The sequence below is a fragment of the Brevibacillus agri genome (genome assembly GCF_004117055.1).
GTDB lineage: Bacteria > Bacillota > Bacilli > Brevibacillales > Brevibacillaceae > Brevibacillus > Brevibacillus agri.
This window is the reverse complement of record NZ_CP026363.1, coordinates 1,268,084-1,383,426: the sequence shown is the minus strand read 5'-3', so window position 1 is coordinate 1,383,426 and position 115,343 is coordinate 1,268,084. Positions and strand designations below refer to the sequence as shown.

104 protein-coding genes, 4 pseudogenes and 1 riboswitch (2 of these 109 running past the window's edge) are annotated in these 115,343 nt (G+C 54.9%); of the genes and pseudogenes, 22 read left to right on the top strand and 86 right to left on the bottom strand.

Annotated features, from left to right (window positions below):
• The 3 genes in view from BA6348_RS06890 to BA6348_RS06880 are tightly spaced (at most 46 nt apart) and all read right to left on the bottom strand, a layout consistent with a single transcriptional unit that may run on beyond the window.
• Window positions 1-181 carry the beginning of an MFS transporter gene (locus BA6348_RS06890; protein WP_025846280.1) on the bottom strand. It extends 1,040 nt beyond the left edge of the window, so 181 of the gene's 1,221 nt are visible here — the first part of the coding sequence; it begins with the start codon at window positions 179-181; its stop codon lies off the left edge, out of view.
• Window positions 182-190: 9 nt separating this feature from the next.
• Window positions 191-1,126 carry a 4-hydroxy-3-methylbut-2-enyl diphosphate reductase gene (locus BA6348_RS06885; protein ID WP_007787421.1) on the bottom strand — a complete coding sequence of 312 codons (936 nt, stop codon included), beginning with the start codon at window positions 1,124-1,126 and terminating at the stop codon, window positions 191-193.
• 46 nt (window positions 1,127-1,172) lie between these two features.
• Window positions 1,173-2,102, bottom strand: a complete 930-nt coding sequence (locus BA6348_RS06880; protein ID WP_026556995.1) for a ketopantoate reductase family protein — start codon at window positions 2,100-2,102, stop codon at window positions 1,173-1,175.
• 225 nt (window positions 2,103-2,327) lie between these two features.
• On the opposite strand from BA6348_RS06880, the gene glnA reads away from it, so the two are divergent.
• Together glnA and BA6348_RS06870 are read left to right on the top strand one after the other, a co-directional pair.
• Window positions 2,328-3,746: a type I glutamate--ammonia ligase gene (gene glnA, locus BA6348_RS06875; protein ID WP_005835723.1), complete on the top strand. Its 1,419-nt coding sequence runs from the start codon at window positions 2,328-2,330 to the stop codon at window positions 3,744-3,746.
• Between the two features lie 219 nt (window positions 3,747-3,965).
• Window positions 3,966-5,116, top strand: a protein-coding gene (locus BA6348_RS06870) for an IS3 family transposase (RefSeq protein WP_369750415.1) whose coding sequence is annotated in 2 segments (ribosomal slippage) — window positions 3,966-4,224 and window positions 4,224-5,116 — 1,152 coding nt in all. Because the reading frame shifts where the segments join, the coding sequence is not laid out codon by codon here.
• A 68-nt stretch (window positions 5,117-5,184) separates the two neighbouring features.
• On the opposite strand, the gene BA6348_RS26530 is transcribed toward BA6348_RS06870, so the two are convergent.
• The 6 genes from BA6348_RS26530 to BA6348_RS06845 form a co-directional block, all read right to left on the bottom strand.
• Window positions 5,185-5,346 carry a hypothetical protein gene (locus tag BA6348_RS26530; RefSeq protein ID WP_005835728.1) on the bottom strand — a complete coding sequence of 54 codons (162 nt, stop codon included), beginning with the start codon at window positions 5,344-5,346 and terminating at the stop codon, window positions 5,185-5,187.
• A gap of 297 nt (window positions 5,347-5,643) precedes the next feature.
• Window positions 5,644-6,495 carry an energy-coupling factor ABC transporter ATP-binding protein gene (locus BA6348_RS06865; protein WP_025846863.1) on the bottom strand — a complete coding sequence of 284 codons (852 nt, stop codon included), beginning with the start codon at window positions 6,493-6,495 and terminating at the stop codon, window positions 5,644-5,646.
• Between the two features lie 4 nt (window positions 6,496-6,499).
• Window positions 6,500-7,291: a cobalt ECF transporter T component CbiQ gene (gene cbiQ, locus BA6348_RS06860; RefSeq protein WP_122953390.1), complete on the bottom strand. Its 792-nt coding sequence runs from the start codon at window positions 7,289-7,291 to the stop codon at window positions 6,500-6,502.
• Window positions 7,288-7,572, bottom strand: coding sequence for an energy-coupling factor ABC transporter substrate-binding protein (locus tag BA6348_RS06855; protein ID WP_005835876.1), 285 nt, complete (start codon window positions 7,570-7,572; stop codon window positions 7,288-7,290). The genes cbiQ and BA6348_RS06855 overlap by 4 nt, the downstream gene beginning before the upstream one ends.
• Complete coding sequence (locus BA6348_RS06850) at window positions 7,569-8,333, bottom strand: energy-coupling factor ABC transporter permease (protein WP_025846860.1); 765 nt, start codon at window positions 8,331-8,333, stop codon at window positions 7,569-7,571. Before BA6348_RS06850 ends, BA6348_RS06855 begins: the two co-directional genes overlap by 4 nt.
• A 146-nt stretch (window positions 8,334-8,479) precedes the next feature.
• Window positions 8,480-8,676, bottom strand: a riboswitch (cobalamin riboswitch).
• Window positions 8,677-8,830: 154 nt separating this feature from the next.
• Window positions 8,831-9,922, bottom strand: a complete 1,092-nt coding sequence (locus tag BA6348_RS06845) for a quinone-dependent dihydroorotate dehydrogenase (RefSeq protein ID WP_005835873.1) — start codon at window positions 9,920-9,922, stop codon at window positions 8,831-8,833.
• Window positions 9,923-10,066: 144 nt separating this feature from the next.
• On the opposite strand from BA6348_RS06845, the gene BA6348_RS06840 reads away from it, so the two are divergent.
• The 3 genes from BA6348_RS06840 to BA6348_RS06830 are packed head-to-tail and all read left to right on the top strand — an operon-like array spanning window position 10,067 to window position 13,714.
• Window positions 10,067-11,167, top strand: coding sequence for a GerAB/ArcD/ProY family transporter (locus BA6348_RS06840; protein ID WP_005835871.1), 1,101 nt, complete (start codon window positions 10,067-10,069; stop codon window positions 11,165-11,167).
• Window positions 11,157-12,539 (top strand): spore germination protein, encoded by a 1,383-nt coding sequence (locus BA6348_RS06835; protein ID WP_025845877.1) that lies wholly within the window; start codon window positions 11,157-11,159, stop codon window positions 12,537-12,539. Before BA6348_RS06840 ends, BA6348_RS06835 begins: the two co-directional genes overlap by 11 nt.
• A complete protein-coding gene (locus BA6348_RS06830; protein WP_122953389.1) occupies window positions 12,536-13,714 on the top strand; it encodes a Ger(x)C family spore germination protein in 1,179 nt (392 codons plus the stop codon). Before BA6348_RS06835 ends, BA6348_RS06830 begins: the two co-directional genes overlap by 4 nt.
• A 67-nt stretch (window positions 13,715-13,781) precedes the next feature.
• Here BA6348_RS06830 and ald read toward each other — a convergent pair whose 3' ends face one another.
• From ald to BA6348_RS06810, 4 genes and pseudogenes are all read right to left on the bottom strand, one after another.
• Complete coding sequence (ald, locus tag BA6348_RS06825) at window positions 13,782-14,906, bottom strand: alanine dehydrogenase (protein ID WP_005835866.1); 1,125 nt, start codon at window positions 14,904-14,906, stop codon at window positions 13,782-13,784.
• 129 nt (window positions 14,907-15,035) lie between these two features.
• Entirely contained in the window at window positions 15,036-16,277 is a 1,242-nt protein-coding gene (locus BA6348_RS06820) for a PucR family transcriptional regulator (RefSeq protein ID WP_005835864.1), read from the bottom strand.
• A gap of 210 nt (window positions 16,278-16,487) precedes the next feature.
• On the bottom strand, window positions 16,488-17,627 hold the full coding sequence (locus tag BA6348_RS06815) for a WD40/YVTN/BNR-like repeat-containing protein (RefSeq protein WP_122953388.1): 1,140 nt from the start codon (window positions 17,625-17,627) through the stop codon (window positions 16,488-16,490).
• Window positions 17,628-17,869: 242 nt separating this feature from the next.
• Window positions 17,870-18,423 (bottom strand): annotated as a pseudogene (locus tag BA6348_RS06810) (helix-turn-helix domain-containing protein).
• A gap of 319 nt (window positions 18,424-18,742) precedes the next feature.
• On the opposite strand from BA6348_RS06810, the gene BA6348_RS06805 reads away from it, so the two are divergent.
• Together BA6348_RS06805 and BA6348_RS06800 are read left to right on the top strand one after the other, a co-directional pair.
• Window positions 18,743-20,044, top strand: a complete 1,302-nt coding sequence (locus BA6348_RS06805; RefSeq protein WP_005835856.1) for an MFS transporter — start codon at window positions 18,743-18,745, stop codon at window positions 20,042-20,044.
• A gap of 17 nt (window positions 20,045-20,061) precedes the next feature.
• Window positions 20,062-21,048, top strand: coding sequence for an ornithine cyclodeaminase family protein (locus tag BA6348_RS06800; RefSeq protein WP_007786343.1), 987 nt, complete (start codon window positions 20,062-20,064; stop codon window positions 21,046-21,048).
• Between the two features lie 65 nt (window positions 21,049-21,113).
• Here the strand turns inward: BA6348_RS06800 and BA6348_RS06795 are convergent, their stop codons facing one another.
• The gene (locus tag BA6348_RS06795; protein WP_005835853.1) at window positions 21,114-21,467 is read right to left on the bottom strand and encodes a response regulator; all 354 of its coding nucleotides are present in this window, start codon (window positions 21,465-21,467) and stop codon (window positions 21,114-21,116) included.
• A 120-nt stretch (window positions 21,468-21,587) separates the two neighbouring features.
• On the bottom strand, window positions 21,588-21,779 hold the full coding sequence (locus tag BA6348_RS06790) for a hypothetical protein (protein ID WP_005835851.1): 192 nt from the start codon (window positions 21,777-21,779) through the stop codon (window positions 21,588-21,590).
• A 200-nt stretch (window positions 21,780-21,979) separates the two neighbouring features.
• Here BA6348_RS06790 and BA6348_RS06785 point away from each other — a divergent pair, with 200 nt between their 5' ends.
• Both BA6348_RS06785 and BA6348_RS06780 read left to right on the top strand, forming a co-directional pair.
• Window positions 21,980-22,990 carry a BMP family ABC transporter substrate-binding protein gene (locus BA6348_RS06785; RefSeq protein ID WP_122953386.1) on the top strand — a complete coding sequence of 337 codons (1,011 nt, stop codon included), beginning with the start codon at window positions 21,980-21,982 and terminating at the stop codon, window positions 22,988-22,990.
• Between the two features lie 5 nt (window positions 22,991-22,995).
• Complete coding sequence (locus tag BA6348_RS06780; RefSeq protein ID WP_122953385.1) at window positions 22,996-24,819, top strand: ATP-binding protein; 1,824 nt, start codon at window positions 22,996-22,998, stop codon at window positions 24,817-24,819.
• Here the strand turns inward: BA6348_RS06780 and BA6348_RS06775 are convergent.
• Together BA6348_RS06775 and BA6348_RS06770 are read right to left on the bottom strand one after the other, a co-directional pair.
• Entirely contained in the window at window positions 24,816-25,649 is an 834-nt protein-coding gene (locus BA6348_RS06775; protein ID WP_039971845.1) for an alpha/beta hydrolase family protein, read from the bottom strand. The genes BA6348_RS06780 and BA6348_RS06775 overlap by 4 nt on opposite strands.
• Before the next feature lie 5 nt (window positions 25,650-25,654).
• A complete protein-coding gene (locus tag BA6348_RS06770) occupies window positions 25,655-26,548 on the bottom strand; it encodes a LysR family transcriptional regulator (protein ID WP_026557992.1) in 894 nt (297 codons plus the stop codon).
• A 137-nt stretch (window positions 26,549-26,685) separates the two neighbouring features.
• On the opposite strand from BA6348_RS06770, the gene BA6348_RS06765 reads away from it, so the two are divergent.
• Entirely contained in the window at window positions 26,686-27,195 is a 510-nt protein-coding gene (locus BA6348_RS06765) for a rhodanese-like domain-containing protein (protein WP_007786331.1), read from the top strand.
• Window positions 27,196-27,418: 223 nt separating this feature from the next.
• Here the strand turns inward: BA6348_RS06765 and BA6348_RS27950 are convergent.
• Window positions 27,419-28,089, bottom strand: a pseudogene (locus BA6348_RS27950) (ISL3 family transposase).
• A gap of 735 nt (window positions 28,090-28,824) precedes the next feature.
• Between BA6348_RS27950 and BA6348_RS06755 the strand changes: the two are divergent.
• Both BA6348_RS06755 and BA6348_RS06750 read left to right on the top strand, forming a co-directional pair.
• Entirely contained in the window at window positions 28,825-29,226 is a 402-nt protein-coding gene (locus BA6348_RS06755) for a hypothetical protein (protein ID WP_129552178.1), read from the top strand.
• Window positions 29,227-29,238: 12 nt separating this feature from the next.
• Entirely contained in the window at window positions 29,239-29,661 is a 423-nt protein-coding gene (locus tag BA6348_RS06750; protein WP_005835697.1) for a hypothetical protein, read from the top strand.
• Between the two features lie 286 nt (window positions 29,662-29,947).
• Here the strand turns inward: BA6348_RS06750 and BA6348_RS06745 are convergent, their stop codons facing one another.
• From BA6348_RS06745 to BA6348_RS06725, 5 genes are all read right to left on the bottom strand, one after another.
• Window positions 29,948-30,361 carry a S1 RNA-binding domain-containing protein gene (locus tag BA6348_RS06745; protein ID WP_005835695.1) on the bottom strand — a complete coding sequence of 138 codons (414 nt, stop codon included), beginning with the start codon at window positions 30,359-30,361 and terminating at the stop codon, window positions 29,948-29,950.
• 128 nt (window positions 30,362-30,489) lie between these two features.
• Window positions 30,490-31,608 (bottom strand): acetate/propionate family kinase, encoded by a 1,119-nt coding sequence (locus tag BA6348_RS06740; RefSeq protein ID WP_005835693.1) that lies wholly within the window; start codon window positions 31,606-31,608, stop codon window positions 30,490-30,492.
• 60 nt (window positions 31,609-31,668) lie between these two features.
• A complete protein-coding gene (locus tag BA6348_RS06735) occupies window positions 31,669-32,193 on the bottom strand; it encodes a VanZ family protein (protein WP_206699243.1) in 525 nt (174 codons plus the stop codon).
• A 151-nt stretch (window positions 32,194-32,344) separates the two neighbouring features.
• The gene (locus BA6348_RS06730) at window positions 32,345-35,599 is read right to left on the bottom strand and encodes an efflux RND transporter permease subunit (protein ID WP_122953393.1); all 3,255 of its coding nucleotides are present in this window, start codon (window positions 35,597-35,599) and stop codon (window positions 32,345-32,347) included.
• A complete protein-coding gene (locus BA6348_RS06725) occupies window positions 35,592-36,830 on the bottom strand; it encodes an efflux RND transporter periplasmic adaptor subunit (protein WP_026557994.1) in 1,239 nt (412 codons plus the stop codon). Before BA6348_RS06725 ends, BA6348_RS06730 begins: the two co-directional genes overlap by 8 nt.
• A gap of 322 nt (window positions 36,831-37,152) precedes the next feature.
• Here BA6348_RS06725 and BA6348_RS06720 point away from each other — a divergent pair, with 322 nt between their 5' ends.
• From BA6348_RS06720 to BA6348_RS06710, 3 genes are all read left to right on the top strand, one after another.
• Window positions 37,153-37,845, top strand: coding sequence for a CoA transferase subunit A (locus BA6348_RS06720; protein WP_005835687.1), 693 nt, complete (start codon window positions 37,153-37,155; stop codon window positions 37,843-37,845).
• A 47-nt stretch (window positions 37,846-37,892) separates the two neighbouring features.
• Window positions 37,893-38,549, top strand: a complete 657-nt coding sequence (locus BA6348_RS06715) for a CoA transferase subunit B (protein WP_005835685.1) — start codon at window positions 37,893-37,895, stop codon at window positions 38,547-38,549.
• Between the two features lie 191 nt (window positions 38,550-38,740).
• On the top strand, window positions 38,741-39,436 hold the full coding sequence (locus BA6348_RS06710; RefSeq protein WP_005835683.1) for an alpha/beta hydrolase: 696 nt from the start codon (window positions 38,741-38,743) through the stop codon (window positions 39,434-39,436).
• Here the strand turns inward: BA6348_RS06710 and BA6348_RS06705 are convergent.
• Window positions 39,399-40,619 (bottom strand): MFS transporter, encoded by a 1,221-nt coding sequence (locus BA6348_RS06705; RefSeq protein WP_122953392.1) that lies wholly within the window; start codon window positions 40,617-40,619, stop codon window positions 39,399-39,401. The genes BA6348_RS06710 and BA6348_RS06705 overlap by 38 nt on opposite strands.
• A 118-nt stretch (window positions 40,620-40,737) precedes the next feature.
• Here BA6348_RS06705 and BA6348_RS06700 point away from each other — a divergent pair, with 118 nt between their 5' ends.
• Window positions 40,738-41,649: a LysR family transcriptional regulator gene (locus BA6348_RS06700; RefSeq protein ID WP_122953391.1), complete on the top strand. Its 912-nt coding sequence runs from the start codon at window positions 40,738-40,740 to the stop codon at window positions 41,647-41,649.
• Between the two features lie 364 nt (window positions 41,650-42,013).
• Here BA6348_RS06700 and BA6348_RS06695 read toward each other — a convergent pair whose 3' ends face one another.
• The gene (locus BA6348_RS06695) at window positions 42,014-43,159 is read right to left on the bottom strand and encodes an IS4 family transposase (RefSeq protein WP_005837477.1); all 1,146 of its coding nucleotides are present in this window, start codon (window positions 43,157-43,159) and stop codon (window positions 42,014-42,016) included.
• A gap of 550 nt (window positions 43,160-43,709) precedes the next feature.
• Between BA6348_RS06695 and BA6348_RS06685 the strand changes: the two are divergent.
• Window positions 43,710-43,943, top strand: a pseudogene (locus BA6348_RS06685) (helix-turn-helix transcriptional regulator); the annotation flags it as partial.
• A 393-nt stretch (window positions 43,944-44,336) separates the two neighbouring features.
• Here BA6348_RS06685 and purU read toward each other — a convergent pair.
• The 16 genes and pseudogenes from purU to BA6348_RS06605 form a co-directional block, all read right to left on the bottom strand.
• Complete coding sequence (gene purU, locus BA6348_RS06680) at window positions 44,337-45,233, bottom strand: formyltetrahydrofolate deformylase (protein ID WP_007784458.1); 897 nt, start codon at window positions 45,231-45,233, stop codon at window positions 44,337-44,339.
• Window positions 45,234-45,343: 110 nt separating this feature from the next.
• Window positions 45,344-46,015 (bottom strand): TetR/AcrR family transcriptional regulator, encoded by a 672-nt coding sequence (locus BA6348_RS06675; protein WP_122953473.1) that lies wholly within the window; start codon window positions 46,013-46,015, stop codon window positions 45,344-45,346.
• A 17-nt stretch (window positions 46,016-46,032) separates the two neighbouring features.
• On the bottom strand, window positions 46,033-47,172 hold the full coding sequence (locus BA6348_RS06670; RefSeq protein WP_122953472.1) for an ABC transporter permease: 1,140 nt from the start codon (window positions 47,170-47,172) through the stop codon (window positions 46,033-46,035).
• Window positions 47,169-47,930: an ABC transporter ATP-binding protein gene (locus BA6348_RS06665; RefSeq protein WP_025848357.1), complete on the bottom strand. Its 762-nt coding sequence runs from the start codon at window positions 47,928-47,930 to the stop codon at window positions 47,169-47,171. Before BA6348_RS06665 ends, BA6348_RS06670 begins: the two co-directional genes overlap by 4 nt.
• A complete protein-coding gene (locus BA6348_RS06660) occupies window positions 47,927-49,117 on the bottom strand; it encodes an HlyD family secretion protein (protein ID WP_122953471.1) in 1,191 nt (396 codons plus the stop codon). Before BA6348_RS06660 ends, BA6348_RS06665 begins: the two co-directional genes overlap by 4 nt.
• A gap of 396 nt (window positions 49,118-49,513) precedes the next feature.
• Complete coding sequence (locus BA6348_RS06655) at window positions 49,514-49,813, bottom strand: PrpF domain-containing protein (RefSeq protein ID WP_025848353.1); 300 nt, start codon at window positions 49,811-49,813, stop codon at window positions 49,514-49,516.
• A 51-nt stretch (window positions 49,814-49,864) separates the two neighbouring features.
• The gene (yyaC, locus tag BA6348_RS06650; RefSeq protein WP_242507457.1) at window positions 49,865-50,506 is read right to left on the bottom strand and encodes a spore protease YyaC; all 642 of its coding nucleotides are present in this window, start codon (window positions 50,504-50,506) and stop codon (window positions 49,865-49,867) included.
• A gap of 110 nt (window positions 50,507-50,616) precedes the next feature.
• A complete protein-coding gene (locus BA6348_RS06645) occupies window positions 50,617-52,815 on the bottom strand; it encodes a DNA topoisomerase III (protein WP_122953281.1) in 2,199 nt (732 codons plus the stop codon).
• A 195-nt stretch (window positions 52,816-53,010) separates the two neighbouring features.
• Window positions 53,011-53,745: a UMP kinase gene (gene pyrH, locus BA6348_RS06640; RefSeq protein ID WP_007783980.1), complete on the bottom strand. Its 735-nt coding sequence runs from the start codon at window positions 53,743-53,745 to the stop codon at window positions 53,011-53,013.
• Window positions 53,746-53,946: 201 nt separating this feature from the next.
• Window positions 53,947-54,465 carry a ribonuclease FAU-1 family protein gene (locus BA6348_RS06635; RefSeq protein ID WP_007783978.1) on the bottom strand — a complete coding sequence of 173 codons (519 nt, stop codon included), beginning with the start codon at window positions 54,463-54,465 and terminating at the stop codon, window positions 53,947-53,949.
• Between the two features lie 108 nt (window positions 54,466-54,573).
• A pseudogene (gene bcaP, locus BA6348_RS06630) lies at window positions 54,574-55,990 on the bottom strand (branched-chain amino acid transporter BcaP).
• Window positions 55,991-56,321: 331 nt separating this feature from the next.
• Window positions 56,322-56,783, bottom strand: a complete 462-nt coding sequence (locus tag BA6348_RS06625) for a DinB family protein (RefSeq protein ID WP_122953280.1) — start codon at window positions 56,781-56,783, stop codon at window positions 56,322-56,324.
• Between the two features lie 244 nt (window positions 56,784-57,027).
• Window positions 57,028-60,858: a helicase-exonuclease AddAB subunit AddA gene (addA, locus tag BA6348_RS06620; RefSeq protein WP_122953279.1), complete on the bottom strand. Its 3,831-nt coding sequence runs from the start codon at window positions 60,856-60,858 to the stop codon at window positions 57,028-57,030.
• Window positions 60,827-64,324: a helicase-exonuclease AddAB subunit AddB gene (gene addB, locus BA6348_RS06615; protein WP_025848337.1), complete on the bottom strand. Its 3,498-nt coding sequence runs from the start codon at window positions 64,322-64,324 to the stop codon at window positions 60,827-60,829. The genes addA and addB overlap by 32 nt, the downstream gene beginning before the upstream one ends.
• 15 nt (window positions 64,325-64,339) lie before the next feature.
• Complete coding sequence (locus tag BA6348_RS06610) at window positions 64,340-67,990, bottom strand: AAA family ATPase (RefSeq protein WP_122953278.1); 3,651 nt, start codon at window positions 67,988-67,990, stop codon at window positions 64,340-64,342.
• Window positions 67,987-69,228: an exonuclease SbcCD subunit D gene (locus BA6348_RS06605; protein ID WP_026558005.1), complete on the bottom strand. Its 1,242-nt coding sequence runs from the start codon at window positions 69,226-69,228 to the stop codon at window positions 67,987-67,989. Before BA6348_RS06605 ends, BA6348_RS06610 begins: the two co-directional genes overlap by 4 nt.
• A 169-nt stretch (window positions 69,229-69,397) precedes the next feature.
• Here BA6348_RS06605 and BA6348_RS06600 point away from each other — a divergent pair, with 169 nt between their 5' ends.
• A complete protein-coding gene (locus tag BA6348_RS06600; RefSeq protein WP_007782896.1) occupies window positions 69,398-70,123 on the top strand; it encodes a hypothetical protein in 726 nt (241 codons plus the stop codon).
• Window positions 70,124-70,210: 87 nt separating this feature from the next.
• On the opposite strand, the gene BA6348_RS06595 is transcribed toward BA6348_RS06600, so the two are convergent.
• The 32 genes from BA6348_RS06595 to coxB form a co-directional block, all read right to left on the bottom strand.
• Complete coding sequence (locus BA6348_RS06595) at window positions 70,211-71,125, bottom strand: COX15/CtaA family protein (RefSeq protein WP_026558007.1); 915 nt, start codon at window positions 71,123-71,125, stop codon at window positions 70,211-70,213.
• A gap of 136 nt (window positions 71,126-71,261) precedes the next feature.
• On the bottom strand, window positions 71,262-72,197 hold the full coding sequence (gene cyoE / locus BA6348_RS06590; protein WP_025848327.1) for a heme o synthase: 936 nt from the start codon (window positions 72,195-72,197) through the stop codon (window positions 71,262-71,264).
• A gap of 111 nt (window positions 72,198-72,308) precedes the next feature.
• Complete coding sequence (locus BA6348_RS06585) at window positions 72,309-72,767, bottom strand: DUF420 domain-containing protein (RefSeq protein WP_005830753.1); 459 nt, start codon at window positions 72,765-72,767, stop codon at window positions 72,309-72,311.
• Window positions 72,768-72,801: 34 nt separating this feature from the next.
• On the bottom strand, window positions 72,802-73,692 hold the full coding sequence (locus tag BA6348_RS06580) for a cytochrome c oxidase assembly protein (RefSeq protein WP_007782911.1): 891 nt from the start codon (window positions 73,690-73,692) through the stop codon (window positions 72,802-72,804).
• A 335-nt stretch (window positions 73,693-74,027) separates the two neighbouring features.
• A complete protein-coding gene (locus BA6348_RS06570; RefSeq protein ID WP_026558008.1) occupies window positions 74,028-75,470 on the bottom strand; it encodes an NAD-dependent succinate-semialdehyde dehydrogenase in 1,443 nt (480 codons plus the stop codon).
• A 25-nt stretch (window positions 75,471-75,495) separates the two neighbouring features.
• Window positions 75,496-75,999, bottom strand: a complete 504-nt coding sequence (paaD, locus tag BA6348_RS06565; protein WP_005830748.1) for a 1,2-phenylacetyl-CoA epoxidase subunit PaaD — start codon at window positions 75,997-75,999, stop codon at window positions 75,496-75,498.
• A gap of 15 nt (window positions 76,000-76,014) precedes the next feature.
• Complete coding sequence (gene paaC / locus BA6348_RS06560) at window positions 76,015-76,848, bottom strand: 1,2-phenylacetyl-CoA epoxidase subunit PaaC (RefSeq protein WP_025848321.1); 834 nt, start codon at window positions 76,846-76,848, stop codon at window positions 76,015-76,017.
• Window positions 76,849-76,865: 17 nt separating this feature from the next.
• Window positions 76,866-77,213, bottom strand: a complete 348-nt coding sequence (gene paaB, locus BA6348_RS06555) for a 1,2-phenylacetyl-CoA epoxidase subunit PaaB (protein WP_005830744.1) — start codon at window positions 77,211-77,213, stop codon at window positions 76,866-76,868.
• Between the two features lie 10 nt (window positions 77,214-77,223).
• The gene (gene paaA, locus BA6348_RS06550; RefSeq protein WP_005830742.1) at window positions 77,224-78,192 is read right to left on the bottom strand and encodes a 1,2-phenylacetyl-CoA epoxidase subunit PaaA; all 969 of its coding nucleotides are present in this window, start codon (window positions 78,190-78,192) and stop codon (window positions 77,224-77,226) included.
• A 115-nt stretch (window positions 78,193-78,307) separates the two neighbouring features.
• Window positions 78,308-79,135: a methyl-accepting chemotaxis protein gene (locus BA6348_RS06545; protein WP_122953277.1), complete on the bottom strand. Its 828-nt coding sequence runs from the start codon at window positions 79,133-79,135 to the stop codon at window positions 78,308-78,310.
• Between the two features lie 102 nt (window positions 79,136-79,237).
• On the bottom strand, window positions 79,238-80,437 hold the full coding sequence (locus tag BA6348_RS06540; RefSeq protein ID WP_122953276.1) for an ABC transporter substrate-binding protein: 1,200 nt from the start codon (window positions 80,435-80,437) through the stop codon (window positions 79,238-79,240).
• Between the two features lie 36 nt (window positions 80,438-80,473).
• Window positions 80,474-81,217 carry an ABC transporter ATP-binding protein gene (locus tag BA6348_RS06535; protein ID WP_005830736.1) on the bottom strand — a complete coding sequence of 248 codons (744 nt, stop codon included), beginning with the start codon at window positions 81,215-81,217 and terminating at the stop codon, window positions 80,474-80,476.
• An 11-nt stretch (window positions 81,218-81,228) separates the two neighbouring features.
• Complete coding sequence (locus BA6348_RS06530; RefSeq protein WP_007782926.1) at window positions 81,229-81,996, bottom strand: ABC transporter ATP-binding protein; 768 nt, start codon at window positions 81,994-81,996, stop codon at window positions 81,229-81,231.
• Window positions 81,993-83,021, bottom strand: coding sequence for a branched-chain amino acid ABC transporter permease (locus BA6348_RS06525; protein ID WP_005830733.1), 1,029 nt, complete (start codon window positions 83,019-83,021; stop codon window positions 81,993-81,995). Before BA6348_RS06525 ends, BA6348_RS06530 begins: the two co-directional genes overlap by 4 nt.
• On the bottom strand, window positions 83,022-83,900 hold the full coding sequence (locus BA6348_RS06520) for a branched-chain amino acid ABC transporter permease (protein WP_005830731.1): 879 nt from the start codon (window positions 83,898-83,900) through the stop codon (window positions 83,022-83,024).
• A gap of 137 nt (window positions 83,901-84,037) precedes the next feature.
• The gene (gene paaX, locus BA6348_RS06515) at window positions 84,038-84,865 is read right to left on the bottom strand and encodes a phenylacetic acid degradation operon negative regulatory protein PaaX (RefSeq protein ID WP_005830729.1); all 828 of its coding nucleotides are present in this window, start codon (window positions 84,863-84,865) and stop codon (window positions 84,038-84,040) included.
• 165 nt (window positions 84,866-85,030) lie between these two features.
• Window positions 85,031-85,444, bottom strand: coding sequence for a thioesterase family protein (locus tag BA6348_RS06510; RefSeq protein ID WP_122953275.1), 414 nt, complete (start codon window positions 85,442-85,444; stop codon window positions 85,031-85,033).
• Window positions 85,445-85,474: 30 nt separating this feature from the next.
• Window positions 85,475-86,674 carry a thiolase family protein gene (locus tag BA6348_RS06505; protein ID WP_122953274.1) on the bottom strand — a complete coding sequence of 400 codons (1,200 nt, stop codon included), beginning with the start codon at window positions 86,672-86,674 and terminating at the stop codon, window positions 85,475-85,477.
• Between the two features lie 36 nt (window positions 86,675-86,710).
• Window positions 86,711-87,910, bottom strand: a complete 1,200-nt coding sequence (locus BA6348_RS06500) for a thiolase family protein (protein WP_005830724.1) — start codon at window positions 87,908-87,910, stop codon at window positions 86,711-86,713.
• Window positions 87,907-88,662, bottom strand: coding sequence for a 3-hydroxyacyl-CoA dehydrogenase family protein (locus BA6348_RS06495; protein ID WP_007782935.1), 756 nt, complete (start codon window positions 88,660-88,662; stop codon window positions 87,907-87,909). Before BA6348_RS06495 ends, BA6348_RS06500 begins: the two co-directional genes overlap by 4 nt.
• Window positions 88,646-89,503 carry a 3-hydroxyacyl-CoA dehydrogenase family protein gene (locus BA6348_RS06490; protein ID WP_005830720.1) on the bottom strand — a complete coding sequence of 286 codons (858 nt, stop codon included), beginning with the start codon at window positions 89,501-89,503 and terminating at the stop codon, window positions 88,646-88,648. Before BA6348_RS06490 ends, BA6348_RS06495 begins: the two co-directional genes overlap by 17 nt.
• 23 nt (window positions 89,504-89,526) lie before the next feature.
• Window positions 89,527-90,303 (bottom strand): enoyl-CoA hydratase-related protein, encoded by a 777-nt coding sequence (locus BA6348_RS06485; RefSeq protein WP_025848308.1) that lies wholly within the window; start codon window positions 90,301-90,303, stop codon window positions 89,527-89,529.
• 9 nt (window positions 90,304-90,312) lie between these two features.
• Window positions 90,313-91,086, bottom strand: a complete 774-nt coding sequence (locus BA6348_RS06480; RefSeq protein ID WP_005830716.1) for an enoyl-CoA hydratase-related protein — start codon at window positions 91,084-91,086, stop codon at window positions 90,313-90,315.
• A gap of 48 nt (window positions 91,087-91,134) precedes the next feature.
• On the bottom strand, window positions 91,135-92,463 hold the full coding sequence (gene paaK, locus BA6348_RS06475) for a phenylacetate--CoA ligase PaaK (protein ID WP_005830715.1): 1,329 nt from the start codon (window positions 92,461-92,463) through the stop codon (window positions 91,135-91,137).
• 46 nt (window positions 92,464-92,509) lie between these two features.
• Window positions 92,510-93,292: an enoyl-CoA hydratase-related protein gene (locus BA6348_RS06470; RefSeq protein ID WP_005830714.1), complete on the bottom strand. Its 783-nt coding sequence runs from the start codon at window positions 93,290-93,292 to the stop codon at window positions 92,510-92,512.
• Between the two features lie 40 nt (window positions 93,293-93,332).
• Window positions 93,333-93,722, bottom strand: coding sequence for a PaaI family thioesterase (locus BA6348_RS06465; protein ID WP_005830712.1), 390 nt, complete (start codon window positions 93,720-93,722; stop codon window positions 93,333-93,335).
• A 96-nt stretch (window positions 93,723-93,818) separates the two neighbouring features.
• Window positions 93,819-94,280, bottom strand: coding sequence for a hotdog fold thioesterase (locus BA6348_RS06460; protein ID WP_007782943.1), 462 nt, complete (start codon window positions 94,278-94,280; stop codon window positions 93,819-93,821).
• A gap of 3 nt (window positions 94,281-94,283) precedes the next feature.
• Window positions 94,284-94,583, bottom strand: a complete 300-nt coding sequence (locus BA6348_RS06455; protein WP_005830709.1) for an EthD family reductase — start codon at window positions 94,581-94,583, stop codon at window positions 94,284-94,286.
• A gap of 382 nt (window positions 94,584-94,965) precedes the next feature.
• Window positions 94,966-95,283, bottom strand: coding sequence for a cytochrome C oxidase subunit IV family protein (locus BA6348_RS06450; protein ID WP_005830707.1), 318 nt, complete (start codon window positions 95,281-95,283; stop codon window positions 94,966-94,968).
• 3 nt (window positions 95,284-95,286) lie between these two features.
• Complete coding sequence (locus BA6348_RS06445; RefSeq protein ID WP_005830705.1) at window positions 95,287-95,913, bottom strand: cytochrome (ubi)quinol oxidase subunit III; 627 nt, start codon at window positions 95,911-95,913, stop codon at window positions 95,287-95,289.
• Complete coding sequence (gene ctaD, locus BA6348_RS06440) at window positions 95,913-97,760, bottom strand: cytochrome c oxidase subunit I (protein WP_005830704.1); 1,848 nt, start codon at window positions 97,758-97,760, stop codon at window positions 95,913-95,915. Before ctaD ends, BA6348_RS06445 begins: the two co-directional genes overlap by 1 nt.
• Before the next feature lie 58 nt (window positions 97,761-97,818).
• Complete coding sequence (coxB, locus tag BA6348_RS06435) at window positions 97,819-98,838, bottom strand: cytochrome c oxidase subunit II (RefSeq protein WP_005830702.1); 1,020 nt, start codon at window positions 98,836-98,838, stop codon at window positions 97,819-97,821.
• A 336-nt stretch (window positions 98,839-99,174) separates the two neighbouring features.
• Between coxB and BA6348_RS06430 the strand changes: the two genes are divergently transcribed.
• The gene (locus tag BA6348_RS06430) at window positions 99,175-100,041 is read left to right on the top strand and encodes an SDR family oxidoreductase (protein ID WP_007782948.1); all 867 of its coding nucleotides are present in this window, start codon (window positions 99,175-99,177) and stop codon (window positions 100,039-100,041) included.
• A gap of 94 nt (window positions 100,042-100,135) precedes the next feature.
• On the opposite strand, the gene BA6348_RS06425 is transcribed toward BA6348_RS06430, so the two are convergent.
• From BA6348_RS06425 to BA6348_RS06400, 6 genes are all read right to left on the bottom strand, one after another.
• Window positions 100,136-100,471 (bottom strand): hypothetical protein, encoded by a 336-nt coding sequence (locus BA6348_RS06425; RefSeq protein ID WP_206699126.1) that lies wholly within the window; start codon window positions 100,469-100,471, stop codon window positions 100,136-100,138.
• Window positions 100,472-100,565: 94 nt separating this feature from the next.
• Complete coding sequence (locus BA6348_RS06420; protein ID WP_005830697.1) at window positions 100,566-100,793, bottom strand: hypothetical protein; 228 nt, start codon at window positions 100,791-100,793, stop codon at window positions 100,566-100,568.
• A gap of 20 nt (window positions 100,794-100,813) precedes the next feature.
• Window positions 100,814-101,995: a Ger(x)C family spore germination protein gene (locus tag BA6348_RS06415; RefSeq protein ID WP_005830696.1), complete on the bottom strand. Its 1,182-nt coding sequence runs from the start codon at window positions 101,993-101,995 to the stop codon at window positions 100,814-100,816.
• A gap of 28 nt (window positions 101,996-102,023) precedes the next feature.
• Complete coding sequence (locus BA6348_RS06410) at window positions 102,024-103,418, bottom strand: spore germination protein (protein WP_174768824.1); 1,395 nt, start codon at window positions 103,416-103,418, stop codon at window positions 102,024-102,026.
• Window positions 103,419-103,572: 154 nt separating this feature from the next.
• Window positions 103,573-104,202, bottom strand: coding sequence for a SurA N-terminal domain-containing protein (locus BA6348_RS06405; protein ID WP_005830692.1), 630 nt, complete (start codon window positions 104,200-104,202; stop codon window positions 103,573-103,575).
• 122 nt (window positions 104,203-104,324) lie between these two features.
• Window positions 104,325-104,699 carry a hypothetical protein gene (locus BA6348_RS06400; RefSeq protein WP_005830691.1) on the bottom strand — a complete coding sequence of 125 codons (375 nt, stop codon included), beginning with the start codon at window positions 104,697-104,699 and terminating at the stop codon, window positions 104,325-104,327.
• Between the two features lie 235 nt (window positions 104,700-104,934).
• Between BA6348_RS06400 and BA6348_RS06395 the strand changes: the two genes are divergently transcribed.
• Both BA6348_RS06395 and BA6348_RS06390 read left to right on the top strand, forming a co-directional pair.
• Window positions 104,935-105,678 (top strand): ABC transporter ATP-binding protein, encoded by a 744-nt coding sequence (locus tag BA6348_RS06395; protein ID WP_005830689.1) that lies wholly within the window; start codon window positions 104,935-104,937, stop codon window positions 105,676-105,678.
• Window positions 105,675-106,817: an ABC transporter permease gene (locus BA6348_RS06390; RefSeq protein WP_007782957.1), complete on the top strand. Its 1,143-nt coding sequence runs from the start codon at window positions 105,675-105,677 to the stop codon at window positions 106,815-106,817. The genes BA6348_RS06395 and BA6348_RS06390 overlap by 4 nt, the downstream gene beginning before the upstream one ends.
• 196 nt (window positions 106,818-107,013) lie before the next feature.
• Here BA6348_RS06390 and BA6348_RS06385 read toward each other — a convergent pair.
• The 5 genes from BA6348_RS06385 to BA6348_RS26525 form a co-directional block, all read right to left on the bottom strand.
• Window positions 107,014-108,164 (bottom strand): IS3 family transposase gene (locus tag BA6348_RS06385; RefSeq protein ID WP_369750415.1). Its coding sequence is split into 2 segments (ribosomal slippage): window positions 107,014-107,906 and window positions 107,906-108,164, totalling 1,152 coding nucleotides; the frame shifts between segments, so codons are not numbered across the junction.
• Window positions 108,165-108,296: 132 nt separating this feature from the next.
• Window positions 108,297-108,851, bottom strand: coding sequence for a glycerol-3-phosphate responsive antiterminator (locus tag BA6348_RS06380; protein WP_122952615.1), 555 nt, complete (start codon window positions 108,849-108,851; stop codon window positions 108,297-108,299).
• Window positions 108,852-108,864: 13 nt separating this feature from the next.
• On the bottom strand, window positions 108,865-110,532 hold the full coding sequence (locus BA6348_RS06375; RefSeq protein ID WP_026558021.1) for a glycerol-3-phosphate dehydrogenase/oxidase: 1,668 nt from the start codon (window positions 110,530-110,532) through the stop codon (window positions 108,865-108,867).
• Window positions 110,533-110,689: 157 nt separating this feature from the next.
• Complete coding sequence (gene glpK / locus BA6348_RS06370) at window positions 110,690-112,189, bottom strand: glycerol kinase GlpK (protein WP_122952616.1); 1,500 nt, start codon at window positions 112,187-112,189, stop codon at window positions 110,690-110,692.
• A gap of 294 nt (window positions 112,190-112,483) precedes the next feature.
• The gene (locus tag BA6348_RS26525; RefSeq protein WP_005830653.1) at window positions 112,484-112,642 is read right to left on the bottom strand and encodes a hypothetical protein; all 159 of its coding nucleotides are present in this window, start codon (window positions 112,640-112,642) and stop codon (window positions 112,484-112,486) included.
• Between the two features lie 125 nt (window positions 112,643-112,767).
• Here BA6348_RS26525 and BA6348_RS06365 point away from each other — a divergent pair, with 125 nt between their 5' ends.
• The gene (locus BA6348_RS06365) at window positions 112,768-113,601 is read left to right on the top strand and encodes a hypothetical protein (RefSeq protein WP_005830651.1); all 834 of its coding nucleotides are present in this window, start codon (window positions 112,768-112,770) and stop codon (window positions 113,599-113,601) included.
• 304 nt (window positions 113,602-113,905) lie between these two features.
• Here BA6348_RS06365 and BA6348_RS06360 read toward each other — a convergent pair whose 3' ends face one another.
• Window positions 113,906-114,760: an MIP/aquaporin family protein gene (locus BA6348_RS06360; RefSeq protein WP_122952617.1), complete on the bottom strand. Its 855-nt coding sequence runs from the start codon at window positions 114,758-114,760 to the stop codon at window positions 113,906-113,908.
• 279 nt (window positions 114,761-115,039) lie between these two features.
• Window positions 115,040-115,343 carry the 3' portion of a YvaD family protein gene (locus tag BA6348_RS06355; protein WP_005830647.1) on the bottom strand. It continues 143 nt past the right edge of the window, so 304 of the gene's 447 nt are visible here — the last part of the coding sequence; its start codon lies off the right edge, out of view — the gene reads right to left on this strand; the stop codon is at window positions 115,040-115,042.

Genomic DNA, 115,343 nt, shown 5'->3' with positions numbered 1-115,343 from the left:
TGGGAGCGACTGCGCTAATCAAGCCGATCTGGGTGCCCGTGAGCGAAATCGAGTTGTAGTACTGCGTAATCAGCGGAGAAAACGCACCAAACCCGTAGTAAACAAAAAGATAAAGGGCGCAAAGACTGAAGTATCTTCCGCCAGCGCCCGAAAGTCCCATACCGGAATGTGATCCTGGCATATCGTTCTCCTATTTCACCCTCGGCAATATTTTCTCCATGTCGACGGTTCGTTTCTTCTCCCATGTAGCCGGGTTGAACTCATCGAATTGCTCCAGGAAGGTAATCACTTCTTTGGTCAAAGGAGTTGGCGTGGAAGCGCCCGACGTCACCGCAACGTTTTTCTTTCCGCGCAGCCACTCGATGTCGAGCTCGGACAAATCCGCAATCCGATAGGACGGCACATTCGCGATCTCTTCCGACACCTGCGCCAGACGGTTGGAGTTGTTGCTGCGCGGATCGCCCACGACAATACACAGGTCTGCCTCGCCCGCCTGCGTCGCGACTGCTTCCTGGCGCACTTGGGTAGCCAGGCAAATTTCGTTGTGCACCTCTACCCCAGGGAAACGGTGCAGGATGGCATCCATTAAATGTTTGACATCCCACTGGCTCATCGTAGTCTGGTTAGTGACAATCAGCTTGTCGGTCGGGATGTCGAGCGCGTCCAGCTCTTCCAGCTTTTGCACGAGATGCACGCGGTCCGGCGCGATGCCGACTGCCCCCTCCGGCTCCGGATGCCCTTTTTTCCCGATGTAGATCACATGGTAGCCATCCGCAATTTTTTCGCGGATCAGGTCGTGCGTCTTCGTCACGTCCGGGCAGGTCGCATCGACAACGGTCAAGCCTTTGTCCCGCGCTTTTTTCCGCACCTCCGGAGAGACGCCATGGGCGGTGAAGATGACGGTTCCTTCGTTCACCTGGTCCAAAAGCGCCAGCCGATCTTCTCCATCCAATGTTTTAATGCCTTGTTTTTCAAACGCCTCGACGACGTGGGCATTGTGTACGATCATGCCCAAAATGTGAATCGGGCGGGGAAGGTCAAAGTTTTGCGCTGTACGCAGCGCCAAAACCATGGCATCGACAACACCGTAGCAATATCCGCGGGGGGAAATCTTGATGACTTCCATCTGTACCCCTCCTAAATTTCTAATGACGTTCGCCCACTATTATACCTTATTTGCCTGCTGCCCGCTTCTGTTCGTAAACCTTCAGATTATTGTAGACAACTTTCAGGAGCGGCGTGGACAAGCCTTTTTGTTCGGCGTGCTTTAACAGGTAGCCTTGCAGGTGGTCGGCTTCGACCGGGAGTCCTTTTTCCATGTCGCGCAGCATGGACGATTTCGCTTGCGGGCGCTGGTTTTGGAACGTTTCCATTTGCTTTTCCACGATATCCGGCTTGATCGGCGCTTCCAGTGCCTGCATGACGGACACGATCTCCTCCGCCAACTGTCTGGTCAGCTCCACGCCATAGGCGGACTCGCGAATCGGACCGACAGCCGAGTTCATGAGCGTCGTAATTCCGGAGAACGTCGCGATGAACAAATATTTGTGCCAAGCCTCGCGCTGGATGTTGTTGCTCGCCCGCATCGTTCCATTGATTTTGGAAAAAGCTTGCTCCAGCCGCTCTACGCGCTCGCTTTTTCCGCCTTCCCACTCGCCGAACACCGCATCGTGAATCGGACTTGTCTGCACGACGTCGCCTTCTGCGTTTAACGTCGTTTCAATGAAACAAAGGCCGCCAAGCACCCGTTCGCGTCCAAAGCGATCCCGTAGCGGCTCCATGTGAGCCATCCCGTTCAACAGCGGAATCACGATCGTGTCGTCTCCGACATAAGGGGCAATCGCATCCATGCTCTCTGCGAGCGTGTACGCTTTGTTGGACAAAAGGACGACGTCGAACGACCCTGCCGCCTCGCCCGCCTGAATCATCTGCGGACGCTCCAGGTGCAGGTCGCCATGGATGCTCAGCACCCGCAAGCCTCGCTCCTGCAGTTGCTTGTATCTACGTTCACGCACCAGAAACGTTACATCCACACCCGACTCTGCCAGTCGGCCGCCAAAATAACCTCCGATTCCTCCTGCCCCCAGTACCAGTACCTTCATCATGATCGCCTCCGCGTTTATTCATAATAGTTCGTCTATATTCTACAAAAACGGAACCAAATTCTAAACCCCGCAATATCATGTTAGAAAAACTAACATTTTAAGTAAGAAAACCTCTTGACGAACATTGTCTGTTATAGCTATAATTCGAAATATAGAAATTCACGAAAACACGAACAATAAATATTCAAATACGAAAATATTTCGCGAATGGAGTGGGTTGTTTTGGATATGAAAACTGTCTTGTCCACCATTGATGCAGAAAAAGTGGAATATGTGGACTTCCGCATTGTCGATTTGCTTGGCCGCCAGCACCATGTTACGGTTCCTGCTTACGCAGTAGACGAAGGCACTTTCCGTAACGGCGTCGCCTTCGACGGCTCCAGCCTCATCGGCTACAAATCCATCGAAGAGAGCGACATGGTCGCGATGCCTGATCCTTCCTCCGCTTTCATCGATCCGTTTGTCGAAGCGAAAACGATGAACATCATCTGTAACATTGTCAATCCGGACAACACCACATACACCCGCGATCCACGCGGCATTGCCCTCAAAGCAGAGGCGTATCTGCAACAAACCGGACTGGCTACGGCCGCCTACTTCGGCCCGGAATCGGAATTTTTCCTGTTCGACAGCGTGCGCTACGACTCCGGCCCATCCGGTTCGTTCTTCCACATCGACTCGGAGGAAGCGTTCTGGAACACCGGAAAAGAAGGGCAAAACCTGGGCTACAAAGTGCGCAACAAAGGCGGCTACTTCCCGGTACAGCCAACTGACTCGCAAATGGACATCCGCAACGAAATGTGCACTCTGATGACCAAAGCCGGCCTGCATGTAGAGCGTCATCACCACGAAGTGGCGACCGCCGGCCAAGGCGAGATCAACTTCCGCTTCGACACGTTGACTCGCACGGCTGACAACCTGCTCTTGTTCAAATACATCGTGCGCAACGTAGCAGCGAAGCACGGCAAAACAGCGACCTTCATGCCCAAGCCAATCGTCGGCGACAACGGTTCCGGCATGCACGTCCACCAAAGCTTGTTCAACGGCGACACTCCGCTGTTCTACGAGCAAGGCGGCTACGCCAACCTGAGCGAGACAGCGCTCTACTACATCGGCGGCATTTTGCACCACGCCCCAGCCTTGATCGCGCTGACCAACCCGAGCACCAACTCGTTCAAGCGTCTGGTTCCTGGCTACGAAGCGCCTGTTAACCTGGTCTTCTCCAAAGGAAACCGCTCTGCCGCCGTACGGATTCCAGTCGCCGCGGTAACGCCAAAAGCGTCCCGGATCGAATTCCGCACGCCAGACTCCACCGCCAACCCATACCTGGCCTTCGCTGCCATGCTGATGGCTGGCCTGGACGGCATCAAGCGCAAGCTCGACCCGCGCGAACTCGGCTACGGCCCGCTGGATCGCAACATCTACGACCTGTCCGACGCAGAAAAGCATGAAATCAAGCGCGCTCCTGGCTCCCTGGAGGAAGCCTTGACTGCCCTCGAACAAGACCACGCTTTCCTGCTCGAAGGCGACGTCTTCAACAAGGAAGTCATCGAAAGCTGGATCGCCCTGAAGCGCGCGGATATTCAACAAGTAGAGCGCACGGTGAATCCGAAAGAGTTTGAGTTGTACTACGATCTGTAAGATTTGTTCATACAAAATAGCCCGTTAATTACGCTGGTTTTTCACCCTTGATTCCTCAAAATAGGGACACTTCGGTGATAATTTACACAAAAAGGCACAGGTTTTACCCATAAAACAACTTAGCCCTTCCCGTTTTGGTATTATCCCCTCATGGTAGACAGTGAAAAAAGACCTCATGGTATGATGAGATCAACACTGTTGACCGGAGGGGATTTTCTTATGCCGCCACGTAAAGGGCAAAAACAGCAGCAATATGACGAAGCAACGAAGAGCGAAGCAGTACGTTTGCGGGTTGAGGAGCATTGGAGCTACCCAATGATAATGGAGAAATTAGGCATTAAAAGTAAGACGCAGATTCGGGAGTGGGTACAGAAACGGCAAAACGGTGAAACGTTTGAAGACTATAGAGGGCGATGGATCAAGAAGTATTTCAGCAGTCTAGAGGAAGAGAACAACTACTTGAAAGCGCAGGTCGAATACCTAAAAAAGCTCAATCCAAATCTACACGGGGAGGGAAGTTGGATAAGCAAACCCGGTTTAGGACGATCGAAGAAATGAGTCGCAAGTACGCTGTGGTCATGCTATGCGAAATAGCGGAGGTCTCCCGGGCGGGCTACTACAAGTGGAAGGCGACGGAGAAGGTTCGTAAGGTACGTGTGGAGCAGGATGCCGACCTAAAGGAACATATACTGGCAATTCACCGCATTCGCCCATACTTTGGGTATAAACGAATGCGCACGGCTCTACGCAAAGAGGGACTACAAGTAAATACGAAGAAAGTTCGCCGACTGATGCGAGAATTGGGCATCCGCTCAGTGATCCGCAAAAAGCGTCCATTTGCCGGCCGCAAGCCCTCCATCGTGTTCAACAATGTCCTTAATCGCCAGTTCGCTGCGGACGAGGCTAGAAAGAAATATGTAACCGATATTACCTATATTCGAGTCGTCGATGACTTCATTTATCTGTCCGTGGTCCTGGATCTGTATAATAACGAAACGGTTGCTTGGGAAGTGTCGGAGAGAAACGATCTTGATCTTGTGCTGTCTACGGTGAAGCAACTGGGTAATGGAGATGCGATCCTGCACTCCGACCAAGGATTCCAGTACACTACCAAGACATACGCAAATCTGTTGCAAGAACAAGGGCTAACCGGAAGCCATTCCAGACGGGGGAACTGCTTCGACAACGCTTGTGTTGAATCGTTTTTTTCACACCTGAAGACGGAAAAGTTGTATCTGGAGAAACCAAGAGATATAGCTCACGCTCGCAAACTGATCGCTGAATACATCGAATTCTACAATACAGAACGGTTCCAGAAAAAACTCGGCGACCTCTCCCCAGTCCAATACCGGGAATCGATCGCCGCTTAAGATAGCGTCTTTTTTTAGTGTCTACTTGACGGGGCTATGACCAGGCCGAGAAGGGCTTTTGGCGCGGGCTACGACTTTCCTGTCAAATACTCGTCTTTCGCCTTTTTTTCCTGTTCTTCGTTGGTCATTTCTTTTTCCAGGACATTGAACATGAGCTGGTCTTTGACTTTGCCGGGGAATTCTTTTTGCTCCACGCCAGCAAGCCCTGAGCTCAAGGAATCGTGTTCCATCGCGATACCTCCAGAGGAATTTTGAGGTTAAGATGCCCCAAAAAAACAGCGGCCATGCACGGCGCTCGGAAACCACCCATACACGGCGTTCGCCACCAATCAGCGCAATCCCCGTTATCCGGCAGGCAGGAAAAGCCCCATTGAAGCGAATGAGACAGCGCCAAGCAAAAGCGGTCATCCAAAACGTCAGACCGACCACAGGCACAGCAGCCGGCCTCCTTTCCTTTTGCCCAAAACCGCGCAACGTTTGGCACGCAAAAAAGCGGCCGCCGAGACGACCGCTTGCCTGTACCTTATCTACCGGACCATCACCTGTCCGGCCAGCCGTGTTTTTAATTCCTCCAGCGAACACGGAATCCGTTCGCCCGCCTCCCGCCTCCATTCAGGCGGCAACGCATCCCACAGCTCGGCGATCAGCGGCATGCCCAAATGCAGGCTTTCCAGCATTTCTCTTCGCGCCAGCGCCTCCTGGGGCTCTCCGGCAAAAATCAGCCGGCCTTCATCCATGACGCAAATCCACTCCGCCCATTCGAAAGCGATGTCCATATCGTGGGTCGCCATCAGCACGGTCGTGCCGTTTTGGTGAATGGCATCCAGCTCGCGCAGCAAATTTTTGGTCTGGTAACGGTCGAGGTAGGCCGTAGGCTCATCCAACAGCAGCAGCTCCGGCGCAAGCACCATGACCCCGGCAAGGGCGAGACGCCGCTTTTGTCCCAGGCTGAGGTGGTGAATCGGAACGTCCGCCAGCTCTGTCATGCCAAACGCGTCCAGGACAGCCCGCACTTTCTCGCGGATTACGTCGGCGGGCAAGTTCCGGTTGCACAGCCCGTAGGAAATATCCTCGGCGACCGTGCTGGCGATCAACTGATGCTCCGGGTCCTGGAAGACCAGCCCGACTTTTTGCGTCATCTCTTGCAAGGCAGCGCGTTTGTAGCTGAGGGGCGTTCCTCGCCACAGCACTTGCCCTTGCTGCGGCTGGATGATGCCGTTCCCGTGCAAAAACAAGGTGGACTTGCCGCAGCCGTTTCGCCCGAGCAAGGCGCATTTTTTCCCCTCCGGAATGCCCAGGGACAACCCTTTCAGGACAGGGCCACGGCCGCCTGGATAGGCGTAGTGCAAATCAACAAATTCCAACAGCCATGATGTCAAAGCATTACCCTCCTGTCCACCACTCCAGCAAAATCAGCAAAATACAGCCTGCGATTGACTCTGCTTCATATCGGCCGGAGCGAGAATGAGTGTGCAAGGAAAGCACCTGCAGGCTTTCCCCGAAGCCTCTCGCTGCCATCCCTTTGTACAGCGCATCGTACTTGCGCATGGACCTGACGAACAACTGCGCGGCCAGTCCGCTCGCATCCCGCAGCATCGCCCGGAACCCGCGATGGCCTCCGCGCGCGCGCTGGGCAATCCACAGTTGATGAGAGACGCCGAGCAGCACGAAAATAAAACGGTACGTAATCATGAGCAAATCCGTCACGATGACCGGAAGTTTCAGCTTGCGCAGCACTTGCAAAATCTCGGCAAACGGCACGGTAAACAAGACAAAAGCAAAGCAGGCGAGGCTGGCCATCGTCCGCCAAAAAAGCAGCCACACCTTGTCGAGCGCGCTTGCCGGAACGTAGACCAGATACGGCCCGATCTTCCACGCCGCAACTGCCTGGACGACCGCCCCTGCATCCGCTCTTACTGCTTCCAGCAACAGCGCCGGAAGCCCCAGGACAAAAAACGACAGGGACAAGATGAAAAATCCGAAATAGAAACGGACGGGAATACGGGCATACACCATTACCCATACTCCCATCCATAGACAAATCGCCATCTGCAACCATTCATGTCCCGTCAAAACGAGCAAAATCAGCACGCCCGCAAACAGGAGCTTGTGCTCAGGCGGCAAAAATCGCAGCCGGTTTTGATAGGAAAGCGAATCAAGCTGCTGCCAATTCATTTTTTATGCTTATCCAGCCGGCCCTTGTACAATCCCACGGCATAGCCGACAACGCCCGCCCCGAGCGCCGCTTGCACCGCGAACAGCAAGCTCTCTGTCTCGCCACCTGGCGGTTCAAGCAACGGCTCGAACCACGGCTCGTAAGCAGGGGCGATTTCCTTGATCGCTTCCTCAGCCGCTCCATCTGCTCCCCCGAACTCCGAATCCTGCACCAACAGCAACGGCACAACCGCCAGCAAGACTACGCCCAGGAGCAGCAGCCAGTTCATCCCTTTTTTCACAGCGATTCCTCCCGTTTCAGCAGGCGAAGTTGCGCCAGCTCTTTTGCATTGTAAGACTGCAGCCAGTTCCAGACGAGCACGGTCAAAAGCCCTTCGCTGATCGCCAACGGAACCTGGGTGATGGCAAAAATTCCTGCGAATTTCGCGAACGATGCCATAACGCCGCCGGATTCAGCCGGGAAAGCCAAAGCCAACTGCACGGAGGTCACGACATAAGTAGCCAAGTCTGCGAGCGCAGCAGCAGCGAATACGGCCAAACGCTGTCCGCCGTTTCCGCGCACGATCAGGCGATAGACGCCGTAAGCTACCATCGGCCCTACTACTGCCATGGACACCGCATTGGCTCCAAGCGTCGTCAGCCCTCCATGCGCCAAAAGCAGCGCCTGGAACAGCAGCACCAGGCTGCCGAGCACGGACATGACCCACGGGCCAAACATGATCGCGCCAAGCCCGGTTCCCGTCGGGTGCGAGCTGCTGCCCGTCACCGAAGGAATTTTCAGCGCAGACAACACAAAGGCAAACGCGCCGGATACGCCGATCAGCAGCTTCATTTGCGGATGCTCCTTGACGATTTTGTTCAAGGAACGAATGCCGAAAATAAAAAATGGAATAAATACTACCCACCAAAACAGCGCCCAGCCCAGCGGCAAATACCCTTCCATGATGTGCATCGCGTGGGACGTCTGCGGTTCATTTACGAGAAAATAAAGGACAAAGCCTGCAATCAACAGACAGGTCGAAACGAAACGGGATCGATTCAAGACATTTCCTCCTCCTTTGCTGTTCTTTCTTTTTTCACCAACAAAAAAACCTCATCCGCTAGCAGACGAGGTATGCGCACAAAAACAACAGACCGTTGGCACAGTCCTATTGCTTCGTATTCACCGCTCCTTTCCGCGAAGGTATTCCTGGGTGTGGCAAGTAGGTAGGTCTCCTGGCTTTCAGCTCATCGCGCTCTTTGTCCTTCCCCATATGAATATGAGTGGCTCTATCTCAAAGAGAACTCCCTGATTACAGTGGCGGGACCGCTCGGGACTTTCACCCGATTCCCTGTTACCCTTTATGCGGCTTGCACATAAAGGCACCTATCGCCGACGATATGCAATTGTTAGATAGTTCTTGCTTGTCCCACATTATTATACAGAATCAAGGGAAAAAGCGGAAGAATATAATCAGCGGAGTATAACTGCGTAAAAAAACCGATGCCCCGCCATTCCGGGAGTCATCGGTCTTTGTTGCATCCGCTTCTTTTTTATGCTTACGACCTGGCGTCCACGCCGACCGCTTCGCTGATGTGGGAAAAGCCGTCGCGCTTCAACAGTTGCAAAAGCTTTTTGTTGATTTGCTTGGAGATGCCCGGGCCTTGATAAATCATTCCGGTGTACACTTGCACGAGACTTGCGCCCGCCCGGATTTTCGCGTACGCATCTTCCCCCGTGAAAATGCCCCCTACGCCAATGATCGGCACCTTGTCGCCCACTTCCTGGTAAATTTCTTTTACCCAGGCAGTCGAACGCTCTGTCAGCGGTTTTCCGCTCAGTCCTCCCGCTTCCTCGGCATAGTGATGCCCTTGAACGGCTTCACGCGACAAGGTCGTATTGGTGGCAATAATGCCGGAAATGCCCTCTTCCACCGCTCCTTGCACGACATCGCGCATGTGCTCGTCGGACATGTCGGGGGCTACTTTGAGCAGAATCGGCTTTTTCTGAATGCCGCGCGCTTCCATTTCCGCCGCTTTTTCGCGCACCGCCCGCACCAGCAGCCGCATGCTCTCGGTTTCCTGCAAATCGCGAAGATTGGGCGTATTCGGAGAGCTGATATTAATGACGAAATAATGGCCGTACGAATAGAGCATGTCCAGGCATTTGATATAGTCAGAAGCCGCTTCCTCATTGGGAGTGACTTTGTTTTTGCCAATGTTGATCCCGATCGGAACATCGGAATACGCGTAATCGACCAGGTGCTGCGAAGCCAAATAAGCACCGTGGTTGTTGAAGCCCATCCGGTTGATGATCGCCTCGTGCTCAGGCAGGCGAAACAGGCGCGGCCGCGGATTGCCCGGCTGTCCTTGCGGGGTCAATGTCCCGACTTCCACGAACCCGAACCCGAGCGCACCCAGTGCATGATACACTTCGGCATTTTTGTCAAAACCGGCGGCGAGCCCTACCGGATTGGGAAACGTCATTCCCCACAGCTTTGTGGCAAGACGCTCGTCCTTCACCTGAAACATCATTCGCAGCAAGCTTTTTCCCGGAGCAGAATCTTCCACCAGCTTCAGGGCATCAACCGTTCTTTCATGAATCTCTTCCGTATCCATCTGGAACAGATATTTCCTAATGAGCTTATACATCCCGGCTGCACTCCTTACTCCATTTTTACCTCATTGTAGAATACCACACTTTATTTATCGTGGGCTAACCTTTATACGCGATACATATTTCCAGCCGGGCAAACAAACCATAACAAAACCACCAAGTCGGGGGGACGTTGGTTCATGAAAGCAGACGGAAAAATCGGGATTGGCCAAGCGATCATGGTGATGATGCTGTCGATCGGAATCACCAATCATGTCACCCTTATCCCCCTGCTGCTCAGCAAAGCCGGGCGCGATGCCTGGCTGAGTGTCATCTTTGGCATGATCCCCTTTTGTGTTTGGGCGTACGCGCTCTATTTCATCAACAGCCGCATCGGACAGCAGTCGTTGTCCCACTGGCTCTTGCTCCGGTCCGGAAAAGCCGTCCGCTTCCTGCTGCTCATCCCCATCATGCTCTGCCTGTACATGATGGCACTCGTCAATCTGGTTGATACCCAAACGTGGACAACCGTCAACTATTTGCCGCAGACGCCCGAGTGGGTGACTGCGCTTGCCCTGATGATCTTGTGCGTTCTCGCATCCTACGGCGGCATTGCCTCAGTCGGCATTACTTCGGGCATATTGCTGCCCATTGTCTCCTTGCTTGGCATGTTCGTCGCATTCGGCAACGTACCGAAAAAAGACTACTCCCAGCTCTTGCCGCTGTTCCAGAACGGAATTGCCCCTACCGTGCACGCCATGGTTTTTGTCGGGGGTGGCTTTACCGAGCTGTTCCTGCTGCTGTTGCTGCAGCATCACGTGCGCAAACCGCTGCGGCTCATCCACTACATCGTCATGATTGCCATTACCTTGGTCCTGACGCTCAGCCCGCTGACGGGAGCCATCGCCGAGTTCGGGCCTGTGGAGTCGATGCGCCAGCGCTTTCCTGCCTTTGAACAATGGCGGCTTTTGACGATCGGAAAAGACATCGAAAACATGGAGTTTTTTTCCATCTTTCAATGGCTGTCCGGCTCGTTTATCCGCATTACGCTTTGCCTGCTGCTGCTCGGGGAGCTGCTGGTCCTGAAAACGAAAAAGCAGCGCAAGTACGTCATGCTCGCCCTCGGCGCCAGCATGATCGTTCTCACCAGCCTCCCCTACAACGACATGCAGTTCGTCACGTTTCTGTCGAAGATTTACTATCCGCTTTATTTGCTGGTTATGGTAGCTGTCACGCTCGTCTTGTTCCTGCTGTCGCTGCGCAAACCAACCGGATTGGAGGATGTGAGCCATGACCCTTGAAGAAGAGCTGCGAGAAAAATTCACGCATTGCGCGGATGTCATCTTTTTGCGGACAGTCACCCCCAACGATCAGTCGGTTCTCATGCTGTACTGCGAAGGTCTGGCCGACGTACGGCATTTGCAAGAGACGGCTTTGCCGCAATTGGAACGCTGCCTGACCGCCGGAGACTTGCGTTCGCTCCCGCTGATTCCGCTCTACACCAATCCTGAGCTGTGGACGGAGCGGCTCTTCTCGGGAGATTTGCTCATCTTTTTGAAAGGGTCGCCGCCTTTTGCCTGGGACATTTCCAACCGTCCGCAGCGGGGCACGGAAGAAGCCAACACGGAGATTTCGATCAAAGGGCCGCGGGACGGCTTCGTGGAAGACTTGTCTACCAATGTGGCACTCATCCGCAAGCGGCTGCGCACGATCACGCTCGCCTATGAGCCGTTCATTCTCGGCACACGCTCTCGCAGCCGAATTGCGCTGATGTACATGACCGACAGCGCACCGCCTGACCTGGTGGAGATGATGCGCGACCGGCTGCTCTTCTGCGACAACAAAAAAATATTGAACAGCGCTCTTTTGGAAAAAATGCTGAGCGACAACCGCAATTCCTTGTTTCCTCTGGTAGATTACACAGGGCGGCCCGACTTCGCCATTTACATGCTGCTGCAAGGAAAAGTAATCGTGATGGTCGACGGCTCGCCTCTGGCGCTGATTGCTCCCGTCTCGCTGCTGGAGCTGATTAAATCTCCCGAGGACGACCAGTATCCGATCGTTTACGTCTGGCTGGAGCGCTTGCTGCGCCTCGGCGGGTTTTGGATCGCAGCGTTTCTCCCGGGGTTTTGGATTGCCCTGTCCGCCTACAACGTGGAGCAGTTCCCGTTTCAACTGCTCGCCACTGTCACCCAAGGGCGAAAAGGCTTGCCTTTTTCCGCGCCCATGGAGCTGTTCATGATTTTGTTCATCTTTGAATTTCTGCGCGAGGCCGGAGCCCGTCTGCCGAAAAACGTCGGTCAGACGCTGGCGCTTGTCGGCGCGCTGATTATCGGGGACGCTTCCATTCGCGCGGGACTGACTTCGCCCTCGATGCTGTTCGTAGGCTCCTTGACTGTCGTCGCATCCTTCACGCTGGTCAACCAGGCGCTCAGCGGCGCGGTTACGGTCGCCCGCTTCATTGTGTTCATCCTGTCCTCCACGATCGGCATGTACGGGTTCGTCATTGGCATGATCGCGATTATTTATTACTTGTCCACCTTGACCTCGTTCGGCAGACCATACTTGTTGATGGGCTCGTCGAACGTGCTCTCCAATCTGTACCTTGTCTTGTTCCGGCCGCTGATCTACTTTTTCCGAAAAAAACCGATGCGGAACGGAGGTGCCAAATGAAGGCCGCCCGAATCGCCTGTGCGCTGCTGCTCTTGGCCACCACGCTCCTCAGCGGCTGCTGGGACCAGAAATCGATTCAGGATTTGAGCTATTTGTCCGCGTTCGGCGTTGACTTTATCAACAACGAATACGTCCTTTACGCCCAGTCGGTCGACCTCGCAAGCGTAGCCAAACAGGAGACGAGCGCCACCCCGAAATCGCCTCCCGCCACGATTTCCATCGGAAGAGGCAAGACGCTGATGACCGCGTTTGACAATCTGCAAAAAAAATCGCAGATTCCGCTGTTTCTCGGGTTTGTGTCGTCCCTCGTTGTTCACGAGCGCATCTTGCAAAAAGGCATTATTTCGACGCATGACATTTTGAACCGCTACGGCTTGATTCGCTATACAAAATGGGTGTTCGGGACGCGGGAGCCGATCGACAAGGTGCTTGGCAACCATTCCCTTTCCGGCTTCTCCCCGCTGACGTCCCTCTTGCATCAGCCAAAGGACGTCTACGAGCAGCGCTCCTTTATCGAGCCGATGCAGCTTTACCGATTCATTGCCAATTTCTGGGAACCATCGAACACGGTGCTGCTGCCCAACATCACGATCTACGAGCGTTCCTGGAAAGAAAACAACCACTATGTTTCGCGGCTGACCATAGACGGGGTACACGCGCTCCACCGCGGCACATGGAAAGGGTATTTTCCGAGCCGGGACCTGATGGGACTGCGCTGGATGGACGAGGATACCGACTTTGCCGGACTCATCATCCGCGATGGCAACACCCCGAAAGCCACGATCCGCATCAAGCACGTCGGGCTGAAAATCGTCCCGGTTACGACCGGGCCTATGCCGCGCTACCATTTGCACGTCCATTTGCTCGGCTTCATTCGCGAGCTGATAAGCCCCGAGATCAGTCCAGAGCAGATCCAAAAAAACTCGGAGGAACAAGTGCGTGAGCAAATCCGCGGAACGTTTTTGAAGGGGGTGCAAAAAGGCACCGATCTGTACGGACTGGAAAGGGAGCTGTTCAAAAAAGACTACCGGGCGTGGCGAATGTATGAAAAAGCGCAGCGCACCGCGCCTACGCGCGACTCGATTGCCAGCATCCAAATCCACGTCCATTTGAGCGACTCGGGCAAGATGAAAATGGAATCCACCAAATACCCGTCCCCGCTCGGACGCGAGTAACAGCCCAGACAGCAAAAAACTGCTTGCCGACATCTGCGGCAAGCAGTTTTGTTTTCAGAAAACCGGATTAGTTTTTCACCAGCAGAACTTCTTCCACGGAAGCGTATGGCAGGTTGTGCGCATCGGCTACCGCTTTGCAGGTTACTTTTCCGTCGATGACGTTTACGCCTTTAGCCAGCGCGCGGTTGTCGCGGATCGCTTGGGCGTAGCCTTTGTTCGCCAGTTGCACAGCGTAAGGAACGGTTACGTTGGTCAGCGCCAGCGTGGAAGTGCGAGCTACCGCACCAGGCATGTTCGCTACTGCGTAGTGGATCACGCCGTGTTTTTCATAAGTTGGGTTGTCGTGCGTCGTAATGCGGTCGATAGTTTCGATAGAACCGCCTTGGTCGATCGCCACGTCTACGATCACGGAACCAGGTGTCATCGCTTTGACCATGTCTTCCGTTACGAGACGAGGTGCGCGTGCGCCAGGGATCAGGACAGCGCCTACGAGCAGGTCTGCTTTTTTCACCGCGTTTGCGATGTTGAAGGAGTTGGAGATCAGCGTTTGCACGCGACCTTGGAACAGGTCATCCAACTGGCGCAGACGGTCTGCGTTCACGTCGATGATCGTTACGTTTGCACCGAGACCGAGCGCCATTTTCGCAGCGTTTGTCCCTACGATCCCGCCGCCGATGACGACGACCTCGCCTTTTGGCACGCCAGGTACGCCGCCGAGCAGCACGCCTTTTCCGCCGTATTGTTTTTCCAGGAACTGCGCCCCGATTTGCACGGACATGCGGCCCGCAACTTCGGACATCGGCATCAAGAGCGGCAGAGCGCCGTTGTCGAGCTGGATGGTTTCGTACGCGATTGCGATTACTTTTTTATCAATCAGTTCACGAGTCAGCTCAGGCTCTGGAGCGAGGTGCAAGTACGTGAACAGGATCAGACCTTCACGGAAGTAGCCGTACTCGGCTGGAAGCGGTTCTTTTACTTTCATGACCATGTCAGCGGCCCACGCATCTGCTGCGGTCGCGACAATCTCAGCGCCTACTGCAGTGTAGTCTTCGTTGGTGAAGCCGCTGCCTTGGCCTGCGCCGGTTTCTACGCGGACAGAGTGTCCGTTTTGCACCAGAGCGGCTACGCCTGCAGGCGTGATGGCTACGCGGTTTTCGTTATTTTTTATTTCTTTTGGAATGCCAACGATCATGATAGGTAGTCCTCCTTGGAAACGCCGATTTAATGAGATTACTATCATTGTACAGCGACAGTTGGTAGCGTTTCCTTGGGGATTCCTTTAATTTTGCCGTCCTTCTTTTTGTGAAAATTCACAAACGAACTATTGTTCCTGATCGAGCTTCGCCATTTTCAGCTCCAGGTAGAGCGCCGCCCGCTGGTTCATATTTTCCAGATCGACCCGCATGATTTCCTCGATCCGCCGCAGCCGGTAGCTCAGCGTGTTGATGTGGATGTGCAGCCGCTGGGCCGTTACGTTTACCTTGCCTGCGGCATCGAGAAACGTCTCCAGCGTCTCCAGCATCGCCGTCTGGTTGTCGCGGTCGTACTGCCGCAGCTTCTCCAGCCGTTCATTTTCGTAGCCTTGCTCCGCTTCCCACTGCTTCAACTGCAAAAGGTAGCGGTAAATGCCCAGCTCGTGGTAGCCGTAAACGCCTTCGTTTTCCTTTGGGAACAGCTTTTTGATCTTGAGCGCGTGCAGCGCCTCCCTGTAGCTTTTCACAATCTCCGAGTACGTCCGGTAGCCAAGCCCGTATCCGGCAACTACCTGGCGCCCTTCTGTGACGTGGGCTTCCAGCTTGCCCAAGGAATCGGCTAAAAACTGCTCGACCTTGCGAATCAGGACTTCGCGCACATCTTTTTTGCCGTCCTCGCTAAGCCCGATCAGCAGGATGATTTGCGAGCCGTCCACGACCCACAAAAGCTTGTCGCGCATGAGGAGCGGGTACAAATACTGGTCGAGCCGCGCTCCGGCCGCTTCGATAATGCATATCAAATAAGAGGTCGGAAGCTGCATTTGCAGGCTGTCCGCTTTTTGCCGGATGGCGCTCTCGCTCTTGTGGTTGCCGAGCAAAAGCTCCCATAAAAACTCCTTGCGCCGCTGCTCCTCGGCCTTGCGCTTGCCTTGCCGCTGCATGAGCCGCGAAACCGCTACTCGTGCCGCCTGGCGCAAAATCTCATCGTCTTCGGGCGTAATCGGCCGATTCACTTCCTGCGCCCAAATATACCCGAGCACATCGCTGCCCCGGCGAATGGCGATCGCCACCCGCTTGCCCAGGCCGACTTCATCCTTGGCCGGGATGTGCACCGGATCATCCTGCGTCAACAGCTCCTGAAACACGCCGTCCTTCCACAGCCGGGTCAGCACCTTTTCCGGCACCCTCCGCCCCATGATCGTCGACCAGCGCGCCTGATCCGTGCTGTCCCCGTGAGAGCTGTAGGCAATCAGCTTGTGATCCGCATCTTCAACCGTAATCGGGTTTTGCAAAAGCTCGCCAATCACATCGGCAAGTTCGTCTATATCGGCATGCTGATACTGTTGAAAATAGTTAGGCTCTACGGACACATTTCCACCTCTTTACCGCGCTTTCATACGTGTGCTTTTATTATACAAGAAAGCAGGAGAGGGACGCACTTTTTCCGGCGCAGCAGCGCATGGCTGCTCTCTTGATAATCTCCCCTCATGGCAAGACTCAGGCATGCCTTTTCCTTGTTTTGGAGCAACTGGAGGGGGCCGCATAACAATGAGCCATGCGGATACTGCGCATAAAACAATCTAATGACGATCGACGAGACGTGGGTGGACGATCTGCCAAGTATGGCCGCCGTCTGTTGTCTTGAATAATTGATTTGGCGCCACTTGACTGGACATGACGATCCATCCTACTTGATCCGTAACAAAATCAATCGAGACAATCCGGTCGCTATCCGCAACGGTTTTGTCGACTTCTCTGTTCTTGACCAGCATTTTCCAACTCATTGCAGAATCATTCGTGTGATACAAGTTTTCCCCGTCCGTAGTCCAACCAGTATGGATGGATACAAAATCGTAATTCATGTAAAAATTCGGGTTGTTGTATTTTAATACTGTATGATGGACCCAACTATCTCCGCCATTTGTTGTTTGGAAGAAATAGGTACACTGTTGGCGCTCACATTCACTGTGGAATACGAGGATTCCTTCTTTCTCGGAGAAAAACTTTGGCGAATCAAAAGTAAAGGGGGCAGGTTCCTCTAGTTTGGGAACAATGAGGTACTGCTTCTTCCACGAAAGTCCCCCGTCTTTCGTATGAGAAAGCCAGGGTAATTCCTGCACCAATTGGACAGAACGAATCCAGCCAGTAGACCTATCGCGGAAGGAAATGCCCGTCTTATTTCCCTCTACAGGGACATTTCCTGTTTCGGTTGATTCCGATTCTGCAACCGTTCTCCATTTTCCACCACCATCTGTCGTTTGCAGAATTTGGACAGAATCCGCATTCATGGCTCTTTTAATCGATACCATCATCCAACCGCTTTTCTCGTCTGTGAAGAAAATCCGCGGAAAAATTCCTTTGGTTTTTATCTCCCCCATCGTTTTCCACGTTTTTCCTCCATCCCTAGTATGATGGATCGTTACCGTTGATTCATGATCTGATGCAATCCACGCTTGCTTATCGTCCAAGATAAAATACTGCCCTTCTGAAACTTTTACATCCGTTGGACTTGCTACTTTCCAATGGACGCCTCCGTCCGTTGTCCGTAAGAGTGACTCCTGAACAACCGACCACCCAATGTTTTCCGTGTTCATTATGATTTTAGGAAGGCTAATTGCTTCCGTGACATTTTCTGTTGGGGGAGTAACCGAGCAGGCGATTAATGTGGAAAGGCATAAAAGGATTCCTATATAAATCAGCTTGTTTAGTTTGCTCGCCAAATGTACGACCTCCTGTCATGTATAAAACACCTGAAGTCCGCAGACGCTATTCTCCATTCAGCCCAGGAACTCCCCTGTTCAGCTTTATCTTGAGAAACCTGACAGCAAAACTGCGGCACGCACGGCACGCAAACCCATTGGCGAATACATCGACTCCCCCAACGAACGTCCCCGCAAAAAACTCGGCGACCGCTCCCCTGCACAATACCTGGAAGCGATCGCCGCATAGGTTGACCATTTTTCTACTGCTCTTTTTCCGCAACCGAATTGACGCACAAAAAACGGACGACCTCTCCGGTGCGGTTCAGCCAGTTGTGCGGCGTGGAGGACTCCATGTGGATGCTGTCTCCCGGGTACAAGTCGTGCTCCTCCTCGCCCAAAAGCAGCGTCAGCACGCCCTCCAGCACGTAGATGAACTCCTGTCCTTTGTGCACAAAAGGCGTTCCGTTGTCCTCATGCGGCTGTAAGGTGACGAGGATCGGCTCCAGCAGACGAGTCGCCAGATCGCCGGACAAGTCCTCATACACAAACGGGAAGTCGCTTGGCGCAGCCGGCTTGTTGCCGCCCCGGCGCACACGGTCAGTCCTGTTCGCGGGCTTCTCCGAAAAGAAATAGCTCGGGCTGACCTCCAGCGCCTCCGAAATTTTTTCAGCGACTCCAGCGTAATCGAGGACTTCCCCCGTTCCACCTGGGACAAAAAGCTTATCGACAGTTCGGTTTTTTCCGATATTTGCTTCAGGGTCTTTTTCTTGCCAAGCCGCAACGACTTAATCAAGACGCCAATAGTAGGTTTCATCCGCTCTACCTCGAATTGAATTTTGCAGGATAGGTTTATCATACCGTGTGTGCAGAAAAGGTGCAAAACGCTCTTGCGGCAAATATTATTATCTTTTATAATCTTTACTATTATCAGACAAAAAGCGCTTTCGCTTTTTTTACGCCCGAAAATTGAAGTGTCACTTCAACTATAAATTGAAGTATCACTTCAATTCGGTGTCGCCAGCTTCCCTTTTCCTTACTTGTGCAAAAATCCGGAAAGGCAGGTGGTCTGCTGCGCCACGCACCCACTTTACAACTAACATCATCCTACACACCAAGGGAGGATCTGAAAACTGATGGCACTTCAACCACAAGCGGGAGTTTCCAGGCAAGTTCAAAACAAGGCGCTGTTCGCCAGTCTGATTGGCAGCTCGATTGAATGGTTCGACTTTTTTCTTTATGGCACGATGGCGTCTCTCGTCTTCAACAAGCTGTTTTTCCCTTCTACCGATCCAACTGTAGGCTTACTGCTCTCTTATTTGTCGTTTGGTCTTCCTTTTTTCATCCGTCCGCTTGGCGGGGTCATTTTCAGCCACATCGGTGACAAGATCGGCCGCAAGAAAACGCTGGTGCTGACGCTCTCGCTCATGGGCAGCGCGACCGTGCTGATCGGCTTGCTGCCTGATTACGACTCCATCGGCGTCTGGGCTCCGATCTTGCTCGTACTCATGCGTCTGGTCCAGGGCTTGGGGATCGGCGGGGAGTGGGGCGGCGCGCTCTTGCTCGCGGTTGAGTATTCCGGCAAAGGCCGTCGCGGCTTTTTCGGCAGCATCCCGCAAATGGGCGTAACGATTGGCATGCTGCTCGGCACTTTGGCGATTTCCTTGATGAGTGCGCTTCCCGAGGAACAGTTTTTGTCCTGGGGCTGGCGTGTCCCGTTCATTTTGAGTGCTGCGCTCGTTTTCGTGGGATTGTGGATTCGCAATGGCATTGACGAAACGCCGGCGTTCCAGACGGCGAAAGCCAGTGGCAACATCGCCAAGGTGCCGATTGTCGATACGTTCCGCTACCATTGGAAGTCCGTGCTGATTGCGGTCGGGGCAAAAGTCGTGGAGACGGGGCCGTTCTACATTTTCTCCACGTTTGTCATCGCCTACGCGACGAATTACTTGGAGTACGACCGGATTACCGCGCTCAATGCCGTCACTATCGCCACGCTGGTCACGACGATTGCGATTCCGTTCATGGGCAAGCTCTCGGACAAAATCGGCCGGAAGCCGCTGTACATCGGCGGTACGATTGCGATGATGCTCTTTGCCTTCCCTTACTTTTACATGCTGTCCACGAAGTCTGCGCTGTGGCTGACAGTCGCCACGGTCATCGGTCTGGGCATTCTCTGGGCTCCGGTGACGGCCGTGCTCGGTACGCTTTTCTCCGAGATTTTCAGCACGAATGTGCGCTATACTGGGGTAACTGTGGGGTATCAGCTCGGTGCAGCCCTGGCTGGCGGCACTGCGCCGCTGATCGCGACTGCGCTGCTCAGCTCTTTTAACTCGTGGGTTCCTGTCGCCCTGTACATTGTGCTTTGCGGAATGATCTCACTCGTTGCCATCTTCGCAACGAAGGAAACGAAGGATTTGGATTTTGACAAATCCTGATGGAAAGGATGAGCAACATGTTGGTCTTGAGCCGCGAAAATATTGAACAAATCTACACGATGAAAGATTGCCTGGAGGACGTGGAGCACGTCTTTCGCGCCCATATGCAAGGAGAGGTCACCACGCCTGTGCGGACCGCGATTGACCATCCGAAGTACGGCGCCACCAGCCTGTACATGCCTTCCTACCTGGCTGGCGACGACTATGTGGCGGTGAAAGTCATCAGTATTTTCCCGGAGAACCACAAGCACAACATCAAGTCGCTGCAGAGCGTCATCCTGCTGACCGAAGCCAAAACCGGACAGCATGTCGCGATGATGGACGCGAGCCTTTTGACCGTCATGCGCACAGGGGCAAGCAGCGGCGTCGCCACCAAATACTTGGCAAAAGAAGATGCCGACACTTGCGCAGTGCTTGGCTGCGGGGCCCAGTCCATCGGCCAGATTCAGGCGGTCATGGAGGTTCGCCCGCTGCGGCGCATTTTCCTCTACAACCGCACTCGGGCAAAAGCGGACGAAATGAAAGCGAGCCTGCGGGCGCTCTATCCGGATTGGCAAGGAGAGCTGACGGTCGTGGACAATGCCGACGAAGCGGTCGCGCAGGCACAGATCGTCATCTGCAGCACCAAAGCGACCGAGCCGCTGTTTGCCGCCGCGAGCCTGCGCCCTGGCACCCATATCAATGCGATTGGCGCGTTTCTCCCGCACATGCGCGAGGTGGACGCTGCCACGGTGCAAAAAAGCAAGGTCGTCGTCGACACGCTGGAAGGCGCCGAGCACGAGGCAGGCGATCTGCTCATTCCGATTGAGCAAAACGAATGGAGCTTCGCGCAATTGCATGCGGAATTGGGCGAAATTTTGATCGGCGCAAAGCCGGGCAGGGAAACCGAAGAGGAAATTACGTTGTACAAGTCGGTAGGAATCGCCTATCTCGATACAGCGGTAGCCAAGACGGTGTACGAACGGGCCAAAGCCGCCGGAATCGGCACGGAAGTTTCCTTGTAACGCGTCCAAAATTGCACGCAAACAGCCGCCAGAGCACATCGCTTTGGCGGCTGTTTCCTGTTCGCTTACAGCAAGCGTGAAATCGCATCGAGAATTTGCTCTTTTTGAAAAGGCTTGATGACGAAGTCGCTCGCCCCCGTCTTCATCGCCTCCAGCACCTTTTGTCGATGGCCGACTGCCGAGCAAATCAACACCTTGGCATCCCGATCGTAATCCAGTATTTTGCGCATGGCTTCAATCCCGTGCATGTGCGGCATCGTGATGTCCATCGTCACGATGTCCGGCTTCAATTCCTTGTATTTTTCAATCGCTTCCAAGCCATTGCTCGCCTCTCCGCAAATTTCGTGCTGCTCGCCTAGCATATCCGTCAGCATCCTTCTCGTGAAGGCTGCGTCATCTACAATCAGCAATCGGGCCATGGTGTCCTATCCCCTCACATCTTGCTCGCATTCTACCTATTACTTTTGCAGAAATCGCAAGCCTTGTCCACGAGAGAAAATGACTTCTTTTGTCGAAACAAACGTTTGCAGCACACTCCCCTATGGAAGAAAGCCGATTGGCCCTGTAGCATCGCCTGTACCGCGCTCGCCAACCGACTGCTCGCCCGCGCCCGAAGCAAGCGGACTCTCCGGCTTCGGGTGCGGGGTCGTCTCGCCTATTTCCGGCAAATCGACCTGTCTCACTTCATCCGGTATATCGGTTTGCGGGATTTCCACGATCTCTTTTTCCATGACAGACGCCTCCCTTTTTTATCGCTTTTGCTGCGTATTTTTCCTCCTTAGCGTGTCCTGATCCGTTTTTTCCATGCAGCTCCACCTGCCTCCATCATTTCCTCTTTTTTTCATCGCGGCACTTTTCCGATATAATAGGAGTGCACTTCTTTGCCGATTACTTGAATCTACGCCTGTTTCCTTTGGAGGAGAATTTATCCATGCTCAAGCTGAAGCCTTTTTTTGCCCTGTTCACCGCTTTGGTTGTCGGGCTGCTTCTGCTCATTACCAGCCAGTTCATCACCAGTATGAAGCATTTGGAAGAGGTCATGAATGAACGCGGGCCTTCTTCTGACATATTGCGTGTGGCCTTGCTGCTGGAAGGTCCTACCTACGACCAGGGCTGGAACAGCAGCGCGATGGAAAGCATCACGGAAATGCAAAAAAGATTCGGCTTTTCCCTGGAAATCGCGAACAATTTAAAGCCGGAGCAAATTATGAACGTGGCGCAAAAATACGCCGCCAATGACTACGATCTCATCCTGGGACATGGCGTGATTTTTTCCGAACCGTTTACCCGCGTGGCGCTGCAATATCCGCATACCCGCTTTGTTTCTTTTAACGGGGAAGCCCCGCATCCCAACCAGACGACGATTCGCTACGACATGAAGCCCGCAGGCAAGCTCGTCGGCATGCTCGCAGCGAAAATGTCCCGCGCCCGCAAAGTCGGCTATATTTTGGTGGACAAACCGCCGGAACTTGCCCAGGCCGAGGGCTTTCGCGAAGGGGTAAAAAAGGTTTCCCCGAAAACGGAGGTCGTGATCGGAAAAGTGTCAGATTTTAATGACATAGAAAATGCGGTGCAGAAGACACGCGAGATGATCGCCCGCGGCGTCGATGTCATCTACACGACCGGCGACAGCTTCAACCTCGCCGTCATTACCGAAGCGCAGCGGGCCAAGGTGTACACCATCGGCTACATCGCGGACCAGCGCTACATTGCGCCGGACTACGTTCTCGCCTCGCTGGTGCAGGACGTGCGCCAGTGCTACCGGATTATTTTGGAGCAGTACATGGCAGGCCGGCTTCCGAGCGGCAAAGTCGTGTACGGCCTGGCCGAAGGCGTGAACCATTTCAGCCCGTTCGGCCCGATGGTGCCCCCGGAAGTTCGTGAAGATATTGAACGGGAAATGCAGCGTCTCACTTCTTCCCGTGGTTCATTTGGAGGTTAATTTGCATGTCCCTGTTCAGAAATCTTGGATTCCAGAAAAAAATCATGCTCAGCTATCTCGTCATGATGCTTTTGATCGGATGTGTCACCAGCCTGTTCAGCTACCAGATGACAAAAGTAACCTCCGATGAAGTGCACCTGACGCAAAACGTCTTGCCGCAAACGAGCGCACTGTTGGAGGTCAAAAACCAGATTTACACCAAGACGTACGCCCTGAACATGTACACCTTGACCCGCGACGAGTCGTATCTCGACCAGTATTACACCAATCTGATCGACACCGCCCGCTTTGCCTCGCTGACGAAAACAGAGGAAAACAGCGGCTTGTTCTCCATCATCGAATCGATTTCCAGGCTGGATTTTCTTTTTTTGAACAAAATCAATCCGCTGCTCAAGGCAAACAACGTGCCCGCGGTCAGCTATGTGCTCAGCCAGGAAGTCCAGCCTTTGATCGACCAGTTGGAGCGAGACTTGTCCTTCTCGCTCAACCAACTGGAGTACAAGACGAACAAAGAGTTTAAGCACACGAACGAAAGCATTCGCGTATCGCTCATTCTCACCTACACCGTTTCGGTCGCGGCGATTTTGTTCGGCTTTTTCTGCACGTTCTACTTCCGCAACGAACTGCTTCGCCCCATCGAGTCGTTGATGCGGCAGGCTCACGAAGTGTCCAAAGGGACGTTCGGGCAGCAAATTGTGTACACGCACCAGGATGAATTCCGCGAGCTCGCCCAGGAATTCAACAAGATGTCGAGCAACATTGCCGATTTGTTTGCCCAGGACGCGATGCAACGGCAAATTTTAACGGAAGAAAAAAATATTCGGGAGCAAATCCTCAACTCGCTGCCCGTCGGGATCATTACCCATCCCCATGCCGGAGCTGGCATTCACGTCAACAAACTGGCAAACGATCTCGTCAAGGTCGATGAGGCAGGCTACCCGATGTGCAAGGATGCTTCTTTTGCCGCCTCAACCGACAGTCAGGACTCCCCCTGGTTCGTCAATCGCAAAATGACGCTGTACAAGAAGGATGATACGCCTTTTATCGCGCTTGTCTCGTACGTGCCGCTGCACAATCACCAGCACGATCAGGAGTCGGGCTGGATGGTCGCTTTTCTCGATATTACCGAACAGGAGCAGATTCAAGAATACTTGAACCAGTCGGAAAAACTCGCCATGGTCGGACAGTTGGCAGCCGGAGCCGCCCATGAAATCCGCAATCCGCTGACCGTCATCTACGGCTTTATCCAACTGCTGGAACAGCGCCTGTCCGATCAGGAACGGGATCGCTACTATCTCCCGCTTATCTTGGAGGAAATCGAGCGCGTCAACCGGATCGTCACCGAACTGTTGATGCTCTCCAAGCCGTCCAAGCCGGACTATCGCGAGGTCAATCTCGCGGGCGTCATCCACTCGATTCTCCCGTTGATGAATGCCGAAGCGATGCTGCACGGCATCGAGATCGTGGATCGCTGTGCGCCCCATATTCGCCTGCATGCCGATGTCGAGCAGCTCAAGCAAATTTTGCTGAACCTGATGAAAAACAGTATCGAGGCCATGAAAGAAGGCGGCCTTCTTGTCATCGAAAGCCACCTGGACGAAAAAGCGGTACATATAAAAGTGAAAGATACGGGAGAAGGGATTCCTCCGGAGTATCTCGTGCGGATTTTCGAGCCGTTCTTCTCCCTGAAAGAAGACGGAACCGGGCTGGGCTTGCCGATCTCGCGCCGCATGGTCGAAAACCACGGCGGCGAGCTGCAAGTGAAAAGCACCCCCGGACAGGGAACGGAAATTACGATTACGCTGCCGCTTACCCCGAAAGTCGATTAGGTTAGCGCCTGGGTGGCAGCGACCCGTTCCTGGCCGCGTTCATCCAGCCAGGCAAACATTTTGCGCGTGTACAACTCGATTTCGTCTCCTACAAACAGATGGCTGGCCCCTTCCGCCAGCCATTTTTCGTGGGGGACACCGGCCTGGCGCAGCGCCTCTGCCAGTCTGTGGGCGTGCTCTACGCTCACGTTCTCATCTTCTGTCCCGTGAATAATCAGCACAGGACAGGCAATCTCTGCCGCACGATACAGCGGGGTTCGGTAGCGGTAAGCTTCCTCCTGCTTGCGCGGGTGCCCGATCAGCCTACGTAGCATTCTCCGCATGTCCACCCGCTCCTCGTACGTGAGCGCCATGTCGCTGACGCCGCCCCAGACGACCGTCGCCAGCAAGCCTTTGCACTCCATCGCCGCAAACAACGCCATGACCCCGCCCCGGGAAAAGCCGTACGCGCTGATCCGGCGGGCGTCGACGATGTTCAGCTTGCCAAGCAGCTCGTACGCCGCAAACACGTCCTGCCGATCGGCTCCGCCAAACTCGTCGCGTCCCTCCCCGCCTTCGTTTCCCCGATAGTGCGGGGCGAGGATCACGTAGCCAAAGGCCGCCATCTGGCTGATCCGCTCCGGCCGGACCCGGCCAATCCCTTTGATCCCGCCACGGCAGTAGAGCAGCGCCGGGAGTCTGGCCCCGTCGGCCAGAAAGCTCTCCGGTACAGCCAAAGCCGCCTTGACCAACAAGCCGTCGCTGTAGTAGCTGACCGTGTAGAGCGCGACGTTCGGCACGACCGACTCTTCGCAAGTGACAGCAACAAATGGCGATAAATCAACCTGCATCCTGCTCACGATTCCTCTCTCTTCGCTCTTTTTGACGTCCATTTTTCTACAAGAAACTGCATCGACGGGGACAGCCACTTCTTTTGGTGGTAGACCAACTGGATGAAAAACGGAGGCTTGTCGTTTTGAAAAGGCACGGCAGCAAGCACCCCCTCCGCCTGCTCTCTGCGCACAGCCATGGACGGCAAGAGCGCTACTCCCAACCCGCAGCGCACGCACTGCTTGATCGCTTCCGGGTTGCTGAACTGGCACGCGATCCGATGAGCAATGCCTTGTTCGTTCAACACGTCAATCAGCATTCCCCGGTACGTGCAGCCTTCCTCTGTGAGAATGAACGATTCGTTTTCCAGATCGCGGGCGGTGAGCGTAGGCAAGCCCGCCAGCCGATGCTCGGGAGGCATGACGATCACAAGTTCCTCCTGGGCAATGGTCTCGGCGACAAGCTCTCTGTCGGTACAGCGGCGATCAAAAATGATCCCGAGGTCCAGATATCCTTCGTGAAGCTGCTGCAAAATCGCTTCCTCGCCGGCCGTGCGCAACACGAGATCCACTTTGGGATAATGCTCGCGAAAGCTCTGCAAATACGGCGGCAAAAAGAAAGCCGCCAGCGTGTCAATCGTGCCAATCGTCAGCGGACCGCTCTCCTGGCGGTTCACGACCTCCTTAGATTCCCCATATAGCCGAATCATTTCCCTCGCATACGGCAAAAGTGCTTCTCCAGCCTGGGTCAGCCGCAGTTTGCGCCCATAGCGCTCGAACAGCGGCACCCCGTACGACTGCTCCAGTTTTTGCATCTGGGCGGTCACCGTCGGCTGCGCATAGCCAAGCTCCTCTGCCGCCCTGGTAAAGCTGCCCCATCTGGCCACCTCGCGAAACGTATGCAGATACACCAGCTCCATGGCGGCTCCCTCCTGTTCATCTATAGAAATGGATGATGATGTTTATGGAATAGTATAGATAATGGTGATGATTCGATCAATGCTAAGCTGAAGTCGAAGTTGAAGTTGAGATCATCTCAAGCCAAGGAGGATGTCACATGTCCATGCGAATCTCAAGCGTATTGCAAACCCCAGCCGCTCCCCTGGCGCAAGCGCAGCGTCATTTTCTCGCCAAGCTCGCTCTGGAAACAGATGTGTCCAACGTTGCGCACGACCTGCAAAACGGCGTAGCCGATTTTGTCATTCTCGACGCCCGCAGCGAAAAGGCGTATCGAGAGTGCCACGTTTCTGGCGCCTTTTCGCTGCCCCACCCGCTGATCTCAGCAGAGACGACCGCTTTCCTGGACCGTTCCAAGCTGCTCGTCGTCTACTGCTGGGGCCCGGCCTGCAACGGTGCAGCGAAAGCGTGCGCCAAGCTTGCCGAACTGGGCTTTGCCGTCAAGGAGATGCTTGGGGGATGGAGTATTGGCAGCGGGAGGGGAAGGGGGTGGAACGAACGCCCCATGATGGCGTTAGCGACTGCTCCCAAGCCTGAAAGCTCGTCTAATCAGGTTGTTAATAAAAACGGGCAACAAGAAGAGATGGCTGTCATCCATGTAGAAGGATAACAGCCATCTTCTTCCCGTCCGTCTTGGTGTGGCAGCGGAGTTTGTTTATGCCAGGGGCATCACTTGGCTTAACCGCTGCCAAATGGTCCAACCTGCCAAACAAATCCTGCTACGTATTTCCTTTTTTCTCGTATTACATTTCCTGTTTTTTCTATTTATGCAATTTTATAGCTCTTCACCATTAAACGTGCTTGATCTTCCTCTAGCGTAGTTTTTCACTTTTTTATATGGCTGGTTTACACTCCAGCCGAATTCGAATCTTGAACCGCTCGATGTTGCGATACCCATAGGCTCGTCGCTTGATGACTTTCACTTTGTTGTGTGTCCCTTCAATCGGAGCATTTGTAACTCGAAACGAAAAATAATTCTGAACCGACTGTCGCCATTGAACGATTGTTTTTGCAATCGAACGGACGGCAGAGGTGGGAGATGTGAGGTGCTCGGTTATCCATTGTTGGAGTGCTTCTTTTCCCGACTCTTCTGTCTGAGCTGCATATACCGTTCTCATGTGCTGAAGAGCGTTGTAAGGCGTTCCAAATGGGGATCTTGAGCGAACCAGGCTTTCAATTCCTCCTGTTCCTCAGGTTTCAGTTTATCAGGAGATGTGTGGAGCAGACGTTGTTCATGTCTACCCCGGCGATGAGTTCCCCGCGAACGGGTACGTTTACGAGCAGCTTCTAACGATTTGGAGAAGAGCTGAATGACGTGGAACTTGTCCGCTACTACCGTGGCATCCTTCCAAACACCGCGAACCGTCTCAGCCATTCCAGGAGCCAAGTCTGTCACAACAACCTGTGGAGGCGTAGCAAAGGGCCAGTTCATGAGAGCCTGACGAACCTGCTCACGTGAACGCCCTTCTGTAACCTGCCAGATATGCCCGCTTTGTGCATCCATGAGGTTGACACCGTACTTGTGTCCTTTTTGGAGAGCAAACTCGTCCAGACAGACCATAGTAGGCGTAAGATGATCTTGGGGCTTAGCGAGAAGCTGAGGAGCCAGTTCGTAATACCACCGTTCCAATGTCGTATAGCAGATTCCGAGTTGTTTGGAAACGCTAAGCAAATCCCTCTTCTGACACAACTCAACGGCCATTTGACGAAACGCAAAAGTAGCCGTTCCTCGATAGGGAATTCCATCCCATTCGAGAGTCCAGGTGATCTGGCAATCGTGGCAACGTTGTCGATATACAGGAACACGTACCCAGACAGTACCCCATGAAGAAATAAAGCGGTGACGAAGAAGACGGTACCCTGGGCGAGCATGATTGGTGCTCTCTTTCAGGCAGAGAGGACACAGATGAGAGGCTGGATTGGGAGTGAGAGTCACTACCCAATCGGTTTCAGTCGTTTTGTCCCAATGGGAAAGTTGAAACGATGGAAGGCCGATTAAGTCTGTGGTAAACTGGTTAGACAACGTAGATTTCCTCCTATCTTGTGATGGTCAGGACAACTTTCACGATAGAGGAACATCTACGTTTTTTCAATGTCTAGCACGGGTTATGGTGATGAATCAAACATTTATAAATTTTACATCTTTATACAAAAAGCTTTTTGTATAGTATAAACAAGTTAAGAAGGGAGGCGATTTCTAGTAAGTAAAAGATATAGTAAGGTTGTCACCCAGTCATTTATGGTAGGCTTACTTATTGGAGTAAGTGCAACGGCAGTTTATGCATCTGCTGCAGAAAGCCGAGTGTACAACTTTGGTCCAATTGGTGGCTATTCATACTACAATCAGGCAACTGTTGAAAAAACTGGTGACAACGTGTATTATACAGCAGAGATTGGAAGTCAAAATTCGGGTAAAATACCAGTGGGATATATGAGTGCAGGTCCAAGGCTGTTTAAAGGAGATGCTTTGTGTAAAGCTTCAGAAATGACTTACAACTCTTCTGCAACAGCCTCCATGAGGGTTGGAACGTATGGCAACTGCGGCTCAGGTATCTATAACAGCCGAGGTGCAACTGAAGTTTTTGATGGTAGCGGCTATCGAACCTATCTCACAAACGTTACTCCAAATATCAACTTTTAGGAGGTGAACCCAATGCAAATTAAGCGACTTGGTGTACGAACTGTAATTGTCTATGCTACTTTGTTAACCGGGATTGTAATAGGATCTTTTGGTTCTGGCATTGCATTAGGACTTGATAAAGACCCTACACCTGTTCCAGAGTTCCCAATAAACGAGCAAGGACAAACTTATGGTTCTGCATTAAATGTCACTTCCCTAGGGGCAGAGCCGGATTTAATTAAGGCATATGGCGTGGACGGGACTCTTGGATACGTTCGCTCTGAGGATTTAAGAGGGGTGAAGCCCAAGAATCCGAGTGAAGCAGTAGCCTTGACCAAACAGCTTAATGCGAAGGGAAGTCGCCACATCCCTCTGTATGACGTTGATGGAAAGACTGTTATTGGCCAATTTAGCATCGGTGACGGAAAAGTCACTGAGGAACGGATAAAGGAATAGTGCAAAATAGACAGAATGACCGCCTTTGAGCTTTGACAAGCCAAGGCGGTCATTTTGTCTATTTTGCAATTAAGCCTTAAACAAGGGCCGACTTTTGTACCACCGGACATCGTGTCTTTCCACTGTGTCGTTTTTTTGTAAACCCAAGAAGAACAAGGTAAAGCCAGAACTCGGGAATTAATCTATTAGCGCACGCAAAAAGGCAGGGGATTCCCCTGCCTTTTCTTAGCTTCCAAGCGTAAAAAAAAGACGGGATATCCCGTCCTTCTTCCGTTATCACAAGGCTTTAATAGCCACGTTTTGCGTTCTTTTTGTTGATCGTCGCAAGGTTCTCTTCGCTGTGCTTCAACCATTTTTTCAATTTGTCCTCGAAGGAAGCAGCGCTATCGCGTTTTGTATTTCCTCCGCGGTCGCCTCCACGATAACCACCACCACGGCGCTCTTCGCGCTCCGGACGCTCAGGCGCTGGGAGTGCGGCGCGAACCGAAAGCGAGATTTTACCTGCATCATCAATGGAGAGAACTTTGACCTTTACTTGTGCCCCCACGGTAAAGTGATCGTTGATATCCTTTACAAAACCGTTTGCTACTTGGGAAATGTGGACCAGCCCCTGCTCGGTTTCGCTGACTGCTACGAACATCCCAAACGGTTTAATCGCTGTCACTTTTCCTTCGATGATGCTTCCCACTTGTACTGCCATCCAGTTTGCACTCCTTTTATTATTTCAGAAAAATGGTGAGAACCTCAAACCAGAAGCCTCATTCTCCTAGTATAGCAGAGAAATTCCAATACTGAAAAGCCTATTCTTTCTAGGTGACGCACTTCAAGCTATTGAAAAGACAGCTCGTAGGCGTCTGTAGCCATTACAAGCTCCTCGTTGGTAGGAATTACCATGACCTTTACCGGAGAGTATTCCGTACTGATAAACGCTTCGCCTTTGCTTGCCCGGTTCGCTTCGCGGTCCAAGTTGACCCCGGCGAATTCCAGCCCGGTGCAAACCATTTCACGGACGGTAGCACTATTTTCTCCAACACCTGCCGTAAAAATAATTCCGTCGACGCCATTTAGTCGTGCGAGATACAGCCCGATATGTTTATGCAGGATCGTCGTGAACAATTCCAGGGCAAGCTGGCTGCGGTAATGCCCTTCTGCCGCCTTTTCCATGACGTCGCGCAAATCGTTGGAGACGCCGGAGACGCCCATCAGTCCGCTCTTGTTGTTCAAAATCGTAATCGCGCCCGCTGTGTCCGTCTTTTCGATCTCTTCAATGTAAGGAATGATGCCAGGGTCGATGTTGCCGCTGCGCGTTCCCATCGACAGTCCCGCCAACGGCGTCATGCCCATCGACGTGTCAAACGATTCTCCGTAGCGAATCGCCGTAATGCTGACGCCGCTGCCGATGTGGCAACTGATAAGCCTGAGCTGCTCCTTCGGCCGGTTCAACATCTCCTCTGCCCGGCTCATCACATAGCGGTGGGACGTGCCGTGGAAGCCGTACTTGCGGATGCCGTAATGCTCGTAATACTCGTATGGCAACGCGTACAAGTAAGAGGATGGCGGCATAGTTTGGTGAAACGCGGTATCAAAAACAGCCACGTGCTTCAGTTCAGGATAGATGCTTTGCGCGATCTCGATCCCGGTCAGGTTGATCGGGTTGTGCAGCGGCGCAAAGCGGGACAGGCTGCGAATCTCCGCTTTTACCTGTTCGTCGATGACGACGGACTGTTTGAATGCTTCTCCGCCGTGAACGACCCGGTGCGAGATAATGTCAATGCGGTATTGCTTTAATGTTTCAAACACGCCACGAATCGTATCTTCGTATTCGTCGCGTTGAATTTGTTGTAAATAATCTTGGGCGAGCAATGTTTTGCCCGGCATCTCATAAAGCTTGTACTTCACCGAGGAACTGCCGCAGTTCAGTACGAGCACGTTCTTTTTGTCTGACACGAATCTCATCCACTCCCTAATCTCTCAATAAGCAACAGCCCCGGTCAGGATGGCGGTCGCTCACTTCATCTTATAATGATATGCTCTTCGTGAATACATGTAATTGAGAAGAATTATCAACAACATCGTGACAGAACCCGACAAATCCAACAGAACGTCGTTCACCATTCCTGTCCGATCCGGGGTAAACGTCTGATGCCACTCGTCCAAAACCGCCGCCAGCAAGCTGCAAAAGGCGCTCCAGGGCAATGCTACAGCAAATGCAAGACGGTGGGAAAACACGCGGTAAAAGCTGAACGCCAGCAGGGCAAACACGGTAAAATGCGTTCCTTTGCGGAGGAAAAACTCGATAAAGCCTGCGGCTCCCTTGTTCTCGACGCTGATTTCGCGTCCGGCATACGGAATGGTAATCCCTTCCATCCGTTCGTTCCAGCTTTTTTCATCTACGACTTTGGATATGGTTCCCCGCAAATCCTGTTTGTAGTATGGCTGGGAGGACGACAGGAACAAGCCCACCAAAATCGCAGTCAACAGCAAGTAATCCAACAGTTTTCGATAGCGGCGCACGCCTGGGTTCCCTCCCATACTCCGTTCTTCCCTCATCTTACCCGAGATCGCGCCAAAAGTCCTTGCCGAGCCTGTGAACAAATAAGAAAACCTTTATCATCGCCTTCTCAAAGCTGAGCGACCGCGTTTCAGCGGAAGGTTGTTTCAGTCAAGAAAAAGACGCCAGCCGTTACGGCTTGGCGTCGTCTGTGCCTGTCGGGAGCGGCAAAAAGTCCTCCTGCGACAAAGCTTTTTTCGAATTGGCGGAGCTGTCCTGCTGTTCCTTGCGCAGCTCGTTTGCGAGCTGCTTTTGTCTGCGCTTTACTTCCCTCAAGTCGCGACGGCGAATCCGCTCGTTGTCCTGCCAGTCGCGAAGGCGTCGCACGAGCACGGGCAGCGACAAATCCGACTGGACGTTCTCGCGCCATTGGGCTGCGTGCTGCATGCCCGGCACGAGCACGAGGGTGACAAAAGAAGCGAACACGGTCCCGAACAACAAACTGCTGGCAAAAGAGGCAAACGACTCGCCGCCTGCCATCCACCTGCCGACAACGGGCAGGCAGGCGATGGCGACCGCAGCGGCCACACCCGCCTGAGCTGCCCACGCGCGTTTTGCCCCGACACGCACACCTTCCCAGATGCTCGGCTGCTCGTCATGGGCTGCCGACAGTTCGTCGAGGTGAAGCAAGGCCAGCGAGATGAGCAGGGCAGCCGCTGCCGCGATGCCGTAGAAGCCCATCACGTTCATCGGGTGATCCAGCAAAAGCAGCCCGAGCGTCACTCCCCCTGACAGGACGGGCAGCAGGATCAGGGCGAACCAGCCATCCCGCGTTCTACGCCGCAAGAGCAGGCTCGCCATCAGGACGACAGCGACCATCGCGATCATCACGATGAACCGGCCGCTCCAGTCTTTTTTGTCTGACTGCTCCTCGCTCAGCTTTTTCAGTTCATCCTCGTTGAGAATCGTATAGCCTTCCGGGACGTTGATCTTTTCTTGCATCGCCAGCGGCAGGTTGTACGCGAGGTTGTCAATCCACCTCGGGTCGGCGATGGCGCTGCTGACCTTGACCACGTACATGCCGTCCTGGCGCTCATACACTTGCGGCTGCCCGCCGCTGGACCAGTCGACCAGATCGGCCAGGCGAACAGGCCCTTGCTGGGTGCGGATGAGAATCTGCTTCACCTGCTCCGGGTGGTCCATCCACTTGTCCGGGAAGCGGGCGACTACGGAAACATTGCGCTCGTTTACGTGGATGCTTCCCGCCCGCTTTTCCCCCAGATAGCTTTCCAGTTGGCGCTTGATCTCCTCTTCGCTCAGATGATAGCGCGCGAGCATCTCCGCTTTCGGGCGAATGTCAATCAACGCGGTTTGCGGCTTCGGCCCGATCCGTTCATCGGTCACGATCTCCCGGCCGTCATTGTCGCGCCACCTCATTTGCTGCAAGTATTCGAGAATTTTCTTGGCAATATGGTTCGCCGTCTCCTGCGAAGGGCCCTTGACCGTAAATTCCAGACGCGTTTTCTGCTCCTCGTTGACGACCAGCGCGAACGGGTCCGTCTGCGGGATATCGCGCAGCCTTTTGTCCAGCTCTTTTTCCAGATCGAGAACGGAGCGGGTCCAATCCGCTTTGTCCGTCAGCTTCAGATGCATCGTCAACCGCTCGCGCGAAGCAACTGTGTACAGGTCAGCCACCTCTGCCAGGCCGCGCAGCCGTTCCTCGGCCGTCTGCGCCGCCTTGATCGCATCGTCTACGCTGCTTTCCTGAACCATCGGCAGCGACAACGTCTTGCCGTTTGGCTTCACGTCGCGAAACGGCTCCACCAGAACAAACGATTGCAAGAACAAAACAAAGACGACGGACGATACGAGCGTAAGGCCAAATGGCAAGTAGCCTTGCTGCACCAGCCGCTCCCAGCGGGCAACGAGTGTGCGCGTCAACCGTCCTGGCGCGCGCGGACTGCTTTCGTCCGCTGGCGTCTCTCTTGCTGTCAGCCACGTTCCGGCCAGCACCGGAACGACCCAGCCGTACACGAGCGCAAGGCTCGCCGCGCCCAAAACGAGCACGGGCCAGGCGTCGAACAGGACGACCTTGTCTTCGGCTTTGAGCATATCCGTCATGACGACGGTGAACCAGGCGGCCGCCATGACGACAAGCGCGAGCAGCAGCGGCTTCATCACCGTCCAGGCGGTCTTCAGGCTGCCCGAGAACGAGTAGGCGCCAAGCCTGTCCAGACGGGAAAAAAAAGCAACGCCCGCAATCAGGTAAACAATCGTAAACACGAGCAGCGGACCCAGTGTGAAGAAGGTCAGTTTCAGCCCAAACAACCACATGCCGCCCAGCACGCCCCCCGCCGCCATGAACACTGCGAGCAGCGACAGAACAGCAGGGCCTGTGCGTTTCAAGGAAGCGAACAGGAAAAGCGCGCAGAGCAGCGCAGCCAATCCTGCGAGCAAAGCCAACTGCCCGGTCGCCGCCGAGATGGGCAAGGCGTGATCTTCGAACAGATCCAGCTCATACTTGCCAGCCGCCTCTTCGTTCAGCTCGGCCACCATGTTGGCTATTTCTTTGCGGATGGAAGGGATTTGTCCCACTTCTGCCGCGTAGACCGAGATTCCTACCGCCGGGGAGCCGCGATATACACTCACCTCTTCGCCTTTGCTGCCTCGCGTGTCGCGAATATCCGCCAGCAGCGAGAGCGGCACATATCCTTTGCCAGTCGCGATCAGTTGCTTGCCGAGCCCTTGTGGCCCTTCCGTTTGGCTCGTCCACGTAAAGGCGGTGCGATCCGCCGTCTTTCCGACTGTACCGATTTCTTCCCCGATCACGTCACTCGGAAGCTGGTTCAGCACATCCCCCGGAGTCAAGCCATACACGAGCAGCATGGAAGGGCGAAAAACGACCTCGATCTGCTCGCGAACCGGCTGGCCGTCCACTTCCACACGGGCAACCCCCGGCGTCTGGATCAGCTTTTCATAGACGGTATAGCGCGCAACATTGGACAGCGTCTGGACATCGCTGCCATGAAGCAGGTAAAACCCGACCAGGCTGTCTCCCAGCTTTTCCTGGCTGATGCTGTACTCCTGGACAGGCAGCGTCTTCGCGACCTGTGACAGCTTCTGTTCCAGACGTTCCTTGTAATCGGAGCCGAGGTTTTCCGCCGTCTGCACCGTAATCGTGCCCGCGCCGGGGCGAGAGTCGGTGGAAATCATCACAGCGCTGCCCATCGCGCGCACGGCTTCCTCGACTTTTCGCGTGACCGACGCTTCTACCTGATCCGCCGTCAGTCCTGGCGCGATGAGGTTGATGTTGTACTCCGGCAATCCCCGGTCGGAAAACGTCTGCACATCCATTCTGAACAAAGCGCTGATCGCAAACAGGCAGAGAAGCACAGCGATCAGGCGGGCGAGGGCAGGAGCTATTGACAGAAACGCTTTGTTATTCATCCGCCACCTTCACCGCCTCGCCGTCCACCACGTAGGAAAGACCCGATCCGACAATCTGATCGCCCGGCTCAAGCCCTTCCAGGACTTCGTAAAACGTACCGTGCAGCGCTCCTACTTTGACAGGTGTCTTTGCCACGGTGTTCTCGTTGATTTTCATGACGTAATACTCTTCTTCCGCAACGCCGATGCTTGCGACGGGCACGAGCACCCCTTGTTTCCCGGACAGCGCGTACTGGCAAGTGACCGTCATGCCGCCCTTCCAGTTCACCGCGCTGCCGTTGACCGTCACCTCGACCGGATACGCCCCTACATTTTGATCCATGGTCGGCGAGACAAACGTCACTTTGCCCTCGGCCTCGCTGCCGTCCGCCGCTTTTACGTGCACGGTCGCCCCGGTCTGCCAGTTGCCGATCTGCTCGCTGTCCACCTGCAGCTTGACAATCCAGGTGCTCGTATCGACCAGGCGAATGACTTCACTGCCAGGTCCGGTCTGCTGGGTGGCAACTTGCGAGATTTCGGCCACGACTCCGGAAAAAGGCGCTTTCAGCACGGCGTCGGCCGCCTCTTGCTTCGCGCGGCTGAGCTGGACGTTCGCCTGGCTCACCCCGACCTCTGCCTCTTCGACGTCCAGTCGATCCGCACCCTGCATCAGTTTGTTGTAGGCGACCTCTTCTTCCTCCAGGCTGAGCCTGGCCTGCTTTTGCGCCAGAGCCAGCCTGTCCAGCTCATCCTTGGAAATCGCGCCGTTGGCAAACAGTATGGTGGCTTGCGAATATTCCCGCTCGGCCTTCAAGGCCAGCTCCTTCGCCTTTTCCACTTGCAGCTTTTGCGTCTGCACCTCGTGGCTCTCCGGCCCGGACAGCGCCTTGCTGCGCCTGATCGCCGCGCTCGCGACTTGCCCGGAAGCGGCCTGAATCCCCGCCTGCAATCCCGACTGGTCCAGCGTCGCCAACGTCTGGCCCGCTTTCACGCTCGCCCCCTTCTGGACGAGAATGCTCGCGATTTTCCCAGAGGTGCCAAACGACAGCCCCAGCTCCTGGCGAGGCGTCACCACGCCGGGCACCTCCATCGTGCGCACGTTCTGGTTATCCTCTACCGTATAAGCATTTACCGTTTTTACCTTAATCACAGTCTCTTCTTCCATCCGCTTGAGCTGTCCGGTTCTTTCGTCCAGCTTTTCGCAGCCTGTCAAAAGCAGGGCAACAATCGTGAGGCTGATCCATTTTTTCATACTTTCACTCCTGCAACCTTCCATAATCCGCCCGCTTCATCCAGCGAACGCCTCGCTGAACAGCGGCAAGTCATCTGACTTGAATCAAGAAGAATAATCATTGACAAAATATATTTTACAGAAAATAAAAACAGTTGTATCACTTTTCTGTCATTTTTTATATTTTTTTATTATCGGGCGGATTCTCGTCACTTGTTTGTAACTCGTATCTTGTATGATGGAAGGGCGGAAATATTCAAGCAATTGTCCGATTGCTTGTTAGCGCTTACAAAAAGCCTTTACTCGCGTACAACGACATTTTTTCATGGTGGGAGTGATCGTCATGGCAAAAATTTACTCTTCTTATGCGGAGATCGTGGCAGATATTCACGATGGAGCTACCCTTTTGGTCGGCGGCTTCGGACTGGTCGGCATTCCGGAAAATCTCATTATCGCCCTGCGCGACAAAGCAGTGAAAAACCTCACTGTCGTCTCCAACAACTGCGGCGTGGATGATTGGGGCCTGGGCCTGCTCCTGCGCGAAAAGCAGATCAAAAAAATGGTCTCCTCCTACGTCGGGGAAAACAAGGAATTTGAACGCCAGTTCCTGTCTGGCGAACTGGAAGTCGAGCTGACGCCGCAAGGCACGCTGGCGGAAAGAATCCGCGCTGGCGGCGCTGGCATCCCTGCCTTCTACACGCCTGCGGGCGTCGGCACTCCGATTGCGGAAGGCCGCGAGACGCGCGTCTTCAACGGCAAGGAGTATTTGCTGGAGCATGCGATCACGGGCGACTTCGCGCTCATCAAGGCGTGGAAAGCCGACAAGATGGGCAATCTCGTCTTCCGCAAGACCGCGCAAAACTTCAATCCGATGATGGCCGCCGCCGGAAAAATCACGATTGTCGAGGTAGAAGAAATCGTGGAAACAGGCGAGCTGGACCCGGATCACATCCATACGCCAAGCGTGTACGTCCAGCGGCTGATTCAGGCGCCATCGTTTGAAAAACGGATTGAGCGGCGCACGGTCCGCTCCTAACCGACGACACGATCACATACAAAGGTCATTCAAGGGAGGAAACAGATATGTCGCTTACTCGTGAGCAAATTGCCACTCGGGCTGCCAAAGAAATCGAGGATGGCTTTTACGTGAATCTCGGAATCGGGATGCCTACACTCGTCGCCAACTACATCCCGGAAGGAAAAACCGTCGTGCTGCAATCGGAAAACGGCCTGCTCGGAATCGGCCCTTATCCGACCGAGGACGAACTCGATCCCGATCTGATTAACGCCGGAAAAGAAACCGTCACGGCGATTCCCGGCGCGGCTTACTTCTCCAGCGCCGAGTCGTTTGCGATGATTCGCGGCGGGCACATCGACCTGGCCATTCTTGGAGCCATGGAAGTTTCTGCCGAGGGCGATCTGGCGAACTGGATGATTCCCGGCAAGATGGTCAAAGGGATGGGCGGAGCGATGGACCTCGTGCACGGCGCGAAAAAAATCGTCGTCATCATGGACCACGTCAACAAACATGGCGAAACGAAAATTTTGAACAAGTGCGCTCTCCCGCTCACTGGCAAAAAAGTAGTCAACCGGATCATCACGGACAGAGCCGTTCTCGATGTGACACCGGACGGCCTGCTTTTGGTCGAAGTCGCGGAAGGCTATACGCCAGAAGACATCCAGGCGTGCACAGAACCGAAGCTACTCATTTCGCCAGAGCTGAAAACGATTGGCCTGTAACCTTTTGACCAGCCCTACACCTGACAGCTTCATTCCTGCTCGCCGCTTTCACAAAATCGGCCTCATCCTACCGGGATGGGGCCTTTTTGCTTTCACTCGCAAGCTGCACCCGCGCAGTCGCTTCTCGCCCGCATTCGGTATATAATACGTACACAAAGCAAATTCCCAACATTTGAGAGGAAGAGATTACGATGTCAGGAACAGTCGGTTGTCTGCTCATCCACGGATTCGCCGGAGACATCAACGACGTTTTGCCTCTCGCCAAAGCGCTGCGCGAGGCTGGCTACCAGGTCGAGTGTCCCACTCTGGAAGGGCACGGGACGACTCGCCGCCAAATGGCCCGAAGCACCCGCAAAGACTGGCTGCGCTCTGCGGAGGAAGGCTACAAACGCCTCTCCATGCGCGCAGACACGATCGTCATTATCGGGTTTTCCATGGGCGGCCTGCTCGCCTTTCATCTGACGACCCGCTACCCTGTCGAGCTGCTGATTACGATCAATACGCCGTACAAGTACTGGGACGTAAAGGAAGCCATACACTACTTGCGCGAGGACTTCCCTACCCATTCGCGCCGCTACGTAAGAAGCATCGGCAGAATCCCTGTCAGCAGCATGCTGGAGTTTCGCCGACTTTTGTCGGAAACGAAGCCGCTCCTGGGCCAGATCAAGACCCCGTACCTTTTGCTGCAGGCAAAGCGGGACGACACGGTGCATGCCATCAGCGCACAGCTTCTCGCCAAAAGCGTAGACGAATCCGCCTCGCCGCAAATCACCTGGTACGAGCACTCCAATCACATGCTGCTGCACGGCCCGGACAAGGAAGCGGCCATCGCTCGCGTCCTCGCTGCGCTCAAGGAGCGCTTTCCAGACTCTCCCGTCTCTGTCTGACGCTCCACGCCGCAGCTATAAGCAGAAGCGCTGCGGCAAGCCCGACGTACATGACGGACAGCCCGGCATGCTCATCAAGCCAAAAGGCGAATAGCGGTCCCAAGGCTGCTCCCAGGTCTGTGATGACGGAATAAAACGTCATTACCGCTGTGCTGTTCGCATGCCTGGCTGCTTCATCTGCCGCGAGCGTGTCCATCACCGTGGTGATGATCGTCGCGGTCAACTGGATGCCGAGCAGCACCGCAAACCACGCGCCAAGCGGCACCCCCGCCTGAATGAGCGCAAACAGCAGCGCGCCTGCAAAAAGGGTGGCGGCAAACATTTTCCTTCTGCCGTACCGATCCGCCAGCCTGCCGACAACAGGCGCGGCCCACGGCTCCCAGCACCAGCGCAGCCCTTGCACCAGGCTCGCGAGCACGGCAGCTCCCAGCACGATGCCCCCGAGCGCGAGAAACGGTGTCCGCTGCTCTACCAGCCTGCTCAGCGTGGACGCAAACATCCCTTGATAAACCATGGTGACGATAAGCGCGGTCAGCATGGTCTTTTGCATGGCCGCCTGCCGCCATAGCCTCAGCCTGCGCGACTCCCCGCCTTCCTCTATGGCTGCCGCCGTCCGGTTGGTAAAGCCCGGGCGAATGTAGAGAAAGACGAGCAACAGCGCAAACAGCGAGCAGCAGGCGAGCAGAAGCGAAGCCGGCAGCAAGCCGTACCAGGAGGCGAACAGCGCCCCCACGAGCATTCCCCCCAGGCTGCCGAGACGGTACAGGCCGTTGTACAGCCCCATCAACTGCCCGCGGTTATGTTCGTCTGCGACAGCCACAATCAAGGAATACGCCCCCAGCCGCAAAAACGTCCAGGCGACGCCCCACAAAGAGCGCATCAAAAGCCACAGCCAAAAACCTTGGAAGCCGTACGACAGCGTCGTCACAAAAGCAAGCACCACTGCGAGAACCAGTCCGGCGCGCCCTCCCGTCCGCTCGTACCACTTCCCGACGAGCGGCCCGAGCGGAACCCGGACGAAGCGATTGATCGACAACAGCACGCCCACTTCCCACAGCGAACCAAGCCCGGCCTCCTGCCAATAGAGCGGCAACACCACATACAACATCGAATCTCCGAGCATGCACAGCGCCGTCACCAATGCAACCGCGACGACCTGCGTTTTCCCGCTGATTTCTCTCATCTCTTTTTGCTCCTTTACTTCCCGTCGTCCTATGGATTACCATACAAGGAATCATTCATCGGATCTAATACATATTGTTGCGCAATTCATAAACAACAGTTATGAATGGAGGAGCAAAATGAACCTGCATGCCTTGCGAATTTTTGTGGAGGTAGCCTTGCGCCAAAGCGTGACCGAAGCCGCCGCTGCCCTCGCAATCAGCCAGCCGGCGGTCAGCGCGCAAATCCGCAAGCTGGAAAACGAGCTGGGCGTTGCGCTCGTCGCCCCTCGCGGCCGGGGAATTGCCTTGACCGACGAAGGCCGCTTCCTGTTGGAAAAAGCCCGCCGCATTTACGACTGGGAGCGCGAGATCGAGTGGCAGCTCGCAGAGATCAAACAGGGCAAAAAGGGCAAACTGCGCATCGCTTCCACCTACCTGCCCTCCCACTATCTGGTGCCCAAGTGGCTCGCCGCATTCAAGCGGCAGTACGAACAGGTCGATGTGGAAATCCGCACCCGCAACTCCGCCCAGTCTATCGAGCTTTTGCTCGGCGGGCAGGTCGATCTGGCCATCGTCATCAAGGAATCGTGGGACGAGCTGCCCGTCCGGCGCGTACACATGACCGATGTGCTTTACTGGTTCATCCTGCCTGCCGATCACCCGTATGCAGGCAAAGAGGTGAGCATGGATCAGCTTGTGCAGGAGCCGTTTTTGCTGCGGGAGCAAGGCAGCTCGACGCGGGAATGGCTGTTTTCCCTCTGCCGCGAGCACGGCGTCAAGCGCCCGCGCGTCGGGCTGCAATACCACGGGCTGGTCGAGTCGATCCAATCTGTACGCGCAGGGTACGGAACGATGCTTGCCCCTGCGCTGGCCGTCAAGGAAATGGTCGATCGCAACGAAATCGGGCGCGTGACCGTCCCCGGCGTGGAGATCAAGCGCCCTGTCTACATCTGCACGCGCGAGGAGGAAGTCAGCCATCGCCCGGTGGTGGAGCGGTTTTTGGGGATGGTTTTAGGGACTGCCGCTCCAGATAAAAAAGCTGATCCATAGTAGTTAATGGACCAGCTTTTGCTCCAGAAAGCCAGTCAAAATCAACTTCCTGGACAGATCGGTAATATTCACTGAATACTCGATACGCTAATCTTTCTTATTTGTTAATTTGTTCTTTAATGTTTCGACTGATGAGTTGATTTTTTTCAGTGTATTTAAAATACTTAGCAAAATGACGAACAAAATAATAAATGCAACAGTAATCACTAGCGTTGCATAAAAAATGCGTTCGTAATTTGTCAAAGTATTCTGAATGACATTTTCAGCTACACAACCAAAAACGGCAGCAACCAAGCAAAAGGTAGCCACTGTCCATTTGGTAGTTTTATACATTTATTACAATCGTGATAACAGCAACCAATACCTAATTCCTTTTCTGTCGCCCTCTGGATGTTCGTTTGGACTGGTAATTCATTCTACCTATCCATTGTTCGAACGTTTGCCAAAGAAACACTTTTAGCCATCTCCTGATCTGCAACAAGCTGTGCTGACTGTTTTGTTCCAGTTTGACAAGGAGCAACAGGCAGTAGGCAATGAGTGCGAGTAATACTTGGTTTCGTACCGCATTTTCACTCGTTCCATAGAAGTTCTTGATCTTTACATGCTGCTTTATCCACTTGAAAAACAGCTCAATTTGCCAACGCCAACGATAGATGTCGCTGAGTTCTTCTGCTTCCAGGTCGAACCGATTCGTAATGATTCGAATGAGATTTCCCTTCGAATCAAGCGTTTCAATGAGTCGCAGCACGTTATCTACCCGCTTTTGAGGCGTTCCAAGAAGGATCATGGAATCCGATAAAACGGAGCTTTCCAAGGGGATTTTGAATTCATAAAGATGACGGATTTCGGCGTTATCTTTTAGACGAGAAGCGAAAAAGATGCCTTTGTCCGTGTATTCATCAAATTTTTCATAATCCACATACCCTCGATCAAAGACGTACATCATACCGATCTCATCAATCAACGATTCCATTTGAGTGCGGTCATTGGACTTGGCACCCGTGATGGTTATTTTTTCAGGATACACATCCCCCTGGTCGGCAAAGACGAGACGAAGATGAAGTTTGATGCCAGCCTTGGTTTTACGGAAAGTTGCCCATTTGTACTTCTGCAAACACAGCCCAATCGTTGTAGAATCAATGATTTTCATGTCTTTTCGAAGGGAATACGTGTTGCCCGAGTGTCTCTGAATTTGCCCTACAAGGTCAACAAATATTTCTTCAAGCAAAGCTGGATCTACTCGATTGTTTTTGCGACTAAGCTGAGCGGGACTAATCGACGACAGTCCTAACTCTCGCTGGAATTTCTTTGATAAAACATCATCTGCAATGGCTCGGAGTCCTTCTCGTTGCTGAAGTTGAGCATGCAAAAACAGGAGTAGATATGCTTTGGTCGTTAACTTTTTCACGTACTTGTCCTGATCCGTTTCGTCTATCCGTTGTTGAAATTTCACAATATTAATGGGTGAAATGTATTTACCAAATGAAGAAAATAGGGTATTCTTGTCCATGGTCTATCCTTTGCGTTGGATTTGGACAGGAACTACCTGACCTTTCCAGTGTAAAGGATTTTTTTATGCCTGAGAACACTTGAACGCTGAAAGTTATGATGATTTTGAATGGTATGAAAAGATTAATGCAACGCTAGTGAACAGTAATATTTAAATCCAAGAGAATCCCTCCCCATATATAAATTAGGTTTTTCTCATTCATTCTCGCTCTTTCACCATTTCTCAATTTCTGACTGGAACGATAACGAACTCAAATTCACCATTATGCGCCGTGGCACCGTGATATTCACCTCCCGTATTCGCTCGTTACTGTCTTCTCGGTCTTCCTGTTGCGACTGCATCATGCTTTTCATAGTCGAATTCCGTGTTGAGTTCCGTTTCTAGCAACGACTGCAGAGTTTCCGCAAACAGCTTTTTCAGTGTATAGGTGTCCGTTAGTTACGCAACTTGCGGACACCTCGCACCGTACCAAGAGGGCTCTTTTTCTTTCAAATTCCAAATTATTTACTAATGGAATGGTCCTAAAAATCTTTAATTTATTTCAAGTTCACTTAACTCGAAAAAACAGCAAGATGACCTTGTTCACTTGAATCAGATCCTGCTTTTTGAAGAGACCAACCCGAATACCCCCGACTTTCTTGATCTGTCGGACCTCCCGCATCCCATGTTAGAAAAGCTTATCCAAACGCTTCTTTTAGACAGATATGTATGGATTACAATCAATGAAGAGAAAGGAATAACGACTTATCCCATTTACCTTTTGCACCTTTATCGCGAAAAAACCTTTGGATGATTGAAGGCTATAGTTAAGTATCCAAATATCACCATTATTATGAACTCGATAAAATTTTGAATAACGACTGGAATTTCTAAAAAAAACTGAATACAAACCCAATCAAAAAGCCTAGGAAGATTGATATTGTTTTTTCCAAAAATCGGCACCCCTTTTTCTTTTTGAAGGGCGTGTATATTATACCACTAATTACCAGTAAAGCGAAAATCTCTCGTACACCGTTCTTTTAACCGAATTTACAAAGGGACCAGCAAATGTAACTCAAACGCACTTTCCATTAGTTAGTCGCCATGCATGGCGCACAAAAAAAGCTTCCCTCCCCGGGGAAGCTTTTTCCTGCTTGGCCAAACCACATACAAGAAGCCGTTTTGCCCTCTATCGTGTTTACGGAAACACAATCGTCTTGTTGCCGTACACCAGCACACGGTCTTCCAGATGCCAGCGGACGGCGCGCGCCAGCACGGTGCGCTCCACCTGGCGTCCGAGCTGCTTCAACGCTTCGACATCCTCCTGATGCGAGACGCGCTGCACGTCCTGCTCGATGATCGGACCTGCGTCCAGCTCCTCGGTGACGTAGTGCGCGGTCGCCCCGATCAGCTTCACGCCGCGGCGATACGCCTGCTCGTAAGGCTTGGCACCCACGAAGGCAGGGAGGAACGAATGGTGGATGTTGATGATCCGCATCGCGTAGTCCGTAAGAAAGCGCGGGGACAAAATCTGCATGTAGCGCGCCAGGACGATCAGGTCGACGCCCGCTGCCGCTTCCAGTTGTTCTTGTTCCGCCTGCGGCTTGTTTTCCTTCGTCACCGGAATGCAGCGGTACGGGATGCCAAACGACTCCACCGTCTCCTGCATGTCCGGATGGTTGCTGACCACAACGGATATATCCGCGTGCAGTTCGCCGGACTTCCAGCGCCACAGCAGTTCCAGCAGACAGTGGTCTTCTTTGGAAACAAACAAGGCAACCTTTTTGCGCTTGTTCGCTTCGACCAGGGACCAGTCCATGCCGAAGCTGTCGGCTACCTGACCGAACTCCGCCTTGATCGCCTCGAAGCGCTCTTGCAGGTTGACCAGATCAAATTCAATCCGCATGAAAAAGCGGCCTGTCTCCGGGTCAGTCGTGTACTGGTCAGACTGGACGATGTTTGCGCCCTGCTGAAACAAAAAATTCGAGACCGCCGCCACGATCCCCGCACGGTCCGGGCAGGAAATCAGCATGCGCGCTCGGTCTTTGTTTTTTTCCCGATACGCGAGCCATTCTCTCTCTGATAACAAATGCATGGTTTCTCTCCTCCAAAAGCAAACAGCAAAAAGTTGTTTGCAATTATACCATTCCTCGGCGGATTTTCTAGAGGCAATTTGAGAGAAAACGCTTGCTTATCGATAAAAAATCATTTTCCAACCCCGTTCAGCAAAATATCGACGGTCATAGCAATTTGCTCTTCATCGCTGTAGGCTGCATAATCGTCCTCGTCCAGCACCTGGCGAAACAGCACCAGGCCGATCATCGCAGACAGCACGACGCGAAAGACCGCCTGGCTCGGCAGCGGACGCAGCTCGCCCTCAGCCACTTTTGCTTCGATCAGCTTTTGCGCCATCAGTTTGGCATCCTTAAAGACAGTCGCGATCAGCGCTTCCCGAATCTCGTCGTGGAAAAACGCCTCCTGGAGCAAGATGCGAATGTGCTTTTCGTTGGCGACGACCAGGTTCAGGCGATTCCGGTACAGCTCCGTGACGATTTCGCCAAACGGCTTTTGCGCCTGCTCCTTGAAGATCTCGCGCACGTCCTTCAGGATGAACGGCGCCGCGAATTTCACCAGCACGGGTGCCACGACGGCAAGCAAAATGTCTTTTTTCGATTTGTAATGGCGGAAAATCGTCCCTTCAGCCACTCCCGCCTCTTTGGCGATTTCCGAGGTAGAGCTGGCATGGAAGCCTTTTTCCGCGAACAGCTTAACGGAGGCCCGCAAAATATTGCGCTGCTTTTCCGTCATCTCGCTCTCGTCTTTCAGCTCTTCCACATATTGCAACAGGCCCTCTTCAAACGACGGCGGCTTGTTCATACGACGTTTACGCTCCTCTATTCGATCTTTTTGCGGAATCTGCCGATGGCAACGGCCAAAATGACCAGGCTGAATGCGCCCATCCCGACGATCTCTTTCCAGAGTGCCTCGGCGCCTACGCCTTTCAAAAAGATTCCCCGCAAAATTTCCAGAAAATAGGTCAACGGGACAAGCCCGCCTAACCATTGTATCACGACCGGCATCGAATCGCGCGGGAACATGAACCCGGACAAAAGCACGCTGGGCAGGATGAGCGCGAAGGCCATCTGCATCGCCTGAAGCTGCGTCTTCGCTACGGTCGAGATCAAAATTCCCAGCAGCAGCGTGGTCACGAGAAACAGGACGGACAAGGCGACCAACAGGCCAATGCTTCCTTTGACCGGAACCCCGAACCAGGCAGTCCCAACGAAGAGCACGAGGCAAAACGAAAACAGCCCGACGCCGACATACGGCGTAATTTTGCCAAGCATCAGCTCCAGCGGGCGAATCGGCGTCACGACGAGTTGCTCCATCGTGCCCCGTTCTTTTTCACGGACGAGCGAAAAGGCGGTCAAAATCATCGTGACGTTTTGCATAATTAGCCCGATCAGGCCAGGGATATTGAAGACGATGCTCTCCATATTCGGATTGAACAGCACGCGCGTCTCCAGCGCAAGCGGCAGCGTCAGCTCGCCCATTCCCTGCTTTTCCAGCTTCTTTTCCTGCAAGCTGATCGCCTGGTGCTGCACGATCAGTTGGGCGTTGGACACAGCCGTGCGCGCGATGTTCGGATCGGAGCCGTTGACGAGAAGCTGAATGTGCGCTGGCTCGCCGCGGTCTTTTTGCCGCGTGTAGTCCGGCCCGATCACCAGCCCGACATCTGCCGTCCCCTCGTCCAGCATCGCCTCCAGCTCCCGGTAGCCGCCGACGCTCACTGTCGCCTGAAAAATTTTCGTGTGCACGAACTGATCGACCAGCTCCCGGCTTGCGGCTGACGGACTCTGGTTCCAGACCGCCATGCGGATGTCGTTCACATCCGTGTTGACTGCGTACCCGAACAAAAACAAAAGCATCAGCGGCATGACCAGCGCAATCGCCAGGCTGGGCCGATCGCGTTTGATCTGGATCACTTCCTTTTTGACGATGGACCAGTAGCGCCCCCAGACAAACCGTCTCATCGCGCTCCCCCCTCCGCTACCTGCCGCGCTTCTTCGCGCCGCACCAGCTCGATGAACACGTCCTCCAGATTGTCCGCGCCCATCTGCTCGATCAATTCCTGCGGGGTTCCTTCCGCAAGCAGGTTGCCGAAAAAAATGAACCCGATCCAGTCGCACGTCTGGGCCTCATCCATGTAGTGCGTCGTCACCAGCACGGTAATTCCTTGCTCAGCCAGCTCGTGAATTACTTCCCAGAAAATGCGCCGCGACACCGGGTCGACTCCGGCCGTCGGTTCGTCGAGAATCAGCAGCTCCGGCTTGTGCAAAAGGGCGCAGGACAAGGCGAGACGCTGCTTCCAGCCGCCGGACAGCGAGCCTGCGAGTTGCTTCTCCCGGCCTGTCAGCCCTGCCATTTCGATCAGCTCCGCCTTTCTTTTCCGCCGCTCTGCTGCGCCAAGCTGGTAGACGCCCGCGTAAAAATCGAGGTTTTCTTCCACTGTCAAATCTTCATACAGGCTGAACTTTTGCGACATGTAGCCGATGCGTTGCTTGATCTCTTCGCTCTGTGTCATGACGTCATAGCCGAGCACCGTTCCGCTGCCCGTCGTCGGCGTCATCAGCCCGCACAGCATGCGAATCGTCGTCGATTTTCCCGAGCCGTTCGGGCCGAGGAAGCCGTAAATCGAGCCTTTTGGCACCGTCAAGGTCAGGCTGTTGACGGCGACCCGCTCTCCGAAGCGCTTGGTCAGTTGCTGGCACGTAATGGCGGCGGCGCTCATCGGCCTCCCTCCCCGTCTGGCAGCAGCACATCGGCAGGCATGCCCGGCTTGAGTTTGTCCTGGCCTTTAGCGACGTCAATCGTGACGGCAAACACAAGCTTGGTCCGCTCGTCTTGCGTCTGCACATTGCGCGGCGTAAACTCCGCTTTGTCCGCGATGCGGCTGATCGTGCCTGTAAACGTCTCATCCGGGTACGCATCGACCTTGATGCCGACCTCCTGCCTTTTTTGCACCCGATTCAACTGCGCTTCCGGGATGTACACCACGAGCTTGAGCTGGTCTGCCTTCATCATCGTAAACAACGTAGCCCCCGGTTTGGCGACCTCTCCCTGCTCGATGGAGGAGCGCAGCAAAACGCCGTCTTCTGCGGCGACAATCCGCGTCTTTTCAAGCTGCAGCATCGCCTGGTCGAGCCTCGCCTGCGCCTGCTCCTCCGCTGCCAGCAGTGCCCGGATGGCGTAGTCCGTACTGCCTGCCCGCACCAGATCAAGCTCTGCTTGCGCTCCTTGCTGCTGGGCTTTTGCTGTGCCGACCTGGGCAGCCGCCGCAGCTGCGTCCTCCTGGGCGGAACGGTACGCCGCCTTGGCCTGCGCCACCTGTGCCGTCCACTGGTTCAACTGGGTAGTCGCCTGGCTGACCGCCTCTTTTTGCGTATCCAAATCTTTTTGCGAGATCGCTCCTTTTTCATACAAGGCCGTCGCCTCTTGCAGCCGCTTTTGCTGGTAGCGCAGCGTCTCCTCCGCTCCTGCGCGCTGCGATTCGGCCTGCGCCAGTTGCTCCTGCGCCCGGGCAATTCCGGCCTCTGCCTGGCTTTTTCTCGCCTGCGCCAAACGGATGCTGGCATTCGCCTGCTGAACGGCGGCCACTCCCTTCTGAATCGTCTGGTCGCGCGAGCCTGCCTTCGCTTCCTCCAGCCTGGCCCTCGCCTGCTCCCATGCGGCCTTGGCCTCCGCCACGCTGATCTGGTAGCTGCGCGGGTCGATTTCCGCCAGCACCTCGCCTTTTTTCACCTCGCTACCTTCCTCGGCGATCACCTTCGTCACCAGCCCGCCTACCTCGGCCACGATCGGCCATTCATCCGCCTCGATTGTCCCCGACAGTGGCTGCTGCTTTTCCCCGAGCAGGCCGCAGCCTGACAGAGCGAGAATCAGGCTGCCGATACTTACAGCGCGCAAGACACGTTTCATGCAGAACCTCTCCCATCTGTAATGAGTGAGTAATCACTTTATTTTTACGGCCAAAAAAACGGGCAGTTTGCCCTCTTTGTGCAGATCATGATGCACTTCGCCGGATGAACTTCACGAAAAGCGAGTGATTACTCACTTCTTACTGTGAGTATATGCCCCCTGCGCCTAACTTGCAATTTTTATTTTGTGAACACGCGTCAACAGCCAAAAACGCTCCCGCCAGAACCAGGGATTCGTCCCCAGTCCGACCGGAGCGTTTTTGGCTGGCGGAGGTTTTTTGGTAGTGGAGCGTTCTTTGTTGCTGCAGTGCCGGGACCTGGGATGCCACTCGACCAGCGCATCCGTCAGCGGCTTTCGCTGGCTTTCGGCGGCGTTCCGCGGGCTGCTCTCCCCCCATTACGCCAACTGGGACTGGGAAGCAAGCGCGTAATGGCTTTTCGTGTACACATACCCTTCCAAAATCATCCGTGCCGTGCGCACGACTTTGATTGCGCTGATGTGGCCCGCGACAAATTCCGCCTTCGTTTCGATGATGCCGCCGGGATGCGCGAGCCGCAGCACCTCCCGCTTGATGTCGATCAGCTCGGAGAGGACGGTGTCAGGCAGAAAAGCGGCCGCCGTGGTGCAGATCGCTCCCGTGATCGCCAGCGCCTGGTGCGGCTTTTGCATCGACATCATGCGAATGGCGAGATCCATGTCCGCCGCTTTGCGATAAGTGCCAGTCAGATCGGTTTGAGACTCCCACGGCTAAAGCCGCAAGCCTTCCAGCTTGCGGTGTACGGGTGGGATTCTTGAATGACTAAGCGTTCGCAGTCCATTTCTGGGAATGTAAATTTTTTTGTGTAAATGGGTTTTTAACAGGCGGATGGTTACGTGGGCGGCTTTACATGGAGGGGCGGGCATGATAGGCTCGTTTGCCATGCGATAGTCCCCTACAGGCGGCAGCATTTTTTGCAAAGCCCGCCCCGGAAGCAGCGGACCTTCCTTCAAAATGACCGCGCCAACCTGCTCCTTCTCCCCCAGCCCGGCGTCAATGCCAATGATGAGCGGCTGCCGAAACTGTCGCTTGATCGCCTTCAAGGTCGGCTCCAGATTGAAGGCATGAACCGGCTCCTCCAGCGTTCCGTAAACGCGGTGGGTGACACCCGCCTCCAGCAGCATCGTTCCAACCAATGGCCCCAGCGCATCGCCAATCGAGCGATCCGACCCGATGCACAAAAAGACGACCTCTCTTTGTTCCCGGCTCGCTTGCTGGATGAGCGTGTTCAGAAACGCAGCCATCGCGGCGGTTTCCTGCCGGATGGTTCGTTCGTTGTCATGGATAGTCAACAGGACGCTTGCTGTTGCTTTTGCGTCTGTTTCTTCTTTACGGCTGCCGAAAAATCCCATGTCCATCCTCTTTTCTTTCACGAGCCTAGGCGCAGACTGGTTCGGAGCTGAAAAGCCCCCGGCCAAAACGGCTGGCCAGGGTTTTCGTCAGTTGCTGCGCACGTGCTTCCCTACTCGAATTTGAACTTGGAGAGCGCGTCCTTCAGCGCGAAGTTGATACCTTCGTCGCTCTCCTTCTCCTGCGATTTCAAATACTTGGCGACTTCCTTCTTGGACACTTTGCTGCCCTTTTCCTTCTCTCTGCGCTCCTTGAACGTCGAGAGCTTTTCCCTGTGCCCGCAAGCGCAAACCAACATTTGCCCTTCGCCCTCGCCGCGCAATTCCAGCCGCTTGTGGCATTTCGGGCAGCGGGCGTTCGTCTGCTTGGCAATGCTTTTGCGGTAGCCGCATTCGCGGTCCTGGCAGACGAGCATCTTGCCGCGCTTTCCGTTTACCTCCAGCAAAAGCTTGCTGCACTCCGGACATTTGCTTCTCGTCAGGTTATCGTGGCGGAACGTCTTGTCGCTGTTTTTGATCTCCTGTACGACTTCTCGCGCGTACGCTTTCATCTCTTCGATAAAGGCGCGCTTGTTCAGGCTTCCTTTGGCGATAGCGGCGAGCTTTTGCTCCCACTGGGCGGTCAGCGTCGGGGATTGCATTTCGTCGGGAACAAGCTCCAGAAGCTGCTTGCCTTTTGCCGTGACGAAAATATGCTTGCCGCGCTTCTCCAAAAGGAAGCTGTTAAACAGCTTTTCCATGATGTCGGCGCGCGTCGCCACAGTACCGAGTCCGCCTGTCTCGCCGATCGTTTTGATTAGCTCCTTGCTTTCGTTTGCCATGTATTTCGCCGGATTTTCCATCGCGGACAACAGACTGGCCTCTGTAAACGGCTCCGGCGGCTTCGTCTCGCCTTTCGTTTGCGCGATGCTCTGGATAGCGAGACGATCGCCTTTTTCGATCTTCGGCAGCCACTGCTCCGCCAGTCCGTCCTGTCCTTCCTCGTCTTCGACATCGTGGTCGTAGGCTTCCCGCCAGCCTTGGGCCAGCACGGTCTTGCCTCTGGCCAGGAACAGCTCGCCGCCGATTTTCGCCTGGATCGTCGTCTGTTCGTATTCAAAAGGAGGCAAGAGCACAGCAAGGAAGCGCTTCACGATCAGGTCGAAAATTTTGCGCTCCTTGTCGCTCAAATCGCCGAGAAACACCGCTTGCTCCGTCGGGATGATGGCGTGGTGGTCGGAAACTTTGCTGTCGTCCACAAACGACTTCGCCGCCTTGATCGGCGACCGCAAAATTCTCGCCGCGAGCGGCGCATACGGCTTCATCTGCACAGCCTTGATCCTGTCTGGCAACGTCTCGACGATATCGGACGAGAGGTAGCGGGAATCGGTCCGCGGATACGTCACTGCCTTGTGGTGCTCGTAGAGGCTTTGCATGATGGACAGCGTCTCTTTCGGCGAATAGCCAAACATCCGGTTCGCGTCCCGCTGCAACTCGGTGAGATCGTAAAGTTGCGGGGCGTACGTCTTTTTGTGCGTGCGGGTCACATCCACGACCTCTGCGCTTTTTTCCTGCTTCAAGGCAGCGAGAAGCTGGTCCGCCCGCTCTTTGGAAAACGTTTTGACGTCCTTCGTCTTCTGGTCCTGCCATTGCAGCGAAACCGACTGCTCTGCCACGGCGCGCAGGCCGAAAAACGGCTTGGGCGTAAAGCGGCGAATCTCTTCTTCTCTCGCCGCGACGATGGCCAGCGTCGGCGTCTGGACGCGCCCGCACGAGAGCTGGGCGTTGTGCTTGCACGTCAAGGCGCGAGTAGCATTGATTCCGACGAGCCAGTCCGCCTCGGCGCGGGCGGCCGCAGAAGCGTACAAGTTTTCGTACTGCTTGCCGTCCTTCAGGTTGCGGAAGCCGTCGCGAATCGCCTTGTCGGTGACTGACGAAATCCACAGCCGCTTGATCGGCTTTTGCACATGCGCCATTTCGATAATCCAGCGGGCGACCAGCTCGCCTTCGCGCCCGGCATCTGTCGCAATCACAATCTGGCTGACGTCGCTGCGCCGCATTTGCTGCTTCACGGTCTGAAACTGTTTGTTGCTCTCGCGGATGACGACGAGCTTCAACGGAGACGGCATGATCGGCAAATCCTCGATTCGCCACGAGCTGAACTGCTGCCCGTAAGCTTCCGGATCGGCCAAGGTCACGAGATGCCCCAAGGCCCACGTCACAATGTATTTATCTCCTTCCAGAAAGCCGTTCCCTTTTTTCTGGCACTGCAATACTTTCGCGATATCGCGGCCGACGGATGGCTTTTCCGCCAGCACAAGCGTTTTGCTCATCAGTGACACCACCTTACATCTGCTTCACATTCCTGCTATGTGTTCTCATCCATTGTAGATGAGAACGCGGGTTACGCCAAATCTTTTGCAGCATTTGGCAATGGCGGCGGCTGTGACCCGCTGTCGCTTTCGGGCAAAAAGAAGAGCGGCTCTGCGCCGCGCCCCAGTAAGCGGTTGGGCCAAACTCATCCGCTTTTATTTGAAGACAGGTTCCAGCTCCCGGCTGATAAAAGTCCCTGCCTGCTCCCCACGGCAAATTTGCGCCATCGCTCCGGGCTGGTCGAAGTTGAACACATGCAGCGGCAAGCCGTGGTCCCGCGCCAAAATCATCGCGGACTGGTCCATGACGCGCAAGTCTTTTCTGACCACCTCGTCAAAGGAAACCTCCAGGTACTGTCTCGCCGTCGCGTCCTTGCGCGGATCGGCCGTGTAGACGCCATCTACCCCGTGTTTCGCGACCAAAAGAGCGTCGGCCTCCACCTCCAGCGCCCGTTGCACAGCCGGATAGTCTGTCGTCACATACGGCTGCCCGTTTCCGCCCGCGAAAATGACGACGTAGCCCTTTTCCAGATGGTGCACGGCGCGCAGGCGAATGTACGGCTCCGCGACGGCATTGATCGGCACGGCTGTCATCACTCTGACTTCCCGGTTGACGCGCGCCTTCAGCACGCCTCGCAGCATCAGGCTGTTGATGACAGTCGCCAGCGTCCCGATGTTGTCTGCCTCAACCCGCTCGATCCCCCACTGGTCCGCCATGTTGCCGCGAAAAATGTTTCCCCCGCCAATGACAATCGCTACCTCGACGCCCATGTCGAGCAAGGAAAGAATCTCCCCCGCGATATGCTCCAGTTGTCCCGGGTCAAATCCAAACCCGTTCTCCTGCGCGACAGCCCCGCCGCTCAATTTGACCAACACCCGCTTATACTTCATGGCGCCTCCTCCTCGATCGTTGTCTTTTACGTTTTCGAAATCTTTGGTTCCCTCTACCAAAAAAAGAACGAGGGCAACAGTTGCCTTCGTTCTTGAAAAAACAGGGGAAATCGGCTGGCATCCTCTTTTTTTGCATCCCGCTTCCCCTCCTGCATGTGGATTCATTCCAAACTCTTCCTCATTTTATGCAAAGCACCCACTTTATGCAAAGAAATTTGGAAAGTCAAAGGTATCCCGCTTGCCTGCCAAAATATCCCGCAGGAGCTGATCGGCCACCTCCGTCGCGAAGCTGTGCTCGTCGCTGTCGATGACTCCTTTTTGCAGCGCTTCGTCCAGTTCGTCCTGGTCGAGCAAATAAACCTCGCCCTGCGGCAGCACCACAATGTCGAGGTAGAGATCGTCATACCAGATATGGCCGTTCTCATCTTTGCCATGCGCCTTGCAAATATCAATGTACCACTGCACGGTGTTGCCAAGCTCGTCCATCATTTTCGTGACGGCATAAGGCTTCTGATCCGGAAAGTATTGCAGGTACACATACCCTCTGTCGCCTACGCACAACAGTTTTTCACCAACAGGCATGTAGGCGGGCTCGGTTACTTCGTCCAGGGTCAAACGGACAGCGTACCCGGAAAAAGACAAAGCCTCTACCCACTTTTCCTGATAGCCCATTCGCTTGACGCGTCTCCACCCAGGTCGGTCTGCTCGTTTTCGCTTCATGGCCTGTTCTCCTCGTCAGTTTGGTTCCTTTTACTCTACCACGAATTGGATGGTTTTGTCAGATGCAAACAAAGACATGTCCCCAGGAGAACATGCCTCGTTTTTTTGCTATTTGCCGTATTCGCCATCCCGCAAATGGCTGTGCCTGCGTCCGTACAGGAAGTAGACGACAGCGCCTGCAGCCAGCCAGCCGAGAAACCCGATCTTCGTGACAGCAGGCAAGCTGTAGACCAGGTATCCGCAGAAAAGCACGGCGAGAATCGGGACGAGTGGAACGAACGGCGTGCGAAACGCACGGCGCAATTCCGGATTCGTCCGGCGCAGTACGACGACGCCAATGGAGACGAGAATAAACGCAAACAGCGTCCCGATATTCGTCAGCTCAGCCAGCTTGTTCAACGGCAGCAATCCGCTGAAGATCGCAACCAAAATGCCGACGATGAGCGTACTTTTTCGCGGCACCTGCGTGGTCGGATGCACCTGCGAAAAAACGGCGGGCAACAGACCATCGCGGCTCATCGCGAAAAACAGCCGCGTCTGTCCGTACATCATCACGAGCAATACAGTGGTGATGCCCACGATGGCCCCGAGGGAAATGAATCCCGCTACCCAATCTTGTTTCACGTAGTTGAGCGCAAAGGCAACCGGATTTTTGACATTGAGCATGTCGTACGGAACGATCCCGGTCAGCGTCAAGGAGACGTCGATGTAGAGCAGCGTGCACACCAGCAGCGATGTGATGATGCCAATCGGCATGTCGCGCTGCGGATTGCGCACTTCTTCTGCGGCCGTGGAAACCGCGTCAAATCCGATAAAAGCAAAAAAGACTGTCGCAGCGCCCGTCGCGACCCCGGCAAAGCCAAACGGCATGAAGGGACTCCAGTTTTCCGGCTTCACATAACCGATCCCGACGATGAGAAACAAAAGGATCACCGCGACCTTGATAATGACCATCAGCGTGTTGAAGCGGGCCGACTCCCTTGTCCCTTTCATGAGCAGAAGCGTAATAACAAAAATGATGACAACAGCAGGCAAGTCAATGATCGTTCCTTTAGAAGCGTCGAACGCATTCGTCAAAGCGACAGGCAGATGAATGCCGAAGCCTGCAAGCAAGCCTTGCGCATAGCCCGACCAGCCGCTCGCCACCGCTGCGGAAGCCACCTCGTACTCCAGGATCAGGTCCCAGCCGATCATCCACGCCACCAGTTCGCCAAACGCGGTGTAGCTGTATGTGTACGCACTTCCGGACACGGGGAACGGGGACGGTGGAAGCAAACTCTGCATAGCACAGCGCCGCAAATACGCAAGCGAGCCCCGACAGGACAAACGACAGCACCAGCGCAGGCCCCGCATGCTCGGCCGCAGCGACTCCAGTGAGAACGAAGATGCCCGTCCCGACAATCGCGCCGATGCCAAGCATGGTCAAATCAAAAGCGCCCAACGTTTTTTTGAGCTGCCTGCTCTCAACCTGTGCCATCAAGCTGGCAACCGATTTTTTTCTCAACAACTGTTCTTTTAACGACATATTGTGCGTGCCTCCCGCCCGGACATTCCAACTCCAGCAGCTTCAATCGAAACAGTTGGAGTATGGGCAGGCAAGAGGAAAATTATGCATGGGGGATCAAGTTGGATGGTTGCAGTCGCGCGAAGGTGTGGACGGCGTGGCCTTTGTTGCGGACTGGCACTGGCAGGGGCATGTGTTGCTTTGGTGCACACCAGCGAAGACGCGAATCGCGTTGCCTTGTTACAAACTGACTCTGGCGTGGCGGTTCCTTTTTGCCGTGCCTGCATTCCGGTGCAAAATTACAACGAAGCAGTCCTGGGTGATGCGCCCTGTCCGCGCAAAACTCGCTGCCTTACACCAAGTTCCTGCCAATAAAATTGGCGGAGACTGGCGTATAGCTAAGCTCCCTGGCCCAGATCGACAGTTGCCCCATATGGTGAATCTCGTGCGCGATCACATGCCGCATGATCTCCCCTTTGGCGTACTCCTTGTCGCTCCATGCCACGCGCACAGGCTCCCGCTCCCAGTCGTCTGTCCAAGCCTCGATAAAATCGCGCAGCTCTTCCCGCCATTGAGCCGCCAGCGCCTTTACCTGCACAAGCGACTGGTGTTCCTCGTAAGGCACTTGCACATCCGGCTTCCCCTGTACGGCCCGCAGCCAACTGTACTCCACATCTGCAATATGAAACAGCGTGTACAAAATCGTCCCGGCGCCTCCCACTCTCGTTTTCAGCAGTTCTTCTTCCGGCAGCTTTGCACACCAGGCAAACCATTCATCCCGCACCATCCAGTTGTACGCCAACAGCTTTTTCACCCTGAATCCTCCCATAGACTGAAATGTCAATATTTTCTATACATTAACACGTACGTTCGCCATTATCCAGCCTGCTTGCCGCTTTTGTTATCTGTTGTCCTGAACTTCACCCGCTCTCCCACAACTTCATCCGTTCCCCCGACTTTGCAGAGGGAGCGTTAGCGTGTTTTCGCACATGACAAAGAGCGCCGTTTTCGATTCGCTTCAAAAACGGCGCTCTTATGCTCGGCAGTCTTGTCTGCCTTTACGTAAACCGGATGGAGAAGCCGCCGGAAAGCAAATACAGATAGCTCTCCACTTCCTGAGACGGCTTGATGATCTGCCTGATCGCCCGAACGTACAAGCTGATCTGGCCGCTGTACCTGCGCTCCATCTCTTCGATTGCTTCGGATGAGGCTTCCTTGGCCATCCAGTCAGTCTTGAAATCAATCAAGACCAGCCGATTGTCGTCTTCCTCCAGCAAACAGTCAATCACACCCTGGACGATAATCCGCTCCGAAGTTGCTTCGCCCAGCTCCGGCTCCACTTCATGCGCGGGCAGCACCAGCGTAAACGGCAGCTCGCGGTGAACCGCCTTGGCCCTTTTCATCCGCTGCCCCAGAGGGTCGGCAAAAAACGTGGCAATTTGTCCGGCATCCACCGCCTGCACCTGCTCCTCTGTCAAAAAGCGGCGCGCCGCAAGCTCTGCCACCTGCTCGCGTATGTCGGCCTCATCCAGCGGACGCTGCAAATCGAGATGCTGGAAGACCAGGTGCGTGATCGTGCCTTTCTCGGCTGCTGTCAGGCGGTGCGATTTTTGTTCCGCCAAAAACTTCGGCTTTTCCGTAATCGAAGGCAGTGTGAGCGCCTGCCCGCTTTTGCTGACCTTGGCATGCCGCTTCAGCTCGCTGACGCTCCATTTGGCCGCCACGCGCGAGGCAACCGGGTGCGGGTCGGTCCAGCCCAGTCTCGCTTCTACCAGCTTGCGCAGCGCTTCGTCGCCTGGCCGTTCTGCAATCTCCTCCCGCCTGGTCGCGCGCTCCCACAGTGCCATGTCATCGCTCATGGCCTCCTGCTGCGCCTTCAGCTCGTCCGCCTGATGAAAATGAAACGACCAGACGGAGTCATCGGGAACGGTTCTGACTCGCACTTCTTCGCCTGCGCCTTGCTTCGCAGGATACGCGCGCAGTTCGCCTGCTGCCGGATGTCGCAGCAAGGCGCGGCCTACCCAGTCAAAATAGCCTTTGGCCTGGATCAGATCCTCGTCGCTGAGCCGCTCGCCATCACCTTGTCTGCCCCAGTCCATGACGCTTTTCGCCAAGTCTTTGGCTGAACCGACGAGAATCAGCTTCTCGCGCGCACGGGTCAAGGCGACGTACAGCACGCGCATTTCCTCTGCCAGCATATCCCGGCGCAACTGCTGCCGAATGCCCAGCGCCGCGATGCTCGGGTAGCGCAACTGAATGGACGGCTCCACGGCCATCGGCCCGAAGCCCAGGTCCTTGTGCAGCAAAAACTGGCTTTTCAAATCCATCGTGTTGAACTGCTTGCCCATGCCCGCGACGAAAACGACGGGAAACTCCAAGCCTTTGCTCTTGTGGATCGTCATGATCCGCACGACATCCTCGTTTTCCCCGATCGTGCGCGCTTCGCCCATGTCATTGCCCGCCTCCTGCAGCCTGTCGACGAAGCGCAGGAAGCGGAACAGCCCGCGATAAGAGCCTGCCTCATACTGTCTTGCCCGGTCGTACAAGGCACGCAAGTTGGCCTGCCGCTGCTGTCCGTTTTCCAGGGCAGCGACGTAGTCGAGATAGCCCGTCTCGCGGTACAGCACGGAAAGCAGCTCAGACAGCGCTCCCCTGCGCGCATGCGTCCGCCACCCTTCCAGCTTCGCGAAAAACTGGCGCAGCCGTTTTTCCCACGACTCCTGCGGCGGGCGCTCCTTCACGTACTGGATGACAGCGAGATGAAAAGGGCCCGTCGGATACTGGATGCGAATTTGGGCAAGCTGTTCCTCGCGCAAGCCGACGATAGGCGAGCGCAGCACCGCAGCGAGCGGAATGTCCTGCAACGGATTGTCGATCACCCGCAACAGCGAGAGCATCGTCTCTACTTCTGTCGCCGCAAAATAGCCTGCCGTCTGCTCGGCGTACACGGGGATTCCCGCCGCATGCAGTTCCTCCTGCATCGTCTGCCCCCAGCCGGACGTAGCCCGCAGCAAAATGACGATATCCCGGTAAGCGAGCGGGCGCATTCCCCCTGCCTTTTTATCGAACACGAGCAGCGGCGACTCGCCCTCGCCCGGCTCCATCCAGCGGCGAATCCGGCTGGCAATCAGTCGCGCTTCCAGTTGCGCGACGCTCGCTTCCTCGCCCGATTCGCCTGTCGCCTCGGGGATTCCCGCCAGCTCGGCCTCTTCCGTTGCCTCTGCAGACGCCTCCTGCCCCGCTTCTTGCTCGACGTTGCGGTTAATCAGGTGCACCTCTGCCTGCAGCCTGCCCGGCTCTGCCTCGGGATAAGAGGCGCGGTTAATCAGCTCGGCCGACGGATCGTAGTCGATCTCGCCCACGCCCGGCGACATGATTTGCCTGAACAAAAAGTTGACCGCATCCACAACCTCGCGTCTGCTGCGGAAGTTGGCGGCAAGGTCGATCCGCCGTCCCGGAGCGTCATCGTCCGCATCCTGCTCGCCTGCCGCGCCTTTTTGATAGGTCAAGTACTTTTCCAGAAACAGCTTCGGCTCCGCCAGACGGAAACGGTAAATACTCTGCTTCACGTCACCGACCATAAAGCGGTTGGCGCAAGCACCGTTCGTTCCGTCGCGGGAAACCATGCGCAAAATCGTCTCCTGCACCAGATTGATATCCTGATACTCGTCGACCAGCACTTCTGCGAACTGTTCGCGAAGCTGCTCCGATATCGGCGAAGGAACCGCCTCGCCCGCTTCGTCCGCTGCCGTCAAAATGCGCAAGGCCAGATGCTCCAGATCGCCAAAGTCGACGATTCCGCGCGCCCGCTTTTCCAACTGAAACGCGTCGGAAAACTCGGTAACGAGCCGGGCCAGCGTCTTCATGTGCGGGGCCAGTCGCTGCAAATCAGCGGCATATTGCTCGGCCGTCATCGAAAAATACTGCTCGATCTGCTCCGCCAGCTCCTTTTTCACGCCGTTTCTGAGCGCCTGAACCTGCTCCTTGATCTCGGGATCGGTTCCTTTGACTGGCGGCAGCTTGGCAAAAGCAACGCCACGGATAGCCTGGCTCGCTGCCTCCCAACCTTCCTTGCAAGCCGCAGCCGCCTGCCTCAAAGCCGCTGCTTCCGCTTCCAACATCGGCAAATAAGCCGCCGGACCTTCCGGGGAGGCTGCCAGCTCTGCCGCCCTCTGCAGCTTGCCAGCCATGCCGACGAGCAAAAGCTCCACAGACCGCAGCACGCTTTTCGCCCAGACGAGCCCGTCCAGACCGGCCCCAGCGCGAATGTCAAACATGTCGGCTGCTTCCGCAAGCCAGCGCTCAGGCGACGGATGACTGCGGGAAAACTCGTACAGCCGCAACAGCAAAGTCGCCAGCGCCTGATCGTCCTGTCCGTCCAGCATGATGTCGGCCAACGCCTGGAAGTCCGGGTCGCTTTCGTACCAGCCCTCCAGTTGCTCCTCCAGTACGTCCTGCCGCAGCAGCTCGCCCTCCATCTGGTCGGCGATGCGAAACTCCGGGTCAAGCTCAATCAGGTAGTAGTACTGGCGCAAGATGCCCAGACAGAACGAGTGGAGCGTCGTAATCGTCGCTCGCTGGAGAAGCGCAAGCTGCCGCCGCAAGTGGGCGGAATGCGGGTCTTCTTTCAGCGCCTTGCGCAGCGCGTCGCCAATTCTGTGCCGCATTTCCGCTGCCGCCGCATTCGTAAAGGTCACGACCAGAAGCTGGTCGACGCCGACAGGCTCGCTCTCGTCCATGATGCGCCGGATGATCCGCTCGACGAGCACCGACGTTTTCCCGGAGCCTGCCGCAGCCGCTACCAGCAAGTTGCCCCCGCGCTGAATAATCGCTTGCCATTGTTCATCCGTCCATTGTTCAGGCTTGGCCTGCACTTGTTGCTCCGCCATCGGTAGCACCTCCCTCTCCTGCCAGTTGCTGCTCGGCCAGCATGCTCCAGATTTGTTTGTTGTTCCATTTGGAAAGCTGTCTGTGCTCGTTGCCGCCTGTCTCCCCGTCGAACTGGCACACAGGCTTGTACGAACAGTAATCGCAGGCAGTCATCGTCCCGTTGGAATACGGCTTGATCTGGATTTCCCCTTCGGTCATGCGCGTGCTGATTTGCTTCACCGTGTCGCGCACATACGTCGTCAGCGTCTGGAACTGCTCGGCTGTAGCGACAGAGGAACGCGAAGAAAGCGTCCCGTCCTTTTTCAGTTCAAACGGAACCAGCTCGGACGGCCCCTGCTCTACATACCCGTCCATCATTTTCGCCAACTCGGGATCGGCGAGCATCAAGCCTTTCATCCGCAGGCGCTTCGCCCGCTCCTTGGCTGCCTCGTCGGACGTCAGCAGCCGCTTCGCCGTCACAAACGGATCGGCCACCTGATAGTAAAAGACGCCGCCCATCTCGGCTTTTTTGCCCAGCCATTCCTCCGCGTTTGCCACGACGACGTCCAGGTAGACGAGCAGTTGCAAATTCAAGCCGTTCCACACGTCTGACAGCGACAGTTGCTTGGGGCTTGACTTGTAGTCGATCACGCGCAAATACGGAACCTCGCTGTCCAGCGACTGGTCCACCCGGTCGATGCGGCCGATCAGTTGCAGCTCCACGCCGTTGTCGAGGGTGAGCACGAGGCCCGGCAAGTCGGAGTTTGGTCCGAAAGAAACTTCCAATCCAACCGGAGCGAAGCGGCTGCGCTTGGCGTGCTCGCCCAGCACGTAGATCGCCCGGCCAACCGCCCGCATCAGCTTGCCCGCCAAAAAGCGATAGCGCGCTGTTCGCGTGAGAATGCTGCTTCTGGTCTGCGGCACCAGCTCGGACACTACCTCGCTCGCCAGTTGCATGCTGTGGTCTTCCGTCAGCTTGCTCCACTCCAGATGTTCCTCGTTCATTTTTTCGACCGCGCGCTTGAGCGAGGCGTGGAACAGCTCGCCCACATCGAACCGCTCCAGCTTGTACATCGTTCTCTCCGACAGCCTCAGCCCGTGCGAGGAAAAATGCGAGAACGGGCACGCCTGAAAGCGCTCCAGGCGCGACACGCTCATTTTCAGTTGCTTGCCGTACAAGGTCGTGCTCGTCTGCCTGTCCAGCCCGTCCGGGAGATTCCGGTAGCGCAAGCCGGACAGCAGCCATTTTTCCCGCAATGCTTCTGGGGAGGAACGGACGAACCAGTCGTACACCTCCCACCAGAACACCGGCAGCTCGCCTGTCTTTTTCATCGCGCGCAACAAGGTCAGCAAGTGGCGGAACACCCTTCTCGGCTGTCCGAGCAAAAAGGCATCTGTGTCCGCCTCGCCCGTCGGCTCGTTGTAAAACATCTGGTGCGAGATGTCTGGCAGCACCTCCTTGATGCGCGAAAACACCGAGGAAGGAAGCAGCGCCTTGCCTTCCTCATCGGCCAGGGCACAGCTCAGCATCAGCCGCTCGGACGGCCGCGTCAGCGCCTGGTACAAAAGGTACGGCTCCGCCATCAGCTTCTGCTTGGCGCTTGGCGCGAGCACCTGGCCCATCTCCGCCAGCCGCTCGCGCTCCGCCTCGTCCAAAATGCCTTCTTCCTTCGGGCGCAGAGGGATGATGCCCTCGTTCACCCCGAGAATAAACAAAGCTTTGACATCAGGCTGACGGGAGCGCTCCATCGCCCCGACCAGCACCTGATCCAAGGCCGGAGGGACAAGCCCAAGCTCAATCGTTTCCAGACCGCTGTCGAGCACGCGGGCAAACGTAGCCAGCTCCATGCTCTCGTCGCCCATGACCTCCACGACCTGGTCCATCAGCTCGACCAGACCCGTCCACACCTGGCCGTGCACCTGTGCCGCATCGAGGTCGCCCTCCTGCTCTGCCTTGCGTTGCCAATATTCCAGCTTGCCCGGCACGTCCAGGGCGATCAGCAGATTGTACAGCGCCACCGTCATTTCCCGCACGTTTTTGCCTGCCGCCTGCTTCATCTCTTTTTCAAAAGCGAGCAAGGGAGCCGCGTATTTGCGCCTCAGCTCGTCTGCTTCCGCATCCTCGGCGGCACCGGACGGCCCGCGAAAACGCCAGGCCGATTCCTCCGCCCACTGGTAGCCGAAGACGCCGTGAGCCAGCACGTAGTTTTCCAAGCGGTCGATCTCCTGGCGGGACGTGCGCTCATGGGCGAGGTCTGGCGTAAGCAGATCTGTCTTCAAACAGCGAAATACTGCGTCATACCGCCATCTGGTGACGATGACCTCCAACGCCGAGCGCACCAGCTCCACCAACGGATGGTTCATCACGGTCCGCTTCTGGTCCAGGAAGTGCGGAATGCCGTAATCGGTAAAAACGGCGGAAATCTCATCGGCATAGGTGCCAATTTCCCGCAGCAAAATTGCCATGTCCCGCCAGCGGTAGCCTTCCTCTCGGGCAAGGGCGAGAATTTTCAGCGCGACGGCCTCTACCTCAGCCCGCCTGTTCACGGCAGAGAGCAAGGCAACCTCATCATTGCGACGAGGCTCGCCGACTGCGGGCGGCGCCCCCCATTGAAAATAAACCTGTTCGAGCTGACGCAGCCACGGGCTGTCGGCAAAACGGCGCGTCTCGGTCAACAGCAGCGGCTTGGCAACGGAAACGCCCGATTCCCGCGCCATCAGCGACAGCGCCTGGTACGTGCGCAAAGTCGGGTGGAACAACCCAAGCTCGTCGACAGACGCGTCGCGCTCGTCCGGGTCCAGGGTGAGCGCAATCGTCACCTGTTTGGCGTGCAGCATCAACTGTTCGATCAGCCGCAACTCCTGGTTGGTGAAGCCCGTAAAGCCGTCGATGAAAATTTCCGCCTGTCTGATGTAGGCCGAGTCGCGCACCATGACAGCGACCCGGTTCAAAATATCGTCAGCATCGCAGTACCCTTCTGCCATGTACCCTTCGTAGGCGTTCATAATCAGGCGCAGGTCGCTGATTTTTTGATTGAGATTGGCTCCGCCCCAGTCCACGTTTTCCGAATCGGCAAAAGAGACGCCGTACGACTTGCACTCGCTTATCAAACGTCCAAGCTGAGAGGCGAAGCCCGGCTGCATGGCCGAACGGCCAAACACTTGCAGCTCTTCCTTGTGCCGCTCCAGAAGCATGCGCAGTACCATGTGCTTCCCGAGATCGTCGACCGCCACCGTCGTCAAATCGCCCAGCTCCTGCAGCAACCGATGAGCCAGCCGGCCGAAGCTGAGCACTTGGGTCCCTATCACGCCGCCCAGCCCGGGCAGGTTGGCGAGGGCGTATTCCTCCTGAAAGCTGGCCTGCTCCGGCACGAGCAAAATCATCGGGGAGCCGAGCGGCGTATCGCGCAGCCGCTTTTGAATCTGCTGATGAATCGCCTCCGTTTTTCCCGTGCCTGCCCGTCCCAGTATGAATTGGACTGCCATGTTTTTTCCCCTTCCCTACTCCATCTCCAGTTGCAGCGTGCTGCCTTTGCCCATCGGCTCTGCCGGCGTCACGACCAGGCGGCGCGGCATGCGCACGCGGATTTCCGGGACGTGACTGATGACGCCGATCGTAAAATCGTCCATCCGCAGCCGCTCCAGCGCGTCCATGACGACCTCCAGAAGCTCCGGATCGAGCGTTCCAAAGCCTTCGTCCAAAAAGAAAAACTCCAGTCGGCCGCCGCGCATCTGTATCTCCATCGACAGGGCGAGCGCAAGCGCAAGCGAGGTCAAAAACGTTTCGCCGCCGGACAAGGTGCTGACCGGACGGCGCATCCCGCCCGCGCCTTCATCGCGCAGTACGAATTCGCCCTCGTCGCCGATTTCCAGACCGTAGCGATTTGCGGTCATCCGCTTCAGGTGATAGGATGCATCCCGTGCGATGGACACGAGCTTTTCTTCTGCAATAAACTGGACGAACGCCTTCGCTTCGAACAGCTTTTTCAATTCTTCCAGGCGGCTCTGCTCGTCTTGCAACTCGACGATTTGCTGATGCAGCTCCTGCCACCTGCTATGGTTTTTCTCCATGCGCTCGACGTGCTCTTTGGCGACGGCGACTTGCTTCTGCGCCTCCGCAAAAGACTGCTCCCACGTCTCCCACGCTTCTTTGGCGCTCACAAGCTCCTCGTGCGAGATCGTGCGGCCTGCGATGGCTTGCAGCAGCCTGTCTTCCTCGTAGCGAAGCTGTCCCAAAACGTGCGCATACGCCTCGACCTGCTCCTTCGCCTGAGGCAGCTTGCCGCGCTCTGCGTACTTTTCACGCACTTGCTCCAAGGCGGCAAAGCCCGTCTCCTGCAGCCCCTGATACAAAGCCTCATGCGCCTCTGTGCGCTGTCTGGTCAAAACGGCCAGCGTCTCCGAATGCTTGACCAAATCGTTTTGGACTGCCTGTCTCGCCTCTGCGGCTGCCTTGCGCTTCGCCTCGGCCTTTGTCAGCGACTGGCGCAGCGAGTCTAGCGTCTGTTCTATCTGAGCCAGCCCCTCCTGCGCAGGAATGCCGCCGGTCCGCTCCAGCCACTGGGCATGCTTTTGCTCCCACATCCGTTTTCGGTCGGCCAGCTTTTCCCCGAGAGCGGATTCACGCGATTTCCAATCGGCTTTTCGCGATTTGGCAGCCTCTACTTGTGTCATAAGCTGGCTGCGCAAAGCTTCCTGCTCGGCGCGCATGCGCTCTAGCTCTGCCAGCTTCCGGTCCAGGCGGCCGATTTCCTCGTAGCGCTGTTCAATTTCCTCGATCAACATCTCTTGGCGCACCGCATCCAGCTCTTCGCCAGACTGCTTCGCCGCTGCCACAGCAACGGCAACGCGGGCAATGCTCTCATCCAGTGCCTTTTGCGCATGTTCGAGCAGCAGGCCGCTTTTTTCCATCAACCGCTTCTTCTCGGCTTCTTCCTCGCGCAGCACTTCCAACTGCTTTTGCAGGCGCTCCCGTTCTTCCCTGGCCTGCTCCCGCTCGGCGTGCTTGGCCGCCAGCTCCTTTTCCTCGCGCTGGTAGACGGCAATCAGCTCTTCAAACGTCTCTACCAGCCAAGGCTGCCCATGTCCGTGACACTCCGCCTTGACGGCGGCCAGCCGCGCTTCCAGCTCTTTGTACTCGGCCTGCGCCGCGGCTGCTCTCTCTTCGGCAGCAGCCAGTGTCCCCCTGGCCGTCACCCACGCTTCTTTCGCCTGCGCTGTCTTTTGCTCGGCTGCCTTCACGGCTTCTTCGGACGCTTTGATCCGGGCGCGCAGGTCGTCACCCGCCGCTTTTGCTTCGCCGTCTGCCGGATGACCCTGGCCGTCCAGCGGATGATGCAGCGAGCCGCACACCGGGCATTCCTTGCCTTCTTCCAGCCGCTCGCGCAAGTAGCGGGCCATGTTTTCCTGCTGCCAGCGCTCCCACTCCTGGCGCAGCCCTTCACGTTCGGCAAGCCGCGCAAGAGCCTCGGCTTCGCACGCCTGAACCGTCTCAGCCAGCTCCTGGTAACGCTTCGCCGCTTGCTGCCGCTCCTGCTCGATCTGCTGCCACTTTTCCTGCCAGCTCGCGATCGCCGTCAAGCCTTCGCGCCATTGGCGGCCTACCTGCTTCATTTCCGCCAGCACATTGCGCGACCGCTCCCATTCCTCGTCGCTCATGAGCGGTTTGTCCACCGCTTTTGCCAGCCGTTCTTTGAGCTCGGCCAGCCGGTTTGCGGACTGTTCCCAATCGCGTGTGTCCACACTGGCTCTATCCGTCGCCGCCTGCAGGCGAGACACGGCCGTTGCCTGCTCCGCTTCCAGCTCGCGCAGCTTCTTTTCTTCCCGCTCCCACTGCTGCTTCGCTTCCCGCGCCCGCGCGACGCGCTCTCGCCACTCCGGAGCCACCATCGCCTGCCTGCTTTCTTCCGCAAGCTTGTTCCACTCCTGCTCCCACTTTTGCAGAGCGGCTTCGTCCCGCTCAAGCTGCGCCTTTGTCTGCGCCAGGCCAAGCGATACTTCCTGCCATTCGCGCTCCAGCACAGACTGCTCTTCGCGAATCGCTTTCAGCTCTGCTTCCCATTCCTGGGCCTGAACCAGCCTGCCTTTTTGCTGGATCAGTTGCGGCTCCTGCGCGGCCAGCTCCGCCTGCGCCCGCGCGTACTCGGCTTCTGCCGCTTCCAGGGCAAGCCGTGCTGTCCCCTGCTGTTCCCGGCTTTGCTCCAGCGCCTGCCCGGTCACGCTCCATTCCTGATCGAGCCGCTCGTACTGCTGCACCAGCGGCCACAGGCGAATGCTCGCCTCCCACTCGCGGATGTTTGCCGTGAGCAGAGCGATTTCCGCCTCCTTCGCTGCCTGCTGCTGCAACTGCTGCTGGACTTGGGCAAGCTCCCCTTGCCACTGGGCGAGCTGCTCCAGTTCCTTGAGCTTTCCGGCCAGCTCCTGCTTTTGCTCCGTGAACGACCGCTCCATTTGCGCTGCTTCCTCAAAAGTCTGTCGCGCCTGCTCCAGCGCTTCCGGCCCCGCTTCTCCCAACGCCGCCGTCTCGAGCTGCAGACGGTGCATCTGCTCCTTTGCCTGGTCGAGAGCGTGCCGCACGCGCTCGCTCAGCTTTTCCCCGTAGATGTGCAGCCGGAACATCCGCTGCAGCATCTCGTTGCGCTCGCTGCCTTTGAGCGTCAAAAAGCGGGAAAACTGCCCCTGCGGCAAAACAACCGCGCGGGTAAAATCTTGCAAAGTCAGGCCAATCAGTTCCTCGACCGCCGCAGTAGCTGCCGTCGCCTTCGATTCCAGCACGACATCCGGCTCTCCGCTCAACGCGCCGGACTGAATCAGTCGCACCTCGGGTTGGCGTTTGTTCCCTTTTTTATCCAGACCAAATTCCCGTTCAATCGTATATCGCTTGCGCTCATTACCTGTGCCCAGCTCAAACGTAAAGGAGACGAAGACGCGCCGCTCCAGTTGATTCAGCACTTCCTTGGGATGGTTCCCGCCGCCGAGCCGGACGACCTGTCCGTACAGCGCCAGCGTGATCGCATCCAGTATCGTCGATTTGCCGCTGCCCGTCGGTCCGAAAATGCCAAACAGTCCCGCCTGGCACAAAATTTCGAAGTCAACCTCTTGCATTTCCCGATAGCTGTGCATCCCTGCCAGCTTCAATCGAATCGGCCTCACGCTTCTTCCCCCTCTCCCCCGGTTTCCGCCAGCAGCCGCTGGAACAAGGCAACGAGCCGCTCATCCGGCGCCGCTCCCTTTTTGCGCTCATAAAAACGCCGAAACAACTGATCCGATGTCAGCTCCGTCAATTCCACCCGCTGCGCCTCTTCCTCGTCGCGCTCTTCGCGAATGACGACGCGCTGGATTTTCAAAAAGTCGTCCGAGAGCTTCCGTACACGCTGAAACTCCGCCGGGTCGATCACGTCTGTCACGTGCAGTTCCAGGTCGATCCAGGAGCCTGCGTCCCGTCCTTCGGCAAGCCAGCGCTCGACCTGGGCGATTCCTTCTGTCGCCTTCCAGCGCGCCAACGGACGGCCGCTCGTCAAATAAATGATTTCCTCCCGCACGTCCTGCCCAGGCTCCACCTCGACCAACACCACCGCCTTGCTCTGCCCCGCCTCGGAAAAGCTGTACGAGAGCGGCGAGCCGCTGTAGCGCACGAGCGGCTTGTCGCTGAGCTTTTGCAGGCGATGCAGGTGGCCGAGCGCCACGTAGTCGGCGTTTTTCGGAAAAGCTTGCGGAGACACCGTCAAAGCGCCGCCAATTTGAATCGGCCGCTCCGAATCCGTCTCCATGCCCCCCATCACAAACAAGTGGCTCGTGACCAGATTCACAGTGTCCTCGCGAAAATGGACGGACAAATCGGCAAACAACCGAGCGATCCGCTCTGAAAAGGCGAGCTGCATCTGCTCCTGCGTAAAGCTCTCGCTGAGCAGCTCCTTCAGCCGCGACTCGGAAGGGTACGGCAACGCGAGCACCACCGCATGATGCTCACAGCCCGGCACCTTCAGCTCCAGCCAGGAAGGGCCTCCCTGGACGACCTGTACCCGGTCCGGGGACGGTGACTGTGCGATCAAAGGCGCTTCCTTCGGCAAGCCGAGCAAAACGATTCCGTGCTTCGCGGCAAGCGGCGATGCTGCCCTGACCCGCTCAGGCTGGTCGTGGTTGCCCGCGATCACGATAACCCCCCGGCGGCCTTCCGCAGACAAGCGCTCCAGCGCCTCGTAAAAAAGCTCCTCCGCCCACGCTGGCGGGTTTACCGAATCGTACACATCTCCTGCCACCAGCACCAAATCGACTTCCCGCTCTTCCGCGATCCGGCAGAGCTCGTCCACAAATGCCGTCTGCTCCGCCCGGCGGTCGCGGCCTTCGAGCTGCCGCCCGAAATGCCAGTCGGCCGTATGTAAAATGCGCATGACTCCCATCCTTTCTCCACGATCATGTGTTTGCTTTTTATTGTAACAAAAGACAGAGCGGTGCGTGGTTGAAATTTACGGTACTTGCCGGTAACTTTTGCGCTCTGCCTGCGTCTTTCTACTAGATCCCTGTTCTTTCCAACCATCCGCCGAAAGGAGCTTGTTACCCTTGTTGGTTCGCCGCCTGCTGTTTTTCACTTTCACCGGACTGGCTCTTCCCTGCCTGGTCCACGCTGCCGCTCCCTTGTCGCCCGCTTCCGTCTCCCCCACACCTGAGCAGGTCATCAACTGGATCAATGCAAGTGCCCATGATCCTGTTGACCTGCCTCACGTTGATTTTGAACTGGTCAATCTGGATGAAGACGCTGATTTGGAGATTATTGCCAAGCAAAATGCAAGCGTACATATCGGCACGTTTTACGTCCTCGATCAAAAGCCAGACCGCACGTATTCGCTCATCGCAGAAAAGCGGTGGAACGTCCCGCAGCTGCAACCGGAACGCTGGGATTATGCACAGGAGGTAAACCATCCCGAGCTCGACCCGTATTATTTGGACAGCCGCATCGAGCTGACAGGAACGCGTCTGCTTGAAACGGTTGACCATACGGGAGGAACCGGACTGAGCGTCTACGAAGCTCACCTCTGGTACTTGGAAAAAGGCAAGCTGGTGGAAGCCTGGAGCGGACTGTTGAAGCAAACCTCCTCCGTTCCCGGCGGTCAGCTTTTCCAGACGCTCGGCAGCTACCAGATTATAAGCGGAGAGATCCCGCAGCTATACTACTGGACGACAGAGCAAGAGCTTGACCCGGACAGTGGAATCCCCCTCCCCGGCAAGACCGCAACCAAGCTTGTGGTCTACCAATTTGACCAGGGCGTCTTCACCCCTGTTCCGTAAAGCCAGTTCGCAAACGTAAAATGCACAAAGCCGCACCCCCTGCACAAAAGCGGGAGTGCGGCTTTTTTCAAGCGCGAATCACTGTCTCTATCTTCTCAGCTTGCCTGCTTGCGGCGACTTGTGCGACTGCAAGCACATGTAACTGATGACCCCGAAAAGAATCGTAATAATCATCGAGTGGAGCAGCGTAGCATAGAGGTGAAGCTGGAACAGAACCACGAATCCGCCGCTGAACACCTGGAGGATGACCAGCACGAAGGCGAGAATGCTTGCGCCGTACAGATCGCGGCGCTTTTCCTTGAAGTGGCGCATGGCATAAATCATCGTTCCGAGCAGCAAAAACACGAGAAGCAACGCGCCCAGTCGGTGGGCAAAATGAATGCCTGTCTGGCCGGAGAGCTGAGGAATCAGTTGCCCCTGGCACAGCGGCCAATCGCTACAAGCCATGCTCGATCCGGTATGCCGGACGTACGCTCCGAGATAGACCACACCGTACGTATAGGCCGCCACGGCCCACATCCAGTTGCGAAAACCCGTCGATGCCGTATCTTGCACCATGCTCTCCATCTTGTCCCGCTGCAGCACGAACCCGGTCAAGAGGAACACGCCGGTAAAAGCCAGCAGGGAAAACCCGAAGTGCAGAGCCAGCACGGATGACGATTGCGGCCAAATGACCGCAGAAGCGCCGAGAATGGACTCCAGAACGATAAAAAACAGACCGAACAGGGCGAGATTGCGCACTTCCTGGTTGCCCCGATAGTGGCGCCAGCACAGCACGGAAAAAACAACCACAACGATGCCAGCCACACCTGTAATCAACCGGTGCATGTATTCAATAATTGATGCCAATGTATATTCCGGGACCCACTTGCCATTACAGAGCGGCCAGTCGTTTCCACAGCCCAGACCGGAATCCGTTTTGGTCACAAGCGACCCGGCGATCATGACGATAAACATGACGAGAGTAGCAAGAACGGCTAGAGGTTTCAGCCATTTTTCCATAGTGAATACACCCTGTTTCCTGTGATGTTTGAGACTCACGGTGAAGCAGCCTCTTAACTGTTGCCCTCTCTTACATTAATGAAACATCCCCTGCTAAGCAAGGGATGTTCCGTGAACATTTCGTGAGTGTTTCGTGTCAATAATGGTACACCATTGTGCTGATGACAATGACGGCACAAAAGATCGTCAAATACAGGATCGAATAGCCGAACAGCTTGCGTGCCCAGGCGAGATCATCCTTGGCCTTGAAGCCTTGGAACAGCAGCACCATGTACACGATGCCCATCAAGCCCATCACAGCCAGGTAGACGTAGCCTACGCTGCCGTGGATGAAGAGCAGGAGCGAAGCCGGGAACAGGACAGAGCCCCACAGCACCATTTGCCGCTTTGTTTCGGCGAAGCCTTTGACGACTGGCAGCATCGGCAGATTGCCTGCGCGGTATTCTTCTGTTTTCAGCATCGCCAGCGCGAGGAAGTGCGGCGGCTGCCACAGGAACAAAATCAGGAACAGCAGCCACGCTGCCGGGTCCATGCTGTTTGTGACGGCTACCCAGCCGATGACTGGCGGAGCCGCACCGGAAATCCCGCCAATGACGGTATTCAAGGTAGTCACACGCTTGAGCGGTGTGTAAATCAGCACGTAGAAAATATGGCCGATCAGTCCCCAGACAGCAGCCAGCGGATTCGCGAATACCGCCAGCACGGCCAAACCTGCGAGCAGCAAGCCGATTCCGAGCAGAATCGCGGTGCGCGGAGAAATCCGCCCTGCTGCGAGCGCGCGCCCTTTGGTCCGCTTCATTTTTTTGTCCAGATCGCGGTCATAGTAGTTGTTTAACGTCGCACCCGACATAATCACCAAAGCTGTACCGAGCATGGTGAAAATCGCCAATTTCCAGTCTGGAAAACCGTAAGATGCCAGCCATAAAGCAGCGAAAGTGGTCATCAGGTTGGACATCGTAATTCCAGGCTTTGTCAGTTCTACGTAGTCCCGAAAAGTTGCCGGCTCTCCCGGTTGTGCGTGCAGGGGCGTCTCAGTATCAAGCGATTCCTGCATTGTCACTTGCTGGTCCACGTTTTGTACCTCCTGTCTGAATCTATCTGAACATGCGAATATCCAATTGGAAAAACTAACTTTCATTGTATCGAATGCCAAAGAAGCTAGTCAACTTGAAAAGCGCACGCCCTACTTGCCAAAAATAACATCCAGAACGCCGGCTGTCTCGCCGCCCGGATAAATGATGTAGAGCAAGGTGTACACCGTAGCTCCGGTAATGGCGGTGACAAACCAGACGATCGACGTCCACGGCCCGATTTTTCTGTGGGCGGCAATGTTGTTTTTGTAGGCGTGTCTGAGCGTCACCAGCCCCATTACTCCCCCTACCGTAGCCAGTACGATATGAAAGATCAGGAACGTCTGGTAGATTGGCTTCAAGCTGTCAGGCCCACCGAAATGCGTGTTTCCGACAAAAGCCGTTCTGGATACATACGTGATAAAGAAGATCGTTGCACAGATGGCAGCCCATTTCATGATCTTCATGTGTTTGTCAATTTGTTTCTTCGCGACCGCATACCAGCCACAAGCGACAAGAATACCGCTGATGACGATAAACGATGTGCTTATCGTAGGCAGCAAGATGGACATTTCTACACCTCATTCGAATAATCTATCTATAATTCTATACCCTGCCTTCATCCGTAGCCGGCGTTTTCATCAGCAGGGCGCCTGGCTGTTCATCCATGGGCAGGTCGTCCTGCTTCTCCTGCTTATACCAGTGGTAGAAGACATAGGCGAGTACAGAGCCGTACACAAGCTCCTGCACCAGCTTCATGATGATTCCGCCAAGCCGCTGGTCGCTGAAAGTGCTGAGGCTCGGGAACAGTTGCGGAGCCGAGATGTACGTCGCATACAGCGGATCGGACGCGAAAATAATCAGCGCACAGGCGGGCGTAATCAGCACGCCGTTGACGAAGATGTACGCCAGCTTTTTCAATCCGGCCAGTTGTCTCTTGCTGTCGGACAACGGGCTGACAATCGGCCACCACATCGCAAAGGCAGCCAGGATCAAAATAACGTGATAGACCGTCATCCATTGATGATGAAGCGCCGCCGCGTCAAAAATAAACGGGATGTGGTAAAACGAAAACAGCGTATTGAACAAAAGCGCAGCCACTAACGGATGTGTAAAAGCTCGCAGCATCGCGTTGAGCGGCCGTGGCTGAAAGATTTTTTCCAGAAGCCACTCAGGCATCGCCAAAAGCACGATGGGAGGCAGGGCAAAGTATAAGATCGATTGCTGCAGCATGTGCAAGCTGAACAAGTAATGATGGCCGTAATAGCTGATCGGGCTCCCTTGTGCTGCGTAAAACAGCAACAGGGCAAAAACAAACAGCAGCTTTTGCCTCGTGGTTGCCATCGTGGCATTTTCAAAACGTTTATGCATGGGACCTGTCACCAGGAAATATACCGTAGCGATTAGCAGAGTGAAAAGCATCACATCGGGACTCCACAAATCTGAAAAGGATGCCGTCGCGTTCATCGCTGACAGCTCGTGTTGATGCTGACCCATTCAAATCCTCCCTTCCTAATAGTAAAGCCTGGGGCTTCGCCACGTCAGTCGTTGCAGGGCCAGCGCTCCCAACCGGGCGCAAGTCTTGCTGCCCGCTTCGTTTTACAATCTGGCCGAGCTGCGCGCTATGTCGATTGGAATTTTTTAAATTCTAATCTACCTAATAAGGGTGCCCTCTATACAATCTCCATTATACCGCTGATTCTCTTCTTCTTTGATAAGAAAAATGAACAAAGTGTTGACAAATACACTTATGCCGGATAAGAATCTTATAAATTCTTATCTGTAAAAAAAGAGACCAGATTCCTCTGGTCTCGTAAAAAAACTCGCTTGGCTTACACTCCGAAGGAAACGAATTTCGTCTCCAAATACTCATCCATGCCGTAGCGTCCGCCTTCGCGTCCGATACCGCTTTCCTTGAATCCGCCGAACGGAGCTTGCGTCTGGGTCGGCGAGCCGTCATTGATGCCGACAATGCCGTACTCCAACTGCTCGGCCATGCGGAAGCAGCGCTGGTTGTCGCGCGTGTACACGTAGGCAGCAAGGCCGTAGCGCGTGTCGTTTGCTTGTCGCACCACGTCTGCTTCGTCTGTGAAGCGAACGAGCGGAACGACAGGGCCAAACGTTTCTTCGCTGACGATCTTCATCGCTTCTGTCACACCCGTGATGACCGTCGGCTCGCAATAGAAGCCGTTCGCGTATTCGCCTTCGGTCAGTCGGCTGCCGCCGTACACGACCTGACCGCCTTTTTCCTTGGCGTCCTCAATGTGCTCCAGCACTTTGTTCAGCGCGCGCTCGTTCACCAGCGGACCGATTTCTGTCTCCTTCAGGCGTCCGTCCCCTACTTTTGCCCGTTTCAGGCGCTCGACCAGCTTTTCGGTAAACGCGTCTGCCACATCTTCGTGGACGTACAGGCGGTTTGTACAAATGCACATTTGCCCGGAGTTGCGGAACTTGCTCTCAAACAGCCCTTTGACCGCCGCGTCCAGATCCGCGTCCGGGAATACGATGAACGGCGCATGTCCGCCCAGCTCCATGCTGACGCGCTTCACCTGCTTCGCTGCGCCCTCCATCAGCAGCTTGCCGACGCGAGTAGAGCCTGTAAAGCCGATTTTGCTCAGTTTCGGATTTTCGATAAACTCCTGGCCGATCGATTCCGGCTTGCCGATGACGAGGTTGACGACGCCTTTCGGGAAGCCAGCCTGCTCGATCAGCTCAAACAGGCGAATCGCAGACAGAGGAGTAGACTCCGCAGGCTTCAACACCACTGTGCAGCCTGCCGCCAGAGCAGGAGCGATTTTGCGAGCGACCATGTTCACCGGGAAGTTCCATGGGGTGATCGCCCCGACCACGCCTACAGGCTGGCGGAGCACCATGATCCGCTTGTTCGGCACAGACGAAGGAATCGTCTCGCCGTAGACGCGCTTCGCTTCTTCCGCGTACCAGACGAAGTTGTCGGCCGCGCCCAGCACTTCGCCTTTTGCCTCGCCGAGCGGCTTGCCCATTTCGGCTGAGATGATGCCAGCCAGCTCATCGCGGCTTTTTTTGACCAGTTCGGACAAGGTGTACAAATATTTGGAGCGCTCGCGAGCAGTCAGGCGAGACCAGCTTCCAAACGCCTCATGTGCGGCATCAATCGCTTTTTTGGCATCGCGATCATCCCCAAAAGCGGCGCTTCCCACGACTTCGCCAGTAGCCGGATTGACGATCTGAATCGATTCGCCGCCCTCGGCGGAAACCCATTCCCCATTGATATACATTTGCTTGTACTCTCCCATGACTATCGCTCCTCTCAATCTCTCTTCAATAGATTGGCTTTAGGGCCTCAAACGGATTTTTGCAATGCCGGCAGTACAAAATGCTGCGGCATGCGGCAGGGCCAAACAGGTTGTCAATCTGTGTATATGGGGAGTCGCAGTAAGGACAGGTTACCTCCCAGACATCTCCCGGTTTGAAATCGATTGGCGGCGGTGCGATGCCAAAGCTTTTCAGCTTGCCTCTCGCCTCTGGCGCGATGCGATCGGACGTCCAGGCAGGGTCGTAGACAAACTGAACTTCTACTTTGCTGATGCCTTCCGCCTCCACCAGTTTTTCTGCGATGTTCTTTTTCATGATCTCAAGCGCGGGACAGCCGACGAAGGTAGGGAGCACGTCGACATGCGCGACATCGTCCTCTACCCGCACCTGGTGGATCATCCCCATCTCTACCATGCTTATGACCGGAATCTCCGGATCAGTCACTTGCTGCAGCAGTTCCCAGCATGTCGCTTCCAGTCCATCGTGTACGTGCATTCCTTCCTGCGCCATGCAGATCACCCCTTTTTACCAGCTCGCGGCCGGATCGATGCGATACACTTCCGACAAGGTAGCCAAAGCTTGCGCCAGCTCAGCCGTATGCTGTCCATGACGGCCGCGCTCCGCCGGCACTCCCGGCTCTCCCGGCCAGACAAGTCCCGCTTTTTCGAAAATATCTTGCGTAAGCGTCAGCCACTTCTGCTTCAGCTCGCTCTCAGCGGCAATCAGGCCACAGCGGACGATGCTGTCCGCGTTCGGACCGAGCTGGCTAAGCTCTCCAGCATCCTGCCATACTTTTGCAATCGCCGCTTCCAGCCGTTGCCGCGCTTCCGGCGTGCTGTTCGCAAGCTGCTTCAGCCACACTTGCCAGTGCATCAGATGGTAGCGATGCTCGGTCAGCATTTTGCGGCTGACCAGCGTGAGCGGCACATAGGACGATTGCAGCAACGCCTCGAGGCGCACTTGCTTGTGCAAGCCGTACACGTAGCTGCGGACAATCGCATACGCCCAGTCGTAGTGTGGATCGCTGTTGTAGTCGCCTTCCCCGTTTTTGCGTTCGACCAGAATCGCGTTGCGGAACGCATCCGCTTCGCGAAGCTGCGCGAGATCGTCTGCCTTGCCCACGCCAAGCTGCTCCAGCATTTCATAAAACATCACGGCATGGCCCATCATGTCCTGCGACATGGAAGAAAACGCGACGTCCTCTTCGATATGCGGGGCAAGCCCGAGCCATTCCGAGCCCCGGTACGCGAGAATAAAATCGTCGTCAGCCAGTTGGAACAACAGATCAGTCAAGGCTTGCGCGTATTCTGGATTCTGCTTTGCCGCTTCTACTGTCTCTACTCGTGAAAAGTCGCCCATGATTGTTTCCCTCCTGCTTAGCTGCCGCTTTCCGCATGCTTCTGTTTTTCTTCGTACTTCTCCCGGTGATGGCGCCATCTCGCCTGCAAGTCCCCGTAGCCTCTCGTCTCCCGGTAGCTCTTGTTGTCGATCCGCTCCAAAAACGGGCGCTCCTCCGGCGACAAGCCGTAAATATCGTCGCGCTTGACGACCCAGAGATTAAAACAAGTCTCGCGGCGCAAGAAGTTCTCGCGCGCCATCGCCAAAGCCACTTCCTTGTTCGGAGCCAGAAGGCTGAACTGATGGACAAACGAAGAGTTTACGCTTTTTTGGCTGAATACCTCGTATATGAAAAAGTTGTTTTTGGCTTCTGTTTCGTTGTTCATATTCATTCACCTACCCTACGTGGCGGCCGTACGACATAATCGCATCGCGCACCCATTTTGTTTCTTCATACGATGTTTCCCGAAGGTTCAGACGATGAGCAGAGCGAGGGCCGTTGCCTTTGACGATCTGCTTGAACGCTTCCCAGTCAGGCTGCTGATACACCCACTCATCTTTTTCTTCGTCGAAGTGGATCGTATCGTCCGGAACCGTGAAGCCCAGGTGGAAAATGCGCGGCAAATACTTTTTCAAAAAGACCTGACGCAGCTCTTCGTTGGTCTGCGTGCGAATCTTGTAGCGCATGTTGGTCGATTGGTTGCTCGTGATCGTGCCGTTCTCAGGCGGTCCGAAGAACATCAACAGCGACGGCCACCAGCGGGTAATCGCCTCTTGCAGCATCTGGCGCTGTTCCTCCGTGCCTTCTGCCAGCTCCAGCACGATGCTCTCGCCATGCTGCGCATGGAATTTTTCCTCCGCACAGATGCGGTGCAAAGCCCGCGCATACGGCGCATACGATGTATCGAGCGACATGGACTGAGTGATGATCGCGGCTCCGTCAACCAGCCAGCCGATCACCCCGGCATCTGCCCAGGTCGGCGCTTCCATGTGGAACACATTGTGAAATTTCAGTCTTTTCGCGAACAAATCTTGCATCAAGTCTTCGCGCGTCTTGCCGAGCGGCGCCAGCAAATCTTCCGCTACGCGCAGCAAAAGCTGTCCGTGTCCCATCTCATCCTGTACCTTCGCCATGATCGCCAGCTTGCGGCGCAGTGTCGGTGCCTTGGGAACCCATTCCTTTTCCGGCAAAGCGCCCATGATCTCGCTAATGCCGTGCATCGAAATCAGCTTAATCAACTGGTTCCGATAATCGTCTGGCATCCAGTCATCCGCTTCGATCTTTTCTCCACGATCGATTCTCGCTAAAAACGCTTCCATTTTTTCGTTTTCCGTCAAATCAGAACGTTCCATCTGTGTTTGCATGGAGAAAACCTCCTTTTACCCGTTGTCCATTATGATAATTTTATAATACGTTTTTATAACGTTATAATAACATAACGTCATACTTTTTTGCAATACGCTTCCGTCGTGAACCAGCTCATTCCAGCCGTCCGGACAGGGCAGCCGCCTTCTTCAACTGCTCTGCCATATGCCGCAGCTCCTGCATGACCGCATCCAGCTCCTGTATGCGCGTAGACTGCTGCAGGCTGTGGTTCAGCGTCTTTTCCATCTCCCCGGACACTGTGGCGACGAGTTCGTTCATCTCAGCCAAAATGCGAAAAATATCCTTCGCCGACGTCGAAGTCGTTTGCGAGAGCTGGCGAATCTCCTCTGCGACGACGGAAAAGCCCCGCCCGGCCGCTCCGGCACGCGCTGCTTCCAGCACGGCATTCAAGCCAAGCACGTTCGAACGGGTGGAAATGTTGCGAATCAGCTCGTTGATTTGCGTCGTCTCCGCGATCTTCACTTCCATCTGGCTCGCTGCGTCGCTCAGCGTGTGGCTGGCCTGCGCCAGATTTTCCGCGTCTTTCGCCAGGCTCTCGGTATGCAGGGCGATGTTTTCCAGCGCGCTCGTCAAATTTTCCGCCAGGTTGCGCAAACGGTCTTCCTGGTCAGTCGTTACGCCAGTTGCCAGGCAGCCCACCACTTGTCCCTTTTCGACGATGGGATAGCCGACTGCTATGTACGGAATGCCGTAAATTTCCTTGGAGATCTTCTTCACGACCCGCTTGTTTTCTGCAATCGCCATCGCATTGATGCTGCCCGGACGCAGCGGGTCCCCTGTTTTGATCCCGAGATTCAGCCCTTGGGCCGGATAGTAGGCGAGAAATTTTTCCCGGTCGGTGACCCCGACCATGCAATCGAACAAAAACGCTTTTTGCAAAATGGGCGCGACCGTAAGCAAGCTGTTTAAAAGCTGCGACATGTTTCTTCCCTCCTGGCGCGGGGACGAAAACGGCTATTCTCCCCGCCATCGTCAAGTCTGCGGAAAGAACAGCCATCGTCTCCTACTGCCTCATCGATTTTGCTACTTTACAATCTGGAATTTGCCATCCTTCACTTCGACCATAATCATGCTATCTTCCGTCAGGCCGTTGTGATCTTCTGCCGAGAACGTAAATTCCCCGGTAACGCCTACGTACTTCACTTTTTCCAGAACTTCACCCAGCTTGGAAGCATCGCCGCCTGCCTGCTTCAAGCCTTCCACGAGCAGGTTCAAGCCGTCGTAGCCGTATCCGGCAAAGCCGTCCGGCTGCGTGTTGTACGCCGTCTGGTAGCCTTCTGTGAATTTTTTGATGATAGCCGCTTGCGGGTCGTTCGCATCGACCTGATCGGGCACGAGCAGCTTGCCCGCTACCATCAGGACGCCTTCGCCCGCGTCGCCAACCAGCTCAAGAAACTTGCTGTTCGCCGACCCGTGGCTGCTGATGATCGGAATGCCGAGGTTCAACTGCTTCGCTTCCTTCACAATCGTCGCCGGGCCAGGGTTGGTACCTGCCACGATCAGCGCCTGTGCATCCGTGCCTTTGATTTTGGTCAACTGGGAGCTCATGGACGGGTCCTTCGTCCCGTACTTCTCTTCTGCCACAATCGTAATGCCGTACTCCGGCGCGTATTTTTGCAGTTGGGTCGTCCAGCCGCTACCGTACGGATTGCTGTCGTTGAGCGTTGCGATTTTCGTAATGCCTTTTTCTTTCAAATATTTAAAAATGCGCTTCGTGCCGTGCACATCGGTATGCGGTGTTTTGAAAATGCCTGCGCGCACAGGGTTGGTAATCTGGTCCGCGGCTGCCATCGAGATCAGCGGCAGCTTCTCGGCTGCGGCAAACTCCGCCATCCCCAGGGAAGGGCCGCTGCCGGACGAGCCGAGCACAGCGACTACTTTTTCTTTGGAAACGAGCTTCTTGATCGCTTTGACCGCTTCGGTGTTATCCGACTTGTCGTCTTCGAACACAACCTCTACCGGACGGCCATCCACACCGCCTGCTCCGTTGATTTCCTTGACCAACAGCTCAACTGCCTGCTTTTCCGGTACGCCGAGCGGGCTGTTCGGACCAGTCAGGGAGAAAATCGCCCCTACCTTGATCGGTTCTTTGCTCTCTGTCGCTGCAGTCTGCCCGCCGCCGGATTGTTGTGCTTGCTGCCCGCCGCCGCCACAGGCGCTGAGCATGACGAGAGAAGCAATCGCAACCGGGTACAGCCACTTGCCAAACGTTCGTTTTTTCATCGTAAAACCCCCTTCGATTATCTATCTTCTATAATGTCAAACTGCCTGATGGGAGTGACCCAAATAAGCAGATTGCACTCGCGGATCGTTACTGATCTCTTCAGCGCTGCCTTCGAGCATGACCTCTCCCGTACTCAGGACGTAGGCTCTGTCGGAGATGGCCAGCGCAGCGCGAGCGTTTTGCTCGACCAGCAACACCGTCGTGCCCCACTGGGAGCGAATCTCCTGCACGATCGTCAAAATTTCCTTGGCAATCAGCGGAGCGAGGCCAAGCGACGGCTCGTCCAGCAGCAAAAGCTGCGGTCTGGATAAAAGCGCCCGGCCAATCGCAAGCATTTGCTGCTGCCCCCCTGAAAGCGTTCCCCCTAGTTGCCACTTCCGCTCCGCCAGGATCGGAAAGCGCTCGTAAACTGTCTGCATTTCTTTGGCGATTTCTTTTTTGCTCGTCTTCGGCATGCGATGAGAAGCGCCGAGCCACAAGTTGTCCTCTACGGTCAGCGTGGAAAAAATTTGCCTGCGCTCCGGCACGTGCGCCATCCCGCGCGGCACCACAAGCTCGGCCGGAATCCCCGTAATGTCTGTATCGCGGAACCAGATTTTCCCTTCCTTCGCGCTGTGCAGCCCGCAGATGCAGTTCAACAACGTCGTTTTGCCTGCGCCGTTTGCGCCGAGCAGCGAGACGATCTCCCCTTCGTTGACTTGCATCGTAATGCCGTGCAACACTTCTACGGGACCGTAGCGAGCCGTGATGTTGTCCACTTTTAAAATCGCTTTCTCCATCTGTTTTCCCCCTACTCTTCTTCCGTTCCCAAATAGGCCGCGATGACGCGCGGGTTCTCCTGGATTTCGCGCGGGGTTCCTTCCGCAATTTTCGTGCCCTGATCGAGAACGACGATGCGGTCTGCGATCGTCATAATCATGTCCATGTCATGCTCTACCAGCAAAATCGCCGTGCCGCTGTCGCGAATCTCGCAAAACATCCGGCTCATCTCCGCCGTCTCGGTATGGTTCAGGCCTGCCGCCGGCTCGTCGAGCAAGAGCAGCTTCGGTCCGGCGACCATCGCCCGGGCAATCTCCATCAGCCTCAGCTTTCCGTACGGCAAGCTTCCCGCAAGCTGCTGGGATTCCGGCGCCAGTCCGACACGCCCGAGCCAGGCGTGCGCCTTTTGTTCCATCATTTTCTCTTCTCTTTTCGCGCTGCCGAGGTTCATGCCGCAGGCAAACAGGCTGGAGCGCGTCTTCGTATGCATCCCGACCATGACGTTTTCGAGTACGGTCATATCGTCAAACGTCTGGAGGTTTTGAAACGTGCGGGTGATCCCCAATCCGGCGTATTCGTAGCCGGGGACTCGCGTCATCGGCTTGCTCTGGAAGCGAATCTCGCCTTCGGAGGGAGGAATGACGCCCGACACCATGTTCAGCACGGTGCTTTTCCCCGCGCCGTTCGGGCCGATCAGCGCCAAAATCTCGCCTTCCCGCACTTGAAAGTTCACCTGGTTGACAGCTCGTACCCCGCCAAAATCGCGGGACAGCTCCTGCACTTCCAACAGAGTTGTCATGTTGCCGCCTTCCTTTCTACCCGCTCGCCAGACTGCGTCTTCGCGGCCAGTTCTTTTGCCTTTTTCGCTTGCGCTTTTTCATAGGCGGAACGAATCCGCGGCACAAGTCCCTCTGGCATGAACATGACGATCAAGACGAGGATGCCGCCGAAGACGATCGTATCGACGTCGCCCTGCAAGCCTGGAATGACTTCGCTGAGCAGAATCAATCCTTCGCTGATAAAGCCGATCAGTACGGTGCCGATCAGCGCCCCCCATATACTCGTCATCCCCCCGATGACGACCATGGTGAGAAATTTGATCGATTCGTGCAGTCCGAACGGCTGCGGATCGAGAATCCCCATGTAGTGGGCGTACAAGCCGCCGGAAATTCCGGCGAACATCCCGCTGACCACGAAGGCGTTCAGCTTGAACTTGCGCACGTCAACGCCCATCGAGGTTGCGGCAATCTCGCTTTTGTGAATCGCGCGAAAAGCTCTGCCGACCCGCGAATGCATAAGGTTGAGCGAGAATAACAGCACACAGGTGACGATCGCCCAGATCAGGTAGTACATGGACAGCTCGCTGCCGCCGAACAGCGGCACCTGCGGAATGCTAATCATCCCGCTCGCCCCGCCAGTGACCGGCTCCCACTCGGTAATGCCGATCTGGACGATGTAGCCAAAGGCCAAGGTCGCCATGGCGAGGTAGTAGCCTTGCAGCCCGGCGATCGCCCTGCCGAGAATAAAGGCGAACAGGCCGGGAATGATTGCGGAGGCGACGAGGCCGACGAGCGGCGACAGGCCGTACTTCGTGGTCAAAACGGCGGACGTGTATGCACCGATTCCCCAGAAGGCTGCTTGTCCGAGCGAAATCTGTCCGGCAAGCCCCATCACCAGACAAAGCCCGATCGTCACGATAGCATGCAGCCCGATAATAATCCCGACGGAGCGGTAATACTCATCCGGCATCACGAACGGGAACACCACCATCAAGGCGAGATAAATGCCGAAGCCTTTTCCCCATTTCGTCAACAACCGCTTCATCTACAGCCCTCCTTTTCCTACGCTGCGTTCTCCAAAGAGGCCGGATGGCTTCACCAGCAGCATGCCGATCAGAACGAGAAACGCGATCGCGTCCTTCATCCCGGAGCTGACGTAGCCTGCTCCGAGCGACTCGACGATGCCGAGCAAAAAGGCGGCAACCGCTGCACCGAGCGGATTGCCCAGACCGCCCAGAATGGCTGCGGAGAATCCTTTGATTCCGAGCAGCACCCCGATGTCGTAGGAGGTCACGCTAAGCGGGGCAATCACGATTCCGGCAATCGCTCCGGTGGCTCCGCTGATTGCGAAGGCGAGCATGCTCATCTTCGTGGGTGAAATCCCCATCAGGCGGGCAGCCATCGGATTGACCGAACAGGCGTTGATCTTTTTCCCCAAAATCGTCTTATCCATCAAGTACCAGAGAAGAAACAGAATAATAAGGACAGCGGCCAAAATCCACACGCTTTGCGTAGCAATCGTCACGCCCCCGAACGAGATCGGCTCGTTGCTCGTGATCGGCTCCAGCGCAAATGCATCCTTGCCCCATATAAAGCTGGCGATGCCTCGAATCAAAGTGGAAATGCCTATTGTCAAAATTATCAAACTAATAGGACTGGCCTTTTTCACATAAGCGATGACATACTTCTGCATGATGATGCCGATTGCCGTCACTGCTATGATGGCGAGCAGCGCTGCTAATCCGTACGGCAGATTCATCCCGATCAAGGCAACCGTCACCATTCCGCCCAGCATCAAAAATTCTCCCTGTGCGAGATTAATGACTTTGCTCACGTTGTAAATCGTGATGAACCCTACCGCGACGATCGCATAAATACCGCCGCTGACGAGGCCGTTTGCGACATACTGCAACAGTTCCGTCATATTCGTGCTGTACCCCCTTTTGTATCGCGTCCGAACAAAACTACCATCTAAAACGCTTACATTTTATTTATTGGAAATATTATTGCAGAAGAAATGCCCTAGCATATTGACTAGGGCGCTTTCTTCGTAGCAACCGCCTAATGTACGGGTGCAGCTTCATACACCGTCTCGAAGAATCGAACTGCCCCTGGATTCAAAAGTTGATAATAGTTTTGGAACAATTGATCCGCTTCTTTGCCCAGCCACAGATCCGGCAGCAGTTCCTGCGGCAAGTCCGGGTCGATAAACAAAAATTTGCGATATTCATGGACGAGCTTGGTCTTTTCCACGAAGCAATGGCTGTCGGCTACTTCCTCGCCGCTGCTGATCTTCGCGGATAGCTGCTCGAACTGCTCGCGATACGTATCAATAAATTCTTTGTACTTCGCGTTGATCTCGTCGATGTTCCAGCACTTCTGCACCAACTGCTTGGGATCGCTCCAGCCCAGGTGCCCTGCGCTGAAAATTTCGACGTGCTCCGTGATCTCGTGCGACTCGGTCAGTTCTTTTACCCGGTCGGCGAGGTCGTTCGGGCTGATCCACGTGCTCGTCGTCAGCATCCCGAAGCCCATCCAGCCCAGTTCCTTGCGCAGTTGGTCGCGCAGAGCGCGGCGCTCCTCCGGTATGTTGTAGCTGGCAATGCACCACTTGCCATCCCACACGTCTGTCTCGACTTTATAAATGCGGGCCGCCGCTTCCTCCAGCCGTTTTTTCCCACGCTCGGATACCGAATAATAGCTCTTGTTGCCTACTTTTCTCGACTCCAGCCAGCCCTGGCGGAGCATCCGGGAGATCGCTGCGCGAACAGCAGGCTCGGACAGGCCGAACTCTCCCATGAGCCGCGTCAGGCTGCCGATCCAGATTTCGCTCCCGTAATGACGGACGTATTCCCCGTAAATCGTAAAAAGCATGGATTGTGGCTTCACGTTTCTTCAACCCCCAGATCGATTCATACCTATTCGCTGTGAAATTGTACCATATTCTCTAGTGAGTGCGTGAATCGATTGAGAGTATGACGACAAAATGATATTACGTTATTTTAACGCAATTATATTAAAACATTTTAAAAGAGTCAATTTATTCTGGATGATTTATTTTTCAGCGCTGATTTCGGCTTGCAATGCCTCAAAACGCTGCCTGATTTCGTGCTTGTTGAAGATCGCCTGGGTAAACGTTCCGACCCCGACGCGATTGCGGGCGGTGTCCGCTGTCACCTCGCACACCACCCGTTTTTTCGTCACTTCCTGGCAAACCGCCTTGAACGTCACTGTCTGGCCGACTACTGCGGGGCCGACATGGCGGATGTCCACAGCGAAGCCGGAGCCTTCCTCATCCTCTTCCAAAAACGGCAAAATCACCTGGCGTCCTGCCCATTCCATGTAGTAGATCATGCTGACGGTCGACATGACCGGATGCACGACCTCGCCTTCAAACTTAGGCAGCATGTCTTCGGTGACGGTCACCGTAAACTCGGCCGTCGTCCCCGGTTGCAGCCCTTCCTTCACACGCCTTCGCCTCCAGTCTCCCGCAAGCGCCTATACGCGCTCAATGATGGTCGCAATCCCCTGGCCCACACCGATGCACATCGCAGCCAGGCCATAGCGGGCTTCACGGCGCTCCATCTCATACAGCAAGGTCGTGAGGATGCGCGCGCCGCTTGCCCCGAGCGGATGGCCCAGCGCAATCGCTCCGCCGTTGACGTTGACCAGCTCTGGGTTGACCCCCAACTCGCGCACGCAGGCTACTGCTTGTGCGGCAAACGCTTCGTTAAATTCGAACAGTTCGATTTGCTCAATCGACAGGCCCGCCTGCTTCAACGCCTTGCGCGTTGCCGGAACCGGCCCAATGCCCATCACGGACGGATCGACCCCTGCCACTGCGGACGCGACGATGCGCGCACGCGGCTTCAGCCCGGCCGCCAAAGCCGCCTCCTGCTCCATGACGAGCAGGGCGCTCGCCCCGTCATTCAAGCCGCTGGAATTGCCCGCTGTGACCGTGCCGTTCGCCTGAAAAGCAGGTTTCAGCTTTTGCAGTTGCTCGATCGTCGTCTCCGGACGCGCGTGCTCGTCGCGGTCAAACAAGGTCACATCGCCTTTGCGTCCTTTCAGCTCGACCGGAACGATCTCCTGCGCCCATTTTCCTTCTGCGAGCGCGGTGGCGTAGTTTTGCTGGCTGCGCAGCGCGAACTCGTCCTGCGCTTCGCGGCTGATGCCGTACTGTTCCGCGACCTTCTCCGCCGTCTCTCCAAGGCTGATCGGCGGGTACAGCTCGTTCATTTTATCGTTGACCAGCCGCCAGCCGAGCGTCGTGTCGACCAGTTGCTGATTGCCGCGCTGAAAAGCAGTCCCCGGCTTCATCATCACCAGCGGAGCGCGCGTCATGCTCTCCAGCCCGCCTGCGATGTACACCTGACCTGCGCCTGCCTTGATCGCATTCGCGCTCTGATTGACAGCTTCCAGGCCGGAGCCGCACAAGCGGTTGACCGTCACGCCCGGCACTTCGACAGGCACTCCGGCCAGCAGCAAAGACATCCGCGCCACGTTGCGGTTGTCTTCGCCTGCCTGGTTGGCGCAGCCCATAATGACGTCATCAATCGTCTTCGGATCAATGTCATTTCGTTCCAGCAGCTTTTGAATGACCAATGCCCCCAGATCATCCGGGCGCACTTCTTTCAAGGCGCCGCCAATCCGTCCGATTGGCGTCCGCACAGCATCGATAATGACCGCTGTTTTCATCTTCCACTCCTCCAATGCAGTAGGACTTCTCTTCTGCTACAGCGCTTCTACCAGCGTCGCCAGCCCTTGGCCGCCGCCGATGCACAGCGAGACGATTCCGTATTTTTTCTGGCGGCGGCGCAGCTCGTACAGGATCGTGCCTGCCAGCCGGGCGCCGCTCATGCCGAGCGGATGGCCCAAGGCGATCGCTCCGCCGTTTACATTTGTCTTCTCCGGATCAAGCCCCAGCTCGCGCATGCAGGCGAGCGACTGGGAGGCAAACGCTTCGTTCAGCTCGAACAGGTCGATGTCCTCTACCGTCATGCTGACTTCGGCAAGCAGCTTGCGGATGGCTGCGACTGGTCCTATGCCCATGATGCGCGGATCGACTCCGGCGCAGGCAAAATGCACGATTCGCCCAAGCGGAGCGACTCCTGTACGCTTCACCATTTCTTCGTTCATGAGCAAAAGAGCCGCCGCGCCATCGTTAATCCCTGAGGAGTTGCCGGCCGTCACGCTGCCGTTTTTGCGAAAGGCAGGGCGCAGCTTCGCAAGCGACTCGACCGTGGAGTCGCGGCGCGGAAACTCATCTGTGTCAAACAGCGTTTCTTCCCCTTTTTTCCCGCGCAACAGGACGGGAATGATCTCGTCCTTGAACAAGCCTGCGTCAATCGCGGCGATCGCGCGGCGCTGGCTCTCGGCGGCAAACAAATCCTGATCCTCGCGGCTGATGCCAAACTGCTCCGCCACGTTTTCCGCGGTATCGCCCATGGTCAAATCGCCGTAAAGCGACACAGGCGCCGAGCGCGGCCCGCCAAACGATTCGATCAGCGCCTGGGCGCCGCGCTGGTACGGCTGCTCGAATTTTTCCATGATGTACGGGGAACGGGTCAAATTTTCTACTCCGCCTGCGAGCATGACCTGGCTGTGTCCTGCCTGGATGGACTGGGCAGCGAGATTGACCGCTTCCAGCCCGGACGCGCACACCCGGTTCACCGTCAGCCCTGGAATCGTCTCGGGCAGCCCTGCTTTGAGCAGACCTACGCGAGCAATATTGATAAACGGCCCCGCCGAAATGACATTGCCCATGATGACGCCATCGACAGCATCCCCGGTTTGTCCCGCTTGCGCCAATGCTCCGTTCAGCACGATGGCTGTCAGGTCATCAATCGGCGTATGCTTCAGACTGCCTCCCAGCTTGCCAATCGGCGTGCGCACGGCAGCCGTTACGTAGACGTCGCTTTTTTTCATCGTCATGCCTTCACACCCACTTTGCTCTCATAGGTATAAAAGCCCTGTCCGCTGCGCACGCCGACGCGTCCTGCCAGCACGAGCTTTCTGAGCAGTGGTGCCGGGCGGTAACGCTCCTCCGCCAGATCGCGCTGCAAGCCTCTGACAATGGCAAAAATCTCGTCCAGCCCGATGCGGTCCGCCCATTCCAGCGGTCCGTACGGATAGTTGGTGCCTTTTTTCATCGCGATGTCGATATCGCTGGCCGTCGCCGCCTTCTCCATCAGCGTGAACGCCGCCTCGTTAATAATCAGGGAGAGAATGCGCGGGAAAACCAGTCCCACCTCGTCCGCGACGATTTCCGTCTCTTTGCCGAGCGACTGGAAAAAGACTTCGGCCGCTTGAATCGTCGCTGGCGCTGTTTGCAGGGCAGGCGCGATCTCGATCAGCTCCCGCTCCGCGAGCGGCACGAGCGTCCCGAACCCGCACACCCGCTTTGGATGCTGCGCCCAGGAAGCTACTTCTGTCGCCGTGATCGCAAGCGAGGTCGTGAGGATCGGCACTGCCGGGGCAAGCAGGCTGTCCAGCGCGCGAATCAGCTCTCCCTTTTGCTGCAAGTCGAGGTTGCTCACCTCTACCGCGAGCGAAACCGCCGCAGGTTCTGCCGCCGCTTCCGCCACAGAGAGCACCTGGTATCCTTTTTCTGTAAAAAGCTGTTGAAGCTCTGCAAAAAGCGGACTTGTACCCGCGAGCACGACCGCCTTATTTGTCATAGTCATAGAAGCCTTCCCCCGTCTTTCTGCCCAGGCTGCCGGCCTGCACCATCCGCTGCTGAATCCGGCTGGGCTTAAATCGTCCTTCATGGAAGAAGTCGGTATAGACCGATTCGGTCGTGGCAAAATTGATGTCGATGCCGATCATGTCTTGCAGCTCAAACGGTCCCATTTTGAACCCGCCTGCGCGCTTCATGATCCGGTCGACCTGCTCTACCTCTGCGACATGGTCGCCCAAGATGCGCAGCGCCTCGTTGTAGTACGGACGCGCGATGCGATTGACGATGAAGCCGGGCGTATCCGTCACCAGCACGGGCACTTTGCCCAGCTCCGTTGCGAAGCGATACGCTGCCTGCACGTTTTCCTCGCTCGATTTTTTGCCGCGAATGACTTCCACCAGCGGCATGACGGGCGCCGGGTTGAAAAAATGAAACCCGAGAATGCGCTCGGGATGGGGAAGCCCTCCGGCAATTTGCGTGATGGAAATGGAGGAAGTATTGGTGAGCAACAGCGCATCTGCCCGGCAAATCCGGCTCAGCTCGCTGAAAATGCTTTTTTTCAGGTCGAGGCGCTCCGGCACTGCTTCGATGACGATGTCGCACTGCGCCAACTGCTCCATATCCGATACAAGCTTTGCCCGGGCCAGTGTGTCTGCCCGCTCCTGCTCGCTGATTTTGCCTTTTTCCACGTCCTTGCCCAAAATGGATTGCAAATAGGCGAGTGCTTTGTCCAAAACCGCCTGATTGGCGTCCAACAGCACTACCTGATGCCCTTTGCGGATACAGACGAGAGCGATGCCCGCTCCCATCGTTCCCGCACCGATGACGCCCACTGTTTTTGTATTCACTAGACTTGTGCCTCCCTTCGCTCCTAACGGCCGGTAAAACGGGGAGCGCGCTTTTCCATGAAGGCCGCGACCCCTTCCTTGTGGTCCGCTGTGCTGCCTGCGACCTCCTGTGCATACGCCTCGTAGTCCAACGTCTCTTCCAGTCCCATTTCAAGCCCTTTGTACATCGTGCGCTTGATGAGGCCAATGCCTCGCGTCGGGAGGGCAGCGAGTTTTTCCGCATAGGCTACCGCTTCTTCCATGAAGCTCTCCGCCGGATACACCTTGTTCACGAGTCCGATGCGCAGCGCTTCCTCTGCCGATACTTTTTCTCCAGTCATCGCCAACTCCAGCGCCTTGCCGATGCCGACGATGCGCGGCAGGAAGTAGCAGCCCCCCGAATCGGGCACAAGCCCGATGCTGACAAATGCGTTGACAAAAGACGCCTTTTCCGATGCCAGGCGAATGTCGCAGGCGAGCGCCAGGCTCATGCCTGCTCCTGCCGCCACGCCGTTTACGGCCGCGACAATCGGCTTTTCCGTCTTTTGCAACTGGAGGATCATCGGATTGTAGCGCTTGCGCAAAAATCCGCCAAAGTCGATGTCTTCGCCCGATACTTCGCCAAGGTCCTGTCCGGCATTGAACGCCCGCCCCGCTCCCGTCAGGAGAATGCAGCGCACAGCGTCATCCTTTTGCGCCTCTTTGAGCGCCGCAACGATTTCCTTGTGCATGACCTCGGTAAAAGCGTTGAATTTGTCCGGCCGGTTCAAGGTCACGACTGCTACGCCTTCCGCTACTTCATAAAGAATGGTTTCGTACATGGCCGCCTCCTATTTACCCGTAAACCGGGGTTTGCGCTTTTCCAGGAAAGCTTGCATGCCTTCCTTGCGATCCTCGCTGGCGAGCAGCAGATAGAAGCCGTTTCGCTCGTAATCCATGCCTTCTCCCAGCGGCAAATCGTCTGCTTTGTGGACCGCTTTTTTAATCATCTGCACGGCGAGCGGCGGCTGTGCGGCGATTTGCTTCGCCAGCTTGCGGGCCTCCTGAAAGTACGCCTCTACCGGCACGACCCGATTGACCAGCCCGTAACGCAGCGCCTCCTTCGCCGAGATCGGCTCGCCCGTGAGCAGCATTTCCATCGCCTTGCGCAAGCCGACCGCGCGGGTCAGCCGCTGCGTGCCGCCTGCCCCCGGCATGACGCCCAGCTTGATCTCCGGCTGCCCGATCACGGCTGTTTCCGAAGCGATGACGATATCGCAGTTCATCATCAGCTCGCAGCCGCCGCCGAGCACGAAGCCGCTGACTGCGCCGATAATCGGCTTGGAAATGAGCGACATCCGATCCCAGACGGCGAATTGGTCCCGCTTCATGATCTCGATCGCGGACGCCTCGGCCATCTCGTTGATGTCGGCTCCGGCTGCAAATGCCTTGTCATTGCCCGTCAAAATGATCGCGCGAATGTCCGGGTCCCGGTCCATCCGCTCCAGCTCGGCAACCAGCTCATCCACTAATTGCAAATTCAGTGCGTTGAGAATCTTCGGTCGATTCAACGTAATAATCCCGATTCCATCCTCGCTGGCTGTTAGGATATATTCGTAAGCCATGCGCTTTTCACACCCTTTTTCGCAGGTAGTCGATCCGACAATCGCAAGCTAAATCGCAGCCTGAGCCTTGCCCCGATTGTCTACGATGCGGATTGCTTTTCCTTCGCTGCGCGTCAAGGAATTCGGCGGTTGAATGCGCAGCACGACGGATACGCCCAACGTATTTTTAATCATGTGCCCAATCTCTTTTACAAGATGCGACAAAGCAGCGCTTTCATTTCCGCTGATCTCGCTGGCGTACTCCTGTGTCAGCTCGCAGTGGACTTCAAACCGATCAAGCGCTCCGTCGCGTTCGATCACAACTTGATAGTGCGGTGCCAGTTGGTTGAAAGTCAGCAAAACAGACTCGATCTCTGTCGGGAATACGTTGACGCCGCGAATAATCAACATATCGTCTACGCGCCCTTTGATCCGCGACATGCGCATGGTCGTGCGGCCACACTTACAGGGCTCCGGATTGAGCGAAGCGATGTCTCCTGTGCGATAGCGGATCACCGGGAACGCTTCTTTGGTCAAAGAGGTGAAAACAAGTTCGCCTTCCTGTCCGTAAGGCAGCACTTCGCCTGTATTCGGATCAATAATTTCGGCGTAGAAATGGTCTTCTGCGATGTGCAGTCCATCCTGCGCTTCGTGGCACTCGATGGATACGCCTGGCCCCATGACTTCGCTCAAGCCGTAAATGTCCACCGCTTTAATATCGAGCGCTTCTTCAAGCTGTACGCGCATTTCCTCGGACCACGGTTCCGCCCCGAAAATTCCGTATTTGACGCTGGTTTCCCGCGGGTTGATGCCTTGTTTTTTCATTTCCTCGACGATGTTGAGCACGTAGGAAGGCGTCGCTGCGATTCCGCGCGGCTGGAAGTCCTCGATCAGCGTGATCTGGCGGGAAGTGTTGCCGCCGGATACAGGAACCGCTACTGCGCCGAGATACTCGATGCCATTATGCAGGCCAAGCCCTCCTGTGAACAGGCCGTAGCCGTACGCATTGTGGAAAATGTCCCCTGGCTGGCCGCCGGCACAGCAGATCGCGCGGGCCACGATTTCCGCCCAGTTTTCCAGGTCTTTTTTCGTGTAGCCGACAACGGTCGGTTTGCCTTTTGTCCCCGACGAGCCGTGGATGCGGGCGACTTCGTTCATGTCTACCGCAAACAGCTTGAATGGGTAGTTTTCCCGCAGGTCTGTCTTTTTCATGAACGGCAGCTTGCGGATGTCTTCGATGGACTGGATGTCTTCCGGTTTTACCCCTGCTTCGTCGAACGCTTTTTTATGAAACGGCACTCGTTCGTAGACGCGTGCGGCCGTTTCCTTCAAGCGCTCCAGTTGGAGTTGAGTCATTTTTTCTCTTGACAGCGTTTCCATTTCCGTATTAAAGATCATGCCGTTTCCCTCATTCCATTACGTTATGTCTTTGCATGCTTGCTGCTTATTCGCCCTTGAATACAGGTTTGCGCTTTTCGCGGAACGCTTCCAGCGCCTCCAGACGGTCTTTGGTTGGAATAATGACCTCGTAGCACATCGTTTCTACATCCAGCCCTGTTTGCAAATCGACGCTGCTGCCGCGGTCGATGGCGGCTTTTGCCTGATAGACGGCGAGCGGCGCGTTGCCGAGAATTTCATGGGCCAGTCCCATTGCCAGCGCATGCAATTCTTCCTGATCGCGGGCTGTCCCATTCACGATTCCTAAGCGGTTGGCTTCCGTCGCCTGAATGCGGCGTGCCGTCAAAATCAGCTCTTTCGCTTTGGCCGGACCGATCAGCCGGGACAAACGCTGCGTCCCCCCTGCCCCTGGAATGATGCCCAGGCTCACTTCAGTCAGCCCCATCTTGGCGTCTTCCAGTGCGTAGCGGAAGTCGCAGGCAAGCGCCAGCTCGAAGCCTCCGCCAAAGGCAAAGCCGTTAATCAGCGCAATCGTCGGCTGTGGCAGCCGCTCCAACGCGGTGAACACATCGCGAATTTTGCGGACGTTGCGCCGTACTTGCTGCTCGTTTAACGTGCGGCGTTCTTTCAAATCGGCCCCTGCGCAAAACGCCCGGCCTTCGCCTTTTATCAGCAGGACGCGGATGTCTTTTGACTCCAGCCGCACCTGCTCGATCAGGTCACCCAGACGTTCCAGCGTATCGTAGTTCAGTGCATTCAGCTCATCCGGACGGTTCAGCGTGATGATCGCCACGTGGCCGTCTCGTTCAAAGCGAACGGTTTCCTCCATGCTCTGCGTCCTCCTTGTGCAGCCATTTCCTCCAGTGCGGTTAGCGGTTCGGGTTGACCCGCGCATACGTCCCTGTCGCAAAAGCAACCAGCTTCCCGTCGCAGGTCACGCGCGCTTCCATAATAATCAGGCTTTTTCCCTGCTTCAAAACGCGCGATTCGGCTTCCAGCCGCTCTCCGCGAGCAGGGTACAAATATTGAATCTTGCTCTCTACCGTGACGCATTGTTGCACACCGTCTACATGGGGAGCGGCTCCATGTCCCATCGCTACATCAGCCAGTGTCGCCGTTACGCCTCCATGCACGACGCCATCGATGCTATTGAACAGCTCAGGGCGAATTTTCAGCGCTACCTTGCAGCCCTGTTCATCTCGATGTACGACTTCTATGCCCAGGTAGTGGTTAAAACGATTGCGGATTTCCACTGTCATCCTCTCGCCCCCGTGTTAGTATCCTCGTGAAACAGTGAAAGGAGCCTGTGCTCCTCGCATTCGGCTTCCTTTCCCTGTCTGATTTTCGCATTTGGTTTATTTCGGTTCGTCAATCGCGACGAAGTATTCGTTTTTCCGATACGCCAGGGCGTCCAATGTCGCTACCAGGCCATGCTCGGTTTCTACACGGATGCGGTACCAGGCTGTCCGGTTGTTCTTCTTCTCCTCCGTGGCAGTTGCCACCAGTCGGTTTCCTTTCATGGCTGCGGCCAAAAATCCGATGTTCATAGACAACGCCACGGATGTTTTGCCGTAGGAATTACAGGCTGCTGCGAAAACAAAATCAGCCAGGGAGAAAATGATCGCGCCATGCGCTGTGCCGTGTGCGTTCAGCATGTGTTCGGCCACGGTCACTTCCGCTGTCGCCGTCCCTTCCCCAAGCTCGATCAGCTTGACGCCTAAAAATTGGGCAAATTGGTCTTGCTTCAGCTTTTCGCAAATTTCATCGTAGTGCTTGCGATGAAGCTCTCGCTCGTCGACAAATGTTTTCCCGCTCATCGATTAGACCACTTCAGCAAAATGCATGGACACCACTTGGCCGGCAAATCCACGCAAGTCTTTTCCTGCTGCACGTCCCTCTGGAGATGACAACGCTTCCAACAGAGCCTCTTTTGTTTCAAAGTACATTTCTGCGATCAGGTGCAGATCGGACTCGCCCATTGGCGTGCCGTAAACCTTGCTCACTTCCATCTTGACCAGGCCAGGCATTTTTTCTGCGAGTGCAGCGTGCACTTCGAAATAGTGCTTGTCAAAAGCCTCGATATCTTCAGGCTTGCGATAAATTGCCACCAATTTCACCATTACGATCCCTGCTTTCATCAGTTTATTTCACAAAACATGTGACGAGATAATGATATAACGTTATTTTAACGCATGTTTATATTTTTATTATATAAAGCCTTTCCGACAGGTGCAAGTATTTTTCAAAAAGCAAGAAAACTCTGTCGCCGGAATCTTCTGGTGCAAAACCTGCTACTATCATCATGCTTATCTTTGTTTTGCTTCGATAGTACAAAAAAATGGCTGCCAGAAATGACTTCCGACAGCCGATCAGAAAACTTGGCTGCGCCAAGCCATGGGCGCAGCCTTAGTTGCCCCTATACGGGATAAGAACCTTATCCATTCTTATCTGTAAAAAAAGAGGACAGACATGGCGTCTGCCCTCTTTGTCGCGCCTGGCGTTCTAAATCCACACCCAGTAAACGAAGACGATTATCGCAACCAGAATAAAGAACAACCCGGCGAAAATGCTGACTCGTGCAAACTCATGGCCTTTTTGGTCCATGTGCATCCAAACAAACAGTTGGAAGAGCGCCTGAACGAAGGCCAGTACGACGATGAACGGTACGGTGAAACCTGCCGGAACCACTTCATACGCTACTGCAATAAATGCCAGTGCGGTCAATACGAGAGATCCGATGAAAGCCACTACGTGTCGTTTAGGACTGTCGTGTTTTACTTTCGGCTTGCGTACCTCTTCATTTTGAGCATGTGCTCCCATAGATTACCCCACCTTTCCACCGATCATACCCATAAGATATACAACGGTAAAGATGAACACCCACACTACGTCGATAAAGTGCCAATACAAGCAGGCCAGGTAGAACTTCGGAGCCGTTACTACCGTCAGACCTTTTTTCACTGCCGACAACTGCAACAGGATGATCCACAAAATCCCGAACGCTACGTGGCCCCCGTGGAAGCCAACCAGCGTATAGAACGCGGAACCGAATGCACTCGTCGAGATTTTGTGGCCTTCATGCACGTAATGCACGAACTCGTAAATCTCCAGCGCAAGGAACCCGAGGCCGAGCAGTACAGTGATGGTCAGCCATACCTGAATCATCTTCAGGTTTTTCTTGTGCAGGGCGAGCGTAGCCATAACACTTGTCATCGAGCTGGTAAGCAGGATCAGCGTTGCGGCTGCAACCAGCGGCATATCGAACAGTTGCTGCGATGTAGGACCGCCGTTTACTTGATCGCGGAGCGCGATGAATGTTGCGAACAAGGAACCGAAAAGAACTGTCTCCCCGCCAAGGAAGAGCCAGAAGCCAAGAATCTTGTTCTTGCCTTCAAGGGTGGCTTTTTCCGGTTCATCAGGTAATACTGCGTTTGCATGATGTGTAGCCATTAAGCCTTAACCCCTTTCTCTTCGATTTCGTCCTCATGAATATGATAACCAGGATCGTCTTTTACAGAACGGGCGAACATGCTGGCGAATGTCACGAGCAAGCCGATAACCACGACAAAGTAGTTGTGGTACATGAAGCCGTAACCCGCAACAAACAAGCCTACAGACATCAGGAAAGGCAGGAACGATGGCGACGGCATGTGGATGTCACCAAGCGGTTCAGCAGGTGTCATGCCTTTGTTGCCAGCCATTTTCTCAATCCAGAATGCATCCAGACCGCGAACCAGCGGTGTTTGCGCAAAGTTGTACTCAGGCGGTGGCGACGGAATCGACCACTCAAGCGAACGTCCATCCCACGGGTCTGCAGGAGCGCGTTTGCCTTTTGCGGAAACAACGACGTTAACCAGGAACAGGATGGTACCGATCGTCATACCGAATACCCCGATCGTACTGATGAAGTTCCCGACATCGAGATCCTGACCTTTCAGGAACGTGTAGACGCGGCGCGGCATCCCCATCAAGCCAAGGAAGTGCTGCGGGAAGAAGGTAAGATGGAAGCCGATGAAGAACGTCCAGAAGTTCCATTTACCAAGTGTTTCATTGAGCATTTTCCCGAACATCTTCGGCCACCAGTAGTACAGACCTGCGAACAGACCGAACACAAGACCCCCTACGATAACGTAGTGGAAGTGCGCTACTACGAAGTAACTGTCATGGTATTGGTAGTCAGCCGGCGGAACCGCGAGCATAACCCCTGTCATACCACCGATTGTAAACGTCGGGATGAAGCCTACTGCAAACAGGTTTGCGGTAGGGAAGCGGATTTGTCCGCCCCACATGGTCAAAAGCCAGTTGAAGATTTTGATACCCGTAGGCACCGCAATCAACATCGTTGCCAGACCGAACAGCGTATTGGCGATAGCGCCCAAACCGGTTGTAAACATGTGGTGAGCCCACACCATGAAGCCAAGGAAGCCGATCAGCGCGGTTGCGAATACCATGGAGCTGTAACCGAACAGGCGCTTTCTGGAGAAGGTGGAAATGACTTCAGAAATCACACCGAATGCCGGGAGAATCAGGATGTATACTTCGGGGTGACCGAAAATCCAGAACAAGTGCTGCCAAATGACAACATTACCACCAGCGTCCGGATTGAAAAAGTTACCGCCGAACAGACGGTCGAACATCAACAGAACCAGGCCGACTGTAATCGCAGGGAACGCGAACAGAATCAGGCCGGATGTTACAAAAGACGCCCAGGTGAACATTGGCATACGCATGAATGTCATACCTGGAGCACGCATGTTGATGATGGTAACCAGGAAGTTGATACCACCGATCAGCGTACCAAGACCGGCAATTTGCAGACCGAGAACGTAGAAGTCTACCCCGCGGCCGCTAAATTGGTTCAAAGCCAAAGTTGTATAAGATGTCCATCCGGCATCTGGCGCTCCACCAAGGAACCAACTGGTGTTCAAGAGCACTCCCCCGAAGAAGAAGAGCCAGAAACCGAGAGAGTTAACAAATGGGAATGCTACGTCGCGTGCGCCAATTTGCAGCGGAACGACCGCGTTCATCAGCGCGAAGATGACCGGCATGACTGCCAAGAAAATCATCGTGGTGCCGTGCATGGTAATCAGTTCGTTAAATGTCTTGGCACCAACCACTTGAGCTTCTGGATACATCAACTGCAAACGGATCAGCAGGGCTTCGAAACCGCCAGCCAGAAAGAAAATTCCGCCGGCAATCAAGTACAGGATCGCGATCTTCTTGTGATCCACTGTCGTGAGCCAATCCCACAGCCCTGAACGTTTTGGCGCGGGTGCGTGAGAAGCATGTGCAGACACAGGTTTACCTCCTTTTTAAGCGTAACTGCCTATGACGAATGTCATTTCATTACGGTAATTACTTCACGCTGAGTGTAGACATGTACTCTACAAGCGCTTTCACTTGTGCATCGTCGAGGTTGAGGTTAGGCATGTTGTTGCCCGGTTTCACCTTTTGCGGATCTTTCAGCCACTCTGCCACATTCTCAGGCGTATGGGCGAGAATACCTGCTACGCGCTCGCGATCCGCGAAGTTGGTCAGGTTTGGACCCAGTTTGCCGCCTTTGCCGGCAATGGCATGACAGCCGAGACAGCTTTTGTTGAAGATTTCTTGACCTTGTGCAGCACCTGGGGATGTTGCAGCTACCGGCTCTTTGGACTGAACGCCCTTCATGCCGTTTGCCCAGTTGTCAAATGCAGCCTGGTCCATTACTTCCACCTTGAAGTCCATCAAGGCATGGGACGCTCCACAGAGCTCCGCGCATTTACCGTAGAAAATGCCTGTCTTGTCTGCTTGCAGCCAAATCTTGTTTTCCTGGCCTGGGTTGGTGTCGATCTTGCCGCCCAATGCCGGAATCCAGAATGCGTGCATTACGTCAGCAGAGGTCACGTGGAACTGAACCTTTTTGCCAACTGGCAGAACGAGGTCTTGTGCGGTTGCTACTCCCAGATCAGGGTACTCGAACTCCCACCAGAACTGGTGAGCGATTACCTTCACTTGAAGCGCTTCCTCTTTTGGATATTCCTTGTGCAGAGCGAAACCGGTCGTAACGGTTGGAATCGCCATGACAATCAGGAGCAGGAAAGGAATAACCGTCCAAAGAATCTCAAGTGCATGATTGCCTTCGACCTGTTTTGGAACGCCTTGCTGTCCCGGGCGCTTACGATATCGAATAAGGACGTACGTAAAGATCAGCATAACGACAATGAAGACGCCGATCATGATAGCGGAGGACAGCTTCATCAGGTCATACTGCATCGCAGCCACCGGGCCGGAAGGCTTGAGCGCTGAGAGCTCATCTTTGCCACACCCGGTTAACACCAGCGCCAGCAGACCAAAAAGAGAAAGCTGACGCCAAAACTGTTGCCAACCCTTCATACCAATGAACCCCTCTTTCTTCGTGTTGGTAACGTTCTAGCCACGCTTACAACTAGAAGCTTACGTACTCTTTCATTTGCGTAAGAAATAGCTAGCTATACTTTCCCCAACTATCATACCCAATCAGGAAAAGGATTAGCAGTCATTTCTAAAACAAACAAAAAGAGTAAAGGCCAAGAAAGCAGACTTCTACCAGTGCGTGGTAACCATTTAAGTATACATAAATTTTCCTTAATCTAAAGGCTATTTGTTATGATTTTGTTAACAAATTTATGAACAAATTTGTGAACTTTCAAGAGAAATGTAACCAGTTCAGGGAAGTTAAAGGAGATTCGCATGCAAAAAAGACCAATAGCACTAATCACTGGAACCTCTAGCGGCTTTGGAATGAACGCTTCTGTGGCATTAGTCAAGGCCGGATTTTACGTAATCGCTTCCATGCGCGACCTGGAAAAAAGGGGCCCTCTTGACAAAATTGCAAACTTGCATATAGCAAGCGAACATATGGAAGTGATTTCCTTGGACGTCACTCGCCCCGCCGAAATTGAGCAGGCGATCACCAGCATCATCGAACGGCACGGCCGCATCGACCTGTTGCTCAACAATGCAGGCTGCGCCTACGGCGGCTTTGCCGAGGAAATCCCTCCCGAGCACTGGCGCAGCCAGTTTGCAGTCAACGTGTTCGGCCTGATCGACGTCACTCGCGCCGTGCTGCCGCACATGCGGCGACAACAAGCAGGAAGGATCATCAATCTGAGCAGCATCAGCGGCCGCTTCGGCTTCCCCGGCCTCTCGCCCTACGCCGCTTCCAAGCACGCAGTCGAAGGCTTCAGCGAGTCGTTGCGCCTGGAGATGCTGCCCTATCACGTTTATGTGAGCGTCATCGAGCCAGGCTCGTATCGCACTCCGATCTGGGAAAAGGCGTTGCAAACCCAGCAGCCTGTCCCAGACTCCGACTCCGCCTATGCCGGGCAAATGAAGCTGCTGCGCCAGCATGTGGAATCAATCATGCGGTCTGCCCCGGAGCCGGACGCCGTCATCTCCGCAATCGTCCGCGCCGCGACCAGCCCCGCTCCCCGCTTTCGCTATCCGGTCGGGCGAAGCACGGTGCTGATGCTCGCGGCAAAAACGCTGCTTCCCTGGCGCTGGATCGAGCGGCTGGTTGTCAAAAAGCTGTCGCCTTCCTCCCACCGCGCAGACTGAACGCCACCGCTTTTCTCGTAGACCCAAGCAACAGCAAAAAGGACAGCCTCCCGTCTTCTTTAGACGTCGGAGCTGTCCTTCATCATGCGCGGCTCTATTCATTTCCCGAACGGATGGCTCTAAGCAACCACGTATGCTGCAAATATTCGGCCACCCCGTAAAAGATCGCGACAAATCCCGCTCCTATCGGCGAAACCTGGGCCTCTGGCAAAAAGACGACGCTGCCGTAGACGATGAGAAAGCCGATGATGAAATCAATAGCGGTCGTAAGCCAAAGACTGCCGGGCGCGAGAATGGCCCTGTCCAGAAAAAAACCGGCGAGAGCGAGCACGAACCCCACTCCGACCGACTGGTACAAGTTCGCAAAATTCACCTCGGGAAAGAGCGCATCGGCCAAAACAACAAAGATCGGGCTTACAAGCAACTTCATCCAAAGACCGTCCACGTTTGTTCCCACTCCTTATGCTGGGGTCTTCTCAGTATGCCCCGCTTTTGGCCGACAATCCCCGCCATCCTCCCCCTTGTCAACGCAGCCAACTGCTAATGACATCGCTCATCGGCTTGAAAATCCATTCCATCACATACACAGGGTTGGCAAGCCGCCCGTATTGCGTGGCGGCGTACAGCCCGACACTGATGACAAGCATCGCGACGAAGACGGTCATTTCTTTTTTCTGCCTCTGGCGGATCAGTCTGGGCAGCTCATACAGGCAGACGATAATCGAGACAAGCACAACTGTCAGCGTAGACATTTATCCTCCTCCTCGCTCGGTCACTTTTCTTTGAAGGCGTTGCTGATCGTCCCCAACCGCCTGATTTTGACCTCCGCCTGGATATGCACCGGCAGCTTGGCAAATTCCTTGTCCCAGTTTTTCTCCAGTTGCTTCCACACTTTCGGGTATTTGCGGTGAATCGCATCGCCGAAGCCGAAAATGTCTACGCCTCTTTTTTTGGCGTAGGCGACAGCGCGCATTCCACTCTCGACCATCCCTTTTTCTGCGTCTTTTTCCACTTGCTCGATCGTCTCCATCTTCGTCAGATCAATATTGCACTGCACCTCGCCGACGTCATTTTCCAACTGGATCAGAACCGTGATTTCCGGCTTGCCGTTTTTCAGGCTGGCCTTGATCTTGGAATCGGCATTCATGACTTCCATCGTCATTCTTCCTCCGCCTTTGCACGGAAGGCTGCCCGCCGTACTTTTCACGTTTCCGGCAATGTAGTTGTACGCTTTGCTGTCCGCTTCGTTGAGCCAGCCGATCAGCTTGTCTCCGCGAAACGCCGCCAACGTGGAGTATTCCAGCAGCACGTTGGAATCAATCTGCTCCACATTGCTCCGCCGATCCCCCTCCACCGCCGGACCAGTCAAGCGAATGCCCGTCAGCACTGCCTGCTTACCGTTGTTCGTCAAATCCGCAATCAACTGATCCAGCGTCACCGCAACAGTCGGAGCCCATGCTTTAGAGGACGTTTCCAGCGAGGCGAACAGCTCGTTGGACGGGATTTGCTCAAGCGGCGTAATCACTTTCAAAATACTGCTCGCCGTCGTTCCGCGCGCCACAGCAATGTAAAAATCCGTGCGAAATTCATGGTCGCGCGACACAAAATCAAGCACGGGAGCAATTCCTTCCCGCGCCATCGCCTCGCCCAGTATCAGCATCCTTGTATGCGACATATAGATTTTGCGCGGAGAGACCGTCGTCATTTTTCGCAGCGCCTCAAAAACAGTAGGGGCATTCATGGAAAAAAGCGTGACAGGAGCCCTACCTGGCTTCCCTTTGTTGGCTGCTACTTCCCCCGGGTCCACCACCTGGACAGACACGGTATAGCCGTGCTCCGCCTTGTCGATTCCGATACCTACGCAGATAGCCAGATCGTTCAGTTCTTTGCGGTTCCAGCAACCGGCCAGGAGCATGACCAGCGCGATGCAGAGAAGCACTTTTATGCCTTTCATGGAAGTCCACTCCTTTGCTTTTCGTGTGCTACTTGCCGGGCGGGGGTGGCTTCATTTTCGTTGACTGGCGGCGCAGGTTGCGCTTGCTGATCGACTCAGGCCGCTTGTCCAAGGCCCAACGGGGAAGGCGCAGGATCGTATCCCGCTGCTCCTTGAATGAAAACGGAGCAAACGTGCTCATGTACGGAACGCCAAACGAACGCAGGCTGCACAAGTGCAGCACCAGAGCGAGCACCCCGACAATGATGCCGTAGATGCCGAAGGAGGCCGCCAGCACCATCAGCGGAAAGCGCAGGATGCGCACGGGAATCGACATGTTGATCGCCGGAAAAATAAAGCTGGAGATCGCCGTAATCGAAACGACGATAACCATCGCCGCAGACACGATACCCGCCTCTACTGCGGCCTGGCCGATTACCAGCGTCCCGACAATGGAGATTGCCTGCCCGACAGCGCGCGGCATGCGAATCCCCGCCTCCCGCAAAATCTCGAAGGCGATCTCCATCAATACCGCCTCCACGAAAGCCGGAAAAGGCACGCCCTCCCGTTGCGCCGCCAGACTGATGAGCAGTTGGGTCGGCAGCATCTCCTGATGAAAAGTGGTAATCGCGATATAGAGAGAAGGCGCGGTCAGCACAAACGGAGTTCCGTCCACCAGGATCGCGACCCTGCCCTCCAGCAAATTGGAGGCAACCACATCGGGGCGCTCGGAGTTGGAGATCGTCGGAAACGGCGTGTACGCTGCATCCTGGATCAGCTCCTCGATCATCCCGCTCTCCATGATGCCGTCCATATCAATCCGGTCCAGCCTGCTGCGGACTTCCTCCACAACGCCTTCCTCGACCAGACCTTTGATGTACACGACCGCGATTTCCGTCTTTGTCACTTCCCCGATTCTGCGCGTCTCGACCCACATCTTTTCACTGACGATTCGCCTGCGCAACAGCGTAACGTTCGTCCGCAGGTTCTCCGTGAAACCTTCACGCGGACCGCGAATGACCGTTTGCGCCGTCGGCTCGGTCACCCCTCTGTCCTTCCATTCCTGCAAGCCGATCGCCATCGCCTGTTCATATCCGTCCAAGAATAGGATGGCGCACCCGGAGAGCATGGCCGTAAACATCTCGGGAAAATTGTCCACGTCACCGATATCGCCAACGGTCAAAACCGCATCTTTTAAAAAGGGGACGAGTTCTTCCTCGCGTTCCAGCTCCAGTTCTTTAAAGCGCGTCTTGTAAAGCAGGCTGTTGATTAAAACCCCCTGCACCATGTGGGTATCTACCATGCCATCCGTGTACACAACAGCAGCGCGTACAGGCTCGCGGCTGTCCAGAACCAGTTCGCGGATCACTATGTCATTGCTGTATCCTAGCGCCTCTTTTACATACCGAACATTCTCATCCAGGCTGGGGCCAATTTGAGCCATCTCATTGCTCCCTTACATTGGCAATTATTTATCCAGTTTTTCCACCCGTGCCCGTTACTAAACGAACGGAATGGAAAACTTGCCCCTGGCCGCAAAGAAAAAGACTTCCCCTGCTCGTCGCTTGCGAGAGGGAAAGTCTTGTTGATCGAGAAGCTTAGCCCGTTACAGGCTGGGCTGGATCGTCAAAGGAAGGGTCGTACCATTCTACCTTGTGCGTTTGCTGAATCTCGTTCAGCCAATTGTTGTAGTTTTCGCTGCGGTTTTTATCGGTCAAAACAGATTTGATCTGATCGCGCACCTTTTCAAATTCCGGCGCAGGCGAGCCCATCTGCTGTTTGTTCTCGTCGTAGTATTTCTTGATCTGTTCATCCGTAACCGGAAACGCCTTGTCGAGCAGCTTGTCGCGGGTCATCAGCACCGTCAGCTTCTCACGCAGCTTTTGCTCGGTCATCCCCATGCTCTGGAGGTAGTTTTTGAACGCTTCCTCGGAGCCGACCTGTTCTTTCATCGAGGCAATTTCCTTGTCCATTTCTTCCTTGGTCACCGTAACGTTTTGCGCCTTGGCTTCCTGTGAAATCAGCGACTGGGCGACCAGCTCGTGTATCATCTGCTTGCCGTACATCGTCTTCATTTCGTCGTACAGTTGATATTGCGTAATCGAGGTATCACCAGCCTTGACCAGAACCGGGTCTTTCTCTGCCTCTCCTGCCTGGTAGACACCGAGCACAGCCAGTCCGGTCAGCAAAACGGCAACCGAAAGTATAGAAACGTCGAACTTCTTCACTTGGATATCCTCACTTTCTGTTATCTGCCCACCAAGTATAGTCAGGAGATACGGTAGAAAAATGGAATGAGGATTACACAACTTTTCCACATTCTTATATAATTATGTGCCAGCTTTTGCGGCTACATGAAAAATCGGGCAAAAAAAGAAGTGAGGACGGAGGCAATGACGGGACCCAAAACCGCCCATATTTGCAAAAAACGCTCCTGCCTCCTGCTTTTTTCTCCTTCGATGATCTGTGCCAGATTTTCCTTGTCCCGATTGTCGTCGTTCAATAGCTGCATGATGATATCTTTCTCTTTATTCGCTTTTTCTTCTCTCAACTTCAGTTCAGTCTGTAGCTTCGCAATCGCTTGCAGCAAATCAATGCGTACGTCTTCCAAGCGTTCCAGTCTGTGCTCGATTCTTTCCAACCACTTCGTAACGATCGTCATTTGTCCCTCAAGCTGATCGGTTCTTTCTTCGAATTTGTCCAGTTTCTGGTAGATACGTTGCATGCGCGTCCATGTCTCTTTGGTTGTCCTGTTTTCCCGGCGTCATAGGTCACACCTCCTCCGTCCCTTGTAATACCTTGTTTATGTCAGGCGCAAAGCCATTGCTTGTACGGTTATCCCTTCCCTTTGCTCCGGCGCGCAAAAAAGGCTGCGCGCTTGAGTTTTTCCAAATCTTTGCTGATGCGCTACAATAGAAGGATGACCGATTGCCATTCGTTATGGTGAGAAGGAGGAAACCATGACAGCCTTGCTGGAAGTAAACAACGTGACAGGGGGTTACTCCCCGAGCCACGCTGTCATCAAAAATATTTCGTTTGCGATTCACTCCCACGAGATCGTCGCGCTGATCGGGCTGAACGGCGCGGGGAAAAGCACGACCATCAAGCACATTCTCGGACTTTTGCAGCCGCTGGACGGCTCGATTCAGATTGCGGGCCAATCGTTTCAATCCGCGCCGGACAGCTATCGGCTCTCTTACGGCTACATTCCCGAATCTCCCATCTACTACGAGGAGCTGACGTTGTGGGAGCACATCGAGCTGATGGCGATGAGCCACGGCTTGGACAAAGAAGAGTTTGCCAAACGGGCCGAACTGCTGCTCAAGGAATTTCGCATGGAAGAGATGAAGAACCGCTTCCCCCAGCAGTTTTCCAAAGGGATGCGGCAAAAGCTCATGATTATGATGGCGCTGCTCGTACAGCCGCCGCTCTACATCGTGGACGAGCCGATTCTCGGCCTCGACCCGCTCGGCATCCGCGCCTTGCTGACGTGGCTGCAGCGCTGCAAGGAACAGGGCGCAGGCATTCTGATGTCCACGCACATTTTGGCTACTGCGGAAAAGTATTGCGACCGCTTCATCATTTTGCACAAAGGGGAAATCAAAGCCCAGGGCACGCTGGACGAGCTTCGCCAGTTCACAGGGTTGTCCAATCACTCCCTGGATGACATCTATTTGCAGATCGTAGAGGATGAAAAACAGTGAAGATAGATGCGGATCAATTGTTTCGGAAGAGACTGCATGCCTTTTCCACGGAATTTATCAGGTATGCGCAGTACATGGCTAATGGCGGCGTCCTGTTTATCGCCGTCTTTCTTACCGGATTGCTGTCCCTTTATTACCGCGGAATCATCGCGATGATTCCGCCCTGGTTCCCGTTGGCGCACGGCCTGGCGCTGGTCATTGCCCTTTTCGTCACGCGCAGCCCTCACCGCACCTTTTTGCTGGAAGCGGACCTGCTCTTTCTCACTCCGCACGAGACGCGGCTGGGCGGTTATTTTCGCAAAGCGCAAGTCTACAATTTCGCTGTCCAGAGCGTCGGACTGTTCGTGCTTTTGCTCCTGCTTTCGCCCGTGTACGCGGGCGTTGTCGGGGCAACTGGGGCGCAACTGTGGCTGTACTGGCTGGTTCCGTTTCTGTTGAAGGGCTGGAACGTTCACAGTAGCTGGATATTTTTGCGGCTGTCCGCGAAAAAAACGGAGCGGCTGTACACGCTCGCCCGATTCGGCTTGTCGTATCTCCTGCTCGCATGGGTGCTCAGCGCGGGGCAGTTTCTCAGCTTCAGTCACGTTCCTTTTGCCGGCGTGATCGGCGCGGCTCTGCTCGTCTGGCTGCATGTGCAAATGCGCAAGGTCCAGGCCGGGCTGCCGCTGCAATGGTACCGCCTGCTGGCGGTGGAAAATCGCTTGCGCCACCGCTTTTATCAAATCATGAACAACTTTCGGGATGTTCCCGCCTTGCAGCGCCAGGTAAAACCGCGTTTTTGGCTGACGGCCCTGACGCAGCTTGTGCCCTACAGCCAGGCGAATACAGCGCGGCATTTGTACGTCAAAACGTTCCTCCGCTCCGGCGAGCTGGCCGGGATGTACGGGCGGCTGGTCCTGATCGGCGCCGCGCTCATGCTGCTTCTGCCCAGCCTGCTGGCGAAGACGGTTGCGGCTGCCCTGTTGCTGCTGATGACAGCAAGCCAGCTCAACGGCCTCTGGCGGCAGCAGAGCAAGCGAAACAGCGAGCTTTTGCTCTTCCCTGTCCCCTCGCCTGTGCAACGGCGCGCGTTTGTCTGGATGCGCTCGATTTTGCTGCTGCTTCAAGTAGCTGTGCACGTCGCAGCGGGCATGTGGTAGCCCGCGCGAAGCGAGATGATCGCCTGCAAAAAAAAAAGCCTTTCGCCAGGACTTGGAGCCTGGGCGAAGGGCTGTTTTCGTATCGCAGCATGCCAGCGTTCGGTGGCTGGGCTTACAAGCGGAATGTGTCCACTTTTCTGCGCAGCTCCTGGATGGTCATAGCCCCGTCAAGTAGACACTAAAAAAAGACGCTATCTTAAGCGGCGATCGATTCCCGGTATTGGACTGGGGAGAGGTCGCCGAGTTTTTTCTGGAACCGTTCTGTATTGTAGAATTCGATGTATTCAGCGATCAGTTTGCGAGCGTGAGCTATATCTCTTGGTTTCTCCAGATACAACTTTTCCGTCTTCAGGTGTGAAAAAAACGATTCAACACAAGCGTTGTCGAAGCAGTTCCCCCGTCTGGAATGGCTTCCGGTTAGCCCTTGTTCTTGCAACAGATTTGCGTATGTCTTGGTAGTGTACTGGAATCCTTGGTCGGAGTGCAGGATCGCATCTCCATTACCCAGTTGCTTCACCGTAGACAGCACAAGATCAAGATCGTTTCTCTCCGACACTTCCCAAGCAACCGTTTCGTTATTATACAGATCCAGGACCACGGACAGATAAATGAAGTCATCGACGACTCGAATATAGGTAATATCGGTTACATATTTCTTTCTAGCCTCGTCCGCAGCGAACTGGCGATTAAGGACATTGTTGAACACGATGGAGGGCTTGCGGCCGGCAAATGGACGCTTTTTGCGGATCACTGAGCGGATGCCCAATTCTCGCATCAGTCGGCGAACTTTCTTCGTATTTACTTGTAGTCCCTCTTTGCGTAGAGCCGTGCGCATTCGTTTATACCCAAAGTATGGGCGAATGCGGTGAATTGCCAGTATATGTTCCTTTAGGTCGGCATCCTGCTCCACACGTACCTTACGAACCTTCTCCGTCGCCTTCCACTTGTAGTAGCCCGCCCGGGAGACCTCCGCTATTTCGCATAGCATGACCACAGCGTACTTGCGACTCATTTCTTCGATCGTCCTAAACCGGGTTTGCTTATCCAACTTCCCTCCCCGTGTAGATTTGGATTGAGCTTTTTTAGGTATTCGACCTGCGCTTTCAAGTAGTTGTTCTCTTCCTCTAGACTGCTGAAATACTTCTTGATCCATCGCCCTCTATAGTCTTCAAACGTTTCACCGTTTTGCCGTTTCTGTACCCACTCCCGAATCTGCGTCTTACTTTTAATGCCTAATTTCTCCATTATCATTGGGTAGCTCCAATGCTCCTCAACCCGCAAACGTACTGCTTCGCTCTTCGTTGCTTCGTCATATTGCTGCTGTTTTTGCCCTTTACGTGGCGGCATAAGAAAATCCCCTCCGGTCAACAGTGTTGATCTCATCATACCATGAGGTCTTTTTTCACTGTCTACCATGAGGGGATAATACCAATCCCTTTACGGAATGTCCGGCTTTTGGCGGTGTTCGTCGCGGTTTTCCTACGATTTCGCCCACAGCTCTCTGCGCGAGGTGGTGACAGAGGTAGCACCCGCCTGCAGAGCCCGATCCACGTCTTCCTTCGTACGGATGAAGCCGCCTGCAATGATCGGAATCTTCGTCCGTTCGGTAATCTCCTCGATCAGATGCGGAATAATCCCCGGCAGCACCTCGACGTAGTCGGGTTTTGTCCGCTCCAGTTGCGTCAGGCTGCTGTCCAGCGCCATCGTGTCGATGAGAAAAAGACGTTGGATGGAAATCAGCCCTTTTTTCTTCGCGGCCAAGATCACACTGTTTCTCGTCGTGATGATTCCGTCAGGCTTTACTTCCTGTGCAAGAAAATCCATCGCGTACTCATCCGACTTCAAACCGTCGATGAGATCGGCGTGAATCAGCAGCTTTTTCCCAAACGCCCGCGCGCGTTTGCCCAGCGGCTTGACTTGGGCGATATGGGCATTCAGCAAAATAATGCGCTCGTAGCACGTCTCCATCAGTTCATCAAATTCCTTCAGTGTTCGCGCAGCCGGAAGAATAGGCTGATTAATCTGGTTGGCCAATCAGGAGTCACCCCTATAGAAATGTTTTGGCAAGATGGTATTCCTCGGCAAAAGCTTTCCATTCACGGTCTTTGCGCTCTGCATCCCAATGCAGCTCTTTGGCAAGCTCATCCATTACCCGAGGATATACGGCTTCCAGCGAGTCTCGTTCAAAAAACAGTCGGCCGGTGCGGCGAATCAAAAAGTCGCTCGCGGTCATGACCATTTCTTCATCCAGTGCGTAATGCAGCTCGGCCAAAAGCAGTGCCTCTGCCGCCGTCTGCGTCTGGTCTTGCTCCATATATTCCAGACACTTCGTTACTATTTTTTCGCTGTTGCTGCCAAACTTTCCTACAAGCACGCGAATTTGTTCTTCGCCGATGCCCGCTGCGCCAAGCCGCTCCGCCTGCTTTTTCACATAGGCAGGGATCATGCTGGCAGAGGCGAAGTTGCCGCCAGCAAGCACGATCTTGTCCGTCTGACAAGGCTTGAACGATCTGCCTTCTTCTTCTGCAAGCTGTTTGGCCACGACGTCGACGATGCGCTCCGCCATCTTGCGGAAGCCCGTCAGCTTGCCGCCCGCAATCGTAATCAGCCCGCTTTTGGAGTAAAAAATCTCATCCTTGCGCGACAGCTCGGACGGGGATTTGCCGTCCTCGTGAATGAGCGGCCGCAGCCCTGCCCAGCTCGAGCTGACATCCTGCTCGGTCAGCTTTACGGTCGGGAACATTTCGTTGGCGGCCCGCAGCACGTATTCCATATCTTCGCGAGTCACGGTCGGCCGCTCCAGCACGCCCTGGTAGTTCGTGTCGGTCGTGCCGATATACGTACTGTTATTCCGCGGAATCGCGAACAGCATGCGCCCGTCGGATACGTCGAAGTACACAGACTGCTTGAGCGGCAGCCGGTTGTACGGAACGACCAGGTGGACACCTTTTGTCAGATGGAGTCTTTTGCCGTACAGCGACTTGTCTTTTTCCCTGAGCTGATCCACCCAAGGACCTGCGGCGTTGACGATTTTTTTGGCGTGCATGGCGTACTCGGTGCCCGTGAGCAAGTCTTTCGCGCGAATCCCTGTCACTTTGCCGTTTTCATACAAAAACTCTGTCGCTTCCGTATAGTTCACGCACAAAGCGCCATGCGAGCGGGCTGTCTTCATGACCTCGATCGTCAGACGGGCATCGTCCGTCCGGTATTCGAAGTAGAGCCCGCCCCCCTTCAAAATATCTGTGCGCAACAGCGGCTCTGCCTCCATCGTCTGCTTTTTGTTCAGCATGATGCGGCGCTCTTTGCGCTCGACTCCGGCCAACACGTCGTAAATGTACAACCCGATGGAGGTAGCGAGCTTGCCGTACGTTCCTTTTTCCACAATCGGCAAAATCATTTTTTCCGGAATGACGATGTGCGGGGCATTGCGGTACAAAATCGCCCGCTCCCTGCCGACTTCACGCACGAGCTGCACGTCGCCCTGCTTCAAATAGCGCAAGCCTCCGTGGACGAGCTTCGTCGAGCGGCTGCTCGTGCCTGCGGCGAAGTCCTGCTTTTCCACCAGCCCTACACTCAAACCGCGCGAAGCAGCGTCCAGCGCGATGCCCGCTCCTGTCACACCGCCGCCGATAATCAAAAGATCAAAGCGCTTGCCCGCCATTTCTTCCAAACATGTCTGACGCGTTCTTGCTGACAATGTTCGTTGATCGTTCATGGTTGTTTTCATCCTTTCTATAACGAAAAAACAAAAAACAGCCAATATCCAAAAGAAGCAACGAAATCGTCCATTGCCCTTTTGATACTGGCTGTCTCCACGGTCTCCACAGCAATTTATTAACTTATCTTTACTCTATTCCTCTTTGGCGCAAAAATCAATGCCTAATCTTGTAACCCATCGTCGCTTGTACGGCCTGCTTCCAGCCTTCGTACAGCTCCTGGCGTTTTTGCTCCGGCATATCCGGCACAAACGAGCGCTCCACCACTTTGTTGTGGACGATGTCTTCCTTGCTGTTCCAGTAGCCGACAGCAAGCCCTGCGAGGTAGGCAGCCCCGAGCGCAGTCGTCTCATTCACGCGCGGACGCTCCACCTCTGTCGCCAGGATGTCGGACTGGAACTGCATCAGGAAGTTGTTGGCTACCGCTCCGCCGTCTACCGCCAGCTTTTGCAGCTTGATGCCGGAATCGGCCTCCATCGCCTCCAGCACGTCGCGCGTCTGGTACGCGAGCGATTCCAGCGCCGCCCGAATCAGATGATCCTCGGTCGTTCCGCGGGTCAGGCCGAAGATCGCGCCGCGCGCCTCCATGTCCCAATACGGTGCGCCCAGCCCGACAAACGCCGGAACCATGTAAACGCCGTCTGTGCTGTCAACAGCCAGCGCATGCTTTTCCGAATCGGACGATTTCTCAATCAGCTTCAGACCGTCGCGCAGCCATTGAATCGCTGCTCCTGCCACGAAGATGCTGCCTTCCAGCGCGTACTCCACCTTGCCGTCTACGCCCCAGGCAATCGTGGTCAGCAATCCGTTTTTCGAGGCTACTGCTTTTTCCCCTGTGTTCATCAGCATGAAGCATCCGGTTCCGTACGTGTTCTTGGCCGCTCCCTCTGCAAAGCACGCCTGCCCGAACAAAGCTGCCTGCTGGTCTCCGGCGATCCCGGCAATCGGAATTTGCACCTGGAACACTTTTTCATCGGTATAGCCGTACAGCTCGCTGGATGGGCAGACGCGCGGCAGCATGCTTTTCGGAACTTGCAGCATGGAAAGCAGCTCCCCGTCCCACTCCAAGGTGTGGATGTTGAACAGCAACGTGCGCGAAGCATTGGAATAGTCTGTCACATGGACGCTGCCGTTCGTCAGCTTCCAAATCAGCCACGTGTCGATCGTTCCGAACAACAGGTCGCCTCGCTCTGCTTTTTCCCGAGCGCCTTCTACGTGGTCGAGCATCCATTTGACCTTCGTCCCGGAAAAATAAGCGTCGATCAAAAGGCCGGTCTTCTCGCGCACCGTCTGCTCATAGCCCTGCTCTTTCAACTCGTTGCAAATATCAATGGTCTGTCTGCTCTGCCAGACGATTGCATTGTAGATCGGCTTTCCGGTGTGGCGATCCCAGACGACGGTCGTCTCGCGCTGGTTGGTGATGCCGATGCCCGCGATTTGCTCCGGCTTCACATGGTTTTCCAGCATAACCGCCTTCAGCACTTCCAACTGGGACTCCCAAATTTCCTCGGCGTTGTGCTCTACCCAGCCTGGCTTGGGGTAAATTTGCGTAAATTCTTTTTGGGCCACCCCGATGATCGCGCCGGATTTATCGAATAAAATCGCCCGGGAGCTTGTCGTTCCCTGGTCGAGCGAGAGCATATATTTATTGTCCATAGCGGCTGTTCCTCCGTATTCTGTATTATAAAAACTGCTTGTAAACTAGGGCTACTATTTCGATTTACAGATATAGCTAGATTACTAGAGAATGTTCTGAAATGTCATACGATAGAATCGTCTGGTACGTGGGCACACAGAGTCCGGCAACTGATTAGTCATGCTCTTACCCAAAATCCCCATAGAAAAAATTGTTAAATTTGGAGACGTTTCCACAAATAAACTATATCGAATAGTGCATACCATTTTTTTACGGAAACACCAATGGATAGGTAACCATTGGAGCGAAACTCCTTATTCTCTTTTTGGCATAAACAAGAGGAGTAGTGTTGCAATTGGCCCGATTAAAAGAGAAAGAAGAAACCAGTTGATAGCAGTTCTATTTTTTCCTTGAGCAATCGCTGCATTTATTAAAGCTAATGATCCCCATCCAACGAGATTCTGTTGTTCCATTGTGAAACTCCTCCTTTCTCCATTGATAATACCACAGGAGGTTTATAGCCCCAACTTTACCTATTATTGACATGAGCTAAAATAATAATTTATCATGGAACTGAATTTAAAAGGAGGTAATTTGGATGAAACTGTTCAAAAGGATTTCTGTTTTTATGGTTGGGCTTTCCCTTGCCGTAGGGACTTTTATCCCCTCTACACATGCCATCAGTGATTATGACAAGCGTTCATATAATCTGAGTGGTACCACAGTATCGTACATTCAAGATACTGTTTACAGCGACACTCAATGCGGTTCTTCCGCAAAAGCTGTTTTTACAGCAACATCACCTTCAAGTCTTACGGAGATCGGTATGGACTATAAAGTATATGGTCTGTTTTATCCAGATCGTGTTGTAGATAGCCAATCCACATTGCTTAAAAATTCCGCTCGTGCATCATTAGTATCTAAAGTTGTTTATGATTTTTATCGGGCGTATGCTGCATACACTTTCAACAAAAACGGGAGCTATTGGAAACCAACTTCAGAAACCTTTAACTGTGCTGAATATAGCTTAAGATCTGCAGAGCAACATCCAAGTAGTTTCACTATCGATGGAATTTCAGAACAAGCTGAATCTTTAGCTACAGATGAATTGGTTGGAAAAACAAATAAACATACAGTCGCTGAATTTTTGTTAGCAGATCAATCGCCTGTATTGGAAGAGTACGGGTTAACTCTTAAAGATTTGAAATTGTCCAAAAAGCCTACAGTAAAGAAAAACGTTAAAAAGTTTGAGGACGTAGAAACGGGAGTAGTATTCGAAAATAACGAAGAATCTACTTTTAAGGTCTTTAATTTCAAACCAATAAAGGGTAAAAAAGATGGGCAAAAGTATGAAATCCTCGCCTACGCAGTTGTTGATGAAACAACAAAAAGGGTAGATAAGGGATTAATAATTAACAAACAAGAAAAATAGGGTTTCATTTTCTTTAAGAAAGCGCTTCTCATACATAAAGAAGCGTTTTCTTATTTCGTCCTTGGCATCGTATTATTCTGATTCAAGATGACCTTGAAGAAATCGCGCTTCAGCTAAACTATCCGGTCTAAAAAGATGTCCTCATTTAGGTCTGGTATGCCCCATTACTATGTTCCTGGAATACGGATGATGATTGGTTGTCTTTCTCGATTTGCCCACCTTGACGTTTTCGCTCTGGTGAAAGTAAATCTTTCACTTGATCTTTATTGGAATTTATTGGGATGGAATCAGGCAAAGCGGCCGCCTATCCATGCGATTGCGAACGCGCGTGATCGGTTACCAGACGTTCTTTGCCGCTCGCTTGGGCAGCATTTGTCTTTTTGCTCGCCATCCCGACTCCCATCGCGATGACCATGAATACCGCGAGAGCCACTACTCCGGTCAGGCTGTGGTCGGTAAACGTCCACTTGTAGAAAAATGCCCCGCACACCGCTCCGATGATCGGCCCGACGACCGGAATCCAGGCATAGCCCCAGTTGGAACGGCCTTTTCCGTGAATCGGCAGGAGGGCGTGGGCGATTCGCGGCCCGAGGTCACGCGCCGGGTTGATCGCATAGCCCGTCGTTCCGCCGAGAGACAAGCCGATGGCGACAATCAGGAAGCCGACGACAAACGGATTCAATCCTTCTGCAAATTTATTCGCTCCGATGGCCAGAAGACCAAGCACCAGGAAAAACGTACCTAAAATTTCACTGAACAAGTTGGCGACTGTATGTGGAATCGCTGGTCCGGTTGCGAAAATTCCTAATTTTGCTGCTGCGTCGTCCGTCTCGCGCCAGTGCGGATAGTAAAAAATCCAGACAAAAGTCGCGCCCATGAATGCGCCTACAAATTGCGCGAGCACGTAGCCCGGCACCTGCTCCCACGGAAACTGCCCGATGCTTGCCAGCGCGATGGTGAGCGCGGGATTCAGATGCGCGCCGCTGATGCTGCCTACCGCGTATGCGCCGCACGCCACCGCAAGCCCCCAGCCGAGCGTAATGACGATCCAACCGCCATTTTGCGAGTATGCTTTTTTCAGGTTTTGGCCTGCGCATACCCCTGCCCCCAAAATAATCAGGATCATTGTCCCGACCAATTCTCCTACGTAAGCAGACATGTCCTTACCCCCTTTTTTGAAAAACGACCATGTAAACCAGCCGAAAAATCGCAATGAAACCGTTTTCTAAAGCGCTTACATTTCACCCAACTCCTTTTTGTTTTTTTGTGGAGAAAACAAAAAAGCCAATACTCGCAAAAACGCAGGGCGCTGCCCTCTTTTTGCAAATATTAGCTGATCTCCCAATCTCCACAGCACTATTAACTTATGTCCTACTATATAGTGGACACGTAAAATCTGTCAAGAATCCGTTTTCTTTCCTGTCGCAAACGGCTTTGCTCATGGCTGCCTTTCCGCTTCATTCTGCGGCTTAAAGCCTTTTTTCCCGCTGCTTGCCGCCCTGACCAACTCCGGCAGAAAAAACAGCGGGTAGATCAGCAAAAACAGGTTCGGCAGCCACCACGACCAGTCGAAGTCGGCTTTGAACGCCCAAAAAGCAATCGCCTGCAGGCCGGAGCAAAATGTGAGCACAAGTGAGACGAGTGCTATCGGCTTCCAGCGCTCACTCCCCCGCCGATAGCAGTAGAGGCTCGCGAAGCCCGTGAGCGATACAAGCATGTCGAGCGGAAAAAAGGACAGATTC

What these genes read in the sequence shown, in the direction of transcription:
- BA6348_RS06885 (WP_007787421.1), bottom strand. Translation starts at nt 1,126, where the DNA reads ATGGAAGTCATCAAGATTTCCCCCCGCGGATATTGCTACGGTGTTGTC.
- BA6348_RS06880 (WP_026556995.1), bottom strand. Translation starts at nt 2,102, where the DNA reads ATGAAGGTACTGGTACTGGGGGCAGGAGGAATCGGAGGTTATTTTGGC.
- BA6348_RS26530 (WP_005835728.1), bottom strand. Translation starts at nt 5,346, where the DNA reads ATGGAACACGATTCCTTGAGCTCAGGGCTTGCTGGCGTGGAGCAAAAA.
- cbiQ (WP_122953390.1), bottom strand. Translation starts at nt 7,291, where the DNA reads ATGAATTGGCAGCAGCTTGATTCGCTTTCCTATCAAAACCGGCTGCGA.
- BA6348_RS06845 (WP_005835873.1), bottom strand. Translation starts at nt 9,922, where the DNA reads ATGTATAAGCTCATTAGGAAATATCTGTTCCAGATGGATACGGAAGAG.
- BA6348_RS06840 (WP_005835871.1), top strand. Translation starts at nt 10,067, where the DNA reads ATGAAAGCAGACGGAAAAATCGGGATTGGCCAAGCGATCATGGTGATG.
- BA6348_RS06835 (WP_025845877.1), top strand. Translation starts at nt 11,157, where the DNA reads ATGACCCTTGAAGAAGAGCTGCGAGAAAAATTCACGCATTGCGCGGAT.
- BA6348_RS06830 (WP_122953389.1), top strand. Translation starts at nt 12,536, where the DNA reads ATGAAGGCCGCCCGAATCGCCTGTGCGCTGCTGCTCTTGGCCACCACG.
- ald (WP_005835866.1), bottom strand. Translation starts at nt 14,906, where the DNA reads ATGATCGTTGGCATTCCAAAAGAAATAAAAAATAACGAAAACCGCGTA.
- BA6348_RS06805 (WP_005835856.1), top strand. Translation starts at nt 18,743, where the DNA reads ATGGCACTTCAACCACAAGCGGGAGTTTCCAGGCAAGTTCAAAACAAG.
- BA6348_RS06800 (WP_007786343.1), top strand. Translation starts at nt 20,062, where the DNA reads ATGTTGGTCTTGAGCCGCGAAAATATTGAACAAATCTACACGATGAAA.
- BA6348_RS06795 (WP_005835853.1), bottom strand. Translation starts at nt 21,467, where the DNA reads ATGGCCCGATTGCTGATTGTAGATGACGCAGCCTTCACGAGAAGGATG.
- BA6348_RS06790 (WP_005835851.1), bottom strand. Translation starts at nt 21,779, where the DNA reads ATGGAAAAAGAGATCGTGGAAATCCCGCAAACCGATATACCGGATGAA.
- BA6348_RS06785 (WP_122953386.1), top strand. Translation starts at nt 21,980, where the DNA reads ATGCTCAAGCTGAAGCCTTTTTTTGCCCTGTTCACCGCTTTGGTTGTC.
- BA6348_RS06780 (WP_122953385.1), top strand. Translation starts at nt 22,996, where the DNA reads ATGTCCCTGTTCAGAAATCTTGGATTCCAGAAAAAAATCATGCTCAGC.
- BA6348_RS06775 (WP_039971845.1), bottom strand. Translation starts at nt 25,649, where the DNA reads ATGCAGGTTGATTTATCGCCATTTGTTGCTGTCACTTGCGAAGAGTCG.
- BA6348_RS06770 (WP_026557992.1), bottom strand. Translation starts at nt 26,548, where the DNA reads ATGGAGCTGGTGTATCTGCATACGTTTCGCGAGGTGGCCAGATGGGGC.
- BA6348_RS06765 (WP_007786331.1), top strand. Translation starts at nt 26,686, where the DNA reads ATGTCCATGCGAATCTCAAGCGTATTGCAAACCCCAGCCGCTCCCCTG.
- BA6348_RS06755 (WP_129552178.1), top strand. Translation starts at nt 28,825, where the DNA reads ATGGTAGGCTTACTTATTGGAGTAAGTGCAACGGCAGTTTATGCATCT.
- BA6348_RS06750 (WP_005835697.1), top strand. Translation starts at nt 29,239, where the DNA reads ATGCAAATTAAGCGACTTGGTGTACGAACTGTAATTGTCTATGCTACT.
- BA6348_RS06745 (WP_005835695.1), bottom strand. Translation starts at nt 30,361, where the DNA reads ATGGCAGTACAAGTGGGAAGCATCATCGAAGGAAAAGTGACAGCGATT.
- BA6348_RS06735 (WP_206699243.1), bottom strand. Translation starts at nt 32,193, where the DNA reads ATGGGAGGGAACCCAGGCGTGCGCCGCTATCGAAAACTGTTGGATTAC.
- BA6348_RS06730 (WP_122953393.1), bottom strand. Translation starts at nt 35,599, where the DNA reads ATGAATAACAAAGCGTTTCTGTCAATAGCTCCTGCCCTCGCCCGCCTG.
- BA6348_RS06725 (WP_026557994.1), bottom strand. Translation starts at nt 36,830, where the DNA reads ATGAAAAAATGGATCAGCCTCACGATTGTTGCCCTGCTTTTGACAGGC.
- BA6348_RS06720 (WP_005835687.1), top strand. Translation starts at nt 37,153, where the DNA reads ATGGCAAAAATTTACTCTTCTTATGCGGAGATCGTGGCAGATATTCAC.
- BA6348_RS06715 (WP_005835685.1), top strand. Translation starts at nt 37,893, where the DNA reads ATGTCGCTTACTCGTGAGCAAATTGCCACTCGGGCTGCCAAAGAAATC.
- BA6348_RS06710 (WP_005835683.1), top strand. Translation starts at nt 38,741, where the DNA reads ATGTCAGGAACAGTCGGTTGTCTGCTCATCCACGGATTCGCCGGAGAC.
- BA6348_RS06705 (WP_122953392.1), bottom strand. Translation starts at nt 40,619, where the DNA reads ATGAGAGAAATCAGCGGGAAAACGCAGGTCGTCGCGGTTGCATTGGTG.
- BA6348_RS06700 (WP_122953391.1), top strand. Translation starts at nt 40,738, where the DNA reads ATGAACCTGCATGCCTTGCGAATTTTTGTGGAGGTAGCCTTGCGCCAA.
- BA6348_RS06695 (WP_005837477.1), bottom strand. Translation starts at nt 43,159, where the DNA reads ATGGACAAGAATACCCTATTTTCTTCATTTGGTAAATACATTTCACCC.
- purU (WP_007784458.1), bottom strand. Translation starts at nt 45,233, where the DNA reads ATGCATTTGTTATCAGAGAGAGAATGGCTCGCGTATCGGGAAAAAAAC.
- BA6348_RS06675 (WP_122953473.1), bottom strand. Translation starts at nt 46,015, where the DNA reads ATGAACAAGCCGCCGTCGTTTGAAGAGGGCCTGTTGCAATATGTGGAA.
- BA6348_RS06670 (WP_122953472.1), bottom strand. Translation starts at nt 47,172, where the DNA reads ATGAGACGGTTTGTCTGGGGGCGCTACTGGTCCATCGTCAAAAAGGAA.
- BA6348_RS06665 (WP_025848357.1), bottom strand. Translation starts at nt 47,930, where the DNA reads ATGAGCGCCGCCGCCATTACGTGCCAGCAACTGACCAAGCGCTTCGGA.
- BA6348_RS06660 (WP_122953471.1), bottom strand. Translation starts at nt 49,117, where the DNA reads ATGAAACGTGTCTTGCGCGCTGTAAGTATCGGCAGCCTGATTCTCGCT.
- BA6348_RS06655 (WP_025848353.1), bottom strand. Translation starts at nt 49,813, where the DNA reads ATGGATCTCGCCATTCGCATGATGTCGATGCAAAAGCCGCACCAGGCG.
- yyaC (WP_242507457.1), bottom strand. Translation starts at nt 50,506, where the DNA reads ATGGGATTTTTCGGCAGCCGTAAAGAAGAAACAGACGCAAAAGCAACA.
- BA6348_RS06645 (WP_122953281.1), bottom strand. Translation starts at nt 52,815, where the DNA reads ATGAGCAAAACGCTTGTGCTGGCGGAAAAGCCATCCGTCGGCCGCGAT.
- pyrH (WP_007783980.1), bottom strand. Translation starts at nt 53,745, where the DNA reads ATGAAGTATAAGCGGGTGTTGGTCAAATTGAGCGGCGGGGCTGTCGCG.
- BA6348_RS06635 (WP_007783978.1), bottom strand. Translation starts at nt 54,465, where the DNA reads ATGAAGCGAAAACGAGCAGACCGACCTGGGTGGAGACGCGTCAAGCGA.
- addA (WP_122953279.1), bottom strand. Translation starts at nt 60,858, where the DNA reads ATGGCGGAGCAACAAGTGCAGGCCAAGCCTGAACAATGGACGGATGAA.
- addB (WP_025848337.1), bottom strand. Translation starts at nt 64,324, where the DNA reads ATGGCAGTCCAATTCATACTGGGACGGGCAGGCACGGGAAAAACGGAG.
- BA6348_RS06605 (WP_026558005.1), bottom strand. Translation starts at nt 69,228, where the DNA reads ATGCGCATTTTACATACGGCCGACTGGCATTTCGGGCGGCAGCTCGAA.
- BA6348_RS06595 (WP_026558007.1), bottom strand. Translation starts at nt 71,125, where the DNA reads ATGGAAAAATGGCTGAAACCTCTAGCCGTTCTTGCTACTCTCGTCATG.
- BA6348_RS06585 (WP_005830753.1), bottom strand. Translation starts at nt 72,767, where the DNA reads ATGTCCATCTTGCTGCCTACGATAAGCACATCGTTTATCGTCATCAGC.
- BA6348_RS06580 (WP_007782911.1), bottom strand. Translation starts at nt 73,692, where the DNA reads ATGGGTCAGCATCAACACGAGCTGTCAGCGATGAACGCGACGGCATCC.
- BA6348_RS06570 (WP_026558008.1), bottom strand. Translation starts at nt 75,470, where the DNA reads ATGGGAGAGTACAAGCAAATGTATATCAATGGGGAATGGGTTTCCGCC.
- paaD (WP_005830748.1), bottom strand. Translation starts at nt 75,999, where the DNA reads ATGGCGCAGGAAGGAATGCACGTACACGATGGACTGGAAGCGACATGC.
- paaC (WP_025848321.1), bottom strand. Translation starts at nt 76,848, where the DNA reads ATGGGCGACTTTTCACGAGTAGAGACAGTAGAAGCGGCAAAGCAGAAT.
- paaB (WP_005830744.1), bottom strand. Translation starts at nt 77,213, where the DNA reads ATGAACAACGAAACAGAAGCCAAAAACAACTTTTTCATATACGAGGTA.
- paaA (WP_005830742.1), bottom strand. Translation starts at nt 78,192, where the DNA reads ATGCAAACACAGATGGAACGTTCTGATTTGACGGAAAACGAAAAAATG.
- BA6348_RS06545 (WP_122953277.1), bottom strand. Translation starts at nt 79,135, where the DNA reads ATGTCGCAGCTTTTAAACAGCTTGCTTACGGTCGCGCCCATTTTGCAA.
- BA6348_RS06540 (WP_122953276.1), bottom strand. Translation starts at nt 80,437, where the DNA reads ATGAAAAAACGAACGTTTGGCAAGTGGCTGTACCCGGTTGCGATTGCT.
- BA6348_RS06535 (WP_005830736.1), bottom strand. Translation starts at nt 81,217, where the DNA reads ATGGAGAAAGCGATTTTAAAAGTGGACAACATCACGGCTCGCTACGGT.
- BA6348_RS06530 (WP_007782926.1), bottom strand. Translation starts at nt 81,996, where the DNA reads ATGACAACTCTGTTGGAAGTGCAGGAGCTGTCCCGCGATTTTGGCGGG.
- BA6348_RS06525 (WP_005830733.1), bottom strand. Translation starts at nt 83,021, where the DNA reads ATGAAGCGGTTGTTGACGAAATGGGGAAAAGGCTTCGGCATTTATCTC.
- BA6348_RS06520 (WP_005830731.1), bottom strand. Translation starts at nt 83,900, where the DNA reads ATGACGGAACTGTTGCAGTATGTCGCAAACGGCCTCGTCAGCGGCGGT.
- BA6348_RS06505 (WP_122953274.1), bottom strand. Translation starts at nt 86,674, where the DNA reads ATGAAAACAGCGGTCATTATCGATGCTGTGCGGACGCCAATCGGACGG.
- BA6348_RS06500 (WP_005830724.1), bottom strand. Translation starts at nt 87,910, where the DNA reads ATGACGATGAAAAAAAGCGACGTCTACGTAACGGCTGCCGTGCGCACG.
- BA6348_RS06495 (WP_007782935.1), bottom strand. Translation starts at nt 88,662, where the DNA reads ATGACTATGACAAATAAGGCGGTCGTGCTCGCGGGTACAAGTCCGCTT.
- BA6348_RS06485 (WP_025848308.1), bottom strand. Translation starts at nt 90,303, where the DNA reads ATGTACGAAACCATTCTTTATGAAGTAGCGGAAGGCGTAGCAGTCGTG.
- BA6348_RS06480 (WP_005830716.1), bottom strand. Translation starts at nt 91,086, where the DNA reads ATGGCTTACGAATATATCCTAACAGCCAGCGAGGATGGAATCGGGATT.
- paaK (WP_005830715.1), bottom strand. Translation starts at nt 92,463, where the DNA reads ATGATCTTTAATACGGAAATGGAAACGCTGTCAAGAGAAAAAATGACT.
- BA6348_RS06470 (WP_005830714.1), bottom strand. Translation starts at nt 93,292, where the DNA reads ATGGAGGAAACCGTTCGCTTTGAACGAGACGGCCACGTGGCGATCATC.
- BA6348_RS06465 (WP_005830712.1), bottom strand. Translation starts at nt 93,722, where the DNA reads ATGACAGTGGAAATCCGCAATCGTTTTAACCACTACCTGGGCATAGAA.
- BA6348_RS06460 (WP_007782943.1), bottom strand. Translation starts at nt 94,280, where the DNA reads ATGAGCGGGAAAACATTTGTCGACGAGCGAGAGCTTCATCGCAAGCAC.
- BA6348_RS06455 (WP_005830709.1), bottom strand. Translation starts at nt 94,583, where the DNA reads ATGGTGAAATTGGTGGCAATTTATCGCAAGCCTGAAGATATCGAGGCT.
- BA6348_RS06450 (WP_005830707.1), bottom strand. Translation starts at nt 95,283, where the DNA reads ATGGGAGCACATGCTCAAAATGAAGAGGTACGCAAGCCGAAAGTAAAA.
- BA6348_RS06445 (WP_005830705.1), bottom strand. Translation starts at nt 95,913, where the DNA reads ATGGCTACACATCATGCAAACGCAGTATTACCTGATGAACCGGAAAAA.
- coxB (WP_005830702.1), bottom strand. Translation starts at nt 98,838, where the DNA reads ATGAAGGGTTGGCAACAGTTTTGGCGTCAGCTTTCTCTTTTTGGTCTG.
- BA6348_RS06430 (WP_007782948.1), top strand. Translation starts at nt 99,175, where the DNA reads ATGCAAAAAAGACCAATAGCACTAATCACTGGAACCTCTAGCGGCTTT.
- BA6348_RS06425 (WP_206699126.1), bottom strand. Translation starts at nt 100,471, where the DNA reads ATGAAGTTGCTTGTAAGCCCGATCTTTGTTGTTTTGGCCGATGCGCTC.
- BA6348_RS06420 (WP_005830697.1), bottom strand. Translation starts at nt 100,793, where the DNA reads ATGTCTACGCTGACAGTTGTGCTTGTCTCGATTATCGTCTGCCTGTAT.
- BA6348_RS06415 (WP_005830696.1), bottom strand. Translation starts at nt 101,995, where the DNA reads ATGAAAGGCATAAAAGTGCTTCTCTGCATCGCGCTGGTCATGCTCCTG.
- BA6348_RS06410 (WP_174768824.1), bottom strand. Translation starts at nt 103,418, where the DNA reads ATGGCTCAAATTGGCCCCAGCCTGGATGAGAATGTTCGGTATGTAAAA.
- BA6348_RS06400 (WP_005830691.1), bottom strand. Translation starts at nt 104,699, where the DNA reads ATGCAACGTATCTACCAGAAACTGGACAAATTCGAAGAAAGAACCGAT.
- BA6348_RS06395 (WP_005830689.1), top strand. Translation starts at nt 104,935, where the DNA reads ATGACAGCCTTGCTGGAAGTAAACAACGTGACAGGGGGTTACTCCCCG.
- BA6348_RS06375 (WP_026558021.1), bottom strand. Translation starts at nt 110,532, where the DNA reads ATGAACGATCAACGAACATTGTCAGCAAGAACGCGTCAGACATGTTTG.
- glpK (WP_122952616.1), bottom strand. Translation starts at nt 112,189, where the DNA reads ATGGACAATAAATATATGCTCTCGCTCGACCAGGGAACGACAAGCTCC.
- BA6348_RS26525 (WP_005830653.1), bottom strand. Translation starts at nt 112,642, where the DNA reads ATGGAACAACAGAATCTCGTTGGATGGGGATCATTAGCTTTAATAAAT.
- BA6348_RS06365 (WP_005830651.1), top strand. Translation starts at nt 112,768, where the DNA reads ATGAAACTGTTCAAAAGGATTTCTGTTTTTATGGTTGGGCTTTCCCTT.
- BA6348_RS06360 (WP_122952617.1), bottom strand. Translation starts at nt 114,760, where the DNA reads ATGTCTGCTTACGTAGGAGAATTGGTCGGGACAATGATCCTGATTATT.